General features: G+C 57.7%; 98 protein-coding genes, 2 tRNA genes and 3 rRNA genes (2 of these 103 running past the window's edge). 43 read left to right on the forward strand and 60 right to left on the reverse strand.

Annotation, left to right across the window (positions count from 1 at the left end; genetic code table 11):
* Positions 1-712 carry the 3' portion of a transporter substrate-binding domain-containing protein gene (locus tag HU754_RS20300; RefSeq protein ID WP_186624054.1) on the forward strand. The gene continues 80 nt to the left of window position 1, outside the view, so only the last 712 of its 792 coding nucleotides appear in the window; its start codon lies beyond the left edge, outside the window; the stop codon is at positions 710-712.
* Between the two features lie 3 nt (positions 713-715).
* On the opposite strand, the gene HU754_RS20305 is transcribed toward HU754_RS20300, so the two are convergent.
* Both HU754_RS20305 and HU754_RS20310 read right to left on the reverse strand, forming a co-directional pair.
* Entirely contained in the window at positions 716-928 is a 213-nt protein-coding gene (locus tag HU754_RS20305) for a hypothetical protein (protein WP_016984584.1), read from the reverse strand.
* A gap of 119 nt (positions 929-1,047) precedes the next feature.
* A complete protein-coding gene (locus HU754_RS20310) occupies positions 1,048-1,548 on the reverse strand; it encodes an Lrp/AsnC family transcriptional regulator (RefSeq protein ID WP_093433799.1) in 501 nt (166 codons plus the stop codon).
* 119 nt (positions 1,549-1,667) lie between these two features.
* Between HU754_RS20310 and HU754_RS20315 the strand changes: the two genes are divergently transcribed.
* The 4 genes from HU754_RS20315 (at position 1,668) to HU754_RS20330 (ending at position 6,104) form a co-directional block, all read left to right on the forward strand.
* The gene (locus tag HU754_RS20315; protein ID WP_186624053.1) at positions 1,668-2,702 is read left to right on the forward strand and encodes a histone deacetylase family protein; all 1,035 of its coding nucleotides are present in this window, start codon (positions 1,668-1,670) and stop codon (positions 2,700-2,702) included.
* 50 nt (positions 2,703-2,752) lie between these two features.
* A complete protein-coding gene (gene ocd / locus HU754_RS20320) occupies positions 2,753-3,805 on the forward strand; it encodes an ornithine cyclodeaminase (protein ID WP_186624052.1) in 1,053 nt (350 codons plus the stop codon).
* A 127-nt stretch (positions 3,806-3,932) separates the two neighbouring features.
* Positions 3,933-5,348: an amino acid permease gene (locus tag HU754_RS20325; RefSeq protein WP_186624051.1), complete on the forward strand. Its 1,416-nt coding sequence runs from the start codon at positions 3,933-3,935 to the stop codon at positions 5,346-5,348.
* Positions 5,349-5,699: 351 nt separating this feature from the next.
* On the forward strand, positions 5,700-6,104 hold the full coding sequence (locus HU754_RS20330; protein WP_186624050.1) for a DUF7079 family protein: 405 nt from the start codon (positions 5,700-5,702) through the stop codon (positions 6,102-6,104).
* Between the two features lie 110 nt (positions 6,105-6,214).
* Here the strand turns inward: HU754_RS20330 and HU754_RS20335 are convergent, their stop codons facing one another.
* The 4 genes from HU754_RS20335 to HU754_RS20350 form a co-directional block, all read right to left on the reverse strand.
* Entirely contained in the window at positions 6,215-6,577 is a 363-nt protein-coding gene (locus HU754_RS20335; RefSeq protein WP_186624049.1) for a DUF6124 family protein, read from the reverse strand.
* An 820-nt stretch (positions 6,578-7,397) separates the two neighbouring features.
* Complete coding sequence (locus HU754_RS20340) at positions 7,398-8,189, reverse strand: hypothetical protein (RefSeq protein ID WP_217827568.1); 792 nt, start codon at positions 8,187-8,189, stop codon at positions 7,398-7,400.
* 391 nt (positions 8,190-8,580) lie between these two features.
* Positions 8,581-9,405 (reverse strand): hypothetical protein, encoded by an 825-nt coding sequence (locus HU754_RS20345; RefSeq protein ID WP_186624047.1) that lies wholly within the window; start codon positions 9,403-9,405, stop codon positions 8,581-8,583.
* 127 nt (positions 9,406-9,532) lie between these two features.
* Positions 9,533-10,234 (reverse strand): hypothetical protein, encoded by a 702-nt coding sequence (locus HU754_RS20350; RefSeq protein WP_225919929.1) that lies wholly within the window; start codon positions 10,232-10,234, stop codon positions 9,533-9,535.
* A gap of 174 nt (positions 10,235-10,408) precedes the next feature.
* On the opposite strand from HU754_RS20350, the gene dusA reads away from it, so the two are divergent.
* Together dusA and HU754_RS20360 are read left to right on the forward strand one after the other, a co-directional pair.
* On the forward strand, positions 10,409-11,404 hold the full coding sequence (gene dusA / locus HU754_RS20355; protein WP_186624442.1) for a tRNA dihydrouridine(20/20a) synthase DusA: 996 nt from the start codon (positions 10,409-10,411) through the stop codon (positions 11,402-11,404).
* Positions 11,405-11,479: 75 nt separating this feature from the next.
* A complete protein-coding gene (locus HU754_RS20360; RefSeq protein WP_186624443.1) occupies positions 11,480-11,851 on the forward strand; it encodes a DUF2388 domain-containing protein in 372 nt (123 codons plus the stop codon).
* Here HU754_RS20360 and HU754_RS20365 read toward each other — a convergent pair whose 3' ends face one another.
* Complete coding sequence (locus HU754_RS20365; RefSeq protein WP_099756770.1) at positions 11,852-12,685, reverse strand: undecaprenyl-diphosphate phosphatase; 834 nt, start codon at positions 12,683-12,685, stop codon at positions 11,852-11,854.
* Between the two features lie 505 nt (positions 12,686-13,190).
* On the opposite strand from HU754_RS20365, the gene HU754_RS20370 reads away from it, so the two are divergent.
* From HU754_RS20370 to HU754_RS20380, 3 genes are all read left to right on the forward strand, one after another.
* Positions 13,191-13,931, forward strand: coding sequence for a winged helix-turn-helix domain-containing protein (locus HU754_RS20370; protein WP_186624444.1), 741 nt, complete (start codon positions 13,191-13,193; stop codon positions 13,929-13,931).
* 279 nt (positions 13,932-14,210) lie between these two features.
* The gene (locus tag HU754_RS20375; RefSeq protein WP_093433774.1) at positions 14,211-14,843 is read left to right on the forward strand and encodes a winged helix-turn-helix domain-containing protein; all 633 of its coding nucleotides are present in this window, start codon (positions 14,211-14,213) and stop codon (positions 14,841-14,843) included.
* 389 nt (positions 14,844-15,232) lie between these two features.
* The gene (locus HU754_RS20380) at positions 15,233-16,627 is read left to right on the forward strand and encodes an undecaprenyl-phosphate glucose phosphotransferase (protein ID WP_186624445.1); all 1,395 of its coding nucleotides are present in this window, start codon (positions 15,233-15,235) and stop codon (positions 16,625-16,627) included.
* A gap of 1,065 nt (positions 16,628-17,692) precedes the next feature.
* On the opposite strand, the gene HU754_RS20385 is transcribed toward HU754_RS20380, so the two are convergent.
* The 6 genes from HU754_RS20385 to galE all read right to left on the reverse strand — a co-directional run bounded on the left by HU754_RS20385 (position 17,693) and on the right by galE (position 23,893).
* Positions 17,693-19,771: a YjbH domain-containing protein gene (locus HU754_RS20385; RefSeq protein ID WP_034156402.1), complete on the reverse strand. Its 2,079-nt coding sequence runs from the start codon at positions 19,769-19,771 to the stop codon at positions 17,693-17,695.
* Positions 19,768-20,526, reverse strand: coding sequence for a capsule biosynthesis GfcC family protein (locus HU754_RS20390; protein WP_186624476.1), 759 nt, complete (start codon positions 20,524-20,526; stop codon positions 19,768-19,770). The genes HU754_RS20385 and HU754_RS20390 overlap by 4 nt, the downstream gene beginning before the upstream one ends.
* Positions 20,526-21,191: a YjbF family lipoprotein gene (locus HU754_RS20395; protein WP_034156404.1), complete on the reverse strand. Its 666-nt coding sequence runs from the start codon at positions 21,189-21,191 to the stop codon at positions 20,526-20,528. The genes HU754_RS20390 and HU754_RS20395 overlap by 1 nt, the downstream gene beginning before the upstream one ends.
* A gap of 9 nt (positions 21,192-21,200) precedes the next feature.
* Positions 21,201-22,319, reverse strand: coding sequence for a polysaccharide biosynthesis/export family protein (locus tag HU754_RS20400; protein ID WP_186624446.1), 1,119 nt, complete (start codon positions 22,317-22,319; stop codon positions 21,201-21,203).
* Positions 22,320-22,409: 90 nt separating this feature from the next.
* A complete protein-coding gene (locus HU754_RS20405) occupies positions 22,410-22,646 on the reverse strand; it encodes a hypothetical protein (protein ID WP_007910552.1) in 237 nt (78 codons plus the stop codon).
* A gap of 230 nt (positions 22,647-22,876) precedes the next feature.
* Positions 22,877-23,893, reverse strand: a complete 1,017-nt coding sequence (gene galE, locus HU754_RS20410; protein WP_093433755.1) for a UDP-glucose 4-epimerase GalE — start codon at positions 23,891-23,893, stop codon at positions 22,877-22,879.
* Positions 23,894-24,282: 389 nt separating this feature from the next.
* Here galE and galU point away from each other — a divergent pair, with 389 nt between their 5' ends.
* Both galU and HU754_RS20420 read left to right on the forward strand, forming a co-directional pair.
* Positions 24,283-25,116, forward strand: a complete 834-nt coding sequence (gene galU / locus HU754_RS20415; RefSeq protein WP_093433753.1) for a UTP--glucose-1-phosphate uridylyltransferase GalU — start codon at positions 24,283-24,285, stop codon at positions 25,114-25,116.
* Positions 25,117-25,145: 29 nt separating this feature from the next.
* Positions 25,146-25,550, forward strand: coding sequence for a phosphohexomutase domain-containing protein (locus tag HU754_RS20420; protein ID WP_095050491.1), 405 nt, complete (start codon positions 25,146-25,148; stop codon positions 25,548-25,550).
* Between the two features lie 142 nt (positions 25,551-25,692).
* Here HU754_RS20420 and HU754_RS20425 read toward each other — a convergent pair whose 3' ends face one another.
* From HU754_RS20425 to HU754_RS20460, 8 genes are all read right to left on the reverse strand, one after another.
* Positions 25,693-26,823, reverse strand: coding sequence for an SGNH/GDSL hydrolase family protein (locus HU754_RS20425; RefSeq protein WP_186624447.1), 1,131 nt, complete (start codon positions 26,821-26,823; stop codon positions 25,693-25,695).
* Positions 26,824-27,041: 218 nt separating this feature from the next.
* Positions 27,042-28,088, reverse strand: a complete 1,047-nt coding sequence (locus HU754_RS20430; RefSeq protein ID WP_186624448.1) for an acyltransferase family protein — start codon at positions 28,086-28,088, stop codon at positions 27,042-27,044.
* Between the two features lie 12 nt (positions 28,089-28,100).
* A complete protein-coding gene (locus tag HU754_RS20435) occupies positions 28,101-29,204 on the reverse strand; it encodes a hypothetical protein (protein WP_016986717.1) in 1,104 nt (367 codons plus the stop codon).
* On the reverse strand, positions 29,195-30,427 hold the full coding sequence (locus tag HU754_RS20440; RefSeq protein ID WP_186624449.1) for an MATE family efflux transporter: 1,233 nt from the start codon (positions 30,425-30,427) through the stop codon (positions 29,195-29,197). Before HU754_RS20440 ends, HU754_RS20435 begins: the two co-directional genes overlap by 10 nt.
* Positions 30,424-31,536, reverse strand: coding sequence for a polysaccharide pyruvyl transferase family protein (locus HU754_RS20445; RefSeq protein WP_095124334.1), 1,113 nt, complete (start codon positions 31,534-31,536; stop codon positions 30,424-30,426). The genes HU754_RS20440 and HU754_RS20445 overlap by 4 nt, the downstream gene beginning before the upstream one ends.
* Positions 31,537-31,551: 15 nt before the next feature.
* A complete protein-coding gene (locus tag HU754_RS20450; protein ID WP_095050484.1) occupies positions 31,552-32,634 on the reverse strand; it encodes a glycosyltransferase in 1,083 nt (360 codons plus the stop codon).
* Positions 32,635-32,674: 40 nt separating this feature from the next.
* Positions 32,675-34,903 (reverse strand): polysaccharide biosynthesis tyrosine autokinase, encoded by a 2,229-nt coding sequence (locus tag HU754_RS20455; protein WP_186624450.1) that lies wholly within the window; start codon positions 34,901-34,903, stop codon positions 32,675-32,677.
* 39 nt (positions 34,904-34,942) lie between these two features.
* Positions 34,943-35,383, reverse strand: coding sequence for a low molecular weight protein-tyrosine-phosphatase (locus HU754_RS20460; RefSeq protein ID WP_186624451.1), 441 nt, complete (start codon positions 35,381-35,383; stop codon positions 34,943-34,945).
* 294 nt (positions 35,384-35,677) lie between these two features.
* Between HU754_RS20460 and HU754_RS20465 the strand changes: the two genes are divergently transcribed.
* Both HU754_RS20465 and tal read left to right on the forward strand, forming a co-directional pair.
* Positions 35,678-36,634, forward strand: a complete 957-nt coding sequence (locus HU754_RS20465; RefSeq protein ID WP_186624452.1) for a cellulase family glycosylhydrolase — start codon at positions 35,678-35,680, stop codon at positions 36,632-36,634.
* Between the two features lie 202 nt (positions 36,635-36,836).
* Positions 36,837-37,763: a transaldolase gene (gene tal / locus HU754_RS20470; RefSeq protein WP_102902254.1), complete on the forward strand. Its 927-nt coding sequence runs from the start codon at positions 36,837-36,839 to the stop codon at positions 37,761-37,763.
* A gap of 215 nt (positions 37,764-37,978) precedes the next feature.
* On the opposite strand, the gene rssC is transcribed toward tal, so the two are convergent.
* Positions 37,979-38,461, reverse strand: a complete 483-nt coding sequence (gene rssC / locus HU754_RS20475; protein ID WP_003226553.1) for an anti-sigma factor antagonist RssC — start codon at positions 38,459-38,461, stop codon at positions 37,979-37,981.
* Positions 38,461-39,642 (reverse strand): two-component system response regulator RssB, encoded by a 1,182-nt coding sequence (gene rssB, locus HU754_RS20480; protein ID WP_016986724.1) that lies wholly within the window; start codon positions 39,640-39,642, stop codon positions 38,461-38,463. Before rssB ends, rssC begins: the two co-directional genes overlap by 1 nt.
* A gap of 275 nt (positions 39,643-39,917) precedes the next feature.
* Here rssB and HU754_RS20485 point away from each other — a divergent pair, with 275 nt between their 5' ends.
* Positions 39,918-40,217 (forward strand): PilZ domain-containing protein, encoded by a 300-nt coding sequence (locus tag HU754_RS20485; protein ID WP_186624453.1) that lies wholly within the window; start codon positions 39,918-39,920, stop codon positions 40,215-40,217.
* A gap of 52 nt (positions 40,218-40,269) precedes the next feature.
* Here HU754_RS20485 and HU754_RS20490 read toward each other — a convergent pair whose 3' ends face one another.
* Complete coding sequence (locus tag HU754_RS20490) at positions 40,270-40,959, reverse strand: MlaA family lipoprotein (RefSeq protein ID WP_093433716.1); 690 nt, start codon at positions 40,957-40,959, stop codon at positions 40,270-40,272.
* 197 nt (positions 40,960-41,156) lie between these two features.
* On the opposite strand from HU754_RS20490, the gene pcrP reads away from it, so the two are divergent.
* The gene (gene pcrP / locus HU754_RS20495) at positions 41,157-41,777 is read left to right on the forward strand and encodes an HAD superfamily inactivated hydrolase PcrP (protein ID WP_186624454.1); all 621 of its coding nucleotides are present in this window, start codon (positions 41,157-41,159) and stop codon (positions 41,775-41,777) included.
* Positions 41,778-41,885: 108 nt separating this feature from the next.
* Entirely contained in the window at positions 41,886-42,149 is a 264-nt protein-coding gene (locus tag HU754_RS20500) for a DUF4404 family protein (RefSeq protein ID WP_186624455.1), read from the forward strand.
* A gap of 189 nt (positions 42,150-42,338) precedes the next feature.
* Here HU754_RS20500 and queF read toward each other — a convergent pair whose 3' ends face one another.
* Entirely contained in the window at positions 42,339-43,169 is an 831-nt protein-coding gene (queF, locus tag HU754_RS20505; RefSeq protein WP_186624456.1) for an NADPH-dependent 7-cyano-7-deazaguanine reductase QueF, read from the reverse strand.
* Positions 43,170-43,230: 61 nt separating this feature from the next.
* The gene (copI, locus tag HU754_RS20510; RefSeq protein WP_186624457.1) at positions 43,231-43,764 is read right to left on the reverse strand and encodes a copper-resistant cuproprotein CopI; all 534 of its coding nucleotides are present in this window, start codon (positions 43,762-43,764) and stop codon (positions 43,231-43,233) included.
* Between the two features lie 154 nt (positions 43,765-43,918).
* Here copI and HU754_RS20515 point away from each other — a divergent pair, with 154 nt between their 5' ends.
* On the forward strand, positions 43,919-44,599 hold the full coding sequence (locus HU754_RS20515; RefSeq protein WP_116256588.1) for a heavy metal response regulator transcription factor: 681 nt from the start codon (positions 43,919-43,921) through the stop codon (positions 44,597-44,599).
* Complete coding sequence (locus HU754_RS20520) at positions 44,599-45,948, forward strand: heavy metal sensor histidine kinase (protein ID WP_186624458.1); 1,350 nt, start codon at positions 44,599-44,601, stop codon at positions 45,946-45,948. Before HU754_RS20515 ends, HU754_RS20520 begins: the two co-directional genes overlap by 1 nt.
* 108 nt (positions 45,949-46,056) lie before the next feature.
* On the opposite strand, the gene HU754_RS20525 is transcribed toward HU754_RS20520, so the two are convergent.
* The 3 genes from HU754_RS20525 to HU754_RS20535 form a co-directional block, all read right to left on the reverse strand.
* Positions 46,057-47,301: a lipoprotein-releasing ABC transporter permease subunit gene (locus HU754_RS20525; protein ID WP_186624459.1), complete on the reverse strand. Its 1,245-nt coding sequence runs from the start codon at positions 47,299-47,301 to the stop codon at positions 46,057-46,059.
* A 63-nt stretch (positions 47,302-47,364) separates the two neighbouring features.
* Positions 47,365-48,063 carry a lipoprotein-releasing ABC transporter ATP-binding protein LolD gene (lolD, locus tag HU754_RS20530; protein ID WP_007910506.1) on the reverse strand — a complete coding sequence of 233 codons (699 nt, stop codon included), beginning with the start codon at positions 48,061-48,063 and terminating at the stop codon, positions 47,365-47,367.
* Positions 48,056-49,306 (reverse strand): lipoprotein-releasing ABC transporter permease subunit, encoded by a 1,251-nt coding sequence (locus HU754_RS20535; protein ID WP_034156426.1) that lies wholly within the window; start codon positions 49,304-49,306, stop codon positions 48,056-48,058. Before HU754_RS20535 ends, lolD begins: the two co-directional genes overlap by 8 nt.
* A 94-nt stretch (positions 49,307-49,400) precedes the next feature.
* On the opposite strand from HU754_RS20535, the gene HU754_RS20540 reads away from it, so the two are divergent.
* Both HU754_RS20540 and HU754_RS20545 read left to right on the forward strand, forming a co-directional pair.
* The gene (locus HU754_RS20540; RefSeq protein ID WP_007910502.1) at positions 49,401-49,982 is read left to right on the forward strand and encodes a PilZ domain-containing protein; all 582 of its coding nucleotides are present in this window, start codon (positions 49,401-49,403) and stop codon (positions 49,980-49,982) included.
* 14 nt (positions 49,983-49,996) lie between these two features.
* Complete coding sequence (locus tag HU754_RS20545; protein WP_007910500.1) at positions 49,997-50,719, forward strand: glycerophosphodiester phosphodiesterase; 723 nt, start codon at positions 49,997-49,999, stop codon at positions 50,717-50,719.
* Positions 50,720-50,761: 42 nt separating this feature from the next.
* Here the strand turns inward: HU754_RS20545 and sthA are convergent, their stop codons facing one another.
* Positions 50,762-52,156, reverse strand: coding sequence for a Si-specific NAD(P)(+) transhydrogenase (sthA, locus tag HU754_RS20550; protein WP_064117858.1), 1,395 nt, complete (start codon positions 52,154-52,156; stop codon positions 50,762-50,764).
* A gap of 197 nt (positions 52,157-52,353) precedes the next feature.
* Entirely contained in the window at positions 52,354-53,298 is a 945-nt protein-coding gene (locus HU754_RS20555) for an FAD:protein FMN transferase (protein ID WP_437182490.1), read from the reverse strand.
* A gap of 162 nt (positions 53,299-53,460) precedes the next feature.
* Between HU754_RS20555 and HU754_RS20560 the strand changes: the two genes are divergently transcribed.
* Positions 53,461-54,762 carry an MFS transporter gene (locus HU754_RS20560; protein WP_186624460.1) on the forward strand — a complete coding sequence of 434 codons (1,302 nt, stop codon included), beginning with the start codon at positions 53,461-53,463 and terminating at the stop codon, positions 54,760-54,762.
* A gap of 170 nt (positions 54,763-54,932) precedes the next feature.
* Here HU754_RS20560 and HU754_RS20565 read toward each other — a convergent pair whose 3' ends face one another.
* Positions 54,933-56,396, reverse strand: a complete 1,464-nt coding sequence (locus tag HU754_RS20565) for a glyceraldehyde-3-phosphate dehydrogenase (protein ID WP_186624461.1) — start codon at positions 56,394-56,396, stop codon at positions 54,933-54,935.
* Positions 56,397-56,750: 354 nt separating this feature from the next.
* Between HU754_RS20565 and mfd the strand changes: the two genes are divergently transcribed.
* The 3 genes from mfd to HU754_RS20580 are packed head-to-tail and all read left to right on the forward strand — an operon-like array spanning position 56,751 to position 63,479.
* Complete coding sequence (gene mfd, locus HU754_RS20570) at positions 56,751-60,200, forward strand: transcription-repair coupling factor (protein ID WP_093433689.1); 3,450 nt, start codon at positions 56,751-56,753, stop codon at positions 60,198-60,200.
* 10 nt (positions 60,201-60,210) lie between these two features.
* On the forward strand, positions 60,211-60,777 hold the full coding sequence (locus HU754_RS20575) for a CsiV family protein (RefSeq protein ID WP_093433687.1): 567 nt from the start codon (positions 60,211-60,213) through the stop codon (positions 60,775-60,777).
* Between the two features lie 11 nt (positions 60,778-60,788).
* The gene (locus tag HU754_RS20580) at positions 60,789-63,479 is read left to right on the forward strand and encodes a DEAD/DEAH box helicase (protein WP_186624462.1); all 2,691 of its coding nucleotides are present in this window, start codon (positions 60,789-60,791) and stop codon (positions 63,477-63,479) included.
* 169 nt (positions 63,480-63,648) lie between these two features.
* Here the strand turns inward: HU754_RS20580 and HU754_RS20585 are convergent, their stop codons facing one another.
* The 4 genes from HU754_RS20585 to HU754_RS20600 all read right to left on the reverse strand — a co-directional run bounded on the left by HU754_RS20585 (position 63,649) and on the right by HU754_RS20600 (position 69,577).
* Entirely contained in the window at positions 63,649-66,942 is a 3,294-nt protein-coding gene (locus HU754_RS20585; RefSeq protein WP_186624463.1) for a DEAD/DEAH box helicase, read from the reverse strand.
* 9 nt (positions 66,943-66,951) lie between these two features.
* Positions 66,952-67,689 (reverse strand): S-methyl-5'-thioinosine phosphorylase, encoded by a 738-nt coding sequence (locus HU754_RS20590; protein WP_007910483.1) that lies wholly within the window; start codon positions 67,687-67,689, stop codon positions 66,952-66,954.
* A gap of 11 nt (positions 67,690-67,700) precedes the next feature.
* Complete coding sequence (nagZ, locus tag HU754_RS20595) at positions 67,701-68,711, reverse strand: beta-N-acetylhexosaminidase (protein WP_093433674.1); 1,011 nt, start codon at positions 68,709-68,711, stop codon at positions 67,701-67,703.
* A 158-nt stretch (positions 68,712-68,869) separates the two neighbouring features.
* A complete protein-coding gene (locus HU754_RS20600) occupies positions 68,870-69,577 on the reverse strand; it encodes a TetR/AcrR family transcriptional regulator (protein ID WP_007910473.1) in 708 nt (235 codons plus the stop codon).
* Between the two features lie 229 nt (positions 69,578-69,806).
* Between HU754_RS20600 and lexA the strand changes: the two genes are divergently transcribed.
* Together lexA and sulA are read left to right on the forward strand one after the other, a co-directional pair.
* Entirely contained in the window at positions 69,807-70,415 is a 609-nt protein-coding gene (lexA, locus tag HU754_RS20605; protein WP_003226590.1) for a transcriptional repressor LexA, read from the forward strand.
* A 10-nt stretch (positions 70,416-70,425) separates the two neighbouring features.
* A complete protein-coding gene (sulA, locus tag HU754_RS20610; RefSeq protein ID WP_095050467.1) occupies positions 70,426-70,899 on the forward strand; it encodes an SOS-induced cell division inhibitor SulA in 474 nt (157 codons plus the stop codon).
* A 92-nt stretch (positions 70,900-70,991) separates the two neighbouring features.
* Here sulA and HU754_RS20615 read toward each other — a convergent pair whose 3' ends face one another.
* The 7 genes from HU754_RS20615 to HU754_RS20645 all read right to left on the reverse strand — a co-directional run bounded on the left by HU754_RS20615 (position 70,992) and on the right by HU754_RS20645 (position 79,391).
* The gene (locus tag HU754_RS20615) at positions 70,992-71,225 is read right to left on the reverse strand and encodes a hypothetical protein (protein ID WP_003226592.1); all 234 of its coding nucleotides are present in this window, start codon (positions 71,223-71,225) and stop codon (positions 70,992-70,994) included.
* Between the two features lie 106 nt (positions 71,226-71,331).
* Entirely contained in the window at positions 71,332-71,856 is a 525-nt protein-coding gene (locus HU754_RS20620; RefSeq protein WP_007910470.1) for a DUF6586 family protein, read from the reverse strand.
* 145 nt (positions 71,857-72,001) lie between these two features.
* Positions 72,002-74,632, reverse strand: a complete 2,631-nt coding sequence (gene topA, locus HU754_RS20625; RefSeq protein ID WP_093433668.1) for a type I DNA topoisomerase — start codon at positions 74,630-74,632, stop codon at positions 72,002-72,004.
* 114 nt (positions 74,633-74,746) lie between these two features.
* Complete coding sequence (locus HU754_RS20630; protein WP_007910467.1) at positions 74,747-74,983, reverse strand: DUF1653 domain-containing protein; 237 nt, start codon at positions 74,981-74,983, stop codon at positions 74,747-74,749.
* Positions 74,984-75,082: 99 nt separating this feature from the next.
* Positions 75,083-76,258, reverse strand: a complete 1,176-nt coding sequence (fadA, locus tag HU754_RS20635) for an acetyl-CoA C-acyltransferase FadA (RefSeq protein WP_007910465.1) — start codon at positions 76,256-76,258, stop codon at positions 75,083-75,085.
* A gap of 29 nt (positions 76,259-76,287) precedes the next feature.
* Entirely contained in the window at positions 76,288-78,435 is a 2,148-nt protein-coding gene (gene fadB / locus HU754_RS20640; protein WP_186624464.1) for a fatty acid oxidation complex subunit alpha FadB, read from the reverse strand.
* A 518-nt stretch (positions 78,436-78,953) separates the two neighbouring features.
* Positions 78,954-79,391 (reverse strand): hypothetical protein, encoded by a 438-nt coding sequence (locus HU754_RS20645; protein WP_095050464.1) that lies wholly within the window; start codon positions 79,389-79,391, stop codon positions 78,954-78,956.
* Between the two features lie 103 nt (positions 79,392-79,494).
* Here HU754_RS20645 and HU754_RS20650 point away from each other — a divergent pair, with 103 nt between their 5' ends.
* Positions 79,495-79,932: a universal stress protein gene (locus HU754_RS20650; RefSeq protein ID WP_093433662.1), complete on the forward strand. Its 438-nt coding sequence runs from the start codon at positions 79,495-79,497 to the stop codon at positions 79,930-79,932.
* Positions 79,933-80,106: 174 nt separating this feature from the next.
* Here HU754_RS20650 and HU754_RS20655 read toward each other — a convergent pair whose 3' ends face one another.
* On the reverse strand, positions 80,107-82,029 hold the full coding sequence (locus tag HU754_RS20655) for an ATP-binding cassette domain-containing protein (protein WP_186624465.1): 1,923 nt from the start codon (positions 82,027-82,029) through the stop codon (positions 80,107-80,109).
* A 214-nt stretch (positions 82,030-82,243) separates the two neighbouring features.
* Between HU754_RS20655 and HU754_RS20660 the strand changes: the two genes are divergently transcribed.
* Entirely contained in the window at positions 82,244-84,172 is a 1,929-nt protein-coding gene (locus HU754_RS20660) for a transglycosylase SLT domain-containing protein (RefSeq protein WP_186624466.1), read from the forward strand.
* Positions 84,173-84,254: 82 nt separating this feature from the next.
* On the opposite strand, the gene HU754_RS20665 is transcribed toward HU754_RS20660, so the two are convergent.
* The gene (locus HU754_RS20665) at positions 84,255-86,060 is read right to left on the reverse strand and encodes an ABC transporter transmembrane domain-containing protein (protein ID WP_186624467.1); all 1,806 of its coding nucleotides are present in this window, start codon (positions 86,058-86,060) and stop codon (positions 84,255-84,257) included.
* 256 nt (positions 86,061-86,316) lie between these two features.
* Here HU754_RS20665 and HU754_RS20670 point away from each other — a divergent pair, with 256 nt between their 5' ends.
* Entirely contained in the window at positions 86,317-86,496 is a 180-nt protein-coding gene (locus HU754_RS20670) for a PA1571 family protein (protein WP_093433652.1), read from the forward strand.
* Positions 86,497-86,664: 168 nt separating this feature from the next.
* Here HU754_RS20670 and pdxB read toward each other — a convergent pair whose 3' ends face one another.
* On the reverse strand, positions 86,665-87,807 hold the full coding sequence (pdxB, locus tag HU754_RS20675; protein ID WP_186624468.1) for a 4-phosphoerythronate dehydrogenase PdxB: 1,143 nt from the start codon (positions 87,805-87,807) through the stop codon (positions 86,665-86,667).
* A 159-nt stretch (positions 87,808-87,966) separates the two neighbouring features.
* Here pdxB and HU754_RS20680 point away from each other — a divergent pair, with 159 nt between their 5' ends.
* On the forward strand, positions 87,967-89,376 hold the full coding sequence (locus HU754_RS20680; protein WP_186624469.1) for an MATE family efflux transporter: 1,410 nt from the start codon (positions 87,967-87,969) through the stop codon (positions 89,374-89,376).
* A 138-nt stretch (positions 89,377-89,514) separates the two neighbouring features.
* Here HU754_RS20680 and tusA read toward each other — a convergent pair whose 3' ends face one another.
* On the reverse strand, positions 89,515-89,766 hold the full coding sequence (gene tusA, locus HU754_RS20685; protein WP_007910424.1) for a sulfurtransferase TusA: 252 nt from the start codon (positions 89,764-89,766) through the stop codon (positions 89,515-89,517).
* 181 nt (positions 89,767-89,947) lie between these two features.
* Positions 89,948-91,021, reverse strand: a complete 1,074-nt coding sequence (gene rlmM, locus HU754_RS20690; RefSeq protein WP_186624470.1) for a 23S rRNA (cytidine(2498)-2'-O)-methyltransferase RlmM — start codon at positions 91,019-91,021, stop codon at positions 89,948-89,950.
* Between the two features lie 222 nt (positions 91,022-91,243).
* Here rlmM and acnA point away from each other — a divergent pair, with 222 nt between their 5' ends.
* Entirely contained in the window at positions 91,244-93,985 is a 2,742-nt protein-coding gene (gene acnA / locus HU754_RS20695; RefSeq protein ID WP_186624471.1) for an aconitate hydratase AcnA, read from the forward strand.
* Between the two features lie 443 nt (positions 93,986-94,428).
* Here acnA and HU754_RS20700 read toward each other — a convergent pair whose 3' ends face one another.
* Complete coding sequence (locus HU754_RS20700; protein WP_093433632.1) at positions 94,429-94,917, reverse strand: SRPBCC family protein; 489 nt, start codon at positions 94,915-94,917, stop codon at positions 94,429-94,431.
* Between the two features lie 196 nt (positions 94,918-95,113).
* Here HU754_RS20700 and HU754_RS20705 point away from each other — a divergent pair, with 196 nt between their 5' ends.
* The 5 genes from HU754_RS20705 (at position 95,114) to HU754_RS20725 (ending at position 98,678) form a co-directional block, all read left to right on the forward strand.
* The gene (locus HU754_RS20705) at positions 95,114-96,034 is read left to right on the forward strand and encodes an ADP-ribosylglycohydrolase family protein (RefSeq protein WP_186624472.1); all 921 of its coding nucleotides are present in this window, start codon (positions 95,114-95,116) and stop codon (positions 96,032-96,034) included.
* Positions 96,035-96,091: 57 nt separating this feature from the next.
* Positions 96,092-96,496 (forward strand): lysozyme inhibitor LprI family protein, encoded by a 405-nt coding sequence (locus HU754_RS20710; RefSeq protein ID WP_186624473.1) that lies wholly within the window; start codon positions 96,092-96,094, stop codon positions 96,494-96,496.
* A gap of 603 nt (positions 96,497-97,099) precedes the next feature.
* Positions 97,100-97,705 carry a hypothetical protein gene (locus HU754_RS20715; protein WP_095050453.1) on the forward strand — a complete coding sequence of 202 codons (606 nt, stop codon included), beginning with the start codon at positions 97,100-97,102 and terminating at the stop codon, positions 97,703-97,705.
* 9 nt (positions 97,706-97,714) lie between these two features.
* Positions 97,715-97,921 (forward strand): helix-turn-helix domain-containing protein, encoded by a 207-nt coding sequence (locus tag HU754_RS20720; RefSeq protein WP_007910409.1) that lies wholly within the window; start codon positions 97,715-97,717, stop codon positions 97,919-97,921.
* 85 nt (positions 97,922-98,006) lie between these two features.
* Positions 98,007-98,678: a hypothetical protein gene (locus HU754_RS20725; protein WP_186624474.1), complete on the forward strand. Its 672-nt coding sequence runs from the start codon at positions 98,007-98,009 to the stop codon at positions 98,676-98,678.
* Between the two features lie 65 nt (positions 98,679-98,743).
* On the opposite strand, the gene mrdA is transcribed toward HU754_RS20725, so the two are convergent.
* From mrdA to HU754_RS20755, 6 genes are all read right to left on the reverse strand, one after another.
* Positions 98,744-100,636: a penicillin-binding protein 2 gene (gene mrdA, locus HU754_RS20730; protein ID WP_186624475.1), complete on the reverse strand. Its 1,893-nt coding sequence runs from the start codon at positions 100,634-100,636 to the stop codon at positions 98,744-98,746.
* A 224-nt stretch (positions 100,637-100,860) separates the two neighbouring features.
* Positions 100,861-100,976 (reverse strand): 5S ribosomal RNA (gene rrf, locus HU754_RS20735).
* A gap of 151 nt (positions 100,977-101,127) precedes the next feature.
* Positions 101,128-104,021 (reverse strand): 23S ribosomal RNA (locus tag HU754_RS20740).
* Between the two features lie 246 nt (positions 104,022-104,267).
* Positions 104,268-104,343 (reverse strand) — tRNA-Ala (locus HU754_RS20745).
* 30 nt (positions 104,344-104,373) lie between these two features.
* A tRNA-Ile gene (locus tag HU754_RS20750) sits at positions 104,374-104,450 on the reverse strand.
* Between the two features lie 162 nt (positions 104,451-104,612).
* Positions 104,613-106,149 (reverse strand): 16S ribosomal RNA (locus tag HU754_RS20755).
* The 16S, 23S and 5S rRNA genes sit together here with 2 tRNA genes alongside, the layout of an rRNA operon.
* Before the next feature lie 612 nt (positions 106,150-106,761).
* Between HU754_RS20755 and rhtA the strand changes: the two genes are divergently transcribed.
* Both rhtA and HU754_RS20765 read left to right on the forward strand, forming a co-directional pair.
* The gene (gene rhtA, locus HU754_RS20760; RefSeq protein ID WP_186620692.1) at positions 106,762-107,649 is read left to right on the forward strand and encodes a threonine/homoserine exporter RhtA; all 888 of its coding nucleotides are present in this window, start codon (positions 106,762-106,764) and stop codon (positions 107,647-107,649) included.
* Positions 107,650-107,817: 168 nt separating this feature from the next.
* Positions 107,818-108,099 carry a hypothetical protein gene (locus HU754_RS20765; protein WP_093434980.1) on the forward strand — a complete coding sequence of 94 codons (282 nt, stop codon included), beginning with the start codon at positions 107,818-107,820 and terminating at the stop codon, positions 108,097-108,099.
* 1 nt (position 108,100) lies between these two features.
* Here the strand turns inward: HU754_RS20765 and HU754_RS20770 are convergent, their stop codons facing one another.
* The gene (locus tag HU754_RS20770; protein WP_093434982.1) at positions 108,101-108,664 is read right to left on the reverse strand and encodes a TetR/AcrR family transcriptional regulator; all 564 of its coding nucleotides are present in this window, start codon (positions 108,662-108,664) and stop codon (positions 108,101-108,103) included.
* A 91-nt stretch (positions 108,665-108,755) separates the two neighbouring features.
* On the opposite strand from HU754_RS20770, the gene HU754_RS20775 reads away from it, so the two are divergent.
* Together HU754_RS20775 and HU754_RS20780 are read left to right on the forward strand one after the other, a co-directional pair.
* Entirely contained in the window at positions 108,756-109,484 is a 729-nt protein-coding gene (locus tag HU754_RS20775) for an SDR family oxidoreductase (RefSeq protein ID WP_095048398.1), read from the forward strand.
* A gap of 35 nt (positions 109,485-109,519) precedes the next feature.
* Positions 109,520-110,116 (forward strand): 2-hydroxychromene-2-carboxylate isomerase, encoded by a 597-nt coding sequence (locus HU754_RS20780; protein ID WP_186620673.1) that lies wholly within the window; start codon positions 109,520-109,522, stop codon positions 110,114-110,116.
* A 42-nt stretch (positions 110,117-110,158) separates the two neighbouring features.
* Here HU754_RS20780 and HU754_RS20785 read toward each other — a convergent pair whose 3' ends face one another.
* The 4 genes from HU754_RS20785 to HU754_RS20800 form a co-directional block, all read right to left on the reverse strand.
* Positions 110,159-111,967, reverse strand: a complete 1,809-nt coding sequence (locus HU754_RS20785) for an aminopeptidase P family protein (protein ID WP_186620671.1) — start codon at positions 111,965-111,967, stop codon at positions 110,159-110,161.
* Between the two features lie 56 nt (positions 111,968-112,023).
* Complete coding sequence (locus HU754_RS20790) at positions 112,024-113,190, reverse strand: aminotransferase class V-fold PLP-dependent enzyme (protein ID WP_186620669.1); 1,167 nt, start codon at positions 113,188-113,190, stop codon at positions 112,024-112,026.
* Between the two features lie 205 nt (positions 113,191-113,395).
* Entirely contained in the window at positions 113,396-114,010 is a 615-nt protein-coding gene (locus HU754_RS20795; RefSeq protein ID WP_034155169.1) for a LysE family translocator, read from the reverse strand.
* A gap of 101 nt (positions 114,011-114,111) precedes the next feature.
* A complete protein-coding gene (locus HU754_RS20800; RefSeq protein WP_093434993.1) occupies positions 114,112-114,369 on the reverse strand; it encodes a hypothetical protein in 258 nt (85 codons plus the stop codon).
* A gap of 390 nt (positions 114,370-114,759) precedes the next feature.
* On the opposite strand from HU754_RS20800, the gene msuE reads away from it, so the two are divergent.
* Entirely contained in the window at positions 114,760-115,323 is a 564-nt protein-coding gene (gene msuE / locus HU754_RS20805; RefSeq protein ID WP_093434995.1) for an FMN reductase, read from the forward strand.
* A gap of 10 nt (positions 115,324-115,333) precedes the next feature.
* On the forward strand, positions 115,334-115,343 hold the start of the coding sequence (ssuD, locus tag HU754_RS20810) for an FMNH2-dependent alkanesulfonate monooxygenase (protein WP_186620667.1). Its footprint extends 1,136 nt past the window's final position; the window shows 10 of its 1,146 coding nt (coding positions 1-10); the start codon lies at positions 115,334-115,336; the stop codon falls past the right edge of the window.

The following is a 115,343-nucleotide window of genomic DNA, read 5'->3' on the forward strand; positions in this document are numbered from 1 at the left end:
GCACCTCGACAGCATCCAGCAACAAGGCCAGTTGCGCGTCTGCACCACCGGCGACTACAAGCCCTACACTTTCAAACGCCCCGACGGCGATTTCGAAGGCATCGACATCGCCATGGCCCGCTCGCTGGCCGACAGCCTCGGGGTCAAAGTGCAATGGGTGCAAACCACCTGGAAAACCCTGATGCCGGACATGCAGGCCGGCAAGTGCGACATCGGCATGGGCGGTATTTCAGTGACGCTGGAGCGGCAGAAAAAAGCCTACTTCAGCAACACCCTCGACACCGACGGCAAGATCCCGCTGGTGCGCTGCGCCGATGTCAGCAAATACCAGACGGTCGAGCAGATCAACCAGCCCAACGTGCGCCTGGTCGAACCCGCCGGCGGCACCAACGAAGCCTTCGTCCATGCCTTCCTGCCCAAAGCGCAACTGGCCCTGCACGACAACGTGACGATCTTCCAGCAACTGCTCGACAACCAGGCCGACGTAATGATCACCGACGCCTCGGAAGCGCTGTATCAGCAGAAACTCAAACCGGGGTTGTGCGCGGTGAATCCGCATCAGTACATGCAATATGGCGAAAAGGCTTACTTGCTACCGCGCGATGACATCAGCTGGAAACTGTACGTCGATCAGTGGCTGCACTTGAGCAAAGTCACCGGCAAATATCAGCAAACCCTGAGCGAGTGGATTGCCGTCCCTGCCGCGCAGTAATCCTCAATCGTCATGCAACATCCCGGAGCTGTACTGATTGAGACTGCTGCCGATACTGTTACCGCCGAACTTCAAGGTATTGGCGTTGCGCCCCTCCGGCGACTGACAGTCGCTGGAGAAACAACTGGTGGTGGTCAAACCACCCGCGCCGGAACAGGCACTCAACACCGATACTGCAGCAGCAATCAACAGCACTTTGACGACATTCAGGCGCATGGCACGATTCCCCTCGGTATGAACAGCGACGATCTTGTCTCAGCAGACTAGGCCTGCTTTGCACGCGGCAAGATGAAACTTTGCTGAGCGACAGCGGCGGTTCAGCATTGCCTGCCCGTTCAATCCTTTCCCGGTTTAGGAATCGCAATCCGGCTCCCAGTCTTGACCTCGCGCAACGCCAGACTCGACTGAATCGAGGCAATCCCCACCTGACGCCGGAGCACCTGCTCGATGAAATCGCTGTAGCTATCAAGATCCTCGGCCAACACCTGCAACACATAATCGGCATCGCCAGTAATTTTGTGACAGGCCACCACCTGCGGCAATTGCGCAATCACCGCCTCGAAGGCGTCCGGCGCGTGGTCGGCGTGGGTGGAAAAACGAATGTGCACGAACGCCATGATATCCAGCCCGAGCATTCGCCGATCAAGGTTGGCCTGATAGCCCTTGATGACCCCCGCCTCCTCCATGCGCTTGCGCCGCCGCCAGCACGGCGTAAGGCTCAGCGACAGCCGCTCGCTAAGTTCAGCGTTGGAAATGCTGGCGTCTTCCTGCAATAACTCAAGAATTGCCAGGTCGGTCTCGTCGAGGCTGATGCGTTTGGATATTTTTTTCTGCATGCCGCCATTCCTGAGTAAAAACGCCCGAATAATCGACCAAACCACGAAAACAAAGCAAAGAAAGCGCGGCCAAGCCGGAACAGAATATTTGCACAGGCCAACAATAACGGATGCGCAGAATGTTTACAGTTTTCAGTGATTCCCACCGTTTGCACCACGGCACCGAATTGAAAGACGGCGTGCTCAAACCTTCTTTCGAGCAACCGAGTCGCGCCGACACCGTGCATAACCGCGTGAAACAGGTCGGCCTCGGGCAGATCGTCGAACCGCGCGCGTTTGATCGCTCGTGCTACGTCAACGCGCACAGCGAGCGCTACGTCAGTTTTCTCGAAAGTGCCTGGAGCGAATGGCGCGCAACCGGTCGCACTCACGATGCCTTGCCGCTGGTATGGCCGGTGCGCGATCTGGCCGGCGAAGAGGTGCCGACCTTCATCGATGGCAAGCTGGGTTTCTATGCCATGGATGCCGGTTCGCCGATCACCGCGACGACTTGGCAAGCGGTAAAAACCAGCGCCGATATTGCCCTCACCGGCCTGGCCCTGATCGATGAAGGCCACGACAGTGCCTTCGCCCTGTGCCGTCCGCCCGGCCATCACGCCGCGCGCGAATACATGGGCGGTTATTGCTACCTCAACAACGCCGCCATTGCCGCGCAACAAGCCATCACCCAAGGCGCCAAACGCGTCGCAGTGCTCGACGTCGACTTCCATCACGGCAACGGCACGCAGAACATTTTTTACCAGCGCAGCGACGTCATGTTCGTCTCGTTGCACGGCGAACCGGCGGTGTCCTATCCGTACTTCTCGGGGTACAGCCACGAAGTCGGCGCGGGTGTCGGCGAGGGTTACAACCTCAACTATCCCCTGCCGAAAAACACCACCTGGGAGAGCTACCGCAACGCCCTGCTCCACGCCTGCAAAAAACTCCAGCAGTTCGCCCCTGAAGTGCTGGTGATTTCCCTCGGTGTCGACACATTCAAGGACGACCCCATCAGTCACTTTCTGCTGGAAAGCGATGACTTCATCGGCATCGGCGAACTGATCGCCAGCGTCGGCTGCCCGACCCTGTTCGTCATGGAGGGCGGCTACATGGTCGATGAGATCGGCATCAATGCCGTCAACGTGCTGCACGGTTTCGAGAGCAAACGCAGCTGAGCCAGCTCGCGCTCTACAACCTTTCAATGACTGGAACGGAGAATAAGACCATGACGCTTTTTATTGATGTCGATGATGCTGCACGCCTGTTCACCCAAGTCGGTATCCGCCGCGCCATCCGCGAAATGGCCGGCTATATCGAAGCGGATTACGCACGCTGGGCGCAGTTTGATAAATCACCGCGCACGGCCAATCACTCGGCGGACGGCGTGATCGAGCTGATGCCCACCGACGACGGCCAGCAGTACTCGTTCAAATACGTGAATGGCCACCCGAACAACGGCCAGCAAAACTTGCTGACGGTCATGGCCTTCGGGCTTCTGGCTGATGTGCAGAGTGGCTATCCCACGCTGCTCAGCGAACTGACTTTGACCACCGCCGTACGCACCGCAGCCACCTCCGCGCTGGTCGCGCAATCGCTGGCTCGTCCGGGTGCGACCTCGATGGCCCTGATCGGCAACGGTGCGCAAAGTGAATTCCAGGCGCTGGCCTTTCATGAAATGTTGGGTATCAGCGAAATCCGCATCTTCGATATCGATCGCGACGCCTCCGTCAAACTGAAGCACAACCTCGCGGCGTTCCCGGACATCGACGTGATTCTGGCCAGCTCGGTGAAGGACGCGGTCAAGGGCGCGGACATCGTCACCACGGTCACCGCCGACAAAGCCTACGCAACGATTCTGACGCCGGAGATGATCGAGCCCGGCATGCACATCAATGCGGTCGGCGGTGACTGCCCGGGTAAAACCGAACTGCACGCCGACATCCTGCGCAACGCCCGGGTCATCGTCGAGTTCGAGCCGCAAACGCGCATTGAGGGCGACATTCAGCAACTGGCAGCCGACTCCCCGGTGATCGAGTTTTTCCGCATTGTGCAGGGCGAAGTGGCCGGACGCGAAAACGATGCGCAGGTGACGGTCTTCGATTCGGTGGGTTTTGCTCTGGAAGACTTTTCCTCTCTGCGCTACCTGAATGACCTGGCTCAGGCACAGCAAATCGGCCAGCGCATCCACCTGGTGCCGACGCCGGCCAACATCAAAAACCTCTTCCAACTGCTGGATCCGCAACCGGCCAAAGCCTCGCGTCTGCGTACCGTGAGTTGATCGCTAACCGCCGCCCCCAAGCCACAGGGGGCGATTCACCTTGTGCTTAGCCGCTGCACCTCTAACAAGAACGCTCAACACCCACTTTCTGCCAAAACTCAAAAACATAAAATCAAGAGGTTTTGCAATGAAATCGACCCCTTCCGGGCTGCCTGAACAGCCCGCGCTGCAGCGCACGCTCAGCAATCGTCACATCCAGTTAATGGCCATGGGCGGTGCCATCGGTACCGGCCTGTTCATGGGTTCCGGGAAGATCATCGCCCTCTCCGGGACATCGATCATCCTCATCTACATGATCATCGGCCTGTTCGTGTTTTTCGTCATGCGCGCCATGGGCGAAATGCTCCTGTCCAACCTCAACTTCAAAACTTTTGCCGACTTCGCCGGTGCCTACCTCGGCCCACGCGCAGCGTTCTTTCTCGGCTGGTCGTACTGGCTGAGCTGGAGCGTGGCGGTGATCGGCGATGCCGTCGTGGTCGGCGGATTCTTCCAGTACTGGTTCCCCGACGTACCGGCGTGGATACCCGCCGTCGGCATGCTGGCGACCCTGTTCGCGCTAAACGTACTGACCGTCAGGCTGTTCGGTGAAGTGGAATTCTGGTTCGCGATCATCAAGATCATTGCCGTCGTGACCCTGATCGGCGTCAGCACCGTGCTGATCGCCAGCTCCTTCGTCTCGCCCAGTGGCGTCACCGCGTCCCTGAGTCACCTGGTGGACAAACAAGCGGCGTTCCCCAACGGCTTGTTCGGCTTCTTCGCCGGATTTCAAATGGCGATCTTCTCCTTCGCCGGCACCGAGCTGATCGGCACCGCCGCCGCGGAAACCCGCTCGCCAGAGAAGACCCTGCCCAAAGCGATCAACTCGATTCCGCTGCGGATCATCCTGTTCTACGTCCTCGCGCTGACCTGCATTATTGCCGTGACCTCATGGCAACAGGTCTCCCCGGTCAAGAGCCCGTTTGTCGAACTGTTCCTCGTCGCCGGGTTTCCCGCAGCGGCCGGTATAGTCAACTTCGTGGTCTTGACCTCGGCGGCCTCCTCGGCCAACAGCGGCGTGTTCTCCTCGAGCCGCATGCTGTTCGGGCTGGCCAATCAAGACAACGCCCCCGGCCTATTCCGCCGACTGTCGAGCAACAGCGTGCCGCTGCTGAGCCTGGCGTTCACCACGCTATTGATGCTGGTCGGTGTGCTGGTGCTGTTCATCGTGCCGGAAGTCATGACCGCATTCACCATCGTCTCCACCGTGTCGGCGATTCTGGTGATCTTCACCTGGTCGACCATCCTCGCGTCTTACATCGCCTACCGCAAAAAACGCCCGGATCTGCATGCGAAATCGGCTTACAAGATGCCCGGGGGTGTGCCGATGGCTTGGTTCTCGTTGGCGTTTTTGGGGTTTGTGCTGGGGTTGCTGGCGTTGCGGCCTGATACGCGGATTGCGCTGATGGTGATGCCGGGGTGGTTTGTCTGGTTGGGGATTGCTTACCAGTTGACGCGGTTGAGGAAGCCGAAATCTGCGGTTGAGTCGGCGGGTCAGTTTGGTTAGATGTGCAAGCGAAAGCCGTCACCTTAAAGTGACGGCTTTTGTTTTTAGCGCAGGTTTTAACCAGCATGATCAGGGGCGGAATCAGCTGCAACCACCGATCTCGCCCGCCCTCGGCCAACAGATAAGTCCCTCGGCCACTGGCGACGATCATTTTGAGACTAAATACCCAGCCACCCCGAGCCGCCACCATGCCATCCGGTTTGGATAATCCGCTGACCACACTCTCGCGCTGACCGTCATCCTGACGGTTGGCTTTGACTGCGCGAGTATGGACATACCAAAGATTGTTTTATTGGGGTGTGGGTCGCTCAGGCTTGATACGCTCGCTTCCATTGAGACAGGAAGTCAAACATGGACAAACCAACCTCCTCCAACACTGCCCCCGCCAAGCGAAGCTGGGCATCAGCGACTGAAAAAGAGCGCTCCGATGTCTATTGGTCGTTATCCGACGCGTTTGTCGACAATGAGGTCAACTACGAATTCATTGCGCGCCAAACCGAGGATTACGATCGGCAAGAGATCAAGCGAATCCTCTATGAAGAAGTGGCACCGGTTTGCCATACAAATCTCGAGACCGTGATTCCGATGATTTGGTCTGCGTTCAACTTGGAGCAATTGAAGGCTGACATCGCGGAAACATTGAAAGCCCGAGAGCGAAGCCGTTTCAGACGTCAGCTAGACAAACTGCTGATTCGCTGGCTTGAGTTTCGATACAAATACATATGGAAAGAGATATCCAGGCATTACCGAAAATGAGCACTGCCGTACTCGATAACCCCGGTTACCACCGAGATCCCGTTCGATCACAGTGCGCTACCAATCCCACCGTGGCGACGGTTAAGCCGCTCGCCACAGAGGGATAGGATTTAAGCTTTAACCTCAACGTTATCCAACGCCTGATTCACCGCCAACTCCCCCAACATCACCACCTGCGCAATGCCGAGTGCGGTTTTGCGGTGCGAGGGGTCGAGCGCTGCGGCAAAGTTGTTGAGCATTTCCGAGGCGGAACTCAGCGTTTCACTGGCATTGGCCAGCAGGGATTCCGAGTCGTACTTCGGATTGGCGAGGTACATGCGCTCGGGCTCGTTGACGCTGGCCATGATGTGGCTGGTCGGAAGGAGATAGTGATCGAGGGCGCGCTCGGCGGCTTCGTGGAGTTTTTTGGAGTTGAGGGATTCGTAGGGGGATGCGGGATCGGTTTCTGGTGGGTTGGGCGTTACTTTGAACATAGATGGAACCTCTAGCGCGATTACTAAAAGAAGCCATCACCCACGCTACCAAACGATGGGTGGCGGCCATACGCGGGTTGGTAGACCGGTCGCACTAGAACCCGGCGCCCACGAATGGGCCCCACGCATGACCACCATGAAATCTGAGTCCTGGGAAAGCGACTGAAATTGGTGATGCGATGCATCTAGACACGAAGCGGGCTACCAAACCCGATCACTGGTTTTCAGTGATGTGGGGACGATAGAACCTGCGGGCTAGACGCACAAGCCGGGGGATTCTGTCTTAGGTGTAGGGGGAGGCGCAAGGCGGTGTAGGGCATAAGTGGCGGCATCGAGGGTTTTTTAAACAAACATAGCGTTGTTAAAGGATTCACATAGATGAGCTAAAAAAGTGAACCTATTTTCAATAAATAAATCGATCCCCATTTTTGCGTCGCATTTTTGCACGGAATATTTGACTACAACGATGCTGAGGAAAGGATTGATGCCCCGAGCCTATAGACCCAAGCGCATTTATACTCGCGGTAGAAGACATAAGCATGAAGCCTAAATTTATGGTAGGCGACAAGATTTTTATTGCCCCTTCTTTAGCTGCACTACCAGCACTTTTATTGCCGCGAAAAAAACTCGGGACAAAGCGGCCACACTGAAACAACTGAAACACCTGAAACAGGAAGTAATTGAACTTTATCTGTATGCATTGAACCCCGACTGACCATAGCGCATCATTCGAATGACGGAAGAGTGGACTTTATGCGGGCATGCTCGCTGGGAAATTTCAGACTTGCCAAACCAACAACATCCCCATTTTGTTAAATACTCAATACGGAATCGGAACAGGCGATATACTCTCCTTAACTTTTGGTTCCTTCAGATTGAGCAGACCAACTTTCGTCATTGCATCGTTACCCTTTGATACGATAGCGAACTCATCCACGAGCGTCGCATCCTTCAGCCTTGCTCCAATGACACTGTCAGCATAAATTGCCACGATTGCATAAGTCTCATTATCTATTTCAAAGGAAGAAAACTGATTTTTGGAAGTGGCCGCCAATCTTCCCGCCCCAAATACGAGCCCGAGGACTATGAGAACCATAAACCCGTACTCATTAAAAAGATTAATTAAAACCTGACCTCTATATCTGACTTTCGTTACGACTGGTTTAGGCTCCTCTTCTTTTGCCAATTTATCTACAGCAGCAGATATCCCCATCTTTTTCGCATCTACCAAAACACCAACACCATAGATCAATGTATATATAACACCAAGAGATATACCAAGCTTGAAGAAAGGGCCACTGAAGCCAGAAGCGAAGACAAGAACCCCAGCTATAAGATAATTAGGGAGCATCACTCTAAGAAATTTTGCGAAATTTCCTTCCGCCAAAGACATGACACTTATAGAATCGAAGATTTTCAACAATACATATATATAGAGAACTCCAAAAATCATCGAAGTAAGAGTCATCCTTAGGTCCACCACGATTAATGAGAGAGGATATCCAAAATAAATTGCATAACCGTACTCATATGCTATTGCTACTACATACCCGAATACTGGCAGTACCGCGACAATCACACTTTCCTTCGTTAAAAACTCTTTAAAGTTCATACAACCCATTAATCCGGTGATAGAGAGCCCCATTCTACCCATGCCCTTGCGTCAAACAGTACACTTGAAGAGGACAAAGGGGACAGATTTATTTACTACAGTATACGCCACCTAAACATACGCGTTTTTCTGCGTTTAAAAACTATGATGAGCATATTTATCGAACCTGAGCCTGTTGCGATCCGCTATGAACGCTGTGCACTTATTTTTGAAGCAATTTTCGGAGCACCGATGATGGATTGAGCATAGCCCCAAACGTTCGGACATGAGTGGTTCACACACGCTGCCTTCTTTTCTTCGTAGCAATAAAATTTATACCAAGGGAAATGCCGTTCCCATATACATACTTTTCTAGTCGAGTGGTATGGACACCCTTCCTAAAAGACATCCATTAACTCATAACAAATAGTTCCCAACTCCAAAAATTAGTCGGTTTTTTGGCGAACGCATTTGGTTGATTTTTTATATCCACGGATGACTGAGGCTTAATGCTATCGTAAATATACGAGGCGGTTAAAGAGCCTGCAACGCCCAACAGAATGGCAAAAATACTTGATATTACCAGCGATGTTAATGGCTTAGCTTTTACGAAATCAAAGGCTCTATAATAAAGGCGCTTCCGTATTTTTCGAATCTCTTTCTGTATGATTTTTATCATTTGCGTTGAAATGCGTTCGTTCATGAGGCGCTCCACGCACTCTCCGCAAACAACCGGTTTATTGCACGACTCAACAAGATCAGACTTGATGCCATTCATGTCAAAAAGGCACCCACGTGTTTCGTCGTGTGTAAAGCTCGGAGCCGCGCCAAAACCTGGAATTTTGTTGCCCGAACGTCGATATAGCAATGTATAACTATATAAAACTCGAAAAATCGCATTCTCAAGAGGGATATTTTCCCAGGCAAGAAACTCTCTAATTTGGCTAAATGTAAAGACAATTTTATTGTCTCCAAGACGCCTGGAGTACCAATTATCTTCGATTGGAACGTTCACTAGCGCTATTAAAAAGTCGGCGTCATTATGCTCAGGGAGTTGAGTTTTTAGCAGCCTATCGGAAAAAATCCAATCTCCCCTGTCCGAATCGCACCGCAATGCAAAATTATCAATACCGCCGACTAGCTCAAACACTTCAGAACGCCAAGCCGAAACCTCGCTGAGTTTTAGATGAAGTGGCAAATGACCGATAGTTACGAGCTTTACTCTTACTTTATCCATGTATTCAATCGCTCAATAGGCGTAGTTATGGACAATGGGGACAGATTTATTTATCGTCTAAAAATGAGCAAACAAATCTATCCCTTTCCACTGTTAGCGAGGCATGTTAAATGCCAAATTATCAAACTCAGAAAGATTCAACCGGTTTTTTGGTCTGCTCAACAAGCTTGTTCTCGTCAAGTTTCGGGAAAGAAAACTTGATCATGATGACCGATTCCTCGCCCTCGCCCGTGACAATCAGATCAGCCCCCCTGACATTCGCAGGCGCGGCTGCCATCAAACCAGAAACGCTAGGGGTCCCTTTGATCGAGGCGGCGCCCTCGATAAACGAATAGGTCAGATTATTGGCGTTTAGAGCGACACTTTCGTAGTTGGTGAGTTTAGCGGTGTACTCATCCTTGTTTTTAGCTTTAGCCGCCAGATCGACGAGATCCAGCATGGACTTGCCGTCAGCCAGTGCGACCAGACCGAACGACTTGGCCAGCGCACCGATGGCACGCCCAAACAGTTCACGCTCATAGGGCGCGAAAAGGGAAACCATAATCAGCTTGTCACCGCTGAACACCAAGCCAGCGGTGAATTTCTGATCAATGAAATCCACGTCATCAATACACCGGGCGGGCGCGCCCACCTCTTCCGAGCAATCATAGTAACCGCCAGCCTCGGTGTATTTCGTGATTGGCGTGTCGTAGCCGTAGCTCTTGAACAGGTTGTCAGCTGCAACGGCACTCTGCATAGCGCCAACGAGGCCGGCCAGGCAAAGCACTAACGCATGGATTTTTTTCGACATGGATTCCGTTCCTACAAGGATGTGAATATTGATAGCCACATGCTATCAATCCTGCATTGGATTTGTCTCGCTCAATCCAATGCAGGTTGAGCAAGCTCAGCAGGTCCAGAAGTAGGACGCTGTAAACCCACTCTGCCATTCCTGCCCCCAAGCCCCCTCCTCCCATTCCTGATAAACTCCCCACCTCCCAGCCACACCGATTCCGTACCCCTAATGTCCCCTATTCCCGCCACACCCGCCCCACTCTCTCGCCGCTTCTCCGTCGCCCCCATGATGGATTGGACTGACCGCCATTGCCGTTTCTTCCTACGCCTCCTGTCGAAGAACGCCCTCCTCTACACCGAAATGGTCACCACCGGCGCGCTCCTCAACGGCGATCACGAACGCTTCCTCCGTCACAACGAAGCCGAGCACCCTCTCGCGCTGCAGTTGGGCGGTAGCGTTCCGTTGGATCTGGCCGCCTGCGCCCGCATGGCCCAAGAGCACGGCTACGACGAGGTAAATCTAAACGTCGGCTGCCCAAGCGATCGTGTGCAGAACAACATGATCGGTGCGTGCCTGATGGGTCACCCGCAACTGGTAGCGGATTGCGTGAAGGCAATGCAAGACGCGGTGTCGATTCCAGTAACGGTAAAACACCGCATCGGCATCAACGGTCGGGACAGTTACGCGGAGCTGTGTGATTTCGTCGGCACAGTCCGCGATGCCGGCTGCACCAGTTTCACCGTGCATGCCCGGATTGCGATTCTGGAGGGGTTGTCCCCGAAGGAGAATCGTGACATTCCGCCGTTGCGCTATGACGTGGCGGCGCAGCTGAAGGCGGATTTTCCGGCGTTGGAGATTGTGCTGAACGGCGGGATCAAGACGATGGAGGCTTGCCAGGAGCATTTGCAGACGTTCGACGGTGTGATGTTGGGGCGTGAGGCTTATCACAATCCGTATTTGCTGGCGGAGGTGGATCAGCAGTTGTTCGGCAGTTCGGCGCCGGTGATCAGTCGGGCTGAGGCGTTGGCGCAGTTGCGTCCTTATATAGCCGAGCATTTGCTCGCCGGTGGGGCGATGCATCACATCACGCGGCATGTGCTGGGCTTGGGCACGGGGTTCCCGGGGGCGCGGAAATTCCGTCAGTTGTTGTCGGTGGATATTCACAAGGCCAAGGATCCGCTGGCGTTGCTGGATCAGGCGGCTGAGTTGCTTGAAGGTCGTTGATTGATGGTTTGAGTGTGCGGGCGACGCATGAGCGTTGCCCGGTGTTTTGTTGTACTGACAGGATGTCTTTTGTTTATGCCCGCGTTTAGTTTTTCCAGTTTCAAGCGTTACGCCTTTCTTGCCTTGTCCTGCTTCACTTCCGACGTTTATGCGCACTGCGATGGCTTTTGCATGGGCCGTACCGATACGCCGTGGGAGGTGACGCAGATTTCCGGGCTCACCTTGGTGTCTTTATTTCTCGCACCTTTTTCGGCTAGCCAGGAAACGACCGACAGTCACAAGCGTGTTTACTCCGCCGAGGAGCAGGAAGACGCGCGACTCTATCTGGCCAGCGACGGCATGCTGCAGGCCGCGTATTTCACGTCGGCCTTGCAGCGCTATCGCCAGGAGTCATCGGATTCGGCGTTAAACGATCTCGCCGTGGCGGCGTTGATCAGCGCTCAATGATCAGGCCGCCGCTGCGGCGGTCCAGTTGACCCAGCCAAACAGCCACGTTGCCAGAATCAACAAACCAAACGCGATCCGGTACCAGGCGAACGCGGCGTAGCTGTGGTTGGCAATAAACTTGAGCAAGCCGCGCACGGCGATCATCGCGAAGATGAATGCAGTGACGAAGCCGAGGGCGAAGACTGGCAGGTCGTTGGGCTGGAACAGGTCGCGGTATTTGTAGCCGGAGTACACGGCGGCGCCGACCATGGTGGGCATAGCGAGGAAGAACGAGAATTCGGTGGCGGCTTTGCGCGACAGGCCGAAGAGCAGGCCGCCGATGATGGTCGATCCGGAGCGCGAGGTGCCTGGAATCATCGCCAGGCATTGTACGAAACCGACTTTCAGTGCGTGGGACCAGCGCATGTCGTCGACGTGTTCGACGCTGATCACATGGCTGCGCTGTTCGGCCCACAACATGATGATGCCGCCGACGACCAGTGCCACGGCGACGGTGATCGGGTTAAACAGGTATTCGTGGATCGCGTCGGCGAACAATACGCCCAAGACCACGGCGGGCAGAAAGGCGATCAACAAGTTGAGGGTGAATCGCTGGGCATTACGTTCGGTGGGCAGGCCTTTGATGATGTCGAAGATCTTCGGTCGAAACTCCCAGACGACGGCAAGAATGGCACCCAGTTGAATAATGATGTTGAAGGCCATGGCGCGTTCGCCGCCGAATTCCAGCAAGTCGGCGACGATGATCTGGTGGCCGGTACTCGAGATCGGCAAGAACTCGGTCAGGCCTTCTACCGCACCTAATATCAACACCTGGAAAAGGGTCCAGAAATCCATTAATCCTCCGTCAGAGCGCTCTTGATGAGCGACCGGGTAATAACACTCAGGGGTTGAGTATCTGCAGTGAGACCATTGACATACATAAACGCAAAAGTTCATCAGCCACAAAGATTACGTCTTATTAAAAGACACACTCAAGCCATGTTAGTAATCGTCGGCCGACGAACTACGCAGAAAATATTTAGGCCTTTTTGCAGAAAAAAGTTGCTCTGACAAAAAAGTGTGATCAATATCACATTATTCAAGGATGGCCAGACAGTGGCAATTGGACATGGATAAGGCTATCGCAATAAGCTCAAAATAGTGGCACCATTGCATATCGCCACCATCTAAGCAGTAGTTCACCCCTCCAAGAAAATCAACTAAAAGCTTGAAAAGCTTAATTATTGTTAGAAAACTCGCGAGCCACGTCTAAAAATCGCGTGAATGTTACCAATTGTCAGTCACAGATGAGAACCGGTGCTTTAACATCCCGATGTCAGCACTTAATTCGAGTCAATGCATGATGCTCTCAGCGAACTTAGCGACTAGAAGCCCGCGCCCGACAAACGACGAACCTGGTGTTCTTACTCTGGGTCGTACCCGTGGCGTGGCTGAACATTTCAAAGCGCTAGTCGCCCAGCATATACGTACCGATATGGCGCTCGAAGCCAGCGCGTACACTAGTTCATATCAGTTGAATGAACAGTCTGGTTCGTATCGAGCGATCTTCCTGATTATCGACAGCCCTCAGGCCCTCGAAGACAATCTTGCCCTGGTCGAGAACCTGCGCAGCGACAACTTGAAACCGATCATTTGCGCGGTCATCACCGGTCGCGGCGCTTTCAACAAGATCAAATATTATCTGGCTGGCGCGGATGTTTGTATCAAGCTCAATACCCTTTCCGACGATGGCGCCGAGTTGCTGGGCGAGTTCTTCAACAGCGAAGAATGGCAACGCGATATCGATCTGACGCTTGATCCGACGCGTATCTGCCTGATGGGCACCAGCAAGAAACTCGATATTTCGTTTGCCGAAATGAAGATCCTCGAAGCCTTCGCGCAAACCAGTAATCACATTCTGAGCCATGATGAAATCGCCAGCATCATGGGCCTCAACACCAATTTCTACGACCCTCGAGCGCTGGAGAAGTCAATCAGTCGCTTGCGTGGAAAAATCAAGGACATGTATGGTACAAACGCGATTCAGAGCATTCGCGGCTATGGCTATCGCCTGCTGCGGGGTCTGATATCGACTGCCTGACTCTCGGGCAGCCATCCCATTTGCATACGTACGAAGGATCGTCTAATGCAACCATATAGCTTCCGTTCTGCTTCACGCCTGTTTGAAATCAAGCAATTGAATGAGCGCGACAACACGCCCCATAACAATAAAACTCCATAACATAGCAGCAGATCGAGTGGAATTTATCGAGGGCCAATCTTGGGCCCAGACCCTGCCTATCGATTACTTCCGAGGAAGTCATTGCTCGCCTGCCGATTTATCTTTTAGCCAATTTTGGTATGTATTCAGGAGAGAGACATGGAAACTAGTACAACCCTCCCAAGGAAATATTTTGTTGTCGTGACTCACAGTACAACGTCGCAACGCGAACTGGAGAGCATGCTGTCCAGTGAACGTTTCAATTCGTTTGAAGGGGTTGATTCGCCCTCTTCCGCTCCAATGGTGATGGAGTTCACATATCCAGGCATCAGTCGAAAAAATATCCCGCGCAGTATCGAACACGATACTCAGCGAATAGTGGCCACGCTCGAGTCCGAATGGCGCGCCGCGCAATCGGCTAATCCTTTCCAGAATGTCCCGGTCATTACCGGGGAATCCCGCAACATGCCACCTGCCGTTGAAGGCGATATGCCCGGCAATGAAACCTGGCATCTCGACCCGGCTCAGGGTGCACTGGTCAAAGAAGATGTCGAAATCAGCCTGACTGGCCTGGAAACAGCACTGGTCAGAAAAATGCTCAGCCATGAAGAGCGTGTTGTCAGTCGTGACGAGCTGATTCTCAGCATCGGTCGAGAACCGGAACAATATCGCGGCCTGGAAATGTGCCTGAGTCGCCTGCAAGACAAATTCAAAAGCGCCAGTAATGGTGAGCGACTGTTTCGTGCCGTCAGAAACCGCGGTTATTGCCTGATTCAGGAAGTCGTCGCGTAACCCGCAAAACCTCCACGAACAGAACAAACAGAAAAAGTGCGATTACAAAAACAACAAGAGCACTCTGTTTGGCTTGGTCTTCCTCCCTGAAGTAAATATTCCCTGCCTCCACCCTCCAACAGTAACAAATACAACACACTTTATTCACCCCTCGCTCCACGACCTTTTCTAACACCCTTCTATTTAATTATTAAAAAGTTGGCACTGTGCCATCTTGTTAGAACTCGTCAGACACCATTCCAGCCAATAACTTAGTCTATTGACTGACGACAGTTCGGCATATCGATGTTGTTACCTCAGGACACTCGCTACAACAAAAACAATAAGTCTGCATAACAACTCGGTTTTCAACTGTTGAAACCTGAATGGACGTCTTTTGGGGATACCGTATGGATCTTTCTTTAAGTATCAATCGAAGCACAGGCCTCAAGGGACTGACCTTTTGGGGCCAATGGGCGCTGGCACAAGGCTTTGTGGTGACGCTGTTGTTCATACTCGCCGAGCAGCACACCGGGACGGTCGCGTTCTACTACCGGATGTGTGCAACCCTGGCGGTACTGGCGTCGGTGCCGGCGTATACGTTTAGCGGTGTTTATCGCAAGCGTGACAACTACCTGACCGGGCTCGGTCGGCTGTTCATGGGTTGGTCGATGACCATGGCGGCGCTGGCGTGCATCGCCTTTGTCTGCCAGGCCGATGAGCTGTTTTCGCGGCAGGTGATTCTGAGCTGGGCGGTGTATGGCTTCCTCGGTCAGGCGTTTCTCTATGCTCCGCTGCATGCGTTTTCCAAGTACTACCAACGGTCGCGAAAAAGCGAGCACAAGACGCTGATCGTCGGCACTGGCGAACTGGCGTTGGGTCTGGCGAAGAAACTCAGCCAACTGGAAAACCTGCCGCTGGTAGGTTTGGTCAGCAATGGCGATGTGTCTGCATTGGGTTCGGATGCTCCGCGTGTAGTGGGTGATCAGGAACAGTTGCTGGAGCTGATCGAAACCCATGATATCCGCCGCTTGTACATCACCCTGCCGCTGTGCGAAGCCGCGAAAATCGAAGCGATTTATGGTGACTTGCTGGGTGCCAACGTCGACGTGGTGTGGGTGCCGGACTTGAACAGTCTGACCCTGCTCAATCACTCGGTGAAGGTTGTGGATGGCCTGCCGGCGATCTACTTGAACGAAAGCCCGCTGACCAGTCGCCCTACCGCTGCCTTGAGCAAGAGTCTGGTAGAAAAAACCGTGGCGTTTCTGGCGATCATCGCGCTGAGCCCGATCCTGCTGATCATTGCGCTGGCGGTGAAGATCAACTCGCCAGGCCCGGTGTTTTTCAAACAGGATCGCCATGGCTGGAACGGCAAGGTGATCAAAGTCTGGAAGTTCCGCTCGATGCGTGTTCACGATGACCGTGACGTGAAGCAGGCCAGCCGTAATGACTCGCGCATTACCGCAGTCGGCCGCTTTATTCGCCGCACTTCGCTGGACGAACTGCCGCAACTGTTCAACGTGTTGCAGGGGCACATGGCCCTGGTCGGCCCACGCCCTCACGCCGTCGCGCACAACAACTACTACTCGGGGAAAATCCTCGCGTACATGGCGCGTCACCGGATTAAACCGGGGATCACCGGACTGGCCCAGATCAGCGGCTGCCGGGGTGAGACGGATACCATCGACAAGATGCAGAGGCGTGTCGAGATTGACTTGCAGTACATCAACAGCTGGTCGTTGTGGCTGGATCTGAAGATCCTGGTGAAGACACCGTTTACGTTGCTGTCGAAGGATATTTACTGAGGTTTGAAGCTGGATACCGCAAGGGGACGAAAGTCCCCTTTTTTGTGCGTGGGATTTGGGAACGGCGCTGGATTGCGGGTGAATGCAAAAATTGTAGGAGCGAGCCTGCTCGCGAAAGCGGTGGGTCAGGCAACATTGATGCTGGATGCACTGACGCCTTCGCGAGCAAGCTCGCTCCCACAGGGGGGTTGTGGTTGGCTTGGGATTTTGGGCGTGACAGATAACCAATGTGGGAGCGAGCCTGCTCGCGAAAGCGGTGGGTCAGGCAACGGGGATTCTGACTGTACGGGCGCCTTCGCGAGCAGGCTCGCTCCCACAGGGATTCGGGATTGGCACGGGATCTGTGGTGTGACAAATAGCCAATGTGGGAGCGAGCCTGCTCGCGATGGCGGAGGGTCAGGCAACGGGGATGTCGACTGAACGGACGCCTTCGCGAGCAGGCTCGCTCCCACAGGGATCTGGGATGGCATCGGGATTTTGGGTGAGACAGATAGCCAATGTGGGATGGCATCGGGATTTGTGGTGTGACAAATAACCAATGTAGGAGTGAGCCTGCTCGCGATCGCGGAGGGTCAGGCAACGGGTATGTCGACTGAACGGACGCCTTCGCGAGCAGGCTCACTCCTACAGGGCATTTGTGGTTGGCTTGGGATTTTGGGCGTGACAAATAACCAATGTAGGAGTGAGCCTGCTCGCGATGGCGGTGGGTCAGGCAACGGGAATGTCGACTGAACGGACGCCTTCGCGAGCAGGCTCACTCCTACAGGGGATTTGTGGTTGGCTTGGGATTTTGGGCGTGACAGATAACCAATGTGGGAGTGAGCCTGCTCGCGATGGCGGAGGGTCAGGCAACGGGGATGTCGACTGAACGGACGCCTTCGCGAGCAGGCTCGCTCCCACAGGGATCTGGGATGGCATCGGGATTTTGGGTGAGACAGATAGCCAATGTGGGAGTGAGCCTGCTCGCGAAAGCGGTGGGTCAGGCAACATTGATGCTGGATGTGCTGACGTCTTCGCGAGCAAGCTCGCTCCCACAGGTTTCAGAGGTGCTTCGGATATCCGCGCTTACTCCGTGATCTTCTCGAAATTCCGATAAAACATGTCCCCTTCCCGGCTATCGGTCATCGAGTGCAATTGGTAGCTGCGGCTCAGTCGCGCACCACCGTCACGGGTCAGCGGGGCCCAGACCAGGTTGGCGCGGCGCATGGTCGACATGCTCATCATTTCGTCGAACGGGATCGACAGGTAGATGCCTTTGTCGAAACTACCTTCGCCATACTCGGCACTGCCCGCCGTGGTGATCGTCGCCCACGCACCAAAGCGCACGCCATTGAAAAACTCGCGCGAGATGTCCAGCGTACCGCCCCAGTCTCCGGCCAGATAACGCCCGACGCTCACCGCCGCCAGCGTATCGAAAGGTAAATCGGTATACGCCGTGACATGCCCGGTCACCACCGAGTAATCACGCAGGGCAAAACCCTGATCGAAATCGCGCTGCCGCACCCAATTCAGATCCGCGCCCACCGACCAGCGCTCACCGGTCGGGCGGAACAACACCTCACCGCCGACACCGGCAAACATCGACTCCAGATAACCGCCATAGACCATGCCATACCAGTCTTTATCCAACTGCTCGGCATGGCTGACCTGGAACAACGGCATGGTCGTGTTAGACGTGGTCAGGTACTGACGCAAATCCGTGCGCACACGCGGCAAACCGCTCGGCGCGTCGTAGGTGAATTTGTCGAAGTTGTTGGCCAGGTTGGCACTGAGCAACCCGCTCCACCAGGTGTTGCGGTTGAAGCGGTATTCGGCGTCGGCATCGGCACTCAATTGATAGAGCAAGCCATCCGGACCACCAACGTTCTGCTTGAAGCCCAAACCCACGCCATAGCTGAAATGCTGCGGCGCCTCGGTGTAGAGGGTCTTCTCGTTGTGTGGCATCGCCGGGTTGATCTCGGTGGTGCGGTGCAGCGACTCTAGTGGCTCTTCGTTGTTGATCACTTCGCGGAAGGTCTGGCGCGGCACGCTGGTTTCTTCCAGCGGCAAGTCGTAGCGCTTGTTGACCACGGTGAACCAGTCGATGTCGTCGTTGACGCTGTTGTCGAGAATCCGGCTCGCCCGCCCGACAGCCTTGGACGAATGGAAGTAACGCTGCTGCTCGCCATACACGATCAGCTCGGAATCACGCTGGGTGATGCGCTCGACCTTGTAGCCGGCATTCTGCTGCAAACGCTGCGAGACGTTGGCCCAGTTGACCTGATCCATCGCCGTGTTCGGCGCTTTCGCCGGCAGCGGTTCCGGGGTCGGATCGTAAGTCTTCGCCGGAGCCTTGCGGCTGACGAAATTGGTGTGAAAGGTCACGCCGAACATCGCCGTATTACCGCGCTCCCACGCCGCGCTGACATCGACCGAATCGGTCACCTTGAATACCGCGCCAAGGTTGATCGGCGAGTCCTGTTTGATCTCGTTGTCCTTCGGTTCGTTTTTGTAATCGTTGCCTTCGTATTCGAGTTTCAGGCTGAGGCGATCCCACGGCGTCTGATAGCTCACGCCACCGAAGAACGACGGCCGGCCGCGAAAATACGAGCCCGAGTTGACGTCACCGGTGCCTTCCAGGGCCGGACGGGTATCGAAGCGATCGCTGACGTAGCCCAACGGGTTGTCCATGTCGCCGCGATTACCGAGGTAACCCCAGGCAATGCCGGCACTGAAATCGAAGTTGTCGTAGCGCTTGTTGGCGACGAAAAACTCACTGGAGAACAAACCGGTACCGCCGACATCTCGGAAACCGAGCGCCACGTCGGGCAACCAGTGACTTTCCTGCCACAGCCGGACTTTGACGTCGACCGCCTTGTCCTTATAGCTTTGACTACCGCTGAGGGCCTCCGAGCCGTATGGCCGGTTGGTGATCGCGGTGTAGCGAAACGAGCCTTCGAGCCAGTCCAGCGGCTGCAACGAAACGCTGTAGCGACTGTACGGATCGGTGCGGTTGGCGTTGACGCTCAACTCGCCGGCCGGGGCCATGCGCGCCGTCGGCGTCTGCAACAGCCCGGTGCCACCGAAATCATTCTGGGTAATGCGCGGTTCGGCATGAGCCAGACCGCAGGGCAATAACAACACAGCTGCAAAACGTAACTTCAACGAACCACCTCGGCCAGCTGCGTGGCAATGAATTCGGCCAACTGCTGATTCAGTTCAGGAAGAGGCGGATCAAGATCATCATTTTTCACCGGCACCAGAATCTTGCTGCCGGCCACGGGAAAGTGTCCGGACTCACGATTCCAGTGGGCGATGCCGACACGCCGCGAGACGCCGTTGGGCTGGATCAGCCACAGATAATCGGCTTCGGCATCGGCCAGAATCGAACAGCCTTGCAGGTATTCACGGGCTTCCTGCAACGGCTGATACGGCAAGTGGCACGGCTCGGCGACCGCGCCGAGCACTTGCACCTCATCGACGCGCTTCGGATAAACCAGACGATCGCCGTCATCGAGGCGAATGTTGCGCGCGAAGCCGACTTCCAATGCAACCGGATCAAGATCGGCGATCTGCCGCCCCGTTACCGGCATCTGCCGCACTTCTTCGGCAATGCGCTGCGCCAGCGCCGCCCGACTCGGCCGGTCGAACAACATTGACATGCGTTGCAGTACATCCAGATCAAACAACACACCGACCTTGAGTCGTGTCTGCGCCTCAATCAGCGACTGCCGCAGCAACCCGCCCGCCAGCCAATAGCCTTCGGCATTCGGCACGGCTTCGCTGATCACATCGAGCAAGCGCCCACCCGCTGGCAACGCGACCGGCCCGGGATTGGCGACATCGCCCGACACCGTGACAGCCGCCTGACTCACACTCGCGACCAGCATCAAGCTCGCCGACAACATTTTCAGGCGCATCACGGCAGGTGCCTGCGATCAGGGGTCAGTTGCACGACCTTGACGCGCAACTGCGACGTCAGCTGCTGCTCGCTCTGCAAAATGAACCCGTCGCGCGGGTCGACCCAGTAACGATTGGTCGCGCTCAGGCCGATGGCCGGGGCGTCAATGTGTTCATCGACACGCAGCACGGTGTATTCCTTGTCGAGAATCTTCAGGGTTTGTTCCGAGCGGCGGGAGAAACGGCTGTTGACGATCACCCCGACTTCCTGACCTTTGTAGAGGTCGATCCAGCGCCGCGTGGTGAAACCGTCGGCAACGTGATGCAGGCCCTGTTTGAAGGGCGAGTCGTCGGCCAACCGCGTGCCATCGAGATCGCCTTCCAGACCCAGGCCAATGGAACGCACGGCAAGGCCATTGCGCAGCAGCAGAACCTGTTTGCCCGAGGCGACCCAGAACTGCAGGTCTTCACGCTCGCGCACCAGCGCCAGCACCCCGGAGCCGGAAGGCGTGGTCAGTTTCATTTGCGGATAGTTGACCCCCGCCACTTCGGCCGCCGACACATCGACCTCATCCGGGCCGACGACTGCGGCCTTGAGGTTATTTAACGAAGCGCTCATCAGCGGGTTACAGCCGCACAGCAACGAGGCCGCCATCAGGCACAGGCCAACTTTTAAAATGTTCAAAGTCGGACCTTATTTGGCGTTGTTGTTGCTGTATTCGCTCCAGTTCTTCGCAGCGGAAGCGCCGGTGCCGACAATCGATGCCGACGGCACCAACTGGCTGATCAGACGGTTCCAGCGAGTCACGTTGGCAGGCCCGACATACACCACGTCCTGCGGGCGAACTTCGAAGTGCGAAGCGAGCGCCATGGCGGTCGGCGATTCGGCTTCCAGCTGGTAGATCTTGGCCGGTTCGACATCAAGGTTTTCCACGCCACGAATGACATAGACCGCGTTGCCATTGGAGGTGGTCTGGGCCAGGCCGCCGACCGAACCGAGCACGTCGGTGAGGTTCATCGTCGCGGTCTTGAAACTCAGCGCACGCGGCTGGTTGACCTCGCCCATCACGTAGATGCGCTTGTTGTCGTTGTACGGCAGATACAGCTGATCGCCGCCCTTGAGGTAAACGTTCTGCAACTCGGAATCCGCCTGATTGAGCGAGTCGAGATTGAGCGGATAAGTACGCCCCTTGCGCGTCAGCAACAGCCCGGACAGATCGGCGTTGTTGGTGTCGATGCCGGCCGAGCCGAGGGCTTCGACCACGCTCAGCGGATTGGTGGAAATCGCTTGCGGGCCGGCCTTGGCCACCGCGCCGGTGACCACGACCTTCTGGCTGGCGAAACGCAACACCGCGACATCTACCTGCGGCTCGGCGATGAATGCCGACAGCCGTTGTTCAATGTCCGAGCGCAGTTGCTGGATGGTCCGGCCAGTGGCCTGGACTTCCTTGATGAACGGGTAATAGAGCGTGCCATCGGAGCGCACCAGACGGCCGTTGGCATCGATCTGTTGTTGCGCGCCGGACGGGGCCGTCAGCTCAGGGTGATCCCACACGGTGATGTACAGAACATCATTGTTGCCGATGCGGTATTCGGCCGGCGTCGTCAGCAGCTCCGGCGGCAGCGACTCACGCTTTTGCGTGGCGCGGTTCATGGCAATCAGCTTCGGCGTGATCGGAATCAGCTCGACCCGGCTGCTTTCGCTGGCACCCTGGCGGGTGATGTCACTGGTGCTGAGGTATTGACCGGGGGAAAACATGCAACCTTGCAAAGCGAGACTTGCCAACATTAAAAGATAAACACTACGAGTCATAATGGCACTACGCTATTCAAGGGCGAATCCAAAAACAAAGTCACCCGACTTGCGTCGGGCGACCCTGTACTGCACTAACAGAACTTCCTGTTAGTTATGCGTGCCGGTTGTACCGGTGGTACCCGTCGTACCGGTGGTACCGCCGTTGGCACTGCCACCGCTGTTAGACGCCGCTACAGCACTGGCAACCATTGCAGTACTGGCTGCGGGCGCTTGAGAAGCCGCCACGTTGCCACCTACATTGGTTACCGCTGTCAACGGTGCTTCAGCGGCGGCAGCCCAGTTGCTCAACATCGTCAACAGGGCAACTGCCATCACTTTTTTCATATCAACTCCTTTCTAACATTCGACCTGTTAAAAAACCGGCCTGAGTTAGCGGTGGTGAGTTCAAGTCCGCAAAAAGCGCGAACATGATCCGTTGTTCTTTCACAGTCTTACCCAACTGATAAAAGTCGAACGGCAGGTTTATATCTACGGATTTGCAAAAGGCATTGCCAGTGTAATTTCCCGACGTTATCTAACAACCTGACTGAAAATAACATTGAACTAAATGGCCATCATCGCGAGTAGCCTTGGGGATGGTTCGATTGCCAGCGCCAAGTATCAGTGACCATGTCCTGTAAGTTGCGCGTAGCTTTCCAGCCCAGCTCTTTTGCCGCCTTGGAGGCGTCGGCCCAACTCTCGGCGATATCCCCGGAGCGGCGCGGCATCATCCGGTACGGCACCGGTTGCCCGCAGGCCTGCTCGAACGCGTGGAGCACCTGCAGCACGCTGTAGCCATCGCCGGTGCCGAGGTTCCAGGTATGAATGCCGCTGCGTTCGGAGATCGACTGCAACGCCTTCAGGTGGCCGTCGGCCAGATCGACGACGTGGATGTAATCGCGCACGCCAGTGCCATCGACCGTCGGGTAATCGTTGCCGAAGATCGACAACTCTTGCAGGCTGCCGACCGCCACCTGGCTGATGTACGGCACCAGATTATTCGGGATGCCGTTGGGGTCTTCGCCCATGTGCCCGCTGGCGTGGGCGCCGATCGGGTTGAAGTAGCGCAGCAAGGCGATGCTCCAGCGTGGCTCGGCCAGGCTCAAGTCACGCAGGACATTCTCGACGATCAGCTTGGACTGGCCGTAGGGATTGGTCGGATTGCCGGTGGGAAAATCCTCGCGAATCGGCATCTGCTCGGGCTCGCCATACACCGTGGCCGACGAGCTGAACACCAGCCGGAACACCCCCGCCGCCGCCATCGCCTGACACAGATTGATGCTGCCGCTGACGTTGGTCTCGTAGTACTCGAGCGGTTTGCGCACGCTCTCGCCGACCGCTTTCAGGCCGGCAAAATGCAGCACCGCTTCGATGTTGTGCTCGCGGAAAATCCGGTCAAGCAATGCCCGGTCACAGACATCGCCGCGGATCATCCAGGCACTCTTGCCGCAAATGCCCTCAACGGCGTGCAACGCGGCTTCGCTGCTGTTACAAAGGTTATCCAGTACGACAACTTCATAACCTGCTTCAAGTAGAGCAAGTGTGGTGTGCGAGCCGATATAGCCGGCGCCACCCGTTACCAGAATCTTCATAGTGCTATCCGTCTTTGGATGAGTGACAAGTAGCGTGTCAAGCCTGTTTTATTGAAGATGTGTCACAACTCACACAAACAGGCGACAACAACCGAAAACAAAACTAGTTCAATGACTGGCAATAAATATTTTTGCAGGTCACACTGTATTGCCCGCTACTTATTAGCACTCCCTGTGCGCTCATCACTATCAACCGATACCGACTAAAAATAACTAATAAAGCATTCGCCGACATCTCATAACATTGTCATGTTTTACCGGCCCAACTAATTGCCATTAACAACCTGACTCAGGTATTAAAGTAGGCCTTCAATCAACATTGAAACTTGCAGCCATTGTTTATGGCTCGCATCCGTCGCCTGTGTTCCATGACTGTCCAGGATACTTTTATGATTCGTAAATGTTTGTTCCCCGCTGCCGGCTATGGCACGCGTTTCTTGCCGGCCACCAAAGCCATGCCGAAAGAGATGCTGCCGATCGTCAACAAGCCGTTGATCGAGTACGCCGTTGAAGAAGCGCGGGACGCCGGCCTGCAACACATGGCCATCGTCACCGGTCGCGGCAAGCGTGCGCTGGAAGACCATTTCGACATCAGCTACGAACTCGAACACCAGATTCGCGGCACCGAGAAAGAGAAATTCCTCGCCGGCACCCGCGAGCTGATCGACACCTGCACCTTCTCCTACACCCGTCAGGTGGAAATGAAAGGTCTGGGCCACGCGATTCTCAGCGGTCGTCCGCTGATCGGCGATGAACCGTTTGCCGTGGTGCTGGCCGATGACCTGTGCCTGAACCTGGAAGGTGACGGCGTGCTTACGCAGATGATTGAGCTGTACAAGAAATTCCGCTGCTCGATCGTCGCCATCCAGGAAGTCCCGGCCGACCAGACCCACAAGTACGGGGTGATCGCCGGCGAGCTGATGTCCGACGGCATCTACCGCGTCAACAACATGGTGGAAAAACCGGCCCCGCAAGACGCGCCGTCGAACCTGGCAATCATCGGCCGCTACATCCTCACCCCGGACATTTTCGACCTGATCGCCGACACCCAACCGGGCAAGGGCGGTGAAATCCAGATCACCGACGCACTGATGAAACAGGCGCAGAACGGTTGCGTGCTGGCCTACCAATTCAAAGGCCTGCGCTTTGACTGCGGTGACGCCGAGGGTTACTTGCAGGCGACCAATTTCTGCTACGAAAACGTCTATCTCAAGGGCCGCTGAGACGGCTCCCTTCACCCAACGAGGCCACCATGAACATTGCACAACATTCCGTAGAGATTGAACGCGAGGTGGGTAACCTCGGGGTGATGAGCTGGCTGTCGCGCCATCAACCGTTGCCCAGCGCCAACGAGTCCTGGCTGGGCACGATTCTGCTGGTGGAGCGGATTGGCGTGTTTCCGGCGTCCGGTGATATCCGCCGGCCGCTGCGCGATCCCTATCCCCTGCTTGCTCATCTGAAAAAGCTGTATGGCGAGCAGGCGCTGGAAATGGATGACCGTGATGGGCTGAAGGTGATCTTCGGTGACTGGCGTTTTCGCGTGCGGATTTGCTGCAACGACCCGGCGATCATCATCAACGTTGAGACTCGGTGTGATACGCGGTTGATGCCGCAGAAGATTGCGGAGTTGCTCGAGCAGGTCGACGCCTTCGAATAACTCCCCTCACCTGATCGTTCCCACGCTCTGCGTGGGAATGCATCCAGTGACGCTCTGCGTCACCCAGCGAAGGGACGCGGAGCGTCCCGGGCGGCATTCCCACGCAGAGCTTGGGAACGATCACCGCTCTGGGGTTTGCGTGTTATTTAGGGGAGGCGTCGCACCGATCCTTGGCGCCGGTAATCCAGCCATAAAAGTAATCGGCAATCACCTTCCCGCCCGTGGCCGGTACCGGATGAATCTTGTCCGGGCCGATCATCGCTGCCGCGTAGCGTTTGACGTCAGGGCCGAACGCGCATTGCAGATTGGCGTACCCCAGATGCTGCTCCCGCGCCCACGGTTCAAGCACCTGCGCATACGCCGACATCGGGTAAGCGCTGGAGCGCGTGGTGTCCTGCCGCATGATCAGGTTGATGCTCGCCTGCGGCTGAATCTCACGCAGCATGCCGACCAATCCCTGAACGTTCTGCAGATACTGCGCGGGCTTCACGCCGAAGCCCTGATCGTTGCCACCGAGCATGATCAGGTAAACATCAGCGGGGATCTTCGACACGGCAGCTTTCCACTGCACCTGCCATTGCGGATCCTGGTGATAGAAATCCGCAGACGCCGCACCGGAGGCCGCCAGTTTCGATACGCGCACGCCGTTCTGATCGTTGCTCATCCACAGCCCGAACAACGTCGGCGCGCCTTTCACCACTTCCAGTTTGAAGGACCAGTCTTTCGCCGCCGAGAGTCCTGTGAGCGGGACTTCCTGAACACCAGCACCTTCGAGTTTCAAGGGTTGCCAGTCTTGCGTGGGCGTCCAGCGGTAGCGGATCTCGCTGGATTCGCCGTTACCCAGATAAAGCAGTTTCGCCTGAGTGACCGCCGTATCGATGCGCGGCGAAGGATTGGCATCCACCTGCAACCACGCACCGGGCCGGCCCGTCACTGTGCGGCTGTCCGGACTCGCCTGCCCCAACTCTGAAACCTTCCAGTCGCCGCCAAAGTACTTGTCACTGCTGCGGGTGTATTTGAAATGCGTGCCGCCCAGTGCGGCACCGTGGTTGAAACCGACGTAACCCGGCCCGGCAAACCCCACCTCCCCGGCCACGCGCTGCACCAGTTTGTTCAGGTAGAAATCCTGCCCGGCGCTGTAGCTGTCGCCGATCACCGAGACCGACAAAACCTTACCGGCCTTGCCTTCACGCCACTGCGCGAAACGCTCGCGCGCATCGCCCACCTGAACCACCGACGCTGCGACGGGTTGCGCGTCATCTACTGCCAACATGCAAAATTTCCTTCAGTCTGAAATGGCCCACTGAATGCCGGGATGTACAGAGATCAACTGTAGGAGTGAGCCTGCTCGCGATAGCGGTCTATCCAATACAAATGCATTGACTGACACAACGCTATCGCGAGCAGGCTCACTCCTACATTTGTCGCGGTCATCCGCTAAATCTGTGTACACCCAAAAAACCTGTGGGAGCGAGCCTGCTCGCGAAGCTCTTAGCTGCTGTGGGTTTGCACCACAGGTGTGATGGGCGTCAAAGGTTTCTTCTTCGCCGCCCGCTCCCCAAGGAACAACACCGAGGTGAAATTGAACCGGCTGAAAATCATCGACAACAGCACCGGCCCGAGCAAACCAAAGGTCAAACCACCGAGCACCAGCAAACTTTCATCCTTCACCCCCAACCGCCCCAGCACCAACCGCGACGTCGCCGCGAACAGCACATGGAACAGGAAGATCGCATAGGAATAGCCACCCAGCCAGGTCAGCGCCTTCGAGCGCATATCACTCGAGAGCAACGCAATGCACGATACGCAACCCACGGTCAGACCGATCAAACTACGACGATCAACAATCAACTCACGATCAATCGCCGCCACATACAACAACGTCAGCGAGATCAACACAAACACCAACGGCCCGATCACCTTGAAGCGTTGCTTCAGCGCATCGACGTTCTCCTGGCCAATCATGCCCGCGACAAAAAACGGCAGCAGATAAATCGCACCGTTGATCCCGAACGCGTCGAACTTGAACGGCGGCAGCAGAAACAACACTGCCGCAAACGCGAACAGCCCATACAAGCGCGTCGCCGAGCGCAGCATCCCGCGCCACTCCAGCAGCCCGACGAACATGAAAATGATGAACACCGCCTGCAGGAACCAGAAGTGGTTGATCGGCACCCAGAACGACAACAGCGCGTCGATCACCCCGACATCCTTGTTCACCCCCGGCCCCACCGCTTGCAACACCGAGAACGGTACACCGACGCAAAACAGCGGCACGATCAAGCGGCGCACCTTGCCGCTGAAAAACGCGGAAAAGTCATTGCCACGAATCTTGTAGATCGAATAGATGTACCCGGAGATGAAGGTGAACAACGGCATGCGCACGTACACCATCGAATCGGCGAGCACCCGGTACGGCGAGCCGACATCGATCTTCAACCCGCCGCCCAGCGGGCCGATGACGTGATAGAGCACCAGCAGCAGGCACGCCAGGCCACGCAGGGTTTCAATCTCCAGGGACTTTTTCTTGCTCGACATAAAGCACCTGCCTCAATTCAGAATTCTTGATTCAACCTGCACCGGTTTGTTCGCCCGCAGCATCAAGCCCAGACCGACAAACAACACCGGCACCACCATCGAGAAGTGCCGGGCGAAGGAGCCGAAGTCCGGCTCGAACAGGCCTTGCACCAGCAGAAACGCCAGCGGAATCGCGATCAGTTCCTTGGGTTTGGTCTGGATCGGCGCGCCTTTGTAATCGGTCGAGGTGATGACTTTGAACAGCAGCAACGCGGTCATGATCATCAACGCGACGAAGATCACCTGCCCCGGCCCCGACAGCAGAATCAGCTCCACCGGGAACGACAGGCGGAAGAAGATGATCATCGAGTCCAGCGCCTGCGAAACGAAGTCGCTGCCGCTGAGCCACGACACGATCAACGATTTCGAGCCCTCCTCGCCCGCCGTGCGCAACTCGTTGTTACTGGCGCGGATCGACGACACCGGAAAGCCCAGGGCGAGCTGGATCGACATCGCCACCGCCAGATAAAACAGGAACAGCATCAGAAAGAACGTCGTGCGCGACACGTACTTTTTCATCACACAGACGCCGACCCACGACAGCGAAAACAAAATCCAGTAGGGCCGAATCAGCACGCCGTAGATCACTGCCGAGAGGAAAAATCCGCCGCGATATTTTCGCGTCAGCGAGCTGAGCAAAATGCTCAACACCGCCACCGACACAATGATTTCCTTGGTCAGGTTCTCAAGGAAGAACGAGCGCACGATGCCCCACAGGCACAGGGTGCCGAAGATCGCCAACGGCATGCGCCGAAAAACCACCACCGGAATCGCCGTGAGGAAAAAATTGCAGAACATGCCGTAGGCCCAGGCATTGGTCAGGTTGATCCCGGTGGGCCGCAGCAGGAACGCCGAACACTCGTAGGACGAGCGATCCGGCGAGAACGGGTTCCAGAAATTGCAGTTGTCGGCGCGGGCGTAGGACGACCACAACGTCATCGCATCCGGCCCCGGATCACGTGGAATCAACAGCGGCATCGCCACCGACAGAAACAGCCCGGTGAAGAGGATCAGGAACGAGACATACGAATCGAGTCGCTTGCCGCGAAACTCGATGCACGGCAGTTTCAGGCCCATGACAACGCAGCCTTTTTCCCGGCCGTTGCGCGGGTCAGCACGGCAATCACCAGCAGTTGCACGATGATCGCGAAGACATTGCCCCAAGCGGCGCCGTAAATCGAATAGTGCTTGATCAACACATAGCTGACCGGCACCGAAACCAGCAGACAGATCGCCGCGCTGGCGAGCGATACGCGGCTGTTTTTCGAAGCAATCAAACCGCCCCAGACGATGTCGCCAATCGCGCGCAAAGCGAAGGAAAAAATCAGCACGCCGAGGATCACATTGTCCGGACGCGGCACGCTGGTGGCGACGTAATCGAGCACCACGTTGAAAAACACATAGATCGCCACCGCCACCGCCGCCGACACCACCAGTGAGCGCATGACCCACTTGTTGACGAACAACTGCTTGACCGTGAACGCCTGCTGATCGGCTTGAAAACGCTTGGCCAACAGCGGAATCCCGACCACCGCCACCACCGCATACGACAGCGCCTGCAAGGTGTTGGCCGCCGACCACGCGTACACGTATTGACCCAGTTTGGCGTACGGTTCGAGGTCGGCGATCAGAAACCGCTCGGCGTACTGACTCAACGCGATCAACCCGGTGCCGAGATAAAACGGTAATCCCGCTTTCCATACAGTAGCAGTGGCCAGTGTCCCGGTTTCCCGGCCGTGATGAACGTTCACCACGATCAGGTAACCGGCGATGATCACCAGCACGTTGGCGGCGACCCACAACCACAACACACTGGCGATTCCCGAGACCCAACCGAGCATCATCCCGCCCACGGCCAACACCGCCCACAGGCCGGTCTTGATGAAAAACAGCAGCGCGCCCGCCGTGGCTTTCTGCGCGGAAAACACGAACGAGTTGATCTCGAACGACAGATGCTCAGTGAGCAACACCAACGTCACACAAAGGATCAGCGCGGCGCTCGCTTCGACTTGCTGGAACAGCGAATAAATCAGCACCGTCACCACCGACAAGATCACGCCAACGGCGAGGTACAGCAGCAGCACCTTGTCGACCACGCGGCGCGAACTGCCGCCGACACTGATCAAGCGATTGATCTCGGAACTGAACCCGACACTGTAGAACTTCGACGCGATCAACGAAGCGGCGACCACCACACCGTAAAAACCCAGCGCTTCATACCCGAGGTAATGGGTGATCGCCAACACCAGCAAAAACTTCGCGCCCAATGCACCGCCGCGAAGCAGTAGCCGAAATATCATCGAACGACACCTTTGATGATCTCGTCCATGGCCACGGTTTTTGCCTCGATTTCACGGCAGGTATCGGTCAGGCGCTTGCCGAAATTCGACAACGCATTCGGCGCGTAAACCGTGTCGATGATGGTGTCGACATTGATGTCGCCGCCGTTGATCACCCAGTCTTCCACGCCCATGTCCTGATAGGCGCCGAAGCCTTTGCGTTCGTAGCTGATGTGGTACGCCGGCACGCCGGAAAGCAGCGATTCAATAGCGCCGTGCAGGCGTACGGAAATCACCAGGTCCGGCTGATACTTGGCAATCGTCGCCTTCAACGACAGCAAGTCTTCGCTAATGCCCAGTTCGCGATAGAACGCACCGTCATCGTTGCCACGCACCGCGCTCTGTACGGCGCAAACCACTTTGCTTTTGTTCTTCAAGCGCTGCAGCAGCAATTTCAGATTGGCCACGTAAGCGACTTTCTTTTCCTTGCTCCACTCCGGCGGCTTGCGCAGCACCACGCAGACTGTGGCTGGCGATGACGCGCAGCGGGTGAATTTTGCTTGCTGAAGGATTTTGCTCGCCAGCGATTGCACGGCCAGATCCGGCGCGCGGTAGACGTTTGCGCAGGCATCGAAAATGGCCGAAGAGCGATTGTCACGGACGAACACCGCGTCGGCACTGGCGTAGTGCTCGACGATTTTGCTGCTCTCGCCGTGGAACGGGCCGATGCTTTGCGGCAGGTACACCGACGGCACTTTGCTGAGGATCGCGGTTTCCAGTTGCTTGGCGTGGCCGAGTTTCAGCTTGATATGTTCGAAAGCACTTTTTGAGCGCATGTAGCCGCCGCCGACGCCGACGATCAGGTCGGTTTTCTTCAGCAGATCCGCCAGACCGGCGTAGGACTGATTGAGAAACACCGCTTGCTTGACCCGGCCCAAACCCTTGGCCGCCATCACCGGCGCGTCGAAACGTGGGTGCGGCAAGTAGCTGAAAGAGTCCGGATCGGAGGCCACGACACTGATCGCGGTGTCTTCGCCAAAGTTGCGCTGCACCAGGGCAATGGCCAGATCGACGAGCAAGCCGTCACCGGAGTTGGACGCACTGTAGCCATGCAAAATCGTTACGTTCATATGCTTGAGTTCTACTTAAAAAGTGGGAGCGCGATACAGGTCGTAGGTCTGGCGAATCATCAACGCGGCGCTGAAACGCTCGCGGACAATGCTCCGGCCTTCGTTGCCGAGGTCGAGCAAGCGTGGCTTCTGGATGATCGTCAGCACGTCGGCCAATGCCTGGTGATCACCGGACGGGAAGACATAACCGGAGACTTCATTGGTGACCAGTTCCGGCAGCGAGGTGCAGTTGCTGGCAATCACCGGCAAACCCATGGCCATGCCTTCCAGCGGCACCATGGCGAAACCTTCCCAGCGACTCGGCACGATCAGCGCATCGGCTTTCTGGTACAGCGCCTGCACTTCGCTCGGCGTGACCCATGGCAGGTATTCAACAGAGTCCATCGGCGGGCACTCCACCGCGTCCTCGTTCACCGCGCTGCCGACCACGGTCAGCTTCAAGTCTTTGCGCTGCACGTTGGCGAAGGCCTTGAGCAACACGTCGAAGCCTTTCTGATAATCGAGGCGACCGACGAAGAGCAGATGAATCGGCTCGGGACTCGCCGCTTTCGGCGCGTCATCCTTGTGGTGAATGCCGTTGTAGATCAGCTTCATGCGCTTGCGCTCGATACCGAAGCGCGCGGCTTTATCGAGTTCATACTGGCTGACGCAAATGATCACATCGGTGACTTTCTGCAGTACCCGCTCGATCCATGCATAGACTTTTTGCTTGGTCGGCGAGCTTTCCATCAGGAACGAAAACGCGTGCGGGCAGTAGACGATTTTCGGCTTGCGCCACGGTCGCAACAGCACACATACGCATCGCCCGATCACCCCGGAAAAGGTGCTGTGCAAATGCACCACGTCGGGTTTTTCCTTGAGCATCACCTGGGTCAAACGCCAGGCAAAACGCAGCAACGACGGCACGTTGCGTCCAGTGCGGGGAAAGGTACGGATCTGCTGCGCGCCGATCCCGTGCAACTCTTTGGCCTGATCGTCCGGGACCAGGTACACCAGCTCGTAGTTCGCCGCATCACCTTCAGGCGAAGCCGAAATCGTCCGGATCACCGTCGCGACGCCACCTTTGATCGTCTCTGCCACGTGCAGTATTTTCTTCACAAATCACCCACTTCAAAGAGGAAAAAACAGTCGCTGACAGTCAGGATTTGTCGGACGCGTATTCGTAGTTGTAATAGCCGTAACCGCCATTGCCGTAGTAGCTGGCGGCGCGCTTCTCGACGCCGTTGAACACCGCGCCTTTGAGCTCGATGCCGTTTTGCGCGAAGCGGCGAATGGTCAGTTCGATCTCTTTGGCCGGATTCACCCCGAAACGCGTGACGATCAGGCTGATCCCGGCTTCACGGCCAACGATGGCCGCATCGGTCACCGCCAGCAGCGGCGGCGTATCGATGATCACCAGGTCGTAGCGCTCGCTCAGTTCCGCCAGCAGCTCGCGGAAGTTGGCGTGCATCAACAGCTCGGAAGGATTCGGCGGTACCTGGCCACGGCTGATGAAGTGCAGGTTGTCGATTTCGACCTTGTTGATTGCCTGATCGATGCTGCAGCGCTTGACCAGCAGATCGGACAAGCCGTTGGTGATCGGTGTGTTGAGGGTTTTGTGCAGGTGACCTTTGCGCATGTCGGCATCGATCAGCACCACGCGCTGCCCGCTCAAAGCCATGACCGCGGCGAGGTTGGACGAGACGAAGGTCTTGCCGACCTGTGGGCTCGGCCCGGAAATCATGATGCGGTTGTTGGTCGAATCGAGCCCGGCGAAGTGCAGGCAGGTGCGCAGGCTGCGGATCGATTCAATCGACAGATCCGTCGGATTGCGCAAGGCCAGCAGGTACGCCGGTTTGTCGACACCGTCGCGGGCGCGGCCTTTTTTGTTGTCTTCTTCATCCTGCAAGGCGCTGTACGGAATCGACGCGTACACCGGCAAACCGAGTTGCTCGATGGCTTCCGGGCCTTCCAGACCACGACTCAGGGATTTGCGCAGCAGCACCAGCGCCACGCCGACAAAAGCGCCGAGGAAGGTGGCGATCAGCACGATCAGGGCTTTTTTCGGTTTGACCGGACTGGTCAGGTCGACATCCGCTGCGTCGACCAGACGCACGTTACCCACGGCACCGGCGCGGACGATGTCCAGCTCCTGGGATTTGTTCAGCAACTGCGTGTAGATCTGCGAGGCCACTTCGACATCGCGGGTCAGGTTGAGCAGCTCTTGTTGCGTGGCAGGCAGATCGCCAACCTTGCCTTCCAGCGACTTCTGTTGCTGGGTTAACTCACCAATCTGGCTCATCAACGCGCGATAGGCCGGGTGCTGTTTGGTGAACTTGCGATCCATCTCCGCCTGCTGCATTTTCAGCTCGGAGATCCGCGTTTCCAGCGCTACCGACTGACCGAGCACCGACTGGGTTTCCAGCGAGATGTTCACGGTCTTGCCGTGGGTCTGATAGGCGTTCAACGCATCGCTGGCCTTGGCCAGATCACGCTTGACCTGCGGCAACTGGCTTTGCAGGAAAGCCAGACTCTGCGCTGCTTCCGCCGAGGTGCGACGCACGTTCTGATCGACGTACAGCGCGGCGATCTTGTTGAGAATTTTCACCGCTTCAGCGGCGTCGCTGCTGGCCAGCGCCAGTTTGATAATTCCCGATTCCTTGCCCTGCTCGGAGATATCCAGTGCGTCCTGATAGCCCTGAATGGTCACGATCCGTGGGTAACGCACCACTTCGAAACGCGTACCGGGATTGGCCAACAACTGAGTGATCTGCCCTTCTACGCCGTCCTGCGCGAACGCTTCGCTGGCGACGCCTTCCACCAGCAGGTTGTCGTTGTCATCGAGTAACTGGAAGTGCTTCTGTTCACCGGCGATCAGGGTGAGTTTCTTGCCCAACAGTTCTTTGGGCAGATTGAGCCGGGCGAACTCCAGACGCTCACCGCCCCAGGCATAACTGTTCAGACCGAAACGCGGCGCCGCGACACTGGTTTCAGTCTCGCCTCGATAACGCCGGGCGAGGAAGCCGCCAATCATCGGGAAGGTGTTGGGGGTGACATCAATGTCCAGCCGCAGGTCGTCGACGGTTTTGCCGATCACCGCGCGGGATTTGATGATGCCGATTTCGGTCACCGACGGCGATTGCCCACCGAGCATGCTGTTGAGGTCGGAAAACCCGAGCATGTCGTTCTTCTTCGGCTCGACCTGCACCAGCGCATTGGCCAGGTATACGGGCGTGGCCAAAACCGCATAGGCCACGCCCGTCACCATAAAGGCCCCGGTCAGTGCGCCGATCAACCATTTCTGATCGATCAGGCTGCCAAATATGCCGAGCAGATCAATACTGTCTTGATCGTTGTCACGGGTGCCGATTACTGACGGTAACTGCATAAGTCTGTTCTTACCATTCACTGATCTGAAGAATATTCATCAATGCCCGAGGCGCTGCGCCCATGAACTAACAGCATCTTCAATCAATGCATGGGCATGAATAAAAGCGGCCTTGCCTTGACGATACGGGTCCTGTATTTCGCGCTCGCTCTGCCACTTGCCGAGCAGAAACACTTTGCCTCTGGCGTGAGAGGCAATCTTCAGTACTTGATTAACATGCTGTTTTTCCATGACCAGAATCAGGTCTGATTCATTGACGATGTCTGCGGTCAGTTGCCGTGCCATGAAGCCTTCGGTGTTATGGCCATGGTCTTCGAGCACTTGCCGGGCGGACGCTTCTACACCCTCGCCCACCCGCGCCGACAGGCCTGCGGAGGAAACGGTGATCGCCGAGGGGGCGAGCGCGCTACGCAGCATCAGTTCTGCCGTCGGACTACGGCATATATTGCCCACGCAAACGACAAGGATCTTTCTGAACAAGGTTTTACTTTCCTGTGTAATGTCAAACGGCCAACATCCCGAGCGCATTTGAATGAACCCTCAAGATCTTCCTGCACTCAGAAATAGATTCGCCCTGTTAGTACCGAGGCATTAAGTACCACAGCGTTTAAAAGCCCCCCAACCACTATTAACGGACTAAAAATAACTGTGATTTTCGAGTGATTGTTTTCCGACAAAAAATAACATTCGCGCACTAAGTGCCATCACCTCACTCGAAAATTGAGAAACGAGATCATTTATTCGCAGTTGTCACTTCTCTTCGGGAGAGCAGACATGAAAACAACACATCTCAAAAAACTCGGCGCGTTGGCATTGTTGGTGGCAGGGGCTACGACTCAGGTTCACGCCAGCGAGCTGTTTCCCAACCTTCCAGCCAAGAACATCGGCGTGCAGGTGAAGATCCAGAACTTCACGGCCGCCGACGCCGCGCAGATCAAATCGGCAGGCTTCGGTTTTGTCCGCTTCGGTGTGTGGAGCGACAGCCTGACAGCCAAGGCTTATCAGAAACAGGTCAGCGATGCCTTCGCCGCAGCCCAGTCTGCGGGCCTGCCGGTGTTGCTGACGGTCCGCGCTATCAAGGCGTTGCCCGCCACCTCGAGCGCCGAGCTGAGCACTGCCGGTGAAGGCTTCGCCAAAGCCGTGACGGGGCTGCAACAGTCGTACAGCGCGCAACTGGTGGCGATCGAGTTATGGAATGAGCCGGACCTGGAAACCTACTGGCCGACGCGCAATTTCGACACCACGTTTGTGCCGTTCATGAGCGGCGTGTGCAAGGCGCTGCAGGAGCAGCCTCCATCGACACCCGTGATCGGTTACGGCTTCGCCCGCCCGCCTAGCGCAGGCTCGGCTGCAACCGTGGCGCTGAACCGCATCGTCAGCGAATACCCCAAATGCCTGAGCGCCGTGTCCTACCACCCCTACGGCATGACCGCCACGCAGATCAGCAACGCGCAAAACTTCATTCAGCAAAACTTCCATCTGCCGGGAGTCATCAGTGAATGGGGCATCTCGGCGCTCGCCTCCAATGGTGGGCCTGAAGGACAAGCGAGCAAGATCAACACGTTTATCGGCGATGTTAAAAAGCTCAATATTCCGCTGACGTCCATTTATGAATGGAAGAACAGTGATTCGGGCAGTAACGACCGCGAGAAGAACTTCGGCCTGCTGACCTCTGACGGGCAGCCGAAACCGGCGCGTATGTCCGTCGAAGCCCTGTTGAACGCCCAGTAGCGCATGCACAACCGGCCTGTACGCAGGTCGGTTGCTTTGAACCTGTTGGCTGTTTTGGCATCGTATTCATCGATACCGCGCCCCGCCTTTCAAACAATCGTTTTCAGGTTGTTGCTGCAGGGGCCATCGATACACGCACCTACCCTTGAGTGGCCGTCAGCGCTCGGGTAATGTCATCAGACCCATAGGACAGAGCACGCCCATGACTTCCAAGCTGGAACAACTCAAACAGTTCACCACCGTAGTTGCCGACACCGGCGACTTCGAAGCGATCTCCCGGGTCAAACCGGTCGACGCCACCACCAACCCTTCCCTGCTGCTCAAAGCGGCGGCCATTCCGGCGTACGCCGAGCTGCTGAATGCTTGCGTCAGCGACTGCAAGGGCGATGTCGGCCTGGCCAGCGACCGTTTCGGCGTCGCGGTCGGCCAGGAAATTCTCAAAGTGATCCCGGGCCGTATCTCCACTGAAGTGGATGCGCGTCTGTCGTTCGACAAAGATGCCGTGCTGAAGCGCGCACATCGCTTGATCGAGCTGTACGACAAGGCCGGCATTGGCCGTGATCGCGTACTGATCAAGATCGCCTCGACCTGGGAAGGCATCCGCGCCGCCGAAGTGCTGGAGAAGGAAGGCATCCAGACCAACCTGACCCTGCTGTTCTCCTTCGCCCAGGCCGCCGCTTGCGCCGACGCTGGCGTGTTCCTGATTTCGCCATTCGTGGGCCGCATCTACGACTGGTACAAGAAGGCCAACGGCAACGACTACACCGGCGCTGATGATCCGGGCGTGCAGTCGGTCACCCGCATCTACAACTACTACAAGTCCAATGACTACAAGACCGTGGTCATGGGCGCGAGCTTCCGCAACCTCAATCAGATCGAGCAACTGGCCGGCTGCGACCGCCTGACCATCAGCCCGGACCTGATCGACAAGCTGGCGGCCGATACCGGCAAGCTGGAGCGCAAACTGGCACCGGGCAACGCCGGTGAAGCCCGTCTGAGCCTCAATGAAGCGCAGTTCCGCTGGTTGTCCAACGAAGACGCGATGGCTACCGAGAAACTGGCTGAGGGCATCCGTCAGTTTGCTCGCGACCAGGAGAAGCTTGAGGCGCTGTTGCAGGCCAAGCTGTGATTTGAGTGGGTGAAATGAAAAAGGGCGAATCCTGGTGGATTCGCCCTTTTTTGTGGGTGCTGGATAATTCCAGTGTTCTTGCGAGAGCTATCGCGAGCAGGCTCACTCCTACAAGGGATCTGTGGTCTGATCGCGATTGTGTGTCGAATGAAGAATCCTGTAGGAGTGAGCCTGCTCGCGATAGGGCCAGCAGGCCCTACCCACATTTCAGGCCCTCAGTGTCTTTCGAGGGCATTCACCAGGTCATGGAACGCTTCCCGGTTGGAATCGTTCAGGCCCATGAGGATCTTGTGCGCTTCGAGCACCTTGATCCGCACCACTTCTTCCGACTGGTCCTGATCAGGCAGGTCGTCCAGGCACTCCGGGCATGGCACCGGGTGGTTGACGATGTTGAACACCTGCTCGAAACCCATCGATTGCAGCAGACGGGTGATGTCTTCGTGGGTGGTGACGACGGTCGGCAGCAGGCCGACCTTCTGCCGCGACAGGATCGACAGTTTGGCCAACAGGCCCAACGTCGTGCTGTCGATGCTGCGGGTTTCGGTCAAATCGATCACGATCGCGTTGAAATTCAGCGCGGTGAAGATTTTCTCAATAGTCGCATCCAACGCCGAACACAGGGTCAGGCGAACTTCACCGACGAACTTCAGGACGAAGGTGCCGTCCTGCTCGGCGAACTGGATTCTACCGGTACTCATTAAAGATTCCTGCTCAACACCAACAGGGCGATATCATCCGGCATCTCCCCTAGCGTGGCCAATCCAAACACTTGCCGCAGACCATCCAGGCTGCCGCCCGCCGACTTCACCCGTTGAGGCAAAGCGGCTTCTTTTTCTTTGAGCGTAGGTTCTGGCAAAAGATCCAGAATGCCATCGGACATCAGCGTCAGGCTGAATGTCGGCGGCAGCTCAAGCACGTGGTCTTCGTAGGTGGCTTCATTGAAGAGGCCCACCGGCAGACCACGCCCTTCGAGATAACGAACACTGTCAGGCGTGTACAACACAGGCAACGGCAGATGGCCGCCGATGCTATAGGTCAACAAACCGGTCTCCTCGTCGATGACTCCACCGACCATTGTGACGTGTTTACCCAGCTTACAACTGATCAGCCCCCGGTTGATATGACCAAGGACTTCAGAAGGTTTGAATTCCGGCAATGTGCCGTTGCGCTTGGATTCGAACAGCAAGCGCGTGGTCATGAACTTCAGCAGCACGGTGACGAAGGCTGAAGAAGCGCCATGCCCGGATACATCGGCCAGGTAAAACGCGACCCGGCGCTCGTCGACACGGAAATAGTCGACAAAATCACCCGACAGGTACAACGACGGGATGATCTGGTGCGCGAACTTGAACTCGTCGATGCTCCACGGGCTTTCCGGCAGCATGTTCATCTGCACCTGGCGACCGGCGTTCTGGTCTTCCTGGAGCAAGTTCAGACTGGCTTCAAGCTCACGGTTGGCCTTTTCCAGCTTCTCGCGATAGCGCTGGTTTTCCAGCAGCAGGCGCGCACGATCGAGGGCCCGGCGCACAGAGTGCTCGAGCACAGCCAGATCTTCGAGAGGCTTGATCAGGTAATCCGCCGCGCCCAGGCGCAGGGCCTCGACCGCGTCGTTCATCACGCCGGCACCCGACACCACGATCACCGGCGTTTGCGGCGATCGCTCGGTGACCTGACGGATCAGTTCGAGACCGCCCATCTGCGGCATGCGCAGATCGCAGATGACCAGGTCGGGCGTGTCTTGCTCGAATACCTGAAGACCCTGTTGGCCGTTGCTGGCCTGCAGGACGCTGAAACCACTGTCTTCCAAATAGGCCGCGAGGCTCGCGCGCACTACTTCGTCATCATCGATTATCAGCAGCGTGGCACTGGTTTTTGGCATGTGGGCAAACGGCGCCAGAATTAGGTTGGCGTAGTTGGCGGGGCATCTGGCCCTGCGCAGACTACTGGATTCGCTTTCTAGCCTCTCTGCTGCACCGCTTTCGAGCATTGACTGCAAACGCGGTTGCACCAGAGGTGCCCTTCTAAGGCGCAGACGGTACTCCCATCCGCAGAGCGTTTCAAGCATGCGCCGATGGTCGCTTGACGACTTTACTTGTCAAATCACCGAGAGTTATAAGAACAGCTCAAACCGTAACCCAATGGAAGGACGAACCTATGAGTCAAACCAGTCGGGACTACAGCGAAAAGCGCGATTTCATCCGCATGCGGGTCGATGCCGATGTCGTGTTGATTCATGAAGGGGATGAAGTTTCAGGGGTGTGCATCGACCTCTCCAGCAGTGGCATGCAGGTCGAAGCGCCGCGCCAGTTCGCCGTCGGCGACCGTTTGAGCGTACGCATCGACTCCGACCACGCGGCACTCACTGGCCTTGAGGCCGAGACCGAAGTGGTCTGGATTCGAGCACAGGATGACGGCGGCCAGAAACTCGGTCTGACCATCCTGAAGATGAAATAGCTACACACAAAAAAGGCGACCCTGAGGTCGCCTTTCTTTTTACCGGTCGAGATTAAAAATCGTCTTCGACCTGGCCATCCTTCACTTTGAATTCGCGGTTCTGCAAGTAAGCGTTGCGGATGAAGGTGTACTTGTCGCCGCTGATCAGCTTCTCGCTCGACAGCAGGCTGGCGCGGGTGTCGACGATGTTCAGGCCGAAGATCGAATTACGCGCTGGCACGTCGTCGATGTAGCGGTACATACCGGTGTAGCTGTCGACGTATTTCGACGGTGCATCACGCAGGGTGCTTGGGCCGAGCAATGGCAGCATTACATACGGACCGCTGCCGACGCCCCAGTAACCGAGGGTCTGACCAAAGTCTTCATCGCTGCGGTTCAGGCCCATTTTGGTGCCGACATCAAAGAAGCCGAGCAGACCGAACGTGGTGTTGAAGATCAGACGTGCAGTGTCGACGCCAGCGGCAGCCGGTTTGGCCTGCAGGATGTTGTTGGCAAGGTTGGTGACGTCGCCGACGTTGCGGAACATGTTGTGAATGCCGTCTTCGAGAAACTGCGGTGTAACGAACTCATAGCCCTGCGCCAATGGCTTCAGCGCGTAGGTGTCAACGAAGTCGTTGAACTGGAAGATCGGACGGTTGACGCTTTCCCAAGGGTCTTCTTCCGTTGCCGCCTGAGAGGCAAACGGGGCCAGCAACAGGCCGGCACATACACAAAGCTGAGCGAGCGGATTGCTCCAGCGCATAGAAAAACTCCTTGGAATGGTACTGTCGCGGACCTCTGGGTCCGGGTATTCAGGTCGCTAGTATAAGCGCAAAAGCCCGTTTGGACAGTCTGCGCAATGAAGCAGTCTGTAGGACGCTTCGCGCGTCGCCTTCACACCGCTGTCATCCAACTGTCACTGAGACGCCCTAGCCTGATCGTTATTTCAGGGACGTTGCCATGACACACGCCGAAACCTTGCCCGTCGCCGCCCCCAGCCTGACGGCCGTACTGTTCGGACTCAGCGGTTGTCTGGTGGATTTCGGTGCTCGCGCCCGGCAACAGACGATCGCCCTGCCCGAGCATGCCGAGCCCACACCCGGCGCACTCGACAGCCTGCACAGCCTGCAGCGCCAGCAGATTCCCTGCGCCTGGCTGGATGAATTGCCCCCGCCCCTCGCGCAAGCGTTGTCGGTCTCATTGCCAGCGTGGATCAAACCTGCGCAACATTCGGCAACAATCAACCCATGGCCCGCCCCGAACGCCTGTTGGCAAGCATTGATGACGCTGAACGTCGGCAGCCTGGACGGTTGCGTGCTGGTCAGTGGCGAACCGCGCCTGCTGGAAGCTGGACTGAATGCCGGCCTGTGGACCATCGGCCTCGCCTCCTGCGGCTCGCTCTGCGGCCTGGCACCTCAGGAATGGCAAGCCTTGAGCCAGAAAGAACGCGAACACTTGCGTGGCAAGGCCACCGTGCAGTTATTCGGGCTGGGCGTGCATTCGGTAATCGATCACCTGGGCGAACTCGACACCTGCCTGGCGGACATCCGCCTGCGCCGCCTCAAAGGCGAAAAGCCCTGACCGGGATCATGCAGGTTTGCCGGGAGTGGATTAATCTAAAGGTCAGCCATAGACCTTTGGCGCGCGGCTGCGGTCAATGCCAGTGCCTATTGATAAAAGGAAAACACCATGCCCGCCCAAGAACTGCAAAAACAGCTCGAGACCCTGCGCGAGCAGCTGGAGCAGAATCCGCCGCTGTCGGAAGTTGAGCGTGAGGATTTGCATGCGCTGATGAAGCAGATTGAATCGGAAATCAAACTTGAAACTGCCACGCAAGACGCTAGCATCGCCGATGGCGTGAATCTGGCGGTTGATCGCTTCGAACTCGAACACCCGGCGATTGCCGGCACCCTGCGCAACATCGTCAACGCGCTGGGTAGCATGGGGATCTGATTCCCTCCGCAACGCAAAAAGCCCTGCCATCACTGGCAGGGCTTTTTCATTTCTACAACTTGAAACACCGTCTCCTGTGGGAGCGAGCCTGCTCGCGAAGGCGTCGTGTCAGTCGACATCATCGTTGAATGACACACCGCTTTCGCGAGCAAGCTCGCTCCCTCATGGGATATCGCACATTCCGGATCTTTATTGACGTACGAGCCGGTGGTTCGGCAGCTGTACGCTTTCGGTGCTGCGATACGGATTGATATCCAGACCACCACGACGCACGTAACGTGCAAATACCGTTAATTTCTCGGGTTTCAACAAGCGCTGCAGATCGAGGAAAATCCGCTCCACACACTGCTCATGGAAGTCCGAATGCTGACGGAAGCTGACGATATATTCCAGCAGACTCGCATGATCCAGTGCCGAGCCACGATATTCCACCACCACCGTGCCCCAGTCTGGCTGGCTGGTCACCGGGCAATTGGATTTGAGCAGATGGCTGTGCACGCTCTCTTCCACAATCCGCGAATCATCGCAACGCAGCAGTTCCGGGCGCGGATGCTCATAGTTGCTGACGCTGATATCCACATCGTCGATGCACACGCCCGGCAACGCCACGACGCCTTCCGCTTCGACGTCCTTCAAGCTGCGTACCCGCACGCCCACCGGTTTGCCGGCGGCGGCCGACAAATCCTTGACCAGCGTCGCCTCCAGGCTCGCAACGTCGGCAAACGCCGTCTGGTTCAGCGAGTTCAAATACAACTTGAACGACTTCGACTCGATGATATTCGGCGAATCCGCCGGAATACTGAATTCGCCGATCGCCACCACCGGCTTGCCAGACGGCAGCAGCCACGACAGCTCGAAGCAGTTCCAGAAATCCACACCTTTATACGGCAGGGTTTCGGCGGTCAGGCCCAGTTCGGCCCATTTCGCGGTGCGCGGAATCGGGAACAGCAGGGACGGCGTGTATGTGGCGATGTATTCGCTGGATTTGCCCAGCGGCGAATGTTCGGCTGCGGGATGCATGGCGGAAACCTGACTGAAGAATCAGCGGATTCTACCAGTCTTTGCCCGCGCCTTTGAGTGCTTACTGACTGACCGTCAGTTTGCCGACCATGCCCGCCTGATAATGCCCGGGAATATTGCAGGCGAATTCCAGGCTCGTGGCCTTGCTGAAGGTCCAAGTCAGCTCGGCAGTTTTGCCCGGCTCGACCAACACGCTATTGGGGTCATCGTGCTTCATGCCGTGGCCCATCGCTGCGTGATCCATGCCAGCCATGTCGTGGGACATTTCCTTCATACCGGTAGGCGTAAGCATGCCGCTTTGCTGCATCTGCAACATTTCCTGCTGGTGTTTGGCGTGCATCGCTGCGTCACCGAGGTTGAATTCGTGCAACAACTGGCCTTTATTCACCAGCACAAATCGAACGGTCTCACCGGCCTTGATCTGAATCGCCTTGGGGTCGAACGACATGTCGTTCAACACCACTTCAATGCTGCGCGTGGCGTTGGCGGCAGGTGCTGGCTGGCCAAAATCGTAGGTGTGAGCTGGCGCGGCCCACACTGGCGAACTCAGCGCCAACAGACAGGCAGCCAACGTCAGGGATTGGCGTAAAAACATGGTCGTTCTCCAACAAGATAAGGTTCAGCCTGTGGGAAACTTTAGCCGGCCTGCGCTGGCATCTACCTGACAGGCAGATTACAACTTTGTCAGGTTGGCGCTTACCGCACGCGCTCACGATATAAAGCCTTAGTTACTACAACCCGAGTTGCCCATGAAACTGTTGATCGTCGAAGACCAAGCGAAAACCGGCCAATACCTGCGCCAGGGCCTGACCGAGGCCGGGTTCAATACGGAGCTGGTGGCCGATGGCAACAGCGGTCAGCAACTGGCACTGAGCGGTGATTATGCGCTGCTGATCCTCGACGTGATGCTGCCGGGCCGCAACGGCTGGCAGATTCTGCAAGCGGTGCGCAGCGCCGGGCTGGATACGCCGGTACTTTTTCTGACGGCCAAAGACGCCGTGGAAGACAGGGTGCATGGCCTGGAACTGGGCGCCGACGACTATCTGGTCAAACCGTTCGCCTTCTCCGAACTGCTGGCGCGGGTGCGCAGCCTGTTGCGTCGCGGCAGTGCTACACCGCAAGAAACCAGCCTGCAATTGGCCGATCTGCGTCTGGACCTGATTCGCCGTCGGGTCGAACGCAGTGGCCAACGCATTGATCTCACCGCCAAGGAATTCGCGCTATTGGAAATGCTTCTGCGTCGTCAGGGTGAGGTGCTGCCGAAATCGCTGATCGCCTCACAGGTCTGGGACATGAATTTCGACAGCGACACCAATGTCATCGAAGTGGCGATCCGCCGTTTGCGTCTGAAAATCGATGACGAATTCCCCAACAAACTGATCCACACCGTGCGCGGCATGGGTTACGTGCTCGAAGAGCGTGGCGCCTGATGCGTCGTTTGTCCCTGAGTTCACGCCTGGCCCTGTTGTTTGCCGCCTGCACGGCAGTGGTTTCGCTGTTCGCCGGGGTGTTGTTCAACCGTGCCAGCGAAGCGCACTTCATTGAACTCGACCAGCAACAACTGGACGGCAAACTGATCGGCCTGCGCCGCGCCTTGCAGGATCTTCAACCCGGCCAACGTGAAGCACGGCTGGCGGATGAGCTGAGTCGCCAGGCTGATCTATCGCTGCGCATCACTGGCGGCGACGGCCAACGCTGGTACGACAGTTCGACGCAAATCCCCAAGGATTTACCGCAACAATCCGGCCTGTCGACAGTTAGCAACGACGGCAGCGACTATCGCGTACTCAACGCCCCGCTCTACCCGGACAAAGCCGATTCACCGCAATTGTCCTTGTTGCTGGACATCACCCATCACCAACACTTCCTGCAACGCATGCAGCACCTGATCTGGCTGACCGTCGGTCTCTCGGCGCTGGCCACTGCCTTGCTCGGCGCCTGGGCGGCCCGCAGCGGCTTGCGTCCGTTGCGGCGCATGAGCGCGGTCGCCCGTGGGATTTCCGCCCAATCGCTGAATGCCCGACTGCCGGAAGCGCAAATGCCGCCCGAGCTTGCGGAAATGGCCCACAGCTTCAACGCCATGCTCGCACGCCTCGACGATTCGTTTCAGCGGCTCTCGGCGTTTTCCGCCGACATCGCTCATGAGCTGCGCACGCCATTGTCGAACCTGCTGACTCACACTCAAGTCACCCTCACCCGCCCTCGGCCGATCGAGGATTACCGCGAAGCGCTGCACAGTAACCTCGAAGAGCTGCAATGGATGGCGCAACTGGTCAACGACATGTTGTACCTGGCCAAAGCGGACCACGGCTTGCTGATGCCCAAGCGCGAAGCGCTGGAACTGGCGGATGAAACGGATGTGCTTTTGGAGTTTTTTGCGCCGCTGACGGAGGACGCCGGGGTCAAGCTGACGCGCGAGGGCAATGCGCGGATCGAAGGTGATCGCAGCATGTTACGCCGGGCGCTGTCGAATTTGCTGGATAACGCACTGCGGTTTACCCCGACTGAGGGCTATGTGAGCTTGCGGATCGTTGAGCAACCGAACGCTGTGCGCGTTTCAATAGAAAACAGTGGCGAGGGGATTTCTGCGGAGCTGCTGCCACGCTTGTTCGACCGGTTTTATCGGGCCGATCCGGCGCGGCAGGAAGGCAGCAGTGAGCATGCGGGATTGGGGCTGGCGATTACTCAGTCGATCGTCCGCGCCCATGGTGGGCAGATTCATTGCGAATCTGAAGCAGGATGGACGCGGTTTGTGATTGAGTTGCCCAAGGGAGATTGAGGCCAGCAGTTCCGGCCCCTTCGCGAGCAAGCTCGCTCCCACATTGGATCTGCGTCGTTCACAAATCCCCTGTGGGAGCGAGCCTGCTCGCGAAAGCGGCCTGTCTGCTTACGAATATCTCAGGGCGTGAGCCGGCTCGATCTTCGCCGCCCGCCAAGCCGGATACACCGTAGCCAGAAAGCTCAGAATAAAGCCCGCCGAGCAGATCAACAGCACGTCCCCACCCTGCAATTCCGACGGCAAATTGCTGACGAAATACACATCCGAACTGAAGATATGCTGCCCGCTGACTCGCTCGATCCAGCCCACGATCTGACTGACATTCAGCGCGGCGATCACGCCCAACACGCCGCCAATGATCGTGCCGACAATACCGATCACCGTGCCTTGCACCATGAAGATCGCCATGATCTGCCGTGGCGTGGCGCCGATGGTACGCAAAATAGCGATGTCCGCGCCTTTGTCGTTCACCACCATGATCAGCGTTGCGATGATGTTGAACGCCGCCACCGCGACGATCATCAGCAACAGCAGGCCGATCATGGTTTTTTCCATTTTCATCGCGCTGAACAGGCTGCCCTGGGTGTGAGTCCAGTCATCAGCCTTGAACTCGGCGCCCAAGCCGGCGGCGATGTCCGAAGAGACTTTCGGCGCGGCGTAGAGGTCTTTCACCGCCAGACGCACGCTCTGCACCTGATTCGGCTGCCAATGCTGCATGGTCGCGGCGTCAGCCACATGGATCAGGCCCATCGAGCCATCCAGTTCGGCGCCAACCTTGAACACGCCAACAACGTTCAAACGCTGCATGCGCGGGGTGATGCCACCCGGCGCAGTGCTGACTTCCGGGACGATCAGGGTGATCTTGTCGCCAACATTGAGACGGAAACGGCGGGCGGTGATTTCGCCAATCACCACGCCGAACTCGCCGGGCTTCAAGGCATCCAGACGGCCCTGCACAATGTGCTGGGCAACGATAGAGACCTTGCCTTCCTGCTCCGGATCGACGCCGCTGATCTGGATCGGCTGCATCAAGCCCTTGTAGGAGAGCATGCCTTCCATCTCAGTGAACGGCACGGCGGCAGTCACTTCAGGATTTTTCATCGCGGCGGCGGCCACCGGCTGCCAGTCATCGATCGGCTTGACGCCAACGATGGTCGCGTGGGGCACCATGCCGAGGATGCGCGAGCTCATTTCGCGCTGGAAGCCATTCATCACCGACAACACCACGATCATCGCCAGCACGCCGAGGGCGAGGCCGATCATCGAGGTCATCGAAATGAACGAAACAAAGCGATTGCGGCGCTTGGCGCGGGTATAGCGCGTGCCGATAAAGATCGATAACGGTCTGAACATTCGCTGGGGCACCGTATAAAAATAAAAGACCCGACGCCTTTACAGACGTCGGGTTTCAGCCAGTCAGATAGGCGTGAGGCAACCTTCTTGCAGGTGCAGTACGCGATCCATCTGGCGGGCCAGGTTCATGTCGTGAGTCACCACCAGGAACGCCGTGCGCATGGAGGTGCTGAGTTCCAGCATCAAATCCTGAATGCCTTGGGCGGTGTGGGAGTCGAGGTTGCCGGTTGGCTCGTCGAGCATCACCAGGCCCGGCTTGTTCACCAGGGCGCGGGCGATGGCCACACGCTGACGTTCACCGCCGGACAGTTCCGCCGGTTTGTGCTCCAGGCGATGACCGAGGCCGACACGCTCCAGCAACGCCGTGGCGCGCTGACGCGCTTCCGGGATCGGCGTCTTGCCGATCAGCAGCGGCATGCAGACGTTTTCCAGTGCGGTGAATTCCGGCAGCAAGTGGTGGAACTGGTAAACGAAACCGAGCGCACGGTTACGCAGCAGGCCACGCTTCTTCTCGCTCAGCGCCGACAGTTCTTCACCGTCGAGCCAGACGCTGCCCTTGGTCGGCGTATCGAGGCCGCCGAGCAGGTTGAGCAAGGTACTTTTGCCCGAACCCGAGGTGCCGACGATCGCGACGCGCTCGCCCGGGTGTAACTCCAGTTGCAGGCCGGCCAGTACTTCTACCGATTCCGGGCCTTCCTCGTAAGATTTGCCCAAGTTGCGGCAGCTCAGGATTGCTTGTTCACTCATGCCCGACTCACTCATAACGTAGCGCCTCCGCCGGCTGGGTGCGCGCGGCACGCCAGGCTGGATACAGGGTGGCGAGGAAACTCAGGACCAACGCAGCGGCGCAGACCATGACCACATCCTGGCTCTGCACCTGCGACGGAAGATAATCAATGAAATACACGTCAGCATTAAGGAATTTGTGGCCGATCAGGCCTTCCAGTGCCGAGATCGCCGCGCTGACATTAAGCGCCGCGAAAATACCCACCACCGCGCCAATCGCCGTGCCGACCACACCGATCACCGTGCCTTGCACCATGAACGTGCGCATGATCGTGCCCGGCGTCGCGCCCAACGTACGCAGAATGGCGATGTCGCCCTTCTTGTCGTTGACCACCATCACCAGCGTGGAAATGATGTTGAACGCAGCGACGGCGACGATCAGCAACAACAGCAGGCCGATCATGGCTTTTTCCATACGGATCGCCTGATACAGATTGCCGTGGGTGCGGGTCCAGTCACGGGCGTAGTAATGGTCTTCGCCAAGCTGCTGGGCGATGTTCCACGCCACACGCGGTGCCTGGAACAGGTCGTCGAACTTCAGGCGAATGCCCTGCACCTGATCAGGCTTCCAGCGGTGCATCTTCGCCAGATCCTGCAGGTTGGTCACGCCCAGATAGCCATCGAGTTCGCCAGCGCCGACATGGAAAATGCCGACCACGGTGAAGCGCTTCATGCGCGGGAACATCCCGGCCGGGGTCACGCTGACCTCCGGCGCGACAAAGGTGACCTTGTCACCGATGCCGACGCCGAGCTTGGTCGCAGCCTTGTCGCCGATGACGATGCCGAAACTGCCCGGCGTCAGATCGTCGAGTTTGCCCTGTTTCATGAAGTTGTCGATGATCGACACATTGCGCTCGAGCGCAGGGTCGATGGCGTTGAGCAACACCTTGGACACCTGACCGTTATTGGTCAGCAGGCCCTGCATCTGCGTAAACGGCGCTACCGCCGTCACCTGCGGGTTCTGTTTGACCTGAGTCGCCAGGCTTTGCCAATCGTTGATCGGCTCGGTGGATTCAATGGTCGCGTGGGGCACCATGCCCAGCACGCGGGTGCGCATCTCATGATCGAAGCCGTTCATCACCGACAACACGACGATCATCACGACCACGCCAAGGGCGAGCCCGATCATCGAAGTCAGGGAAATGAATGACACAAAATGATTGCGACGCTTTGCACGGGTATAACGCGTGCCGATAAATACGAAGAGAGGTCTGAACATGTCGGGGCTTGTTCGGAGGGAAAAGGAACGTCCTTGTGGCGGGGGTCGATAACCAGCTTTACACTCAGACCACCGCCGCTACCATGGGTTCGCCATGTCGACATTAGATGAAGAAGATCGCCGCGAATACTACCGTATCGAGGACACGATCGCACTGGAAATTCGGCCCCTGTCTGCTCCCGAAGCCGCAGGCCAGGAAGTGTTGCAGGATGCTTCCCCACTGTTCAACCTGCTCAGCGAACTGCACCTGAGTGAATTCGAGTCGCAACACCTGTTGCGGCAGATCAGCGAGCGTGACCGGGCCATTGCCGCGTTCCTGAAATCCCAGAACAAACGCATCGACCTGCTCAGCCAAGTGGTCGCCCTGACCGTGCTCGGCCATATCGGCGAGCCGCAACCGGTGATCATCTCCGAAGGCGGGATCGACTTTCAGCACCCGACACCGATTGCCACCGGCGCTCACCTGTCAGTGAAACTGGTGCTGATGCCGCAAGCGCTGGGCCTGTTGCTGCGTGCCCGCGTCACCCATTGCGACCGCAAGGGCGAAGGTTATGACATCGGTACCGAGTTCGAACACCTGACCGATGCACAGCGCCAGTTACTCGCCCGCTATATCTTGCAGAAGCAGGCACAGGAACGACGTCTGGCCCGCGAACAGAACGAATCAGGCATTTAAATTAAGGAAGCACCGTGACCCTCATCTACGGCCACCGCGGCGCCAAGGGCGAAGCACCGGAAAACACCCTGAGCAGTTTTCAGGAATGTCTCAAGCACGGCGTGCGCCGTTGCGAACTCGATCTGCACCTGTCCAAGGACGGCGAGTTGATGGTCATCCACGACCCGACCCTCAAACGCACTACGGAGCGGCGCGGCAAAGTCGTCGAACACACCGCCGCCGAGCTGGTCACTTACGACGCGCGCAAGGGTGGCCCGGGCTGGATCAAGCCGTGCCCGATTCCGACGCTGGAAGAGTTGTTCGAGAAGTGTGATTTCGAGCATTGGCAACTGGAGGTCAAAAGCGCTTCACGTACTCGCGCCGCAACCACGGTGCTGGCGATTCGTGAAATGGCGCAACGGCATGGCCTGCTCGACAAGGTGACGATCACCTCGAGTTCGCGGGAAGTGCTGAAAGCGGCGCTGGATCTGGTGCCGGATGTGTCACGCGGATTGGTCGCCGAATACGCCTGGCTCGACCCATTGAAAGTCGCGGCCAGCTATGGCTGTGAGATTCTCGCGTTGAACTGGACGCTGTGTACGCCGGAACGCCTGCAGAAGGCGCAGCGTCAGGGGCTGCATGTGTCGGTGTGGACCGTCAACGAGCCTGCGCTGATGCGCAGACTCGCCGACTTCGGCGTTGACAGCCTGATTACAGACTTTCCCGGTTTGGCCACTGCCACCCTCGAGAATTGCTGAAATCGGTCTCCCCGGCCGGCTCAGGCCACCGGCCGGAGCCCGTCAAAAAAGCCGGTTGAGGCCATCGTACGCCGCTACCCGATAGGCTTCGGCCATGGTCGGGTAGTTGAACGTGGTGTTGACGAAGTACTTCAGGGTATTCAGTTCGCCCGGCTGGCTCATGATCGCCTGGCCGATGTGAACGATCTCCGACGCCTGATAACCGAAGCAGTGAACGCCCAGCACTTCCAGGGTTTCACGGTGGAACAGGATCTTCAGCATGCCTTGCGGCTCGCCGGCGATCTGCGCACGCGCCATGCTCTTGAAGAACGCCTTGCCGACTTCGTACGGCACTTTGGCCTGGGTCAGTTCCTGCTCGTTCTTGCCGATCGAGCTGATCTCCGGAATGGTGTAAATGCCGGTCGGTACATCATTCACAAAGCGCCAGCTACCGTTGTCAACGATGCTGCCGGCAGCCGAACGGCCCTGGTCGTGGGCGGCACTGGCCAGGCTCGGCCAGCCGATCACGTCACCGGCACCGTAGATGTTCGGCACGCAGGTGCGGTACGCCTCGTCGACCTCGATCTGGCCACGGCTGTTGACCTTGACGCCGATGTTTTCCAGGCCCAACTGGTCGGTGTTACCGGTCCGGCCGTTGCACCAGAGCAAGGCATCGGCCTTGATCTTCTTGCCGGACTTGAGGTGCAGGATCACGCCGTTGTCGACGCCTTCAACGCGATCGTAATCTTCGTTGTGGCGCACGGTGATGTTGTTGTTGCTGAAGTGGTAGCTCAACGCCTGGGAGATTTCCGAGTCGAGGAAGCTCAGCAACTGACCACGGTTATCAACCAGCTCGACCAGTACACCCAGACCACTGAAGATCGACGCGTATTCACAACCGATCACGCCGGCGCCGTAAACGATCAGTTTGCGCGGGGTGTGGCCGAGGCTGAGGATGGTGTCGCTATCGTAGATACGCGGGTGGTGGAAATCGATGTCCGCCGGGCGATACGGGCGCGAACCGGTGGCGATGATGATGTGCTTGGCCACCAGTTTCTCGACCACACCGTTGGCGCAAACCACTTCGATGGTTTGCTCGTCGGCGAAGCTGCCGGTGCCGAAGAACACGTCGACGCGGTTACGGGCGTAGTAGCCGGTACGCGAAGCGACTTGTTTGGAAATAACCTTTTCAGCGCTTTTCAACACGTCCGGGAAGGAGAACCAGCGTGGTTCGCCGATCGCCCGGAACATCGGGTTAGTGTTGAACTGCATGATCTGCCGCACCGAGTGACGCAGTGCCTTGGACGGGATGGTGCCGAGGTGGGTGCAGTTGCCGCCGACCTGGCGACGGCTGTCGACCATCGCGACCTTGCGCCCTGCTTTGGCGGCGTTCATTGCCGCGCCTTCTCCCGCCGGGCCGGAACCCAGCACCACCACGTCGTAGTTGTAGACAGCCATGCGTACTCCTCAGAACAGGCCGCGGTGCCAGCAGCACCGGCGGCTAAATCACGCCGAACGGCGGCGCGAAGGAACAATTGGGGGTCAATCAAGAACCCGGACACAGTCTATAGAAGCGTCAACGCCGCGCACATTAACCCTTGGTCGCGTCGTAGGCTACTTTTGCCTGCACTACAACGCCAGCTTTCGTATTGTTCTCAGTCAGTTTTCTTGCCACTGAGGCGCTCGAAAGCCGTATTGGTACGAACGACAAAACCTGTATCGGCACGAATCACAAAGAATGCACCAATGTCATGTTTTTCGGCATAGTCCCACGCCCTTTCCGGGCCAAGAATCAGCAACAGCGTCGATAGGCCATCTGCCATCAGCGCTGAAGGATGAATCACCGTGACGGACGCCAGGTCGTGTAGGACCGGTGCGCCGGTACGCGCATCGAAGGTGTGGGAATAACGCCGGCCGTTCTGCAGGAAATAGTTGCGGTAGTCGCCGGAGGTGGAAACGCCGTAGCCGTCGACATTGATAATGCGCTCGGTCATCTGTTGATCGTCACGAGGCTCTTCCAGCGCGATGCGCCACGATGAGCCGTCAAGCTTTCGACCCTTTGCCTTTAGCTCACCCGTGGCTTCAGCGAGGTAATCGTGGATGCCCATGGCATCGAGCCGTGCCGCGATGGTGTCGACGGCATAACCGGCGGCGATGCTGTTGAAATCGACTTCGACGGCGGCGTCCTTGCACAACTGCTCGCCATTGATGCGCAAGTGCTGATAACCGACGCGCGACATCACCTCGGCGAGTGCGGCGGCGCCAGGGACTTTCTCTTCGCGCCCCTGCGGGCCGAACCCCCAGAGATTCATCAGCGGTTCGACAGTCAGGTCGTAGGAGCCTTCGCTTTGCGTTGACAGCTGTTCGCCTGTGCGGACCAGTTCAAGTACCGCTGCAGGCATTTTCTGACAGCTGTTGGCGGGCAAAGCGTTGAAGCGCTCGATGTCCGAATCGTTGCGATAGGTGGATAACTGCCGATCGACTTCGCCGAGGATCCCCTCCACTTCACCGCGAACTTGCTTCGGCTCGGGCAAGCCGGCGCGGCGCACATATTTGATTGAATACGTGCTGCCCATGGTCGGCCCACCAAGGCTTTCCATGGAATCGCCATTGCCGCAGCCAGCCAATATGCCAGCCAGAATCACAAGCCCCAGCAACCGTCCAGTGAACAATTATTCATCTCTCCGTAAAACCGCGACGGCCATTATGAATTAAAGGATCCGCAACATCTTTATACAAAATCCAATAGTGAGTACCTGAACATGTCCTCCACCACGGGCAAAGGCAAAGCGATTTTTCGCGTTGTCAGCGGCAACTTCCTCGAAATGTTCGACTTCATGGTCTACGGCTTTTACGCCACAGCCATTGCCAAGACCTTCTTCCCCACCGACAGCGCCTTCGCTTCGCTGATGCTTTCGCTGGCAACCTTTGGTGCCGGCTTCCTGATGCGACCGCTCGGGGCGATTTTCCTCGGCGCCTATATCGACCGCCATGGCCGTCGCCAAGGGCTGATTATCACGCTGGCACTGATGGCTGCCGGTACGGTGCTGATTGCCTGTGTGCCGGGCTACGCCACCCTCGGCGTCGCCGCGCCACTGATCGTGCTGTTCGGTCGCTTGCTGCAAGGCTTTTCCGCTGGCGTAGAACTGGGCGGCGTATCTGTCTATCTGGCAGAGATCGCCACCCCAGGCCGCAAGGGCTTCTTTGTCAGTTGGCAATCCGCCAGTCAGCAAGCGGCAGTGGTTTTCGCCGGCCTGCTCGGGGTCGGCCTCAACCACTGGCTGAGCCCGGAACAAATGGGCGACTGGGGCTGGCGCGTGCCGTTCCTGATCGGCTGCATGATTGTGCCGGTAATCTTCGTCATTCGCCGCTCGCTGGAGGAGACGCCGGAGTTCCAGGCCAGAAAACACCGCCCTACCCTGCAGGAAATCGTCCGCTCGATCGGTCAGAACTTTGGCATCGTCATCGCCGGCATGGCGTTGGTGGTGATGACCACGGTGTCGTTCTACCTGATCACCGCGTACACCCCGACGTTCGGCAAGGCTGAGCTGCACCTGTCGGATTTCGACGCGTTGCTGGTGACGGTGTGCATCGGCCTGTCGAACTTCTTCTGGTTGCCGGTGATGGGCTCGGTGTCTGACAAGATCGGCCGTAAACCCCTACTGCTGGCGGCGACGATTCTGGCGATCCTGACCGCCTACCCGGCGCTGTCGTGGCTGGTGGCGAACCCGAGCTTCAGCCATTTGCTGATTGTCGAGTTGTGGCTGTCGTTCCTCTACGGTTCGTACAACGGCGCGATGGTGGTGGCGCTGACCGAGATCATGCCGGTTGAAGTGCGTACGACCGGCTTCTCGCTGGCTTACAGCCTGGCAACCGCGACGTTCGGCGGGTTTACCCCGGCGGCGTGTACTTACCTGATTCATGTGCTGGACAACAAGGCTGCGCCGGGGATCTGGCTCAGTGGTGCGGCGGTGTTGGGATTGATAGCGACGCTGGTATTGTTCCGCGGTAATAAGCATGAACTGCGCACCGCGCAAGCGGCCATACCCGGCGGCACTCGATAGAACGCTTTCGCGAGCAGGCTCGCTCCCACACTGGATCTGTGTCGCTCAGAAAATCCCCTGTGGGAGCGAGCCTGCTCGCGAAGAGGCCGGTACTGACAACACAGTTCTAAAAGGCACACAAACAAAAACGCCCCGACCTAAGCCGGGGCGTTTTCATTTGCAAAGAGTGCTTAGCGCGGGAACGCTGGCGGGTTTACACCGGCCATGTCTTCCATCACGCGAACCACCTGGCAGCTGTAGCCGAACTCGTTGTCGTACCAGACGTACAGAACAACGCGGTTGTCCTGAACGATGGTCGCTTCAGCGTCGACCACACCGGCGTGGCGCGAGCCCACGAAGTCAGTCGAAACCACTTCCTGCGAGTTGACGAAGTCGATTTGCTTGTGCAGATCGGAGTGCAGCGCCATGTAGCGCAGGTACTCGTTCATCTCTTCACGGGTGGCGGCTTTCTCAAGGTTGAGGTTGAGAATGGCCATCGACACGTTTGGCGTCGGAACGCGGATCGCGTTACCGGTCAGCTTGCCGGCCAGCTCAGGCAGGGCCTTGGCAGCAGCGGTGGCAGCACCGGTCTCGGTGATCACCATGTTCAGCGCGGCGCTACGGCCACGGCGATCGCCCTTGTGGAAGTTGTCGATCAGGTTCTGGTCGTTGGTGTACGAGTGAACGGTTTCGACGTGACCGTTGATGATGCCGAACTTGTCATTCACAGCTTTCAGCACCGGCACGATGGCGTTGGTGGTGCAGGAAGCGGCGGACACGATCTTGTCGTCAGCGGTGATTTCGTTGTGGTTGATGCCGTGAACGATGTTCTTCAGCTTGCCTTTGCCAGGCGCGGTGAGAACAACGCGGTCGATACCCGGGCAGGCCAGGTGCTGACCGAGGCCATCGGCGTCACGCCATACACCGGTGTTGTCCACCAGCAGCGCGTCTTTGATGCCGTACTGGGTGTAATCCACCTCGGTCGGGTTCTTCGCGTAGATCACCTGGATCAGGTTACCGTTGGCGGTGATGGTGTTGTTTTCTTCGTCGATGGTAATGGTGCCGTTGAACGAACCATGGACCGAATCGCGACGCAGCAGGCTGGCGCGCTTGGTCAGGTCGTTGTCGGCGCCTTTGCGCACGACGATGGCACGCAAACGCAGACCGTCGCCACCACCGGTTTTCTCGATCAGGATGCGCGCCAGCAAACGGCCGATACGACCGAAGCCGTACAGCACAACGTCTGTGCCTTTACGTGCGGAAGCGTTTTGCTGGCCAACCACGTCAGCCATTTCTTCACGAACGAATTGCTCGGCGCTGCGGCCATTGCCTTCGTTACGGAATTTGAACGCCAACTTGCCCAGGTCTACCGAAGCCGCGCCGAGCTTGAGCTCGCTCATGGCCTTGAGCAGTGGGAATGTTTCGTGGACGGAGAGTTCGCTGTCGTCGGAAGAACGGTGGCGCGCAAAGCGGTGAGCTTTGAGAATCGCGATGACAGACTGGTTGATCAGGCTGCGGCCATAGATCGAGCTCACCACGTTGTTATTGCGGTAGAGCTGACCGATAAGCGGAATCATCGCTTCTGCGAGTGCTTCACGGTCGATCCATTCACCAAGACACTGGTCGGGCTTCTGAGTCACGGTAACCTTCCACATGTAGGGGCAGAAAAAAGGGGCTACATTATGCCGCCGACAACCTCATTCAGCAATGCGCGCTTGTCGCGAAATCGGTAACAAAATCCCGTTCAAAAAAATTACGCCTCGCGCCAGCCCAGTAAAACCGGGGCTTTCAGCGCAGTCAATTTTTCGACGACTGTTAGACGATGTCTGTAACCCTCCGTAACACCAGCCACTTTCGGCACTACATAATCGCTAAAAAACCGCTGGTTTTTATGGTTACCACTACATTTCGCGCAAACATCGAAGATAGACGTAGTCTGCAACTGACAGGCGGCACCGGACGCCGCTACAATTACCGACTTTGTCGCAAAGCCTGGAGCTCAACCTTCCGTGCCCGTTCTGCGTCTACCGCTACTCCCTGCCGAGGCAGGTAAACAGCATTGGGGCAATCTGCCCGGTGCTGCCCTCAGTCTCGCGATTGCCGAGGCTGCCAGCGCTGCCAAGCGCTTCACCCTGCTACTGACCGCCGACAGCCAGAGCGCTGAACGACTGGAACAGGAGCTGAGTTTCTTCGCCCCGGATTTGCCCGTGCTGCATTTCCCTGACTGGGAAACCCTGCCGTACGACCTGTTCTCGCCGCACCAGGACATCATTTCCCAGCGCATCGCCAGCTTGTATAGGCTGCCAGAGCTGGCGCATGGCGTGCTGGTGGTGCCGATCACCACAGCGTTGCACCGGTTGGCGCCGACCAAGTTCCTGCTCGGCAGCAGCCTGGTGCTGGATGTCGGCCAGAAGCTCGATGTTGAACAGATGCGTGCGCGGCTCGAAGCCAGTGGCTATCGCTACGTAGACACGGTTTATGAGCACGGCGAGTTCACCGTTCGCGGCGCACTGATCGATCTATTCCCGATGGGCAGCAAACTGCCCTATCGCATCGACCTGTTCGACGACGAAATCGAAACCCTGCGTACCTTCGACCCGGAAAACCAGCGCTCCATCGACAAGGTCGATTCGGTCAAGCTGCTGCCGGCCCGTGAGTTTCCGCTGCAGAAAGACGCAGTCACCCGCTTCAAGGCGCGTTTCCGCGAGCGTTTCGACGTGGATTTCCGACGCTGCCCGATCTTTCAGGATCTGAGCAGCGGCATCACCCCGGCCGGGATCGAGTATTACCTGCCGCTGTTTTTCGACGAAACCTCGACGCTGTTCGATTACCTGCCGCAGGACACGCAAGTGTTCTCGCTGCCGGGCATCGAGCAAGCGGCGGAAAATTTCTGGAACGACGTGCGCAATCGTTATGAAGAGCGCCGCGTCGACCCTTCGCGTCCTTTATTGCCGCCGGCAGAATTGTTCCTGCCGGTGGAAGACTGTTTCGCCCGTTTGAAGAGCTGGCCACGTGTGGTCGCCAGTCAGCAAGACGTGGAAACCGGCGTCGGCCGCGAACGCTTCCCCGCGCAGGCACTGCCGAATCTGGCGATCGAAGCCAAAGCCACACAACCGCTGGCGGCGCTGTCGGCGTTCCTCGATGAGTTCCCCGGTCGCGTGCTGTTCACCGCCGAATCCGCGGGCCGTCGTGAAGTCCTGCTGGAGTTGCTTGAGCGCCTGAAGCTGCGACCGAAAAATGTCGACAGTTGGCCTGATTTTGTCGCGAGCAAGGATCGTCTGGCGATCACCATTGCCCCGCTCGACGAAGGCCTGATGCTGGATGAGCCGGCGCTGGCACTCGTCGCGGAAAGTCCGCTGTTCGGTCAGCGTGTGATGCAACGTCGTCGCCGCGAGAAACGCAGCGACGTCAGCAATGACGCGGTGATCAAGAACCTCACCGAGCTGCGCGAAGGCGCGCCGGTGGTGCACATCGATCACGGTGTCGGCCGCTATCTGGGCCTGACGATTCTGGAAATCGACAATCAGGCGGCCGAATTCCTCACCCTCGAATACGCCGAGAACGCCAAGCTTTACGTGCCCGTAGCCAACCTGCATTTGATCGCGCGTTACACCGGTAGCGACGATGCGCTGGCCCCGCTGCACCGCCTTGGTTCGGAAACCTGGCAGAAGGCCAAGCGCAAAGCCGCCGAACAGGTGCGCGATGTTGCCGCTGAACTGCTCGATATTTACGCCCGGCGTGCCGCTCGCGAAGGTTATGCATTCGCCGACCCGAAAGCCGATTACGCGACGTTCAGCGCCGGGTTCCCGTTCGAAGAAACCCCGGACCAGCAATCGACCATCGAAGCCGTGCGCGAAGACATGCTCGCGCCGAAACCGATGGATCGTCTGGTCTGCGGCGACGTCGGTTTCGGCAAGACCGAAGTGGCCATGCGTGCGGCATTCATCGCCGTGCACGGCGGTCGTCAGGTGGCGATTCTGGTGCCGACCACCCTGCTCGCCCAGCAACACTACAACAGCTTCCGCGACCGCTTCGCCGACTGGCCCGTGACAGTAGAAGTAATGAGCCGCTTCAAATCGGCCAAGGAAGTGAACGCGGCGATCGCCGATCTGGCTGAAGGCAAAATCGACATCGTCATTGGCACGCACAAGCTGCTATCCGACGATGTGAAAATCAAAAACCTCGGGCTGGTGATCATCGACGAAGAACACCGTTTCGGTGTGCGTCAGAAAGAACAGCTCAAGGCCCTGCGCAGCGAAGTCGACATTCTTACCCTGACCGCCACGCCGATTCCGCGCACGCTGAACATGGCGGTGTCGGGCATGCGCGACCTGTCGATCATCGCCACGCCGCCGGCGCGACGCCTGTCGGTGCGCACTTTCGTCATGGAGCAGAACAAGAGCACGGTCAAAGAGGCCCTGCTCCGCGAACTGCTGCGCGGCGGCCAGGTTTACTACCTGCACAACGATGTGAAAACCATCGAGAAGTGCGCCGCCGATCTCGCCGAACTGGTGCCGGAAGCCCGCATCGGCATCGGTCACGGACAGATGCGCGAGCGCGAACTCGAACAGGTGATGAGCGACTTCTATCACAAGCGCTTCAACGTGCTGATCGCCTCGACCATCATCGAGACCGGCATCGACGTGCCGAGCGCCAACACCATCATCATCGAGCGCGCCGACAAGTTCGGCCTGGCACAACTGCACCAGTTGCGTGGTCGTGTCGGCCGTAGTCACCACCAGGCTTACGCCTACCTGCTGACGCCGCCGCGCCAGCAAATCACCTCGGACGCGGAAAAGCGTCTGGAAGCGATTGCCAACACTCAGGATCTCGGTGCCGGTTTCGTCCTGGCGACCAACGACCTGGAAATCCGTGGTGCCGGCGAACTGCTCGGCGATGGCCAGAGCGGGCAGATTCAGGCCGTGGGCTTCACGTTGTATATGGAGATGCTGGAACGCGCGGTGAAGTCGATCCGCAAGGGCGAGCAACCGAACCTCGATCAGCCGCTGGGCGGTGGCCCGGAAGTCAACTTGCGAGTGCCGGCGCTGATTCCGGAAGACTACCTGCCGGATGTTCACGCGCGTCTGATTCTGTACAAACGCATCGCTTCGGCCACCGACGAGGAAGGCCTCAAGGATCTGCAAGTCGAGATGATCGACCGTTTCGGCTTGTTGCCGGAACCGACGAAGAATCTGGTGCGCATCACGGCGTTGAAATTACAGGCTGAGCAACTGGGTATCAAGAAGGTCGATGGCGGGCCGCAAGGTGGGCGCATCGAGTTCGAAGCGCAGACGCCGGTCGACCCGATGACGCTGATCAAGCTGATCCAGAGCCAGCCAAAACGCTACAAATTCGAAGGCGCGACGATGTTCAAATTCCAGGTACCGATGGAACGTCCGGAAGAGCGCTTTAATACTGTAGAGGCGCTGTTTGAGCGCCTCCTCCCGAAATCTGTTTGAAGGACGCCCAATGCGCCTGTTCCGCTCAGTCACTTTGCTACTTGCTTTGGTAGCCCCTTCGGCTTTCGCCGATGACCTGTATCAGGTCGAAATGATTCTGGTGCGCCAGAACGCTGTGCCGGCAATCGTCAGCCGCGCCGCGCCGGAAGACTGGGCCGCTGGCGCCCAGCGTTTGAGCGACGACAGCAAACGCACACCGGCGTTGAACGACGTTGTCAGCAAACTCACGGCCAGCGGCGACTACAGCGTGCTGATGCACAAGGCCTGGCAGCAAACCCTTGGCGAAGCACCGGCAAAAGTGGCGGTCAGCGACGGTCAGGAGCAGTTCGGTCAATTCCCGATCGAGGGCACGCTGGAAATGAAACTGGGACGTTTCACCGATGTGAACGCCGATTTCTGGGTCAATCAGATCGACGCCAATGGCCTGGTCACCGCCAGCGAGCGCCTGAAGCAGGACAGCCACACCAAAAATGGCCAACTCAACTACCTGGACAACGGCCATCTGGCCTTGCTGATCAAGATCACTTCCCTGACCGCGCCAGCGCCACGGGAAGCGCCTGAAGCGATTCCGGACTGATCGAAGTCCTTATGTCCCCGCCCCTGAGTAAACCGTTGGCACCCTCCTGGGTCAGCCGATTCAAGGAACAGAGCCTGGAGCGTGGCCGCCGCTATGCCCTGGAAAACCGGGTACGCATCGCCCAGGCCGGCGATGCGACCATCACCGCCAGTTGCGAAGGCTCTGGCGGTAACGTTTACCGCCAGACCATCCAGCTGCGCGAATCCGCCAAAAACACCCTGCTGCTGGTCGATGCCAGCTGCACGTGCCCGGTTCGCAGCAACTGCAAACACTGCGCAGCGGTGCTGCTGAAAGTGCAGGAAACCCTCGATTACCCGGCCGCCGCCAAAGACGCCGAACTCTTGGAAAAGCTGCAAGCCGTGCTGGAAAACCGCAGCCCGAAGGCGCCACCGCAAGTGCTGGTCGACAATGTGCAGCCACTGCCACGCCTATGGCTGGCCAGTGTCGAGTTCAGTGCCTTCGAACCGCGCAACGGCAAGATGCAGCGCTACATTCAGCATCGCGCGGCGCTTTCGTTCAGCTACCTTGACGAGTACGTCAGCGGGCAGAAGAACAGCGATATCCTGATTCGCCAGGAAAGCCAGACGCTGCGCGTCAAACGCCATCCGGATGTCGAGCAGTCGTACCGCGAACAGTTGCGCATCCTCGGCTTTCGCATCGCCACCCGCCAGAGCAAAGCCCTGCCGGAAAGCGCCGGTGAACTGTACGAGATGGTCAATGACAGCGCCTGGCTGACGTTCACCCTCAACGACCTGCCGAAACTGCGCAGCCAAGGCTGGGAATTGCAGATCGATGAGGAATTCGGCTTCGATCTGACCGCTGTGGATGACTGGTACGCCACCGTCGAGCAGGTGCCGGAACGCGATTGGTTTGATCTGGAACTGGGGATCATCGTCAATGGTGAGCGCCTGAGTCTGTTGCCTATCTTGCTCAATCTGATGCGCTCGCACGCGGAAATCCTCAATCCGGAACGCTTGGCGCGCCGTCGCGATGACGAGCTGATTCTGGTCAACATCCCGCAACGCACCAGCGAGCATGGGCCGCTGCAAGTGGCTTTGCCGTTGGGCCGGTTGAAGCCGGTATTGATGACGCTCGGCGAGTTCTATTTGCAAGAGCCGGGCGAAACCACCCTGCGCTTGAGCAAGGCCGACGCCACCCGCCTGAATTCGCTGGAAGGCCTTCCGCTGCTGTGGGAGGGCGGCGAGCAGATCCGCACGTTTGCCCAACGCCTGCGCGATATTCGTGATTTCAGCGCAGAGGCGCCTGAAGGCTTGAATGCTACGTTGCGCCCTTATCAGCTCGAAGGCTTGAGCTGGATGCAGTCGCTGCGGCAACTGGAAGTCGGCGGGATTCTTGCGGATGACATGGGGCTGGGTAAAACCCTACAGACCCTGGCGCATATTCTCAGCGAGAAAATCGCCGGACGCCTCGATCGCCCGTGCATGGTAGTGATGCCGACCAGCCTGATTCCGAACTGGCTCGATGAGGCGGCGCACTTTACCCCGCGACTGAAAGTGGTTGCCCTGTATGGCGCCACTCGCAAAAAGCATTTCGATAACCTGGCCGACTTCGACCTGATCCTCACCACCTACGCCCTGCTGCCGAAAGACGTCGAACGTCTGGCCAAACAGCCGCTGCATGTGCTGGTGCTGGATGAAGCGCAGTACATCAAGAATCCGAACAGCAAAGCCGCTCAAGCCGCCCGCGAACTGAATGCGCGTCAGCGCTTGTGCCTCAGCGGCACGCCGCTGGAAAACCACCTGGGCGAGCTGTGGTCGCTGTTTCACTTCCTGCTGCCGGGCTGGCTCGGCGACGTAAAAAGCTTCAACGCCGATTACCGTGTACCAATTGAAAAGCGCGGCAGTGAAGTCAGACTTCAGCACCTCAACGGTCGGATAAAACCGTTTCTGCTGCGCCGCACCAAGGAACAAGTGGCGACTGAGTTGCCGCCGAAAACCGAGATCATCCATTGGGTCGATCTCAACGAAGCGCAGCGCGATGTGTATGAAACCATGCGCCTGGCGATGGACAAGAAGGTCCGCGACGAGATCACCCGCAAAGGCGTGGCGCGCAGCCAGATCATCATTCTTGAGGCGCTGCTCAAGTTGCGTCAGGTTTGCTGCGATCTGCGCCTGGTCAATGACGCCACCCTGCCCGCTCGCGGCAGCACGTCAGGCAAGCTCGACAGTTTGATGGAAATGCTCGAGGAGTTGTTTGAGGAAGGCCGGCGGATTCTGCTGTTTTCGCAGTTCACTTCGATGCTGTCGTTGATCGAGGAAGAGCTGAAAAAACGTAACGTGTCCTACGCGCTACTGACCGGCCAGACCCGGGATCGGCGCACGCCGGTGAAGGAATTCCAGAGTGGCAAGCGTCAGATCTTTCTGATCAGCCTGAAGGCCGGCGGCGTCGGTTTGAACCTGACCGAGGCCGACACAGTGATTCATTACGACCCGTGGTGGAACCCGGCCACCGAGAATCAGGCGACGGATCGCGCCTATCGGATCGGCCAGGAGAAACCGGTGTTCGTCTACAAGATGATTGCCCGGGGCACCGTGGAGGAGAAGATTCAGCACCTGCAAAAGGAAAAATCCGACTTGGCAGCGGGCGTGCTGGATGGGCGCAAGGCTGGGGACTGGAAGTTGCAGAGTGATGATATCGAGGCGTTGTTTGCGCCGTTGCCGGATAAGTCCGACAAGCGTTGATATCTGCGTCGCCTGTTAGATAGCTTTCGCGAGCAGGCTCGCTCCCACACTGGATCTGTGGCGTTCACCAATCCAGTGTTCACAGGAATCTTGTGAATCACACAAATCTAATGTGGGAGCGAGCCTGCTCGCGAATGGCTCACCTCGGTATAACGGTTAAAACCCAGGCTCAATCCTTGGAAACCGGCAACGGTGCAAACAGCGCCTCAATGTCACTCTGCTCCAGCTTCCAGCCACCTGTCGTCCCGCCCTCAAGCACCGCTCCGGCCAACGCCGCTTTCTCCTGCTGCAGCGCCTGTATTTTTTCCTCTACCGTGCCACGAGCAATCAGCTTGTAAACGAACACCGGGTTGTTTTGCCCGATTCGATACGCACGATCGGTGGCCTGATTCTCCACCGCCGGGTTCCACCAAGGGTCGAAGTGAATCACCGTGTCCGCAGCGGTCAGGTTCAAACCAGTACCGCCCGCTTTGAGACTGATGAGAAACAGCGGCACCTTGCCGCCCTGAAAATCCTTCACCGGTGTGCGTCGATCCGTGGTGTCCCCGGTCAGCAGCGAATAGGCAATGTCACGTTGCTGCAATTCTTCCTCGATCAAGGCGAGCATCGAGGTGAACTGCGAAAACAGCAGGATTCTTCGACCTTCGCCGAGCAACTCTTCGAGCATCTCCAACAGGCTGACCAGCTTGCCACTGCCGGAGCGCAGCGCCTTCGCTGTGAGCGGCATGTTGATCAGGCGCAGGTCGCAACAGACCTGCCGCAGCTTGAGCAAGGCATCCAGAATGATGATCTGACTGCGCGCCACGCCACTGCGGGCAATTTCGTCGCGGACTTTTTTGTCCATCGCCACGCGAACCGTTTCATAGACATCCCGCTGGCCGTCGCTGAGATCGACCCAATGGACAATTTCGGTTTTCGGCGGCAGTTCGGTGGCCACCTGATCCTTTTTGCGGCGCAACAAAAACGGCTTGATGCGCGCGGTCAGGTGCTGCATGCGCTGAACATTGCCGTGCTTCTCGATTGGCGTGCGGTAATCGCGATTGAAGGACTTGCTGTCGCCGAGCCAACCGGGCATGAGGAAATGAAACTGCGACCAAAGCTCGCCCAAGTGGTTTTCCAATGGCGTGCCGCTCAGGCACAAGCGCTGGCGGGCCTGCAAATCGCGTGCGGCCTGCGCGGCTTTGCTGAGCGGGTTCTTGATGTTCTGCGCTTCGTCGAGAATCAGCACGCTCCACAACTGCGGCTGTAGAACCTCGAGATCCCTCGGCAGCAAAGCGTAAGTGGTCAGTACCAGATCGTATTCAGCCAGATCAGCGAAATCCTTTTGCCGCCCCGAGCCGTGCAGCGCCAATACTTTCAACTGGGGGGTGAAACGCTCGGCCTCGTCGAGCCAGTTGGGAATCAGGCTGGTCGGCATCACCGCCAGAGCCGGGCAATCGAGGCGTCCGGCGTGTTTTTCCGTGAGCAGATGCGCCAAGGTTTGCAGCGTTTTGCCCAGCCCCATGTCATCGCCCAGAATGCCGCCGACCTCAAGCTCGCGCAGGGTCTGCATCCAGTTCAGGCCTTCGAGCTGATAGGGGCGCAGTTGCGCGTTAAGGCCGGCCGGCGCAGCGACCTGGGTGTGACTGGAATTCTGCAAGCGCTTGGCGAAGGTGCGCAGCCGCTCGCCACCCTGCCAATCCAGCGGCACGCCATCGAGCATACTCAAGCGCGCGGCATCCGGGACACTCAAGCGCAGTGCATCGCCCTGATGACCGCCCAGGTACAACTCGCCCAGCGTGGCCATCAGCGGTTTGATCCGACTCAGCGGCAGCGCGACCTTGGCGCCCGAAGGGTCGCCAAAACCGCTGGGTTTGAGTTCGATCAGGAGTTTTTCGTCATCGCTGCGTTGCGCCAGATTGACCGGGTCAAGCAAGCGCGGCTGCGTGCGCAACAAGTGCAGAAGGATCGGCAGCAAACTGTAGCGCTGGCCATTGACGACAATACCCAACTGCAAATCAAACCACTGATGCCCGGCCTCTTCTTCGACCTCGGCGTACCAATGTTCAACCGGTTGCACATTGAAATGAAAGCCGGTACTCATCTCGACTTCCCAGTTCGAGGCGCGCAACGTGGCAAGCCCTTCGTGCATAAACCCGAGCCAGGCGGAATCATCCGGCAACGTGAACATCTCGCCGGGACGATCCAGCGAGCTCTTGCGCGTGGCTTTCTTGAAGCCGAACTTTTGTAGGATCTGACGCAGTTTCTTTTCCACCGCAGGCTGGCGTTGAATGCGCTGGGTTTCGGTGCCGTTGAGGATCATTACTTCCGGGTTGCGATCCACCGTCGGCTGGCCGTTGTAGGTAAACACCAGGGCGGCGCGGTGCTCAAGAACGTATTCCCAGCGCGAGCGCTCCCGACCGCTGACGAGGGTGAGTTGCGGCTGCGGTAGTACGTCGTCGATGATTCGTTCGGTCAGTTGGTGGGGCGGCGGGATTCTCGTTGCGGCGCTCATGCGATGACTGAACTGCATGGCCTGACGCGCCGGAATGTCCGGCGCCAGAGTCAAATGACTGGCCAGTTTTTCATCCAGTTCATTGAACAGAGGGCCAATCTGCCGCTGTTCACGATCCAGGTAATAAAGCGGCTCCAGCGCCAGCACGGTTTCCTGCGTAGCCTCGGCACTGCTCCACTGCGCGCGGAACCCGCCGTCGGCCTGCTCGGCCCAGGCGAACTGGCCGATGCGTTTCGCGCCAGACATCAACGGTTGCAGATCCTCGAAATCGAGGAACAGCCGCGAGGTGCGCAGGAGCATTTCCAGCAGTCCGGCGCCGCTGCTGCCTTCCAGCGGATAGCCGCTGTAATAGGCGTGATGGGAGTGCATGGCAACCAGCAGCCTGGCGACGCGCAGATCCAGCTCGGACAGGTAGCCGGGCTGACGCATGAGCATTTCCGCCAGCGAATACATCGGTTTGACTTCGCGCAACTCGCCGCTCTTGAGCTGGGAGACCTTGAAAATATCGAGCAGCCACTTGCCGCTCACTGACGTTGGCTTGAGCTTGTAAAACAGGCGCGTGCCTGCGGTTTGCGCGCCTTCTTCGGTGGGCTTGGCCGGCACGGGAATGGTCGAAAGCCAATGTTCCAGCGCCCGACCCAACGGGATCTGTGCGTCACTTTCAGACGCATTATGATCACTGCCCTGCAGGTGATAGAGCACCGCAGCGCAGTGTTTGCAGTCAATTGTGACAGGACAGCTGCACAGGCAACGCACGTTGACGGAACCCAGCCGATCTTCGGACAGGTAAATGGTTTGTTCATACGCCTGATCTTCCGAACCGACGCAGAACGCCTCGACCTTTCTGTCATCGATCTCGATGATCTCTACCCGGTCTTCGGCGGCATAAGCCCGAGCCTTGGCCAGCGCCTTGCTACTGAATGCCTGAGTCCAGGCCAACGACTTTAGCCTTTCGATGAAAATGCTCATGGGCAGCCCTTAGCCGGCCAACACCCGCGCCAACGCCGATTTCACCTTGCCCATGCCGTCATGCAAGGCCTGCTCGATCTCGGCCATGGTGATCACTTCGGTGGTCTTGCCCGCCGCCGGGTTGACCACCAGCGCCAGACAGGCGTAATCCAGATCCAGCTCACGCGCCAGTGCCGCTTCCGGCATGCCGGTCATGCCGACGATGTCGCAGCCATCCCGTTCCAGGCGCACGATCTCGGCGACCGTTTCCAGACGCGGACCCTGGGTGCAGGCGTAAACGCCCTGATCGCTGTACTCGCAACCTTCGGCGGCCACCGCGGCGATCAATTGCTGGCGCAACGGCTCGCTGTAGGGAAAGCTGAAGTCGATATGGGTGACGTGCTCCAGATCATCGGCGAAAAAGGTGTGTTCGCGGCCGCTGGTGTAGTCGACGATCTGATGTGGCACGCAGAAATGCCCGGTGCCCATGGCCGAGTGGATCCCGCCCACGGCGTTCACCGCGATGATCGCTTCGGCACCGGCCTGCTTCAGAGCCCACAGGTTGGCGCGGTAGTTGACCTTGTGCGGCGGGAAACGATGCGGATGGCCGTGACGGGCGAGGAACAGCACTTCCTTGCCGGCGTATTCACCGATCTGCACGTCGGCCGATGGCGCGCCGTAGGGAGTGTCCACCGCCAGTGATTGGCGAATGGTCAAGCCTTCGAGCTGGGTCAGGCCGGTGCCACCGATGATTGCGTAAACCGTCATAGCGAAAATCCTTAATCGATCAGTTGAGCATCTTTGAGGGCGCCAACGGCGGTGAGCCAGCGCGGATCCTGACGGTAATCGGTGCTGGCGAATGCCTGACCGCGCATGCGCGCGATGCGGTCTGAAGGCTTGACCTTCATGCGCTGCGCGGCGCTCAGGGCCAGTTCGGCAGCGGCGCGATCGTTGCATACCAGGCCCATGTCGCAACCGGCCGTGAGTGCGGCCTCAATACGACTGGCGGCATCGCCAACCACGTGGGCGCCGGCCATCGACAGGTCGTCGCTGAAGATCACACCGTCGAACTGCAATTCGCCGCGCAGGATGTCCTGCAACCAGCGCCGGGAGAAGCCGGCAGGCTGCGAGTCGACTTGCGGGTAGATAACGTGGGCCGGCATCACAGCGGCCAGTTGTTTGCTGAGTCTGGCGAAGGGCACGAGATCGTTGGCGCGGATCTCGTCCAGGCTGCGCTCGTCGTTCGGGATCGCCACGTGGGAATCGGCTTCGGCCCAGCCGTGGCCGGGGAAATGCTTGCCGGTGGCCGCCATGCCCGCGCTGTTCATGCCGCGAATGAACGCTCCGGCAAGCACTGCGGCGCGCTCCGGATCGCCCTCAAATGAACGGGTGCCGACAACAGCGCTGCGCTGGTAATCCAGATCCAGCACCGGGGCGAAACTCAGGTCGAGACCGACCGCCAGCACTTCAGTGGCCATGATCCAGCCGCATTGCTCGGCGAGGTATTCGGCGTTCGGATTGTCGGCGATGGCACGCATGGCCGGCAGGCGCACGAAGCCCTGACGCAGGCGCTGCACGCGACCGCCCTCTTGATCCACCGCCAGCAGCAGATCCGGACGAATCGCCCGAATCGCCGCGCTGAGCTCACGCACCTGACGCGGATGCTCGATGTTGCGCGCGAAAATGATCAGGCCGCCCACTTCGGGCTGACGCAACAATTGGCGATCTTCGGCCGTCAGCCAGGTACCGGCGACGTCCACCATCAACGAGCCTTGCAGGCCAGCAGTCATAGAGATTCCTTGAAAACGAAAAACCCGATCCGCAGCAAATCGCTACCCTGAGCAATGCTCGGCAGGTCGGCAATTTCTATGGATTTCGGGTTCAGAACGAGAGTCGGCATGGGCGGCTAGCTTAGCGGATACAAGCTGCCGCGCCCACCCGTGCGCGGTTAAACCTTGGCGGCGACCGGCGTTGATTTACTGCGCGGACGCAGTTGCGCGGTGGCCATCGCGGCGTCAGTGACGCCGGTTTCGGCACGCATGCCCGCAGCGAGGAACGGCACCATCAGGCGCATCACTTGCTCAATGGAGGTGTTGACGCCGAAATCGGTCTCGGCAATTGCGCGCAACGCCTTGATGCCAGACATGCTGAACGCCGCGGCGCCGAGCATGAAGTGCACGCGCCAGAACAGCTCGATCGGCGGAATGCGTGGCGCGGCTTCGTTGACCAGCAGCATGTAGCGCCGGAACACCTTGCCGTACATGTCTTCCAGATAACGGCGCAAGTGGCCCTGGCTCTGGCTGAACGCGAGGCCGAGCAGGCGCATGAAGATCGACAGGTCATTGCCGCTGCGTGGTTGCACCACAAGGGCCTGCTCGACGAGGATTTCGAGCAGCTCTTCAAGCGTCGGCTTGTTTTCAGGCTTGGCCTGACGGCGCTCCAGCTCTTTATCGAGGCTGATGCAGAACGGCCCGAGGAAGCGCGAGAAAACCGCTTGAATCAGCGCTTTTTTCGAGCCGAAGTGATAGTTCACCGCTGCCAGGTTGACGCCGGCCTTGCTGGTGATCAAACGCAATGAGGTTTCGGCGAAACCTTTCTCCGCGAACAACTGCTCGGCAGCATCAAGAATGCGTTCAACGGTTTCCGACTGGGCCATGGCTACTCCGCCTGACAAACACTTGTTTGAAACATACGTTTCAGCCTGTGCCTTGTCAAGCCTGCCGGTTCGTTTTGGGAATGGTCGGTCAGCTATTTAACCACACAAGCCCAACTCATTAATAAGCACGAATGCCGACCGTCTGGCGGCCTGCAAAAAAACGGGCATTGCCAAGGACGCTTCACTGTATATAATCCCAGTCACTGTATAAAAAGACAGAGCGATCAATATGCTAAAGCTGACGCCACGCCAAGCCGAGATTCTGGCCTTTATCAAACGCTGCCTCGAAGACAACGGCTATCCGCCGACCCGTGCGGAAATCGCTCAGGAACTGGGCTTCAAGTCGCCGAACGCGGCTGAAGAACATCTCAAGGCACTGGCCCGAAAAGGCGCCATCGAGATGACACCGGGCGCTTCTCGCGGTATTCGCATACCCGGCTTTGAAGCCAAGGCCGACGACTCTACCCTGCCCATCATAGGCCGGGTCGCTGCCGGCGCGCCGATCCTCGCCCAGCAGCACATCGAAGAATCCTGCAACATCAACCCGGCCTTCTTTCATCCGCGCGCCGACTATCTGCTGCGCGTACACGGCATGAGCATGAAGGACATCGGTATTTTCGACGGTGACCTTCTTGCGGTGCACACCACCCGCGAAGCACGTAATGGCCAGGTCGTCGTTGCCCGTATCGGCGACGAAGTGACGGTCAAACGTTTCAAGCGTGAAGGTAGCAAGGTCTGGCTGATTGCCGAAAACCCCGAGTTCGCACCTATCGAAGTCGACCTGAAAGATCAGGAACTGGTGATCGAAGGCTTGAGTGTCGGCGTAATCCGCCGCTAAAGGAGGCTTTATGCAGTTCCCACACACCCCTCAGCAAACACAACTGCCTTTATTCGAAGCGTTTCTGGCGCAACCGATGGCGCCGATCCTGAAAGACGTGGTCGAACGCCCCTGGAATGCCGAACCCGAAGTATTCAGTGAGCTGTCACTGCGTGGTGCGGCCGGGAACTGCCTGAACCTGCTCGCCCCGATTCTTCGCGAACTCAGCGAAGATCAGGACGCACGCTGGCTGACATTGATCGCACCACCTGCCAGCCTGACTCAAACCTGGCTGCGGGATGCCGGCCTGAACCGCGAACGTATTCTGCTACTGCAACCACGGGGTGCTCAAAGCGCCCAGCAACTGGCGTGCGAAGCTCTGCGGTTGGGGCGCAGCCACACTGTGGTCACCTGGCTCAACCCGCTAAACACCCACTCGCGGCAACAACTGATCAGCGCCGCACGCACGGGCGAAGCTCAGAGCTTGAATATTCGCTTGGGTTGAGGGTTGCTACTACGCGCTGTGTGAAGCGCAGGGCTTCTCCAGGGACAGAGAAGCCGATCTGAAGCGGTAACGTTAAAAAGCAAAGGCGCGGATCAATGAAGAACCCGCGGCCCCTCTTCCTTATCAAACTCGCCTTCGACCATACGACCGGCCATCTGCACGCCGACGCTTAGCATCGCTTTGGCGATTTCTACATGCTGACCTTGAAGGAACGCCTTGGCATCTTCGGAGAAATCCAGCGTCACCAAAGAACCCTCGTCCTCAGCCCTGCGCAGTTCGATTCGGCCGTCTGGTAACTCGACAATTTCTAGAAAGGACGTTGGCATATAGGTCTGTTCTCCACGAAAGGCAGGGATTATATAGACATCATTCAGGCTTCGCTCGGGATCTTGACCAGCAGCATGTTTCAGATTGCCACCGTGTCAATCACCCTCAGCACTCGTTCAAGCCTTCGCGAAAACGTATCGCCAGACCTTTCAAGTTCTGCCGCCAGCTCTCCAGCTCCTCTCGACTCAACTCTTCTGGCGCTTCTTCTTCATCCAGATTAATCGCCTGAATCAGCGGCTGAGTCACGTCCCCTTTGGGCTTGTGTGGCACCCGTGGCGGCTGGAACAGCGCCGAATGCGCTGCCAGCAGTTTTGCCAGCCAGGTTTCAGAGTTTCCCGCGAGTTCGACCATCTCGGCCAACTCGGGAATCGCGATCGACTCCAGGACTTCACGTGTCAGCAGCATCTCGGCGCGTGGTGCATTGGCCTGCGGCAGACGATAGAAACCAGCGATCTCGTGACAGAGACCGAGCAAAGCGCCGTAAAGGTGAAACAACGCCGATTCACGCCCCGCCTGAATCAACGCCAGCGAATTCATCGCTCGCCCCTCTTCGGCGCGAGCCAGAGCTTCGAGCGACAGTCCGGCGAAATAGATCTTCTGGTTGGTGCGGGTATAGAGTTCGTGAGCCATGACGGCGCTCTCCACAACGAAATATTTGCTTCACACAGGCCGGACAGTGTCGTGGATCAGCCGATCCCACCGCAAGCACAAAACAAAAAGGCCGCATGAAAACCCGGAGGGGTCATCATGCGGCCTTTCAGTATCAGGCTAACGCTTACTCAGCTTTGGCCTTCGTACGTTTGTCTTCAACCGTCCACTTGCCGCCGTCGAAGTACGCCTTCCAACCGGTAGGCTTGCCATCGACTTCGGTCTGTACGTATTGCTCCTTGGTCTTGCGGCTGTAGCGAATCACCGCCGGCAGACCATCAGGATCTTTCTGTGGAGCATCGCAGAGGAAGTGGTACTTCGGATCGATCTCGTCCTTGTGCGGCAGAATCTCGATCACCAGCGGAGCACGGGTCTCACGGTTTTTCGGGAACTGACTGGCAGCCAGGAACAGACCGGACGCACCGTCACGCAGGATGTAGGTGTCGTTGACCTTTTCGCATTTCAGCTCAGGCATCTTCACCGGGTCCATCTTCGGCGGCGCCGCATCACCGCTCTTAAGCAGTTTGCGGGTGTTCTTGCAGGTCGGGTTGGTGCAACCGAAGAACTTGCCGAAACGCCCGGTCTTGAGTTGCATCTCGCTGCCGCACTTGTCGCATTCCAGGCTCGGACCTTCGTAGCCCTTGATGCGATAGCTGCCCTCTTCGATTTCGTAGCCTGCGCAATCCGGGTTGTTACCACAGATGTGCAGCTTGCGTTTTTCGTCGAGCAGGTACGCGTCCATCGCCGTGCTGCAGATCGGGCAGCGATGCTTGCCACGCAGTACCAGCGATTCCGACTCACCCTCGTCGTCCGCAGCGATTTCATCGCCCGGCACCAAGTTGACGGTGGCCTTGCAGCGTTCTTTCGGCGGCAGGCTGTAGCCTGAACAACCGAGGAAAACGCCTGTCGACGCGGTACGAATCTGCATCGGACGACCACAAGTCGTGCACGGAATGTCGGTCATGACCGGCTGGTTGGCACGCATACCGCTGTCCGGGTTTTCGGCTACTTCGAGTTTCTTTTTGAAGTCGCCGTAGAACTCGTCCAGTACGTTTTTCCAGTCGCGCTCGCCCTGCGCCACGTCATCGAGGTTCTCTTCCATGCCTGCGGTGAAGCCGTAGTCCATGAGGTTCGAGAAGCTTTCCGACAGACGCTCGGTGACGATGTCGCCCATCTTTTCCGAATAGAAACGACGGTTGTGCAGGGTCACGTAACCGCGATCCTGAATGGTCGAAATGATCGCAGCGTAAGTCGAAGGACGACCGATACCGCGCTTTTCCATTTCTTTCACCAGACTGGCTTCCGAGTAGCGGGCCGGCGGTTTGGTGAAGTGCTGCGATGGATCGAGCTTGATCAGCTTCATCACGTCGCCCTGCGCCATATCAGGCAGAACGTCGTCATCACCCGGTTTGGCAATCTGCGGCATGACGCGGGTGTAACCGTCAAACTTGAGGATACGGCCCTTGGCGCGCAGCTCGAAGTCACCAGCGCCTACGCTGACGGTGGTCGACAGGTATTGCGCCGGCAGCATCTGGCAAGCGAGGAACTGGCGCCAGATCAGCTCGTAGAGACGCTCAGCGTCACGCTCCATACCCGCCAGCTTGCTTGGCGTGGTGTTGGCGTCAGAAGGACGAATCGCTTCGTGAGCCTCTTGTGCGCCTTCCTTGCTGCTGTAGACGTTCGGTGTTTCCGGCAGGTACTTCTTGCCGAACTCGTCTTCGATGTAAGTACGCGCCATCGTCACGGCATCAGCCGAGAGGTTGGTCGAGTCGGTACGCATGTAAGTGATGTAGCCGGCTTCGTACAGACGCTGGGCCATCATCATGGTTTTCTTCACGCCGAAGCCCAGGCGATTGCTCGCAGCCTGTTGCAGGGTCGATGTGATGAACGGCGCCGACGGCTTGCTGCTGGTCGGTTTGTCTTCGCGCTTGACGATGCTGTAGCTGGAAGATTTGAGTTTCTCCAGCGCGGCCATGGCCTGAGCTTCGTTGAGCGGCTTGAACGCTTCGCCTTTTTCGCGAGCCACTTCGAAACGCACGGTGGAGCCTTTGGTGGTACCGAGATCGGCATGCACTTCCCAGTACTCTTCCGGGTTGAACGCGCGAATTTCACGTTCACGCTCGACCACCAGCTTCACGGCAACCGATTGCACGCGACCGGCGGACAAGCCACGAGCAATCTTCGCCCACAGCAGCGGCGAGACCATGTAACCGACAACGCGGTCGAGGAAGCGACGCGCCTGTTGAGCGTTGACACGATCAATGTCCAGCTCACCCGGTTCCGAGAAAGCTTCCTGAATCGCTTTCTTGGTGATTTCGTTGAACACCACACGCTTGTAGCGGCTGTCGTCACCACCGATGGCTTCGCGCAGGTGCCAGGCAATGGCTTCCCCCTCGCGATCCAAGTCGGTTGCGAGATAGATGGTGTCAGCATCTTTGGCGAGCCGGCGCAGCTCTTCGATGACCTTCTCTTTACCCGGAAGGATCTCGTACTGGGCTTTCCAGCCATGATCGGGATCGACACCCATACGCGAGACCAGCTGCTTGCGCGCTTTCTCTTTCGGCGAGAGCACCGGACCTTCGCCCGCAGCAGCCTTGCCGCGCTTGGCGGCTGGCTCTTTGCTGGCGCTAGCCGAACCGCTGGTGGGCAGGTCTCGGATATGGCCGATACTCGACTTCACCACGTATTGGTTACCCAGATACTTGTTGATGGTCTTGGCCTTAGCCGGGGATTCCACAATGACCAGCGATTTGCCCATGGATCAGAAAATTCCTGAATTCTAGAAGTGAAAGGCGGTTGGCGCCTGACGCGGCACCGCTATATATAGTTGATACAAGGTGAGGTCAAGCACAGGGTTCTGTGCGCACTCGCCTTATGCCTTGGAAAAAAGGCTCGGTTCGGCTTGCACCAAAGCAAAGCGTGGCACCTGCTCGCCGTCAACCTCGACTGACTCGAGAAACATGCTCAGAGGGCGTACCCAAAAGCCGTAATCGCCATACAGGGCTTGGTAAAAGACCACTTCTTCTTCGGTCTCGGAATGCCGCGCAACACTGAATACGCGGTACTGCGGACCTTTGTAATGTTGGTAGAGCCCAGGTTGTATCGGCATGCTTCGGCCCTCACTCAAATTTTTTCAAAAATAAAAACAAAATAAATCCACAAAAACAAAAACCGGGGCACTTGGCCCCGGCTTCCATCGACGAGACGCTTAAACGCGTTCGAAGACGGTGGAGATGCCTTGGCCGAGACCAATGCACATAGTGGCCACCCCGAAGGTACCGCTATTCTGCTTCATCACGTTCAGCAAAGTGCCGGAAATACGGGCACCGGAGCAACCGAACGGGTGACCCAGGGCGATCGCGCCGCCGTGCAGGTTAACCTTCTCGTTCATCTTGTCGAGTACTTTCAGATCTTTCAGCACTGGCAGGGCCTGTGCGGCGAAAGCTTCGTTGAGCTCGAAGAAGTCGATATCGTTGATGCCAAGGCCCGCACGCTTCAGGGCTTTTTGTGTCGCCGGAACTGGACCATAGCCCATGATTGCCGGATCCACACCCGCCACTGCCATCGAACGGATCACCGCCATTGGCTGGATACCCAGGTCCTGCGCACGCTGCGCCGACATCACGATCATGCACGAAGCACCATCGGTGATCTGCGACGAAGTACCGGCAGTCACGGTGCCGCCCTTTGGATTGAAGGCAGGCTTGAGGGCCGCCAGACTTTCCAGGGTGGTTTCCGGACGAATGGTTTCGTCGTAGTCGAACAGTTTCAGGAAACCGTTCTCGTCATAGCCCTGCATCGGGATGATTTCATCCTTGAACTTGCCTTCCACGGTGGCCTTGTGGGCCAACTGGTGGGAACGCACGCCGAAAGCGTCCTGTTGTTCGCGAGTGATGCCGTGCATTTTGCCGAGCATTTCAGCGGTCAGGCCCATCATGCCCGAGGCTTTCGCCGCGTACAGCGACATGTGCGGGTTCGGATCGACACCGTGCATCATGCTCACGTGGCCCATATGCTCGACGCCGCCAACCACGAACACGTCACCGTTACCGGTCATGATTGCTTGCGCAGCGGTGTGCAGCGCACTCATCGACGAGCCGCACAGGCGGCTGACAGTCTGACCGGCCGAGGTGTGCGGGATCTGGGTCATCAGCGAAGCCATGCGCGCGATGTTCCAGCCCTGCTCCAGGGTCTGGTTGACGCAGCCCCAGATCACGTCCTCGACTTCTGCAGGATCGACCTTGGCGTTGCGTTCCAGCAACTTGCTGATCAGGTGCGCCGACATGTCTTCGGCGCGGGTGTTGCGGTGCATGCCGCCCTTGGAGCGGCCCATCGGAGTACGACCGAAGTCGACAATCACGACGTCTCTAGGATTCAAGCTCATAAGTTCACTCTCACTCTAGTTGGGGGCGCTTAACCGAAGAAGCTCTGGCCGTTTTTGGCCATTTCGCGCAGCTTCGCGGTCGGGTGGTACAGCGCGCCCAAATCAGCGTACTGGTCAGCCAGGGCAACGAACTCGGCAACACCGATCGAATCGATGTAGCGCAGCGCACCGCCACGGAATGGAGGGAAACCGATACCGTAGACCAGACCCATGTCGGCTTCGGCGGCAGTTTCAACGATGCCGTCTTCCAGGCAACGCACGGTTTCCAGGCACAGCGGGATCATCATCCAGTTGATGATGTCTTCGTCTGTGACTTCGCGCTGCTCGTAAACGATCGGCTTGAGCACTTCCAGCACCGAAGGGTCGGCGACTTTCTTCTGCTTGCCTTTCTTGTCGGCCTCGTAGGCGTAGAAGCCCTTGCCGTTCTTCTGGCCCAGGCGCTTGGCTTCGTACAGCACGTCGATGGCCGAACGACGGTCATCCTTCATGCGATCCGGGAAACCTTCAGCCATGACGTCACGACCATGGTGACCGGTGTCGATGCCGACCACGTCCATCAGGTACGCCGGGCCCATCGGCCAGCCAAATTTTTCCATGACTTTGTCGATACGGACGAAGTCGACACCGGCGCTGACCAGCTTGGCGAAACCGCCGAAGTACGGGAACAGCACGCGGTTAACGAGGAAGCCCGGGCAGTCGTTGACGACGATCGGGTTCTTGCCCATTTTCTTGGCGTAGGCAACGGTGGTGGCAACAGCCAGCTCGCTGGACTTCTCGCCACGGATCACTTCCACCAGCGGCATCATGTGCACCGGGTTGAAGAAGTGCATGCCGACGAAGTTTTCCGGACGCTTGAGGGCCTTAGCCAGCAGGCTGATGGAAATAGTCGAGGTGTTGGACGCGAGGATGGTGTCCTCTTTGACCTGACCTTCGACTTCAGCCAGTACGGCTTGCTTGACCTTCGGGTTCTCGACCACAGCTTCGACAACCAGATCGACGTGACCGAAGTCGCCGTAGGACAGGGTCGGACGAATGGCGTTGAGCACTTCAGCCATTTTCGCAGCGGTCATGCGACCCTTATCAACGCGGCCAACCAGCAGTTTGGCGGCTTCGGCCAGACCCTGCTCGATGCCGTGCTCGTTGATGTCCTTCATCAGGATCGGCGTACCTTTGGAGGCCGACTGATAAGCGATACCGCCCCCCATGATGCCGGCGCCGAGTACAGCGGCCTGCTTCACGTCTTTGGCGATTTCGTCGTAGGCCTTGGCCTTTTTCTTCAGCTCCTGATCGTTCAGGAACAGACCGATCAAGCTCTGCGCGGCAGAGGTCTTGGCCAGTTTGACGAAACCGGCAGCTTCGACTTCCAGCGCCTTGTCACGACCGAAGTTCGCGGCTTTCTGGATAGTCTTGATCGCTTCAACCGGCGCCGGGTAGTTCGGGCCAGCCTGGCCGGCGACGAAACCTTTGGCGGTTTCGAAAGCCATCATCTGTTCAATAGCGTTCAGCTTGAGTTTTTCAAGTTTCGGCTGACGCTTGGCCTTGAAATCGAACTCGCCGGAGATGGCGCGCTTGATCAGTTCAAGGGCAGCTTCCTGCAGTTTTTCAGGAGCAACCACGGCGTCGACGGCGCTGACTTTCAGGGCGTCTTCAGGGCGGTTTTCCTTACCGGAGGCAATCCACTCGATGGCGTTATCGACACCGATCAAGCGCGGCAGACGCACGGTGCCACCGAAGCCAGGGTAGATACCCAGCTTGACTTCCGGCAGGCCGATCTTGGCTTTGGTCGACATGACGCGATAGTCAGCCGCCAGGCACATTTCCAGACCGCCGCCCAGGGCGATGCCATTGATGGCCACTACGGTTGGGACGTTGAGGTCTTCGAAATCGCTGAAGATCTTGTTGGCTTCGAGATTGCCAGCAACCAGCTCGGCATCCGGCAGCTTGAAGTTGTCGACAAATTCGGTGATGTCGGCGCCGACGATGAACACGTCCTTGCCACTGCTGACGATCACGCCCTTGATCGAAGCATCTGCCTTGATGGTGTCTACGGCCTGACGCAGTTCGTTCAGGGTTAGACGGTTGAACTTGTTGACGGACTCACCCTTGAGGTCGAATTTCAATTCGACGATGCCACTTTCAAGAGTTTTAACCGTGATGGCTTTACCTTCGTAAATCATCAACTGATCTCCACGATATGGAAGCTGAACAGTACACGTCGGACGCAGGCGAATGGCTCGGCAGGACGCTTTTTCGTCGATGCTAACGCCAATCCACCCGGCACACCCGCCAACGCGATAGTCGGGATTCTGTAGGAGCAGTCTGTAAGACAAACGCTCAATTCATACGCCCGTTTGATTTGGGTACGTCACCTTCACGGAATTTCCGACAATTGTCAATCGCCCAAAATACGGGTTGAAATGCGACTTTGCGGTCATTTCTGTAAGACGAAGACCCGCAACACGCGTCTGCATGTGAAGCCATTCATAGAATCAATAGTTAGAAAAGTCGCCCTAATTCGCAGCAGCCCTTGTTTAAAGGGCTACGCTGGGTGGACGACAGGGAAATGCGTTGACAGAACCTGCATCAAAAAAGATTTCCGGCCTGCCTGGCCAACCCCGCCCGATGAATCATGTCGGGCTTTTTATTGCGCGTCTGCCGGACGTTCCCCACCGTTGCAGTGGGAAAAGTCCGCGCGTCACGCCAGTGCTTTCAGAGTGGTGTCGATGTCCTGCAACACCGATGCTTCGCCCTTCTCGCCCCAGTACAAGGCGATCATCTGCTTGTCTGCTTCGACTTTGAAAACGTTGCCGGGCAACTTTTCGAAATGATTGAGCAGCGCCCGATCTTCGCAGACTTCCTGCCATTGATTGACCCACACACCCGGCGATTTTTGCCAGTAAGTCCAGCAGGCAGGCGACTTGCCACGGCGCGGCCGATGATACTGCGCACAAGGATTCGGCGGCTCTTGCGCCAGCCAGTGCGGCCACTCCTGAGGCGCCAGTTGCATGGCCAGACCCATGCGCCGCGCCTCCATGCGCAAGGCGATGCGACCGCTTTGCGCGCGCGATGGGCGCAACCACGCCAACGGACTCAAAACCACCAGCAGGATTGACACCACCAACCAGACCGTCATATCTCTATTCCCAATTCTTGGTGAGCGCATTGTGTCACTTTGGAACCAATGCGCTTGAAACCAGCCATACTTAACAATATTGAAACCTCACGAGGAGCACCTCATGCCCTACCACCACATCCTGGTCGCCGTAGATCTGACCGAAGAGTGCGACCCAGTGATTCACCGCGCCCGCGAGCTGTCGGTGAGCAATGGCGCCAAACTGTCGCTGGTGCATATCGTCGAACCAATGGCCATGGCATTCGGCGGCGACGTGCCGATGGATCTGTCACAACTGCAACAACAGCAGTTCGATCAGGCCAAGGAGCGTCTTGAGCGTCTGAAACTCAAGTATTCCGAACTCGAAGGCGCCAACTGCCACCTGACCTACGGCCAGCCACGCCAGGAAATCCATCACTTCGCCAAAGAACAGCAGTGCGATCTGATCGTGGTCGGTAGTCATGGTCGTCACGGCCTGGCGCTGTTGCTCGGCTCTACCGCCAATGACGTGCTGCACGGCGCGCCATGCGACGTCCTCGCCGTCCACCTGGTCAAACGTTGAAACACTGATCATTGTGGGAGCGAGCCTGCTCGCGAAGGCGTCGGCACATTCAGCATTAATGCCGCCTGACACAGCGCATTCGCGAGCAGGCTCGCTCCCACATTGGGTCTCCACCCGCATATGAAAAGCCCGGCGTTCATCACTGAACGCCGGGCTTTTTCACATCCGGATCATTCAGGCATCCAGCTCAGCCCAACGCTCCAGCAACGCATCCAGCTCAGCCTGCAACTGCTCCAGCGAAGCAATCACTTTGGCCGTTTCAGCCGCAGGGCGCTGATAAAAGCCAGCGTCAGCCATTTCGGCCTCCACGGCAGCTATCTGCTGTTCCTTGGCGTCGATATCGTCCGGCAGCGCTTCCAGCTCGCGTTGCAGCTTGTAGCTGAGCTTCTTCTTGGCGGCAGGGGCAGCGGCCACAGGCGCGGCAACTACAGCAGGTTCGGCAGTGACCACCGCCGAATTCAAGTCAGCCTTGCCGGATTTGCTTTCGGTTACGCCCAGCAGACGCGGCGAACCGCCCTGACGGATCCAGTCCTGATAACCACCGACGTATTCGCGCACCTTGCCTTCACCTTCGAAGACCAGAGTACTGGTGACCACGTTGTCGAGGAATGCCCGGTCGTGGCTGACCATCAGCACAGTGCCATTAAAGGTCAGCAGCACTTCTTCGAGCAGCTCGAGGGTTTCCACGTCGAGGTCGTTGGTCGGTTCGTCGAGTACCAGCAGGTTCGCCGGTTTGCTGAACAGTTTGGCCAGCAACAGACGCGCACGCTCGCCACCCGACAGCGCCTTGACCGGCGTGCGGGCACGCTGTGGGCTGAACAGGAAATCGCCGAGGTAGCTCAGCACGTGACGGCTCTGGCCGTCGATATCGATGAAGTCGCGACCTTCGGCGACGTTGTCGATCACGGTTTTTTCCAGATCCAGTTGATGACGCAACTGGTCGAAGTAGGCCACGTCGATCCGCGTGCCCTCTTCCACTTTGCCGCTGGTCGGTTGCAGACCGCTGAGCATCAGTTTCAGCAACGTGGTCTTGCCAGTGCCGTTGGCGCCGAGCAGACCGATACGGTCGCCGCGCGTGAGCACCATCGAGAAATCCTTGATCAGGAACGGGCCGCCCGGGTGAGCGAAACTCACGTTCTCGAGGACCATCACCTGCTTGCCGGACTTGTCGGCCGTGTCCAACTGAATGTTGGCCTTGCCGGTGCGCTCACGACGCTCGCTACGCTCCACGCGCAAAGCTTTCAGGGCGCGGACGCGGCCTTCGTTGCGGGTGCGGCGAGCCTTGATGCCCTGGCGGATCCAGACTTCTTCCTGGGCCAGTTTCTTGTCGAACAGCGCGTTGGCGGTCTCTTCGGCGGCCAGCGCGGCTTCTTTGTGCACAAGAAAACTGGCGTAGTCGCCGTTCCAGTCGATCAGGCCGCCGCGATCCAGTTCGAGGATGCGCGTGGCAAGGTTTTGCAGGAAGGAACGGTCGTGCGTGATGAACAGCACGGCGCCCTGGAAATCTTTCAGGGCTTCTTCGAGCCAGGCAATCGCACCGATGTCCAGGTGGTTGGTTGGTTCGTCGAGCAGCAGCAGATCCGGCTCGGACACCAGCGCCTGCGCCAGCAGCACGCGACGACGCCAGCCGCCGGACAACTGGGCGAGGGTCTTGTCGGCCGGCAATTGCAGGCGGCTCAAAGTGCTCTCGACCAGAGTCTGCAAACGCCAGCCATCACGGGCTTCGAGGTCTTGCTGAACGTGCATCAGCTTGTTCAGGTCATCTTCAGTGACGCAGTTCTGCGCGAGGTGATGGTATTCGGCGAGCAACGCGCCCACGCCATCAAGGCCTTCAGCGACCACGTCGAACACCGTCCGATCGTCGGCCACCGGCAATTCTTGCGGCAATTCGCCGATTTTCAGACCGGGGGCACGCCACACCGAGCCTTCATCGGGCTTCTGGTCGCCCTTGACCAGTTTCATCATGCTGGACTTGCCAGTGCCGTTGCGGCCGATGATGCACACCCGCTCACCACGGGCGATCTGCCAGGACACCTTGTCCAACAACGGCATAGCGCCGAACGCAAGGGACACATCGCTGAATTTGAGCAGGGTCATGAGCTTCTCCAAAAACCGGGCGCGTATTCTACCTGAGTTAGGGCTTCAGCAGGCCGGCAATTTGTCTGTCGAAGCACTCTGCACAACATTTGTTGCGAACTTGTGCTGCGAGGCCGGCAAAGCTTTCGCCGCTTGCTGGCAAAAGGCTAAGCTACAGACAATTCAGTGCTGACCGAGGTCGGCACTTGTCATGATTTCTCTGCCCGGATGTCTCATGCGCAGTCGCCTTTTCAGTGTCTTGTCCTGTTTGCTACTTACCGCCGCTGCCGCTCAATCCGCCCAGGCGGTGGACCTGTCCACCCAACGCCAGTATTACGATGAAGCCAAGCGCGCCCTGGCCAAGGGTGATACCGGCCCGTATTTCCGTTACAGCCAGGCGCTGGACGATTACCCGCTGGAACCGTATCTGGCCTACGACGAACTGACCGCGCGGCTGAAAACCGCGAGCAACGCGGAAATCGAGAAGTTCCTCGCCGAACACGGTGACCTGCCCCAGGCCAACTGGATGAAACTGCGCTGGTTGCGCTGGCTCGCCGACCGTGGCGACTGGGCCACCTTCGTCAAATATTACGACCCGAAACTCAACTTCACTGAACTGGACTGCCTGAATGCGCAGTACCAGATCAGCAGCAACCATAAGGCCGAAGGTTACGCCAACGCCGACAAGCTTTGGCTGACCGGTAAATCGCAACCTGCGGCGTGTGACGCGCTGTTCGGCATCTGGGCAGCCGATGGCCAGCTCACCGAACAAAAACGCTGGGAGCGCACCAAGCTCGCCGCTCAGGCACGCAACTATCCACTGGCCAACAGTCTGGTCAACGGCCTGACTACCCTCGCCCCGCGCGGTCGTTTGCTGGTGGATGTGGCGCAAAAACCGGAGTTGCTCAATCAGCCTTCGCGCTTCACCCCGGCCGATGAACCGATGTCCGATGTGGTCAGCCTCGGCTTGCGCCGACTGGCCCGTCAGGATCCGGACAAGGCCATGGCGTTGCTCGACGGTTACGCCAGCAGCATGCATTTCTCCCGCGATGAAAAAGTCGCGATTGCCCGGGAAATCGGCCTGACCCTTGCCCGTCGTTTCGACAGCCGCGCGCTGGACGTGATGACCAAATACGACCCGGAGCTGCGCGACAACACCGTCTCGGAATGGCGCTTGCGCCTTCTCCTGCGTCTGGCCCGTTGGGACGACGCCTACCAGCTGACCCGCCGTCTGCCGCAGGATCTGGCCACCACCAACCGCTGGCGCTACTGGCAGGCACGCAGCCTGGAACTGGCCCAGCCGCAAAACCCGGAAGCGCAGACCCTGTACAAAAACCTTGCGCGCGAACGTGACTTCTACGGTTTCCTCGCCGCCGACCGCTCGCAATCGCCGTACTCGCTGAACAACAAGCCATTGGTCCTCAGCCAGGCGCTGATCAACAAGGTGCGCAACACGCCGGGTGTACGCCGCGCGCTGGAATTCCATGCCCGTGGGCAAATCGTCGACGGTCGTCGCGAGTGGTATCACGTCAGCCGCCATTTCAATCGCGATGAAATGGTTGCCCAGGCGAAACTCGCTTACGACTTGAAATGGTATTTCCCGGCGATCCGCACCATCAGTCAGGCGCAGTACTGGGACGATCTGGATATCCGCTTCCCGATGGCCCACCGCGAAACGCTCGTGCGTGAAGCCAAGGCACGTGGCCTGCATTCGAGCTGGGTGTTTGCCATCACCCGCCAGGAAAGCGCTTTCATGGACGACGCCCGCTCCGGCGTCGGCGCCAGTGGCCTGATGCAATTGATGCCCGGCACTGCAAAAGAAACCGCGCGCAAATTCAGCATTCCGCTGGCCTCGCCGCAGCAAGTGCTGGACCCGGACAAGAACATCCAGCTCGGCGCCGCGTATCTGAGCCAGGTGCACAGCCAGTTCAACGGCAACCGCGTCCTCGCCTCCGCCGCCTACAACGCCGGACCGGGTCGCGTACGCCAATGGCTGCGCGGCGCCGATCACCTGAGCTTCGACGTGTGGGTGGAAAGCATTCCGTTCGACGAAACCCGTCAGTATGTGCAGAACGTGCTGTCGTACTCGGTGATCTACGGCCAGAAGCTCAACTCGCCGCAGCCGCTGGTGGACTGGCATGAGCGCTACTTCGACGATCAGTGATCACCCGACTGACGCCGACTAAAGAAAAATGCCCGTATCGCGAGATACGGGCATTTTTTATGGGCACAACCTGAGCGGCGATTTAGTGAATGGCAGGATCGGTGACAGGATTCGTTGAAGCGCTCTTGCCATCATTGAACTGCAACGCTGCCAACCGCGCATACAACGGATTGCTGGCAATCAGTTCCTGATGGGTGCCAATGGCCACAAGCTTGCCCTGATCCATTACCGCAATCCGGTCAGCGTTTTTCACCGTGGCGAGTCGATGCGCGATCACCAGCGTGGTGCGGTTTTGCATCAGGCTCGGCAGGGCTTCCTGAATCAGGTGTTCGCTCTGCGCATCAAGGGCGCTGGTGGCTTCGTCCAGCAGCAGGATCGGTGCGTCGACCAGCAACGCCCGGGCAATGGCCAGACGCTGACGCTGGCCACCGGAAAGACCGAGGCCACCATCGCCGAGATGGGTCTGGTAACCGTTGGGCATTTTCTCGATAAAGTCGTGGGCGTGAGCAATTTTTGCCGCGTCCTTGACCTGCTCCAGCGTCGCCCCGGGATTGCCGTAACGAATATTCTCTTCAACACTGCCGAAAAACAGCGCCGGCGATTGTGATACCAGAGCGAAGTGACGGCGCAGGTCCAGCGGATCGAGGCTGGTCAACGGCACGCCATCAATCAGGATCTGCCCTTCCAGCGGATCATAAAAACGCAACAGCAAGTCGTACACGGTGGACTTGCCAGCGCCAGACGGCCCCACCAGCGCCAACGTCTCGCCAGCGCGAATGGTCAGATTCAAACCGTTGACGGCGTAGCTTTCCGGACGCGAAGGGTAGGAAAAACGCACGTCCTGCAATTGCAATTCACCCCGCACGCGCTCCGGCAAGGTCATCAACCCGCTGACGGGCGGCTGGATGATGTTTTCCGAACCCAGCAGTTCAGCGATACGTTCGGCGGCCCCCGCCGCGCGCTGCAGTTCGCCGATCACCTCACTCAACGTGCCAATCGCACTGCCGACGATCAGGCTGTAAAAGACAAACGCCGCCAGTTCACCCCCGGTGATGCGCCCGGCGATCACGTCCATGCCTCCGACCCACAACATCACCGCCACGGCGCCGAGCACCAGCACAATCACCATGGTGATCATCCACGAACGCTGAAAGATGCGTTTTCGCGCGGTGTCAAACGCGTCCTCGACCGTCGTCGCGAAACGCCGCTCATCCTGGACCTGGTGGTTGTAGGCCTGCACGGTTTTGATCTGGCCGAGGGTTTCCGACACATAGCTGCCGATATCGGCGACCCGGTCTTGGCTCAGCCGCGACAGATTGCGCACGCGCCGGCCGAAAATCAGGATCGGTGCAACCACGAACGGCAAGGCAATCACCACAATGCTGGTGAGTTTCGCATTGGTCACGAACAGCAGGATGACGCCACCGATAACCATCAACAGGTTGCGCAGGAACATCGACAAGGACGAGCCAATCACCGATTGCAACAGCGTCGTGTCGGCCGTCAGCCGCGACTGGATCTCGGAACTGCGGTTGTTCTCGTAGAACCCGGGGTGCAGATAGACCAGATGGTTGAACACCTCGCGGCGGATGTCGGCCACGCAGCGCTCGCCGATCCACGACACCCAGTAGAACCGGGCAAACGTGCCCACCGCCAGACCCAGCACCATCAACATGAAGATGCCGATGCTCTGGTTGAGCTGGTGCGGCGACTGAGTCATGAAGCCCCGGTCGACCAACAGTTTGATCCCCTGCCCCATCGACAACGTGACGGCGGCCGTAACAATCAACGCCAGCAGCGCAGCGATGACCTGCCAGCGGTAAGGGGCCAGAAATCGACTGGTCAGACGCAGCGCGCGACGGTGTCGTGAAGAAAGCTTCGGGGTCATTCAGGTGTACATCCGTGTTGATGAAAGGGCTAGCGTAAACCTTCTTTGGGGTGGAACTCTGTAAATCACAATGAGTCAGGTTAAATATGCCCCCAAAGACTAGGCCATAGTTGCTATCGGTCTAACGTCAAGGTTGAGACGAACGGTCATTTCTGTTGGACTGGAATGGCCGCTCATGACGGATCGAAAGGCGCTGTCACAGCCTGGTCACGTGGCGGTTTTAATCTGGGTAAACAACCTGATGAGGAGACAGGCCATGTCCTTGCAACACAGCAGCGATGACAAGATTGAAGTGATCCGCACCAAGCCCGGCCAACCTCTGGGTTGCTCGATTATCGATAAGGATGGGCGTGAAGTACCGATCACCGAAGACATGATCCAGGACGCGTGCCGCGAACTGGACAAGCGATTGGTCAAGCCTGCCAAACAAAAGTGATATAGCCACCGTCTTCCTGACCCGGCCCCTTTGGCCGGGTTTTTTCTGTCTGTAAATCCGGCATTTGTGGTGAGACCTTCACGAGCAGGCTCGCTCCCACAGGAGATCGTCAGTGAGTGCGAGATCCTTGTGGGAGCGAGCCTGCTCGCGAAAGGGCCGACCCGGTTTCTAGACCGTCACCGCCCCCAGCGCCGCGACTATTTTCGCCAACACCGGCGAATCCCCTTCAATCCGCACCTTCAGCCCTTCAATCTCGCGCCGCACCGGATACTGTTTACGCAACACATCGAACGCCGCCCGCTGCTCGCCGACATTACCTACGAGGCTGCGGCGAAAATCCGCATCATCGCGGCGCGGGTCGTACACGCCACGACACAACATCGCCAGCGCCCAGGCCGGCTCGCTGTCGCCATGCAAGGTCACTTGCGACAACCACGGCGCCGGTAGCAGCTCACTGAGTTGAATGCTTGCTGGCTGGCCGATGAATTGGCAGTAAGCCTGGTAGATCTGCGCCGTTCCGCGCTGTTTGCCATCAAGGCTGTAACCGGCAATGTGCGGAGTGGCCAGTACGCAAAGTTCGGCCAATGCAACATCAACCTCAGGCTCGGCCTCCCAGACATCGAGAACGGCTTGCAGGTCTTCACGCTCCAGCAGCACTTCGCGCAGCGCGGCGTTATCCACCACCGGACCACGCGCCGCGTTGATCAGCCATGCACCGGGCTTGAGCTGCTGCAGACGCTGCTGATCGAACAGATGCCAGGTCGCACCAACGCCGCTGCGTGTCAGCGGTGTGTGCAGACTGATTACGTCACACTGCTCGATGATTTGCTCAAGGCTCACGTAATCGCCGCCCTCGGCAGCCTGACGCGGCGGATCGCAGACTTTGACGTTCCAGCCCAACCCTTTCAGAACCTTGATCAGACGCCCTCCCACCTCACCGGCGCCGACGACACCATAAGTCCGCTGAGTGAGATCGACACCTTCGATTTCGGCGAGGGTCATCAGACTGCCCAGCACATAATCGACCACGCCTCGGGCATTGCAGCCGGGTGCACTCGACCAGGTGATGCCGGCCTCATTGAAATAGTCGAGATCCAGATGATCAGTGCCGATCGTGCAGGTACCGACAAAGCGCACCTTGCTGCCCTCAAGCAACGTGCGGTTGACGTTGGTCACCGAGCGCACGAGTAACACGTCGGCCTGCGCGACCGTCGCACGGTCGATGGAACGGCCCGGCACCCGGCGGATCTCGCCGAAACCGGCAAAAAAGGCATCGAGCAGCGGGATATTTTCGTCGGCAACAATCAGCATGGCGGGCTCCTTAGGCGGATCGGCAGTTTAGGTCCAGATCGGTCGCCGGGCCAGCGGGCTTTGCGCTTACAAATCCGCAACAGAGGATTTTTCCTGACCAAGGCGTCAGCGGCGTAGAATGCGGCGCCTTGCGCATCAACAGCTGTGGACGTTTTTCCCGTGAATTCTGTAACTGATCAACCTGTCGCCGTCTCCCTCACTCGCCCCGCGCGGATTCGCCTGGAGTTCAAGACCCTGCTCGCCCTGGCATTGCCGATCATCATCGCGCAACTGGCGACTACGGCCATGGGCTTCGTCGACGCGGTGATGGCTGGCCGCGTCGGGCCAAAGGATCTGGCAGCGGTGGCGCTGGGCAACTCGATCTGGGTGCCGGTGTTTCTGCTGATGACCGGCACTCTGCTGGCAACCACGCCGAAAGTCGCTCAGCGCTTCGGCGCCGGTACCCACAGCGAAATCGGCCCTATCGTCCGTCAGGCGTTGTGGCTGGCGCTGGTGGTCGGACTGATCGCCACCGCCATGCTGGTGGCCGCCGAGCCGGTGCTGCACCTGATGAAGGTCGATCCCGAGTTGATCGGCCCGTGCATGCAATACCTGCACGGCATCGCCAGTGGTCTGCCGGCAGTGGCTTTCTATCACGTGCTGCGCTGCACCAGTGACGGCATCGGCCGTACCCGCCCGGCAATGGTGTTGGGCCTGTGCGGTCTGGCGCTGAACATTCCGCTGAACTACATCTTCATCTATGGCCATTTCGGTGTGCCGGCGATGGGCGGCGTCGGTTGCGGTTGGGCCACGGCCATCGTGATGTGGGTGATGGCGCTGGGGCTGGCCGGTTATGAGCGCTGGGCACCGGCCTACCGTTCGAGCGAAATCTTCAGCCGTTTCGACTGGCCACAATGGACAGTGATCAAGCGTCTGCTGGCGATTGGTTTGCCAATCGGTATCGCCGTGTTTGCCGAGTCGAGCATTTTTGCCGTGATCGCCCTGCTGATCGGCAGTCTTGGCGCCACCGTGGTGGCCGGGCACCAGATTGCCCTCAATGTCAGTTCGCTGGTGTTCATGATTCCCTACTCGTTGGGTATGGCGGTGACCGTGCGCGTCGGTCAGGCATTGGGCCGCGAAGAGCCACGCGAAGCGCGCTTTGCCGCTGGTGTCGGCATGGGCACCGCGCTGGCGTACGCCTGCCTGTCGGCGAGCATGATGCTGTTGCTGCGCGAGCCGATTGCGGCAATCTACACCGCTGACCCGACGGTGATTCACATCGCGGCGATGCTGATTGTGTATTCGGCGCTGTTCCAGTTTTCCGACGCGATCCAGGTCACCGCCGCCGGCGCGCTGCGTGGCTATCAGGACACGCGCGTGACCATGATCCTGACCCTGTTCGCCTACTGGGGCATTGGTTTGCCGGTGGGTTACGCCCTTGGTCTGACCGACTGGCTCGGCGAGCCACGCGGCCCGAGCGGTTTGTGGCAGGGTCTGATCGTTGGCCTGAGTTGCGCGGCGTTGATGCTGTCGATTCGCCTGACGCGCAGTGCGCGCAAGCGTATTCGGATCAGTCGCTCGGCGGGCTAAACCCTTTAAACCGAGACAAAAAAATGTGGGAGCAAGCCTGCTGGCGAATGCGGTGTATCAGTCGCCATTAATAGTGACTGAGATACCGCTTTCGCGAGCAGGCTCGCTCCCACATTTGGTTTTGCGTTCGCCTGGGACTCAGGCGTGTTTCTTGCGGATCCAGTACAGGTAAGTACCGGCCTCTTCGTGCTGGCTCACCAGTTCATGGTCGAGAAACACGCAGAACTTGGGAATATCGCGCTTGGTCGACGGGTCGGTGGCGATCACTTTGAGCAGGCCGCCGGGCACCAGATCACGAATGTGTTGATGCAGCATCATCACCGGCTCCGGGCAATTGAGACCGGTGGCGTCGAGGGTGCCGTCGACCGGGGTATCGATCATTTCACTCATGATTCACTCCTGAAACTGGCCGGCATTGTCGCGCATTGCCGGGTATTCGGTCATCTGTGGCGTTACGCCACACCCCTGTAGGAGTGAGCCTGCTCGCGATGGCGTAGTGTCAGCCAACATCAATGCTGAGTGACCCAGCGCTTTCGCGAGCAGGCTCACTCCTACAGGGTTATGTGTTGTGTCAGCGGGATTTGGCTTTCTTGGTGTCGTGACGGCGCAAATGGCAGGTCACTTCTTCGCGGTCGTGATACAGCTGTTTGCAGCCGATATCGACCTTGATCCCGCGTGCCTTGAAACCATCGGCAATGCGTTCGAGCAAGCGCTTCACTTCGGCGTAACGCTGCTTCATCGGCAACTTCAGGTTGACCACCGCCTCGCGGCAATGCCCTTCGCCGATCCACTCTTCCAGCATGGCGGCATTGCGCGCCGGTTTCTCGACGATGTCGCAGACCATCCAGTCCACCGGTTGCTTGGGCTTGAAGGTGAAACCGTCTGCCATCAAATGCTGAACCAGTCCGGTATCCATCAGACTTTCAGCCATCGGGCCGTTGTCGATCGCGGTCACCAGCATGCCGCGATTGACCAGTTGCCAGGTCCAGCCGCCCGGCGCGGCGCCGAGGTCGACGCCGGTCATGTCGCTGTGCAGACGATCCTCCCACTGATCACGCGGGATAAAGTGGTGCCATGCCTCTTCCAGCTTCAGCGTCGAACGGCTCGGTGCTTCACGCGGGAACTTCAGCCGCGGAATGCCCATCGGCCACATCGCCGAATTGCCGGCATCGGCCATGCCGAGAAACACTTCACGACCGCTCTTGAAGGTCAGCAGCAGACGCGGTTTGCTGGCGTCATCCACCAGTTTGCCGGCGCCGGTCAGGGCCTTGCGCAGCGGGCCTTCGAATTTCTTGCAGAAATTCGACAGTTCCTTGCCGTCGTTGGTGTCGACGACTTCCAGCCACAGGCTGCCGCACACCGGGAATCCGGCCATGTGCGCGAGGATCACGCTGATGCGGTCGGTTTCCGGCAAATCGATGAAAACCCCGCGCGCCCACTGGCGCGGGAAGATCAATTCAGCGAAACGCTGACCGCGCATCAGGCGCTCGGCGCCGTCTTCTTCGGTGCAGACAAACTCGGCGCAGGCGCTAGCCGCTTTGGCCTTGGCGTAGCCGGCCACGTTGAGTTGCGCGGCGAGGTCGGAAATCTCCGAACAGACTTCGCCTTCGAAGCCTGGCCGGCAATGCATGAATAGGGTGTTCATTCTTACTCCTGGGCAGCGGGCGATTATTCGGCCGCCGCGCGATGCTCAGGCCTTGCGTTGAAGCAAAGCCTGTCACGAAAACCGGCGCATGATAGCCGATGTCGGAACCTTGGTTCCGCTCATAGAGTCCAGTTATTAGCCAGCTACCTAAAACAGGGCTAGGTTTAAAGCTCTATTCGTCCCCTCAATCCGTAGCCGTGCGGATTCAAAGGAGTGATCGTAATGCCGTCCCTCGATAGTCTGAAAACGCTCAAAACCCTGCAAATCGATGACAAGACCTACCACTATTTCAGTTTGCCGGATGCCGCCAAAAGCCTGGGCGACCTCGACAAGCTGCCCATGTCGCTGAAAGTCCTGCTGGAAAACCTGCTGCGCTGGGAAGATGAAAAAACGGTCACCGGCGCCGACCTCAAGGCGATTGCCGCGTGGCTCAAGGAGCGCCGCTCCGACCGCGAGATTCAATACCGCCCTGCCCGGGTGTTGATGCAGGACTTTACCGGCGTGCCCGCCGTGGTCGACCTTGCCGCCATGCGTGCGGCGATGGCCAAGGCCGGTGGCGATCCGCAGCGAATCAATCCGTTGTCGCCGGTGGATCTGGTGATCGACCACTCGGTGATGGTCGACAAGTTCGCCACCGCCAGCGCGTTCGAGCAGAACGTCGACATCGAAATGCAGCGCAATGGCGAACGTTACGCCTTCCTGCGTTGGGGCCAGAGCGCTTTCGACAATTTCAGCGTGGTGCCGCCGGGTACCGGTATCTGTCACCAGGTGAACCTCGAATACCTCGGCCGCACCGTATGGACCAAGGATGAGGACGGCCGCACCTACGCATTCCCCGACACACTGGTCGGCACCGACTCGCACACCACCATGATCAATGGTCTCGGCGTGCTCGGCTGGGGCGTCGGCGGGATCGAAGCCGAAGCGGCGATGCTCGGGCAACCGGTGTCGATGCTGATTCCGGAAGTGATCGGTTTCAAACTGACCGGCAAGCTCAAGGAAGGCATCACGGCCACCGACCTGGTGCTGACCGTCACGCAAATGCTGCGCAAGAAAGGTGTGGTCGGCAAGTTCGTCGAATTCTACGGTGACGGCCTCGCCGACCTGCCGCTGGCCGACCGCGCGACCATCGCCAACATGGCCCCGGAATATGGCGCGACGTGCGGTTTCTTCCCCGTTGACGACGTAACGCTGGAATACCTGCGCCTGTCCGGGCGGCCACCGGAAGTGGTGAAACTGGTCGAGGCGTACACCAAGGCTCAAGGCTTGTGGCGTCTGCCCGGTCAAGAGCCGGTGTTCACCGACAGCCTGGCGTTGGACATGGGCAGCGTCGAAGCAAGCCTCGCAGGGCCAAAACGCCCGCAGGATCGCGTTTCGCTGCCGAATGTCGCACAAGCGTTCAGCGACTTCATGGATCTGCAATTCAAACCCACCAGTAAAGAAGAAGGACGTCTGGAAAGTGAAGGCGGTGGCGGTGTCGCGGTGGGCAATGCCGATCTGGTCGGCGAAACCGAATATGAATATGAAGGCCACACTTATCGCCTGAAAAACGGCGCCGTGGTCATCGCCGCGATCACGTCCTGCACCAACACCTCGAACCCGAGCGTGATGATGGCCGCCGGCCTGCTGGCGAAAAAAGCGGTGGAAAAAGGTCTGACCCGCAAACCTTGGGTGAAGAGTTCGCTGGCACCGGGTTCGAAAGTGGTCACCGACTACTACAAGGCTGCGGGGTTGACGCAATACCTCGATCAGCTCGGCTTTTCCCTGGTCGGCTATGGCTGCACCACTTGCATCGGCAACTCCGGGCCACTGCCGGAGCCGATCGAGAAAGCCATCCAGAAAGCTGACCTCACCGTCGCCTCCGTGCTCTCCGGCAACCGCAACTTCGAAGGCCGCGTGCATCCATTGGTGAAAACCAACTGGCTGGCCTCACCGCCGCTGGTGGTCGCCTATGCCCTGGCCGGCAGCGTGCGCAGCGACATCAGCAGCGAACCGCTGGGCGAAGATCAGCAAGGCAATCCGGTGTACCTGCGCGATATCTGGCCGACCAGTAAAGAGATCGCCGACGCGGTCAATCAGGTCAGTACGGCAATGTTCCACAAGGAATACGCCGAAGTGTTCGCCGGTGATGAACAGTGGCAAGCCATCGAAGTGCCGCAAGCGGCGACGTATGTGTGGCAGGACGATTCGACTTACATCCAGCATCCGCCATTTTTCGACGACATTTCCGGCCCGTTGCCTGAAATCAAGGATGTCAAAGGTGCACGGGTGCTGGCCCTGCTGGGTGATTCGGTGACCACCGACCATATCTCCCCCGCCGGCAACATCAAGGCCGACAGCCCGGCCGGGCGTTATTTGCGCGAAAAAGGCGTGGAGCCACGAGACTTCAACTCCTACGGCTCACGGCGTGGCAACCATGAAGTGATGATGCGCGGCACCTTCGCCAACATCCGTATTCGCAACGAAATGCTCGGCGGTGAAGAAGGTGGCAACACGATCTACATTCCGACCGGCGAAAAACTGGCGATCTACGACGCGGCGATGAAGTATCAGGCTTCGGGAACGCCGCTGGTGGTGGTTGCCGGACAGGAATACGGCACCGGCTCTAGCCGTGACTGGGCGGCCAAAGGCACCAATCTGCTGGGGGTCAAAGCGGTGATCGCGGAAAGCTTCGAGCGAATTCACCGTTCCAATCTGGTGGGCATGGGCGTGTTGCCGCTGCAGTTCAAGCTTGATCAGAACCGCAAGAGCCTCAATCTCACCGGCAAGGAAACCTTTGAAATCCAGGGTCTGACCGGCGTCGAGCTGACACCGCGGATGAATCTGCCGCTGGTGATCACCAGAGAGGACGGGCGCCAGGAGAAGATCGAGGTGTTGTGCCGGATCGATACGTTGAATGAGGTGGAGTACTTCAAATCGGGCGGGATCCTGCATTACGTCCTGCGCCAATTGATCGCCTCGTAACGCACAAACCAAAGTAGGAGCTGCCGCAGGCTGCGATCTTTTGATCTTGCTTTTAAAAGCCAAAGTCAAAAGATCGCAGCCTGCGGCAGCTCCTACATACAGGCGAAAAAAAACCCGCCGAAGCGGGTTTTTCCCAAGACCATTATCGACTCCCTGTCGGCAGCGATCCTTGCAAATGGTCGATCATCCTTGATCCTGAAACACTCCCTGTGTCTCAGTTGATGTGTGTAGATTACGCGGTGGATCCAATCGCCAATAGTCGTAAAAGCTACCAGCGCGTGTAGGACATTCGCCATAGCAACCCTTCCGAAAACCCCTAGCCGTGTCAGGCAGCAAGCATGGAAGCCACGATCTACGCGACGTTCAGCTGTCCTGGGGCCTGTTTCCAGCACCACCGTGCACATGGCCGGCTGTCGCTGTCGTTCAGGCAAGATTCGAAGGTCTCAGCCACCGTCACGCTCGCGGGCCTTGGCGCTCTCGGCAAGAAACTGTTCGAGCCGGCTCAACTGCTCCTCCCAGCCACGGCTGTCCATGTAATACGCCTCTTTCTGGCGAATGTCAGGAATGTGCGCGAAGCCGGATTCGGACACTTTCAGCAACGTACCGCTCTCGAAGTCTTCCAGCTCGAACCTGACCAGCGTAGTCGGCTCCTGGGAGTAGTCGATCTTCGGATTGACCGCATACGGATGCCAGCGAAACGAAAACAACTGCTGCGGCTCGACCCGCTCGATCAGCACGTTCCACAACACGTGTTCATAACCCGGATACGTGACCTGCCCTTGCGTCCATTCACCGGCAATAAAACGCCTGCCCTCCAGCGCCACCCCAAACCACTGGCCAAACGCCTCGGCATCGACCAATGCACGCCAGACATGCGAACGCGGCGCCTTGAGCGTGATTTTGCGTTCGAAACTATTGGGTACTGGTTTCATACGTCACCTCCTGTTTTGAACACTAGGCCTGTATGACCACATGTCCAATGTGAAGTTGTATCAAGGCGGTGCAGTCATTCATCAGCAAAGACACATCAAGCTGCACTTTTTGACCGTTGCTGTGATGGATCCAGGCACCCTCTGCCCAACGAAACTGTTACCTTCTCCAGCGAATTTGAATCTACAAGGACGAATCATGCCGCCATCCCTCGCTGAACGTTACCGCGGAGCCCTGCTCGGTCTTGCGTGCGGCGACGCTGTCGGTACTACGGTTGAGTTCAAACCACGGGGATCATTCCCACAATTGACCGATATGGTCGGCGGTGGCCCGTTCCACCTCAAGCCAGGGCAGTGGACCGATGACACTTCCATGGCCCTCTGTCTGGCAGAAAGCCTGCTGAACAAGAATGGATTCAACGCTGCCGATCAGATGGGCCGCTACCTCAACTGGTGGCAATGGGGTTACCTCAGTTCGACCGGTGAATGTTTCGATGTCGGCATGACCGTCAGCCAGGCGCTCGCGCAGTATCAACAAACCGCTGATCCCTTCGCCGGCTCGACCGACCCGTACAGCGCCGGCAACGGTTCGCTGATGCGTCTGGTGCCGGTGGTGCTGTTCTATTTTCCCGATGCCCGGAAAATCCAGAGCTTTGCCGCCGACAGTTCGCGAACCACCCACGCAGCACCTGAAGCCATCGAATGCTGCCAATTGTTGGCCGGGTTGATTGCCAGAGCGCTTGAAGGCGCAAGCAAAGCAGAGCTGCGTCAGTTGCCTTCCGCCAGCTTCTCGCAACCCAAGGTCGTCGCCATTGCGCGTGGCGAATACCTCGTTCAGTCCGAGACGGACATCAAAGGCAATGGCTACAGCGTGCAGTCCCTGGAAGCGGCGCTGTGGTGCTTTCACCAGACGGACAGCTTCGAAGCGGCCATTTTGCGAGCGGCCAACCTGGGTGATGACGCCGATACCACCGCCGCGATCACCGGTCAGTTGGCCGGCGCCTATTACGGCGTGCGGGGCATTCCTGCACATTGGCTGGAAAGGCTGCACGATGGTGAAGAGATTGCGGCCATCGCCGACCGTTTGCTCGACGCCTCCCGAATGCGCCTGCCTGAATAAGTGCGAAGCAGCCGCTACACTGCTCGGCACTTATCTTCGATACAGCGAGACTTGACCATGTCCCTACGCCTGCTTCTGGCCCTGCCCCCCTTTCTGTTCACTCCCCTCGCCCACGCCGCCGTCGACTGCGCCAATGCCAGCGATCAGGCGACGATGAATCAGTGCGCCGGGCAGGACTTCAAAGCGGCGGACAAGGAATTGAACACCGTGTACCAGCAGATCACCGGACGCTTGAAGGACAACCCGGATGGCAAGAAGCTGTTGGTCAGCGCGCAGCGGGCGTGGCTCGGGTTTCGGGATGCCGAGTGCAAGTTTTCATCGTCGGGAGTTACTGGCGGGAGCGTTTATCCGTGGGTTTACAGCAGTTGTCTGACGGGGGTGACCAAGCTGCGGGTTGAGTCGCTGAAACAGTATTTGAAGTGTGAAGAAGGTGACATGAGCTGCCCGGTGCCTGGGGCCTGATTTTTTTGCGGCGGCGTTGAGGATCCTTCGCGAGCAGGCTCGCTCCCACATTGGAATGCATTTCAAATGTGGGGGCGGAGAACATCTTTCACCTTTACGGAATTTGATGACGAGCACACTGACAGACCTAAGGTTTCGACCCCGCAGCCATCGATGAAATCCTCGGACTCACGGCCCGCAACTTCCGCAGTGTAGTGATTCTGCCGCTGGGGCATAGAACTACTGAGGGAGAGTGGTTGGTCAACTTGAAAAAGGTTCGCCGCTCGCGGGAAAACTTCATTACCGAGATCAAGTAAGACCGGTTAGAGCGGGGACTGAAGCATGCTTGTGGCGCATGCCCCCCGCTCCAATCATTCGCTGAACCCGTCATCGATATCAGCGGCCACCGCGTAGGTCGCGGCCCTCCCCTACTCTCGACTTGCTTCGAACTCGAAAATCTATCGACATTGAAATCCCCGCAAATCGATTGAACTGAGGTTCACTCTATGACCACTGCGTCCGATGCCAACAACGCCCTTCACAAAACAAGAACAATTTATTATTGCCATTCGATAATTTAACATCGAGAATTAGTCATTCCCAATGACACCGCAAGGATTTTTCATGAGTACTCGCAACAACGGATTGGCACTGCAGCGCATGCATTGGGTCGGATTACTGGCAGCGATTCTTGTCTGGGTCTTAGGGGTGACCGAGGTCGGTGGCAACGCTTCGATCTGGTTCTTCCAAACGGATGAAATGCTCGCGGCTCTGCTCTACGCCTTCGCCGAAAACTCGCCGCAATTACTTGACCCGTTTGTCGAAGGTGCCCTGCTTGCCCCCGATACATGGCTCTCGCCACTGGTCACTGCGCTGCTCGTCGTTTTGGATTTCCTGCCCGTCCTGCTTTCGACCTACGTGCTCTGGCTGACAGGGTTGTTTTTCCTGCGCTTGTCCCGCGGCGAAACCTGGACCGAGCGCAACATCAAGGTGCTATGGCGAGTGGGGATTCTTTGCATCATTTCTCCGGCCGCCTACCCACTGGTAGAGACTTTGCAAGGTTTGGCCCTGTCTATTGATCTACCGCCAGGGGATCGTATTTTTCAGTTCTCGATCGGCCTGTCTTCCACTTCTGCCTACGAGATTGTCAAAGGCGTATTGCTCTGTTTGTTTTCAATTATCATGCGCGATGCAAAAGTACTCAGCGATGAGCAAAGCCAATACATATAGAACAACACAATGACCATTATCGTCCGCCTTGACGTTGTCATGGCCACGCAAAAAATTCGCTCGAAAGAGTTGGCCAGCCTGCTGGGCATCACCGAGGCCAATCTGTCATTACTGAAGAATGGCAAGGTCAAGGGCGTGAAAATGGCCACCCTGGACAAGCTCTGCGCAGCACTCGATTGCCAGCCTGGCGATTTGCTGGAATACCAGAAAGACTGAGCCTTGCGCAGGCGCGCAAGTTAATTGTCGCCAGTCCACACCGTTTAACTCTTATTCAATCCTTAGTTTGTAAGGCGGCTTTCTCATGACCCGGTTTTTACTTTGCGCGCCGTTTTTACTGACAGCGTTGATCAGCGGCTGCGCCACGCAAATGGACGTCGCGCTAAATGCCACACCCGATCCGGACTATCATTTTGACCGAAAGGCGACTGTGCTGGTGACGTCTGCGAGTGGCAGCGACGAAAACGCTCTTAATGCCCGCTATTATCTTCGCGACATGGTTAACGCGCTGAAAGACAGGGGTTTCCAGGAGGTCTATACCGACGCCAGTCTGCCAAAGAACCACGCGCCGATAAAAATGACTGTCAGCCTCGATATTGGCAGTCGACAGGTGACTTACCGCTATACCGCCACCGACTATGGGCAAGTGCCGACCAGCACCTCTACCGTGTGCAAGACCAGCAAGAAAAAAGACGACCGACTGACCTGTACAAGTAAACCGAACACCACCTATGGACCGGTAGGGACCTCGGAGCGCACCGGTTACACCACGCTCAGCACCTTCGTTGCCACTGCCCGCGACGAAGTCAGCAAGCGCCCGGTCTACCTGCTTCGCGCGTCGTCCTATAACGAAGACTGCCAATCCACCAAGGTTGAAGCCTTTCTGGTAGAACAGGGCCTGCAGAACCTGAACTTCGAGGATCGCGTGCAGCGCAACTACACCGTCACGATGCCCGAGGGTTACCGCTGCAAATAGGCTTTGCAAGACAGATCACAGTAACGGCTCAGCTTGCATGAGCCGCTATTGTGAACTGTTGAAGGTTAAACGTGCGGGTCACCCGGCGCTTTCGTCGGCGCGGCGTATTGCGGCTTGAGATGACCGTCCTGATCAAGCAGCCAGGCGTCCATGATCTGCCGCACCACAGGGCCGGCAACACGACCACCGGCCTCGCCGTTCTCGATCATCACCGAAATCGCAATCTTCGGATGCTCGGCCGGCGCAAAGCCAACGAACAAGGCGTTATCGCGGTGGCGCTCTAGGGTTTTCTCGCGGTTGTAGCGCTCGCCCTGCTTGATCGCCACCACTTGCGCGGTACCACTCTTGCCAGCGATGCGATATTGCGCACCGGCCGCGGCCGCACGAGCAATGCCTCGCGCATCGTGCATGACCATCTGCATGCCGTGATTGACCTGCTCCCAGTCTCGCGGATCCTTGAGCAGGATGTTCGGCATCGGATGTTCGTCGACAGGAGCGACACCGTCGACGGTCTTGGCCAGGTGCGGCCGGTTCCAGACACCTTTGTTGGCGATCAATGCCGTGGCCTGAGCCAGTTGCAGCGGTGTGACCTGCATATAGCCCTGGCCGATGCCAAGGATGACCGTTTCGCCCGGGAACCAGGCTTGACGGCGGGTCGCGCGCTTCCACGCTTGCGATGGCATCAGGCCGGGCGACTCTTCAAACATGTCCAGCGAGACCTTCTCACCCAAGCCGAACATTGCCATGTAATCGTGCAGGCGATCGATGCCGAGCTTATGCGCAAGGTCGTAGAAATAGGTGTCATTGGAACGCATGATCGCCGCGTCCATGTCCACCCAGCCGTCGCCACTGTGGTTCCAGTTGCGGTACTTGTGATCGAAGTCCGGGAGTTGGTAATAACCGGGGTCGAAGACGCGCGTCTGCGGTGTCACGACGCCGGCGTCGAGGCCGGCGATTGCCACTTCTGGCTTGATCGTCGAGCCCGGTGCGTAGAGCCCGCGCAGCACACGGTTGAACAGCGGCCTGTCGATCGAATCTCGCAGTGCCGAGTATTCCTTGGAGCTGATACCGGTGACGAACAGATTCGGATCGAAGCTCGGATTGCTGACCATGGCCAATACCTCGCCCGTCGACGGATCGAGCGCTACCACTGAACCACGACGATCACCCAGCGCGGCTTCGGCGGCTTCCTGCAGTTTGATGTCGAGGCTCAGGACGATGTTCTGGCCCGGGACCGGGTCGGTATGTTTGAGCACACGCAGTACGCGACCTTGAGCGTTGGTCTCCACTTCTTCGTAACCGACGTGGCCGTGTAGTTGCGCCTCGTAGAAGCGTTCGATGCCGGTTTTGCCGATGGATTGCGTACCGCGATATTCGACCGAGTCGAGGCTCTTCGACTCTTTTTCATTGATCCGCCCGACGTAGCCGATCGAGTGGGCGAAATGCGCGCCGAGCGGGTAATGCCGGACGAACTGGGGTTCGACATCGAGGCCCGGGAGGCGGAACTCATTGACGGCCAATACAGCAATTTGCTCTTCCGTCAGCTCATAGAACAGCGTGACCGGCGTAAACGGGTGACGGGACTGCTTCATGGCTTTATCGAAGACTGTACGATCTTCTGCAGGCAAGTGCAGGAGCTTGATGACCTCGTCCAGTTCTTGATTGACGTCGGTGGCGCGCTCGCGGGTGATAGTCAGGTTGAAACTGGGGCGGTTATCGGCGAGCAAGACGCCGTTGCGGTCGTAGATCAAGCCGCGTGTCGGCGGGATCGGCAATACGTGGACGCGGTTGTTTTCGGAGATCGTGGAGTGGTAGTCGAACTCCACCACCTGGAGGATGTACAGGCGCACGACAAGGGCGCAGCTGATGGCGAAAACGAACAAGGCGCAGGCGATCAAACGTTTGTTGACCAGGCGCGTCTCTTTTTCGTGGTCTTTGATCGGGATCGGTTCAGGCATTTCTACAGCAACTCTTCGACATAAATGAGTGCCGATCCGTGGGCATGACATCAGTCCGTTAAAAAAAACGAGCTGCACCATACCAAAAACTGCCCGGTCATTTCAGAAGGAATTTCCCCAATGGCCATTTCTTGCGACGGCTGGGACAGCGTTGTCCTGTGAAAACTTTCCTGCGGGCAAAACAAAACCCCAACTGCTTTCGCAATTGGGGTTTCGGAATTTAATCTTGACGATGACCTACTCTCACATGGGGAAACCCCACACTACCATCGGCGATGCATCGTTTCACTGCTGAGTTCGGGATGGGATCAGGTGGTTCCAACGCTCTATGGTCGTCAAGAAATTCGGGTACTGACTCGTGACCAGATGGCCTCGCTTCAGCAAATTGGGTATGTGATAGCTTTCGGTGTTTGTGAACATCGAACTTTCGGTTCGTTTCGTCTTCACACACCGCAATCTGGTCTCTTCGACGCAAATTGCTTGGGTGTTATATGGTCAAGCCTCACGGGCAATTAGTATTGGTTAGCTCAACGCCTCACAGCGCTTACACACCCAACCTATCAACGTCGTAGTCTTCGACGGCCCTTCAGGGAACTCAAGGTTCCAGTGAGATCTCATCTTGAGGCAAGTTTCCCGCTTAGATGCTTTCAGCGGTTATCTTTCCCGAACATAGCTACCCGGCAATGCCACTGGCGTGACAACCGGAACACCAGAGGTTCGTCCACTCCGGTCCTCTCGTACTAGGAGCAGCCCCTCTCAAATCTCAAACGTCCACGGCAGATAGGGACCGAACTGTCTCACGACGTTCTAAACCCAGCTCGCGTACCACTTTAAATGGCGAACAGCCATACCCTTGGGACCGGCTTCAGCCCCAGGATGTGATGAGCCGACATCGAGGTGCCAAACACCGCCGTCGATATGAACTCTTGGGCGGTATCAGCCTGTTATCCCCGGAGTACCTTTTATCCGTTGAGCGATGGCCCTTCCATACAGAACCACCGGATCACTAAGACCTACTTTCGTACCTGCTCGACGTGTCTGTCTCGCAGTCAAGCGCGCTTTTGCCTTTATACTCTACGACCGATTTCCGACCGGTCTGAGCGCACCTTCGTACTCCTCCGTTACTCTTTAGGAGGAGACCGCCCCAGTCAAACTACCCACCATACACTGTCCTCGATCCGGATAACGGACCTGAGTTAGAACCTCAAAGTTGCCAGGGTGGTATTTCAAGGATGGCTCCACGCGAACTGGCGTCCACGCTTCAAAGCCTCCCACCTATCCTACACAAGCAAATTCAAAGTCCAGTGCAAAGCTATAGTAAAGGTTCACGGGGTCTTTCCGTCTAGCCGCGGATACACTGCATCTTCACAGCGATTTCAATTTCACTGAGTCTCGGGTGGAGACAGCGCCGCCATCGTTACGCCATTCGTGCAGGTCGGAACTTACCCGACAAGGAATTTCGCTACCTTAGGACCGTTATAGTTACGGCCGCCGTTTACCGGGGCTTCGATCAAGAGCTTCGCGTTAGCTAACCCCATCAATTAACCTTCCGGCACCGGGCAGGCGTCACACCCTATACGTCCACTTTCGTGTTTGCAGAGTGCTGTGTTTTTAATAAACAGTCGCAGCGGCCTGGTATCTTCGACCGGCATGGGCTTACGGAGCAAGTCCTTCACCCTCACCGGCGCACCTTCTCCCGAAGTTACGGTGCCATTTTGCCTAGTTCCTTCACCCGAGTTCTCTCAAGCGCCTTGGTATTCTCTACCCAACCACCTGTGTCGGTTTGGGGTACGGTTCCTGGTTACCTGAAGCTTAGAAGCTTTTCTTGGAAGCATGGCATCAACCACTTCGTGTTCTAAAAGAACACTCGTCATCAGCTCTCGGCCTTAAGATCCCGGATTTACCTAAGATCTCAGCCTACCACCTTAAACTTGGACAACCAACGCCAAGCTGGCCTAGCCTTCTCCGTCCCTCCATCGCAATAACCAGAAGTACAGGAATATTAACCTGTTTTCCATCGACTACGCTTTTCAGCCTCGCCTTAGGGACCGACTAACCCTGCGTCGATTAACGTTGCGCAGGAAACCTTGGTCTTTCGGCGTGGGTGTTTTTCACACCCATTGTCGTTACTCATGTCAGCATTCGCACTTCTGATACCTCCAGCAAGCTTCTCAACTCACCTTCACAGGCTTACAGAACGCTCCTCTACCGCATCACCCGAAGGTGATACCCGTAGCTTCGGTGTATGGTTTGAGCCCCGTTACATCTTCCGCGCAGGCCGACTCGACTAGTGAGCTATTACGCTTTCTTTAAAGGGTGGCTGCTTCTAAGCCAACCTCCTAGCTGTCTAAGCCTTCCCACATCGTTTCCCACTTAACCATAACTTTGGGACCTTAGCTGACGGTCTGGGTTGTTTCCCTTTTCACGACGGACGTTAGCACCCGCCGTGTGTCTCCCATGCTCGGCACTTGTAGGTATTCGGAGTTTGCATCGGTTTGGTAAGTCGGGATGACCCCCTAGCCGAAACAGTGCTCTACCCCCTACAGTGATACATGAGGCGCTACCTAAATAGCTTTCGAGGAGAACCAGCTATCTCCGAGCTTGATTAGCCTTTCACTCCGATCCACAGGTCATCCGCTAACTTTTCAACGGTAGTCGGTTCGGTCCTCCAGTTAGTGTTACCCAACCTTCAACCTGCCCATGGATAGATCGCCCGGTTTCGGGTCTATTCCCAGCGACTAGACGCCCTATTAAGACTCGCTTTCGCTACGCCTCCCCTATTCGGTTAAGCTCGCCACTGAAAATAAGTCGCTGACCCATTATACAAAAGGTACGCAGTCACAGAACAAAGTCTGCTCCCACTGCTTGTACGCATACGGTTTCAGGATCTATTTCACTCCCCTCTCCGGGGTTCTTTTCGCCTTTCCCTCACGGTACTAGTTCACTATCGGTCAGTCAGTAGTATTTAGCCTTGGAGGATGGTCCCCCCATATTCAGACAAAGTTTCTCGTGCTCCGTCCTACTCGATTTCATGACTAAGAGATTTTCGCGTACAGGGCTATCACCCACTATGGCCGCACTTTCCAGAGCGTTCCGCTAATCTCAAAGCCACTTAAGGGCTAGTCCCCGTTCGCTCGCCACTACTAAGGGAATCTCGGTTGATTTCTTTTCCTCAGGGTACTTAGATGTTTCAGTTCCCCTGGTTCGCCTCTTGCACCTATGTATTCAGTACAAGATAACCATCTTATGATGGCTGGGTTCCCCCATTCAGACATCTCCGGATCAAAGTCTGTTTGCCGACTCCCCGAAGCTTTTCGCAGGCTACCACGTCTTTCATCGCCTCTGACTGCCAAGGCATCCACCGTATGCGCTTCTTCACTTGACCATATAACCCCAAGCAATCTGGTTATACTGTGAAGACGACATTCGCCGAAAATTCGAATTTCTCAATTAAGAGAACTCACAAATTTTACCTTAGCCTGATCCGTTACCAGTGAAAGTAACGTTCAGTCTATCTTTCTATCACATACCCAAATTTTTAAAGAACGAACTAGTCAAAGACTAGAAATCAACATTCACCATCATCATGATGGAATGCTCATTTCTAAGCTTTATACAAGAGAAGCAGTAGTGGTGGAGCCAAACGGGATCGAACCGTTGACCTCCTGCGTGCAAGGCAGGCGCTCTCCCAGCTGAGCTATGGCCCCGTATTTCTACAGGCGTTTCCCACACAAAATTGGTGGGTCTGGGCAGATTCGAACTGCCGACCTCACCCTTATCAGGGGTGCGCTCTAACCAACTGAGCTACAGACCCAATTTCGAGCTACTAAGGCCGACCTCACCCTGCTCTTTACCACAAAGCATGGGGTACGCTCTAACCAACTCAGCTACAAACCGATACAGGCTGCTTCTTTCGTCTTCTTCAATGAATCAAGCAATTCGTGTGGGAACTTATGGAGCAGCTGATGTCGTCGATTAAGGAGGTGATCCAGCCGCAGGTTCCCCTACGGCTACCTTGTTACGACTTCACCCCAGTCATGAATCACACCGTGGTAACCGTCCTCCCGAAGGTTAGACTAGCTACTTCTGGTGCAACCCACTCCCATGGTGTGACGGGCGGTGTGTACAAGGCCCGGGAACGTATTCACCGTGACATTCTGATTCACGATTACTAGCGATTCCGACTTCACGCAGTCGAGTTGCAGACTGCGATCCGGACTACGATCGGTTTTATGGGATTAGCTCCACCTCGCGGCTTGGCAACCCTTTGTACCGACCATTGTAGCACGTGTGTAGCCCAGGCCGTAAGGGCCATGATGACTTGACGTCATCCCCACCTTCCTCCGGTTTGTCACCGGCAGTCTCCTTAGAGTGCCCACCATTACGTGCTGGTAACTAAGGACAAGGGTTGCGCTCGTTACGGGACTTAACCCAACATCTCACGACACGAGCTGACGACAGCCATGCAGCACCTGTCTCAATGTTCCCGAAGGCACCAATCCATCTCTGGAAAGTTCATTGGATGTCAAGGCCTGGTAAGGTTCTTCGCGTTGCTTCGAATTAAACCACATGCTCCACCGCTTGTGCGGGCCCCCGTCAATTCATTTGAGTTTTAACCTTGCGGCCGTACTCCCCAGGCGGTCAACTTAATGCGTTAGCTGCGCCACTAAGAGCTCAAGGCTCCCAACGGCTAGTTGACATCGTTTACGGCGTGGACTACCAGGGTATCTAATCCTGTTTGCTCCCCACGCTTTCGCACCTCAGTGTCAGTATCAGTCCAGGTGGTCGCCTTCGCCACTGGTGTTCCTTCCTATATCTACGCATTTCACCGCTACACAGGAAATTCCACCACCCTCTACCATACTCTAGCTCGACAGTTTTGAATGCAGTTCCCAGGTTGAGCCCGGGGATTTCACATCCAACTTAACGAACCACCTACGCGCGCTTTACGCCCAGTAATTCCGATTAACGCTTGCACCCTCTGTATTACCGCGGCTGCTGGCACAGAGTTAGCCGGTGCTTATTCTGTCGGTAACGTCAAAACAGCAACGTATTAAGTTACTGCCCTTCCTCCCAACTTAAAGTGCTTTACAATCCGAAGACCTTCTTCACACACGCGGCATGGCTGGATCAGGCTTTCGCCCATTGTCCAATATTCCCCACTGCTGCCTCCCGTAGGAGTCTGGACCGTGTCTCAGTTCCAGTGTGACTGATCATCCTCTCAGACCAGTTACGGATCGTCGCCTTGGTGAGCCATTACCTCACCAACTAGCTAATCCGACCTAGGCTCATCTGATAGCGCAAGGCCCGAAGGTCCCCTGCTTTCTCCCGTAGGACGTATGCGGTATTAGCGTTCCTTTCGAAACGTTGTCCCCCACTACCAGGCAGATTCCTAGGCATTACTCACCCGTCCGCCGCTGAATCCAGGAGCAAGCTCCTCTCATCCGCTCGACTTGCATGTGTTAGGCCTGCCGCCAGCGTTCAATCTGAGCCATGATCAAACTCTTCAGTTCAAACATCTTTGGGTTTTTAAGAAACCCTAAACTTGGCTCAGCAATCGTTGGTTACATCTTTGATTTCTCGCGGAGTAACTTGTGATGCTGATAATCTTGTTGACTATCAGTCTGACTCCACAAGCACCCACACGAATTGCTTGATTCAGTTGTTAAAGAGCGGTTGGTTAAGATCTTTCGTCTCAACCGAGGCGCGCATTCTACAGCAGCCTCATTTGCTGTCAAGTGATTATTTTCAGAAGTTTTCGAAGAATTCTTCAACAACTTCAACCACTTGCGCTTCCGATCTCTCGTCAGCGGGAGGCGAATTCTACAGCGTTACACGCTGTTGTCAACACCTCTTTTTCAACTTCTTTTTGGCTTCGATGAACTGAAGCAACCTGCCGCCGAAACCTACATAACTCATTGAATCTCAAGGAGTTTTCCGTTTCGACTGCGCCGGAAGTGGGGCGAATTATAGACATCCTGAATCTGCCGTCAACCGTTAATTTCGCTTTTCTATCGATTGACGGAAAAGACGGCCTCTATATAGACGTAATCGCAACGAATGCGCAGTATATTGCCCACTATCAGAATAAAACCCTGCTTTTTTACCTTGGACGATGCCGCGCAATGAATGACCAGCCACGCTCTCTTGCCTCAATGCTGTTCCCGGTTGGCCTGCTATTAATAGCCATGGCATCAATCCAGTCCGGCGCCTCTCTGGCCAAAAGCATGTTCCCCATCGTTGGCGCTCAGGGAACCACTACGCTGCGGCTGATCTTTGCCAGTGTAATCATGCTGTTGATACTGCGTCCCTGGCGAGCCAGGCTGACCGCCAAATCATTGCGCACTGTCATCGTCTACGGCATGGCACTGGGCGGCATGAACTTCCTCTTCTATATGTCACTGCGCACCGTACCGCTAGGGATTGCCGTTGCCCTCGAGTTCACCGGGCCGCTGGCTGTAGCCATCTATGCCTCCCGTCGTGCCATCGACTTTCTCTGGATTGCTCTGGCTATCACCGGTCTCCTACTGCTGATTCCAACAGGCGCGACCAGTGCCGGAATCGACCTGGTGGGCGCCGGATATGCGCTGGGTGCCGGTGTCTGCTGGGCGCTATATATCCTATTCGGCCAGAAGGCAGGTGCCGATAACGGTGTGACGACCGCTGCATTGGGCGTAATGATCGCGGCATTGTTCGTGGCCCCTATTGGCATCGTGCATGCTGGTTCAGCGCTTTTGACCCCTTCCCTGATTCCCATTGCCATTGGCGTCGCCATTCTATCCACCGCCCTGCCCTACACACTGGAGATGGTCGCCCTTACCCGCATGCCGGCACGTACATTCGGCACACTGATGAGTATCGAACCGGCTTTCGGAGCCTTATCGGGCCTGCTGTTTCTGCACGAATTCCTCACCCTGTCACAATGGATGGCGATCCTGTGCATCATTCTGGCGTCTGTCGGCGCAACCATGACCATGGGTAGCGCCGCGAAGCCTGCAATAGCGGCTGATTGAAAGAGGTTTTGATGAAGGTCTGGCAATTGGTGCGTATTTAGGCCATGTTTAGACCCGTAACCCAATGCCAGACATGGATTTTTTCGGACAGGGATTTCAAAACGCTTAGAGCGCAGGCGAACACAGGCAAACCCGGGCATTAGACTCGTGGCCGCTATAAGGACGGTAATGAAACGAATTTTGATACTGATCGCCATACTGGCTATTGCGGGTTGTGCGGCGACTTCGGAAACCAAGGTAAAACGCGGAAAAAAAGGGCTGCACATCAACTGCTCAGGGCTATCGTCCTCCTGGGACAAATGCTACGCCAGCGCCGCCAATGCTTGCTTGCCGAAAGGCTATAAGGTCATCGCCAAATCCGGTGACACCGTCGAAGAGCCCGGCGATTACCCGTTCGGTCTCAATCCTGCGGGTTACACCAGTCGCAGCATGATTGTCATCTGTAAATAGATCAGCGCTGCGCGGCAATCTGCCGGCCAATTTCTTCATGGCTGGACTTCAGCACCGCTTGCTGAACGTCCGGCGTGGCCAACATGCGCGCCACCACCAATGCCCCGACGCATTGCGACAGCACCGACCACGCCAGGGTCTCGCTCTCAAGTATCTGTGCCCAACGCTCCTGAAGCCGGCAAATCCACAGCTCGGCCTGCTCGCGCACCCGAACATCCGATCGAGCAATTTCTGCGCCCAACGCCGGCAATGCGCAACCGGCCTCAGGTTGCTCTACGTGAGCCATGCTCAGATAGTGCTTGAGACAGCGCTCCAGTCGCTCACGATCCCGCGTGCCCTCCCCGCCCAATCGTTCAAGGCTTTGACCCAACTCGCGCTCGACGATGGCAGTGAACAACGCATCCTTCGACGAAAAGTGACTGTAGAACGCCGCGCCACTCAATCCGATAGCCTTCATCAAGCCGTCGACGCCTACCGTGGAAAACCCCGAACGCTTTGCTGACAGCGAGCTGCTCTGCAATAGCTTTTCCCGGGTTTCCAACTTGTGACTGGCGGAGTAACGCATGTGTTTGCCCTCGAATCGACTGCCTTGACGTGGTCTGGATCCTAGCATAACGTTCGTTCACTTAACGATCGTTTAATAAAGGCATCTACCCATGAATAACAAGAAGGTCGTATTAGTGGTTGGCGCTGGCGATGCCACGGGAGGGGCGATTGCCAAGCGTTTTGCCAAAGAAGGATTCATCGCCTGCGTCACCCGACGCAGCGCCGACAAATTGCAGCCGCTGGTGGACGCGATCAAGGCTGAAGGCGGTGAAGCCCACGGTTTTGCCTGCGATGCGCGCAAAGAAGAAGACGTAATCGCTCTGATTGAAGACATCGAGACTCGCCTCGGTCCGATCGAAGCTTTTGTGTTCAATATCGGCGCCAATGTGCCGTGCAGCATTCTTGAAGAAACCGCACGCAAGTATTTCAAGATCTGGGAAATGGCCTGTTTCTCAGGCTTCCTCAATGCCCGTGAAGTGGCCAAACGCATGGTCACGCGCAATCGCGGCACGATTCTCTTCACCGGTGCTACCGCCGGACTTCGCGGTGCTTCCGGATTTGCTGCCTTCGCCGGCGCTAAGCACGGTATCCGCGCACTGGCGCAAAGCATGGCGCGGGAACTCGGGCCGATGAACATCCACGTCGCCCATGTGGTGGTCGATGGAGCGATCGACACCGATTTCATTCGCAACAGTTTTCCGGAAAAGTACGCCACCAAAGATCAGGATGGCATCCTCAATCCCGAGCACATCGCCGAGAACTACTGGTATCTACACAGTCAGCCGCGGGATGCCTGGACGTTCGAGCTGGATCTGCGCCCCTGGAACGAACGCTGGTAAGGCCCCGCAATAACAATAACGACAGAGACGCGAAAATGACTAAAACCGTGGAGTTCTATTTCGACCTTGGCAGCCCTGCCACCTATCTGGCCTACACCCAATTGCCGAAGATTTGTGCCGAGACGAACAGTGAACTGATTTACATCCCGATGCTGCTCGGTGGCGTATTCAAGGCAACCGGCAACGCGTCACCGGCAATGATTCCGGCGAAGGGTCGGTATATGTTTCAGGATCTGGATCGCTACGCGAAACGCTACGGGGTGCCGCTGAGATTCAATCCGCATTTCCCGATCAACACACTGATGCTGATGCGTGCGGTCACGGGTATCCAGTTGCGTCAGCCAGAACGCTTTGAGGCGTTTATCGATTGTCTGTTCACGGCGCTGTGGGTTGAAGGACGCAGCCTCGACGAGCCCGCGACTGTCGTCGCTGTACTGAGCGAACACGGTTTCGACCCGCAGGAAGTTCTGGCGCTGAGCAACGATGAATCTGTCAAAGCAGCGCTTAAGGAGAACACCGAAACGGCGGTTAAACGCGGCGTGTTCGGCGCACCGAGCATGTTCATCGGTAATCAGCTGTTCTTCGGCCAGGATCGGCTCGACTTCGTTGAGGAAGCCTTGAGCCAAGGCTAAGCGATCATTCAGGCGCTGGACACAGCGCCTGAATTCAGCCGATCAGATCGCCGCAGTACGGGTGTTCAACCACTCCAGCGCAGCCCCCTCAAGCAACGGACTCAGGCGCTCACGCACTTCTGTGTGGTAAGCGTTAAACCATTGCTTCTCTTCCTCAGTCAGCAGCGCCGGCAGCAGGCATCGGGTATCGATCGGGCACAGCGTCAAGGTTTCAAACCTGAGGAATTCACCGAACTCACTGCTGCCCGCCTCGCGGTTCATCGCCAGGTTCTCGATACGCACACCCCAACGGCCCGGACGATATGTACCCGGCTCGATCGACGTGATCATCCCCGGCTGCATGGCCGTCTGCGGTGCCGGCGCGGCCTGATAGGCAATCACCTGCGGGCCTTCATGGACATTGAGGAAATAGCCAACGCCGTGACCGGTGCCGTGACCGTAATCCACGCTGTCGGCCCAGATCGGCGCACGGGCAATGGCGTCCAGCAGCGGCGAGAGAATGCCTTTCGGGAACTGCGCGCGCGACAGCGCGATCACGCCCTTGAGCACGCGCGTGCAATCGCGCTTCTGCTCTTCGCTCGGCGTACCGACCGGCACCATCCGCGTGATGTCCGTGGTGCCGCCCAGATACTGTCCACCCGAGTCGATCAGCAGCAAGCCGTCACCCTCGATCACCGCATGCTCTTCTTCGGTAGCGTGGTAATGCGGCATGGCGCCATTGGCGTTAAACGCAGCAATGGTGTTGAAACTCAGCGAGACATAATCCGGACGACGCTCACGGGCAGCGGTGAGCTTTTCGTCGATGGTCAATTCGGTAATGCGCTCGCGACCCCAAGCCGATTCCAGCCAGGCGAAGAATTCGCACAGCGCCGCACCGTCCTGTTCCATCGCTTGGCGGATGTGTTGAGCATCGGCTTCACTTTTCTGCGACTTGGCCAGCGTGGTCGGGTTCAAGCCTTCGACCAGTTTCACTGCGCTGTCGAGATTATCCAGTAAACCGCTGGTCACTCGTGCCGGATCGACCAGCAGGCTCGCGCCGCTCGGTACGGCACGCAGGGCATCAGCGACTTCGCTGTAATCACGCAGCGTTACGCCATCCTGTTCCAGCACAGCGCGCAATTCGCCATCAACTTTGCTCAGCGCCACGAACAACGTCGCCTGCTGCTGATCGATCAAGGCAAACGAAACAAATACCGGGTTAAACGACACATCGCCGCCGCGCAGGTTGAACAGCCAGGCAATGTCGTCGAGGGTGGCGATGAAATGCCAGTCGGCCCCGCGCTCCCGCAAAGTTTCGCGCAGTTTGGCGAGTTTCTCGCCACGGCTGACCGTCGCCTGCGGTGGCAGATGCTGATAGATCGGTGCATTCGGCAGGCTCGGGCGATCGCTCCAGACTTCCTGCAGCAGATCGATATCGGTACGCAGGCGTGCACCGCGTGCTTCCAGCTTGCTGCTCAGGGTACGCGCCGACGCCACGGCCATCACCGCACCGTCAACCGCGACCACACCACCTTCCGGTGTTTGCTCGGCCAGCCAGTCCAGCGGACTCGGCTGACCCGGTTGCAGTTTGACCAGTTCGATGCCGCTGCCCTTGAGTTCCTTGGTCGCTTGCTCCCAATAACGGCTGTCGGCCCAGACACCGGCGAAATCAGCGGTGACGATCAACGTCCCGACCGAACCATGGAAGCCCGACAGCCACTGCCGGCCCTGCCAGTAACCCGGCAGGTATTCCGACAAGTGCGGGTCGGCGGACGGCACCAACAACGCATGAATGCCCTCACGGCGCATCAGTTCACGGGTCTGCGCCAGGCGCTGGGGCACCGATCCTTCGGTCGAGGTCTGGGTACTCATCATGTCTCCTGCTAATCACTTCATCGTTATTGTTCGTAGCCGAGAGGTCGGCTCGTTTAAAGCCCGGTCGCCCAGAATGCCGGAGCACTGGCGCAGGCGGTCTTGATCAGTTGCACGGCCTTATCGATATCTTCGGCAGTGGTGAAACGGCCGAGACTCAGGCGAATGGTGCGCCCGGCCAGGTGCGCGTCATGCCCCAACGCCAATAGCACGTGGGACGGCGCGTTACTGGCCGAGTTGCAGGCCGACGTCGCGGAAAAGGCAATCGAATGGCTCAACGCCGCGCTGTTGAATTCACCTTCGCTGAAGGTCAGGCTCAAGGTGTGCGGAATGCGCTGAGTGGCACAACCATTCAAGCGCACGCCCGGCAGGCTCAGCAGTTGTTCGAGCAAGCGTTCGCGCAGTGCCACGATGGTCTTTTTCTCGGCATCGAACGCCTCGGCGGCCAAGGCAAATGCTGCGCCCATGCCGGCAATCTGGTGCGTCGCCAAGGTTCCGGAGCGCAAGCCGCCTTCATGCCCGCCGCCGTGAATCTGCGCCTGCAAACGCTGCTGCGCCCGTGGACCGACGTACAACGCGCCGATGCCTTTCGGGCCGTAGAGTTTGTGCGCCGAAAACGACATCAGATCCACCGGCCATTGCGCCAGATCGATCGCGACCTTGCCGGCGCCCTGTGCCGCATCAACATGGAACAACGCCTCTCGACTGCGCACCACTGCGCCAATCGCTTGAACATCATTGACGGTGCCCAACTCGTTGTTCACCAGCATCAGCGACACCAGAAAGGTGTCGTCGCGCATGGCTTCACTGACCGCTTGCGGCGTGATCAGACCATCGGCGTCCGGCACCAGATAGGTCACGGCGATTCCCGCGTCTTGCAATTGGCGGGCGGTATCGAGGATGGCTTTGTGTTCGATCTGACTGGTAATGATGTGGCCGCCGGACACTCCGCGGGCCTGCGCCACGCCTTTGAGGGCAAGGTTATTGGACTCGGTGGCACCGGAGGTCCAGACGATCTGCTCAGCCTTGGAGCCGACCAGTTCGGCGACCTGTCGGCGGGCCTGCTCGACCGTGTGTCGGGCTTGCTGGCCGAACGCGTGGGAGCTGGAAGCCGGGTTGCCAAAGTTACCGTGAAACCCCAGACACTCGATCATCACCTGGATGACCCGCTCGTCAACCGGGGTGGTGGCGGCGTAATCGAAATACAACGGACGTGTGTTCATAAATGACTCGCAGAGCGTGTTCCGGGATCAGGAGGCTCGTGTCTGCAAACGGCACGGCGCAGCCTTGTGAGCTGCGCGTCGGTTCGAGAGCGTCATCAATACCTGATCGGATGCCGTTAAAGAAGAACAACTTCATTTAAAAGTGCGTAGGAACGCTCCTGAAGCCGAGCTTAACAGGCATCCGGCCTGCGGTTGAAGCGATGCGTCAGCTAAAGCTTTCGAGAAGTAACGGGTACAGCGAAATCACCAGCAATGCGGCCATGCCCCAGTTGAACACGCGCAACCAGCGCGGATCCTTCAGCACATTGCGCAACAACGTGCCACACGCCGCCCAGACGCCGACGCTCGGCAGGTTGATGATGGCGAACACTGCAGCAATCACCACGACATTGGTGAAGTAGCCCTGCATCGGCGTGTAGGTGCTGATGGCCCCGATAGCCATGATCCACGCCTTGGGATTGACCCACTGAAACGCGGCGGCGCCGAGGTAGCTGATCGGCTTGGCCTCGCCTTCGGCACTGTCACCGACCGGTCCCGAGTGAGCGATTTTCCACGCCAGATACAGCAGATAGGCCGCGCCGACATAGCGCAGAACCGTGTAGAGAATCGGGTAGGTCTGAAACACCGCACCGAGACCAAAGCCCACGGCCACGACCAGAACGAAGAAGCCGCAAGTGATCCCGAGCATGTGCGGGATGGTGCGGTTGAAGCCGAAATTCACTCCCGATGCCAGCAACATGGTGTTGTTCGGCCCCGGCGTAATCGAGGTGACAAGGGCAAACAGGGCAAAGCCCAACAGCAGGTCAAGCGAGAGGTTCATGGCAGGCAATCCATCAGGGTCATTCAGGTGTAGACCCTATCCCACACCGCCCGGCAAGCCCACGGACAGTTGGGTAAAACTTCCAGCAGTACAGTTTGTTTTCAGCTAGGACGACCGTGCAGCTGTACGGCACGTTCGGCGCTCATTTCAGCTTTCTTGTCGAACTGCGACTGGCCGAGCAGTTGGGCTTTTTTCGCGTGGTATTCGTCGAAGGACAAGCCGCTGCGATTCAGTGCTTCCATCGCCAATTCGCGGGATTCTTCATCGGTGTAAGGGCGCAGTTCCGGTGATACATGTCCAGCACAACCGGCGAGTACGGAGACAGCGAGCAACAGGGAGACAGTCAGTAAACGATTCATGGGAGCGTCCTGGCGAGCAATGGGGAGTCGATGGACAAAGGCTACGCCCGGGCACGCTTGCGCAGAAATCAACGCTCTCAATAGTGGCTATCAGGAAATCGACACGTGCCGGCACATATCTCTTAAAGTTCTATAAATATCAATTAACGTTCTTTTACGGAATAACAAACTGCCTTTATAACTCCCTGCATGGGCTGAGCACTGTTGCTCCAGCAACTGTTGCTCAGCCAACACTGATTCAACAAAGCGCCCTGCTACTCACAGGGGTGACAGCCGCGCTAACGCTCAACGCCTTGTAAACCGGGGCTTACAGGACTTGGTACAGCGCTTGCTCTGACCCGGTGACTCACTCACTGCTCGCTGAGCAACTGTTGAAAAAAGGAACTGATCATGTCGCGTCCCCTGAAAGTCGTCGCCCTCTCCGGCGGCACCTGGCGTCCGTCCCGCACCCTGGTACTGACCCAAGCTTTGATCGCCGAACTGGCCGAGCACTTGTCCATTGAAAGCCATTTGATCGAACTCGGTGATATCGCTCGCCCGCTCGGCGGCGCGCTGTCGCGTCAGGAACTCAGTGCAGAGGTTGAAGCCGAGTTGCAAGCCATTGAACAGGCCGATCTGTTGATCGTTGCCGCGCCGGTTTATCGCGGTTCCTATCCCGGCCTGCTCAAGCACTTGTTCGACCTGATCGACCTCAACGCCTTGATCGACACCCCAGTGCTGCTCGCCGCTACCGGCGGCAGCGAACGCCATGCGCTGGTGCTCGATCACCAGTTGCGGCCGCTGTTCAGCTTCTTTCAGGCCATGACTTTGCCAATCGGCGTGTACGCCACCGAAGCCGACTTCGCCGATTACCAGATCACCAGCGAACTGTTGAAGGCGCGCATCCGCCTCGCGGCCGAACGCGCAGCGCCGCTGTTCGCCACCCAAATCAAACCTTTGCTGAAAATCGCCTGAGGAGCCGTTCATGGATGTTT

It is taken from the genome of Pseudomonas zeae, from assembly GCF_014268485.2.
Classification (GTDB): domain Bacteria; phylum Pseudomonadota; class Gammaproteobacteria; order Pseudomonadales; family Pseudomonadaceae; genus Aquipseudomonas; species Aquipseudomonas neuropathica.

Excerpts from the sequence above, each read along its gene's own strand:
- HU754_RS20360 (WP_186624443.1), top strand. The coding sequence starts at position 11,480 with ATGCCCGCGTTTAGTTTTTCCAGTTTCAAGCGTTACGCCTTTCTTGCC.
- HU754_RS20325 (WP_186624051.1), top strand. The coding sequence starts at position 3,933 with ATGAAATCGACCCCTTCCGGGCTGCCTGAACAGCCCGCGCTGCAGCGC.
- HU754_RS20660 (WP_186624466.1), top strand. The coding sequence starts at position 82,244 with ATGCGCAGTCGCCTTTTCAGTGTCTTGTCCTGTTTGCTACTTACCGCC.
- HU754_RS20650 (WP_093433662.1), top strand. The coding sequence starts at position 79,495 with ATGCCCTACCACCACATCCTGGTCGCCGTAGATCTGACCGAAGAGTGC.
- HU754_RS20330 (WP_186624050.1), top strand. The coding sequence starts at position 5,700 with ATGGACAAACCAACCTCCTCCAACACTGCCCCCGCCAAGCGAAGCTGG.
- fadB (WP_186624464.1), bottom strand. The coding sequence starts at position 78,435 with ATGATTTACGAAGGTAAAGCCATCACGGTTAAAACTCTTGAAAGTGGC.
- rhtA (WP_186620692.1), top strand. The coding sequence starts at position 106,762 with ATGAATGACCAGCCACGCTCTCTTGCCTCAATGCTGTTCCCGGTTGGC.
- HU754_RS20525 (WP_186624459.1), bottom strand. The coding sequence starts at position 47,301 with ATGTTCAGACCGTTATCGATCTTTATCGGCACGCGCTATACCCGCGCC.
- HU754_RS20400 (WP_186624446.1), bottom strand. The coding sequence starts at position 22,319 with ATGACTCGTAGTGTTTATCTTTTAATGTTGGCAAGTCTCGCTTTGCAA.
- acnA (WP_186624471.1), top strand. The coding sequence starts at position 91,244 with ATGCCGTCCCTCGATAGTCTGAAAACGCTCAAAACCCTGCAAATCGAT.
- HU754_RS20555 (WP_437182490.1), bottom strand. The coding sequence starts at position 53,298 with ATGGAAAGCCTTGGTGGGCCGACCATGGGCAGCACGTATTCAATCAAA.
- rlmM (WP_186624470.1), bottom strand. The coding sequence starts at position 91,021 with ATGAACACCCTATTCATGCATTGCCGGCCAGGCTTCGAAGGCGAAGTC.
- HU754_RS20500 (WP_186624455.1), top strand. The coding sequence starts at position 41,886 with ATGCCCGCCCAAGAACTGCAAAAACAGCTCGAGACCCTGCGCGAGCAG.
- HU754_RS20435 (WP_016986717.1), bottom strand. The coding sequence starts at position 29,204 with ATGGGCCTGAAACTGCCGTGCATCGAGTTTCGCGGCAAGCGACTCGAT.
- HU754_RS20375 (WP_093433774.1), top strand. The coding sequence starts at position 14,211 with ATGGAAACTAGTACAACCCTCCCAAGGAAATATTTTGTTGTCGTGACT.
- HU754_RS20365 (WP_099756770.1), bottom strand. The coding sequence starts at position 12,685 with ATGGATTTCTGGACCCTTTTCCAGGTGTTGATATTAGGTGCGGTAGAA.
- HU754_RS20630 (WP_007910467.1), bottom strand. The coding sequence starts at position 74,983 with ATGCCGATACAACCTGGGCTCTACCAACATTACAAAGGTCCGCAGTAC.
- HU754_RS20345 (WP_186624047.1), bottom strand. The coding sequence starts at position 9,405 with ATGGATAAAGTAAGAGTAAAGCTCGTAACTATCGGTCATTTGCCACTT.
- HU754_RS20445 (WP_095124334.1), bottom strand. The coding sequence starts at position 31,536 with ATGAACGTAACGATTTTGCATGGCTACAGTGCGTCCAACTCCGGTGAC.
- HU754_RS20455 (WP_186624450.1), bottom strand. The coding sequence starts at position 34,903 with ATGCAGTTACCGTCAGTAATCGGCACCCGTGACAACGATCAAGACAGT.
- HU754_RS20420 (WP_095050491.1), top strand. The coding sequence starts at position 25,146 with ATGAACATTGCACAACATTCCGTAGAGATTGAACGCGAGGTGGGTAAC.
- HU754_RS20580 (WP_186624462.1), top strand. The coding sequence starts at position 60,789 with ATGTCCCCGCCCCTGAGTAAACCGTTGGCACCCTCCTGGGTCAGCCGA.
- HU754_RS20490 (WP_093433716.1), bottom strand. The coding sequence starts at position 40,959 with ATGCGCTGGAGCAATCCGCTCGCTCAGCTTTGTGTATGTGCCGGCCTG.
- HU754_RS20725 (WP_186624474.1), top strand. The coding sequence starts at position 98,007 with ATGACCCGGTTTTTACTTTGCGCGCCGTTTTTACTGACAGCGTTGATC.
- topA (WP_093433668.1), bottom strand. The coding sequence starts at position 74,632 with ATGGGCAAATCGCTGGTCATTGTGGAATCCCCGGCTAAGGCCAAGACC.
- HU754_RS20405 (WP_007910552.1), bottom strand. The coding sequence starts at position 22,646 with ATGAAAAAAGTGATGGCAGTTGCCCTGTTGACGATGTTGAGCAACTGG.
- HU754_RS20430 (WP_186624448.1), bottom strand. The coding sequence starts at position 28,088 with ATGTCGAGCAAGAAAAAGTCCCTGGAGATTGAAACCCTGCGTGGCCTG.
- HU754_RS20370 (WP_186624444.1), top strand. The coding sequence starts at position 13,191 with ATGATGCTCTCAGCGAACTTAGCGACTAGAAGCCCGCGCCCGACAAAC.
- HU754_RS20770 (WP_093434982.1), bottom strand. The coding sequence starts at position 108,664 with ATGCGTTACTCCGCCAGTCACAAGTTGGAAACCCGGGAAAAGCTATTG.
- HU754_RS20765 (WP_093434980.1), top strand. The coding sequence starts at position 107,818 with ATGAAACGAATTTTGATACTGATCGCCATACTGGCTATTGCGGGTTGT.
- dusA (WP_186624442.1), top strand. The coding sequence starts at position 10,409 with ATGTCCCCTATTCCCGCCACACCCGCCCCACTCTCTCGCCGCTTCTCC.
- fadA (WP_007910465.1), bottom strand. The coding sequence starts at position 76,258 with ATGAGCTTGAATCCTAGAGACGTCGTGATTGTCGACTTCGGTCGTACT.
- mrdA (WP_186624475.1), bottom strand. The coding sequence starts at position 100,636 with ATGCCTGAACCGATCCCGATCAAAGACCACGAAAAAGAGACGCGCCTG.
- HU754_RS20305 (WP_016984584.1), bottom strand. The coding sequence starts at position 928 with ATGCGCCTGAATGTCGTCAAAGTGCTGTTGATTGCTGCTGCAGTATCG.
- HU754_RS20590 (WP_007910483.1), bottom strand. The coding sequence starts at position 67,689 with ATGACGGTTTACGCAATCATCGGTGGCACCGGCCTGACCCAGCTCGAA.
- HU754_RS20465 (WP_186624452.1), top strand. The coding sequence starts at position 35,678 with ATGAAAACAACACATCTCAAAAAACTCGGCGCGTTGGCATTGTTGGTG.
- pcrP (WP_186624454.1), top strand. The coding sequence starts at position 41,157 with ATGACACACGCCGAAACCTTGCCCGTCGCCGCCCCCAGCCTGACGGCC.
- HU754_RS20780 (WP_186620673.1), top strand. The coding sequence starts at position 109,520 with ATGACTAAAACCGTGGAGTTCTATTTCGACCTTGGCAGCCCTGCCACC.
- HU754_RS20775 (WP_095048398.1), top strand. The coding sequence starts at position 108,756 with ATGAATAACAAGAAGGTCGTATTAGTGGTTGGCGCTGGCGATGCCACG.
- HU754_RS20440 (WP_186624449.1), bottom strand. The coding sequence starts at position 30,427 with ATGATATTTCGGCTACTGCTTCGCGGCGGTGCATTGGGCGCGAAGTTT.
- HU754_RS20425 (WP_186624447.1), bottom strand. The coding sequence starts at position 26,823 with ATGTTGGCAGTAGATGACGCGCAACCCGTCGCAGCGTCGGTGGTTCAG.
- HU754_RS20335 (WP_186624049.1), bottom strand. The coding sequence starts at position 6,577 with ATGTTCAAAGTAACGCCCAACCCACCAGAAACCGATCCCGCATCCCCC.
- HU754_RS20380 (WP_186624445.1), top strand. The coding sequence starts at position 15,233 with ATGGATCTTTCTTTAAGTATCAATCGAAGCACAGGCCTCAAGGGACTG.
- tusA (WP_007910424.1), bottom strand. The coding sequence starts at position 89,766 with ATGAGTGAAATGATCGATACCCCGGTCGACGGCACCCTCGACGCCACC.
- HU754_RS20390 (WP_186624476.1), bottom strand. The coding sequence starts at position 20,526 with ATGCGCCTGAAAATGTTGTCGGCGAGCTTGATGCTGGTCGCGAGTGTG.
- HU754_RS20515 (WP_116256588.1), top strand. The coding sequence starts at position 43,919 with ATGAAACTGTTGATCGTCGAAGACCAAGCGAAAACCGGCCAATACCTG.
- HU754_RS20520 (WP_186624458.1), top strand. The coding sequence starts at position 44,599 with ATGCGTCGTTTGTCCCTGAGTTCACGCCTGGCCCTGTTGTTTGCCGCC.
- HU754_RS20700 (WP_093433632.1), bottom strand. The coding sequence starts at position 94,917 with ATGAAACCAGTACCCAATAGTTTCGAACGCAAAATCACGCTCAAGGCG.
- HU754_RS20565 (WP_186624461.1), bottom strand. The coding sequence starts at position 56,396 with ATGTGGAAGGTTACCGTGACTCAGAAGCCCGACCAGTGTCTTGGTGAA.
- HU754_RS20655 (WP_186624465.1), bottom strand. The coding sequence starts at position 82,029 with ATGACCCTGCTCAAATTCAGCGATGTGTCCCTTGCGTTCGGCGCTATG.
- HU754_RS20540 (WP_007910502.1), top strand. The coding sequence starts at position 49,401 with ATGTCGACATTAGATGAAGAAGATCGCCGCGAATACTACCGTATCGAG.
- sulA (WP_095050467.1), top strand. The coding sequence starts at position 70,426 with ATGCAGTTCCCACACACCCCTCAGCAAACACAACTGCCTTTATTCGAA.
- HU754_RS20620 (WP_007910470.1), bottom strand. The coding sequence starts at position 71,856 with ATGGCTCACGAACTCTATACCCGCACCAACCAGAAGATCTATTTCGCC.
- msuE (WP_093434995.1), top strand. The coding sequence starts at position 114,760 with ATGTCGCGTCCCCTGAAAGTCGTCGCCCTCTCCGGCGGCACCTGGCGT.
- HU754_RS20710 (WP_186624473.1), top strand. The coding sequence starts at position 96,092 with ATGTCCCTACGCCTGCTTCTGGCCCTGCCCCCCTTTCTGTTCACTCCC.
- galE (WP_093433755.1), bottom strand. The coding sequence starts at position 23,893 with ATGAAGATTCTGGTAACGGGTGGCGCCGGCTATATCGGCTCGCACACC.
- HU754_RS20800 (WP_093434993.1), bottom strand. The coding sequence starts at position 114,369 with ATGAATCGTTTACTGACTGTCTCCCTGTTGCTCGCTGTCTCCGTACTC.
- nagZ (WP_093433674.1), bottom strand. The coding sequence starts at position 68,711 with ATGACTGCTGGCCTGCAAGGCTCGTTGATGGTGGACGTCGCCGGTACC.
- HU754_RS20615 (WP_003226592.1), bottom strand. The coding sequence starts at position 71,225 with ATGCCAACGTCCTTTCTAGAAATTGTCGAGTTACCAGACGGCCGAATC.
- tal (WP_102902254.1), top strand. The coding sequence starts at position 36,837 with ATGACTTCCAAGCTGGAACAACTCAAACAGTTCACCACCGTAGTTGCC.
- HU754_RS20670 (WP_093433652.1), top strand. The coding sequence starts at position 86,317 with ATGTCCTTGCAACACAGCAGCGATGACAAGATTGAAGTGATCCGCACC.
- lolD (WP_007910506.1), bottom strand. The coding sequence starts at position 48,063 with ATGAGTGAGTCGGGCATGAGTGAACAAGCAATCCTGAGCTGCCGCAAC.
- HU754_RS20560 (WP_186624460.1), top strand. The coding sequence starts at position 53,461 with ATGTCCTCCACCACGGGCAAAGGCAAAGCGATTTTTCGCGTTGTCAGC.
- HU754_RS20315 (WP_186624053.1), top strand. The coding sequence starts at position 1,668 with ATGTTTACAGTTTTCAGTGATTCCCACCGTTTGCACCACGGCACCGAA.
- copI (WP_186624457.1), bottom strand. The coding sequence starts at position 43,764 with ATGTTTTTACGCCAATCCCTGACGTTGGCTGCCTGTCTGTTGGCGCTG.
- HU754_RS20645 (WP_095050464.1), bottom strand. The coding sequence starts at position 79,391 with ATGACGGTCTGGTTGGTGGTGTCAATCCTGCTGGTGGTTTTGAGTCCG.
- queF (WP_186624456.1), bottom strand. The coding sequence starts at position 43,169 with ATGCATCCCGCAGCCGAACATTCGCCGCTGGGCAAATCCAGCGAATAC.
- ocd (WP_186624052.1), top strand. The coding sequence starts at position 2,753 with ATGACGCTTTTTATTGATGTCGATGATGCTGCACGCCTGTTCACCCAA.
- HU754_RS20665 (WP_186624467.1), bottom strand. The coding sequence starts at position 86,060 with ATGACCCCGAAGCTTTCTTCACGACACCGTCGCGCGCTGCGTCTGACC.
- lexA (WP_003226590.1), top strand. The coding sequence starts at position 69,807 with ATGCTAAAGCTGACGCCACGCCAAGCCGAGATTCTGGCCTTTATCAAA.
- rssC (WP_003226553.1), bottom strand. The coding sequence starts at position 38,461 with ATGAGTACCGGTAGAATCCAGTTCGCCGAGCAGGACGGCACCTTCGTC.
- HU754_RS20485 (WP_186624453.1), top strand. The coding sequence starts at position 39,918 with ATGAGTCAAACCAGTCGGGACTACAGCGAAAAGCGCGATTTCATCCGC.
- pdxB (WP_186624468.1), bottom strand. The coding sequence starts at position 87,807 with ATGCTGATTGTTGCCGACGAAAATATCCCGCTGCTCGATGCCTTTTTT.
- HU754_RS20535 (WP_034156426.1), bottom strand. The coding sequence starts at position 49,306 with ATGTTCAGACCTCTCTTCGTATTTATCGGCACGCGTTATACCCGTGCA.
- HU754_RS20720 (WP_007910409.1), top strand. The coding sequence starts at position 97,715 with ATGACCATTATCGTCCGCCTTGACGTTGTCATGGCCACGCAAAAAATT.
- HU754_RS20715 (WP_095050453.1), top strand. The coding sequence starts at position 97,100 with ATGAGTACTCGCAACAACGGATTGGCACTGCAGCGCATGCATTGGGTC.
- HU754_RS20795 (WP_034155169.1), bottom strand. The coding sequence starts at position 114,010 with ATGAACCTCTCGCTTGACCTGCTGTTGGGCTTTGCCCTGTTTGCCCTT.
- HU754_RS20785 (WP_186620671.1), bottom strand. The coding sequence starts at position 111,967 with ATGAGTACCCAGACCTCGACCGAAGGATCGGTGCCCCAGCGCCTGGCG.
- galU (WP_093433753.1), top strand. The coding sequence starts at position 24,283 with ATGATTCGTAAATGTTTGTTCCCCGCTGCCGGCTATGGCACGCGTTTC.
- HU754_RS20310 (WP_093433799.1), bottom strand. The coding sequence starts at position 1,548 with ATGCAGAAAAAAATATCCAAACGCATCAGCCTCGACGAGACCGACCTG.
- HU754_RS20575 (WP_093433687.1), top strand. The coding sequence starts at position 60,211 with ATGCGCCTGTTCCGCTCAGTCACTTTGCTACTTGCTTTGGTAGCCCCT.
- HU754_RS20600 (WP_007910473.1), bottom strand. The coding sequence starts at position 69,577 with ATGGCCCAGTCGGAAACCGTTGAACGCATTCTTGATGCTGCCGAGCAG.
- HU754_RS20705 (WP_186624472.1), top strand. The coding sequence starts at position 95,114 with ATGCCGCCATCCCTCGCTGAACGTTACCGCGGAGCCCTGCTCGGTCTT.
- sthA (WP_064117858.1), bottom strand. The coding sequence starts at position 52,156 with ATGGCTGTCTACAACTACGACGTGGTGGTGCTGGGTTCCGGCCCGGCG.
- HU754_RS20585 (WP_186624463.1), bottom strand. The coding sequence starts at position 66,942 with ATGAGCATTTTCATCGAAAGGCTAAAGTCGTTGGCCTGGACTCAGGCA.
- HU754_RS20340 (WP_217827568.1), bottom strand. The coding sequence starts at position 8,189 with ATGAACTTTAAAGAGTTTTTAACGAAGGAAAGTGTGATTGTCGCGGTA.
- HU754_RS20790 (WP_186620669.1), bottom strand. The coding sequence starts at position 113,190 with ATGAACACACGTCCGTTGTATTTCGATTACGCCGCCACCACCCCGGTT.
- rssB (WP_016986724.1), bottom strand. The coding sequence starts at position 39,642 with ATGCCAAAAACCAGTGCCACGCTGCTGATAATCGATGATGACGAAGTA.